Origin of the sequence: Streptomyces sp. NPDC048349 (assembly GCF_040651925.1) — a bacterium.
In the GTDB taxonomy this organism is placed as follows: domain Bacteria; phylum Actinomycetota; class Actinomycetes; order Streptomycetales; family Streptomycetaceae; genus Streptomyces.
This window is the reverse complement of the sequence record NZ_JBEZLA010000027.1, coordinates 1-89,668: the sequence shown is the minus strand read 5'-3', so window position 1 is coordinate 89,668 and position 89,668 is coordinate 1. Positions and strand designations below refer to the sequence as shown.

74 protein-coding genes and 1 pseudogene are annotated in these 89,668 nt (G+C 73.5%); 29 read left to right on the top strand and 46 right to left on the bottom strand.

The window, feature by feature from the left end; translation table 11 throughout:
* Positions 1-96 precede the first annotated feature (96 nt).
* Positions 97-624 carry a hypothetical protein gene (locus AB0D44_RS17125; RefSeq protein ID WP_362590966.1) on the bottom strand — a complete coding sequence of 176 codons (528 nt, stop codon included), beginning with the start codon at positions 622-624 and terminating at the stop codon, positions 97-99.
* A gap of 362 nt (positions 625-986) precedes the next feature.
* On the opposite strand from AB0D44_RS17125, the gene AB0D44_RS17120 reads away from it, so the two are divergent.
* Complete coding sequence (locus AB0D44_RS17120; RefSeq protein WP_362590963.1) at positions 987-1,649, top strand: class F sortase; 663 nt, start codon at positions 987-989, stop codon at positions 1,647-1,649.
* A 93-nt stretch (positions 1,650-1,742) separates the two neighbouring features.
* Here AB0D44_RS17120 and AB0D44_RS17115 read toward each other — a convergent pair whose 3' ends face one another.
* The 3 genes from AB0D44_RS17115 to AB0D44_RS17105 all read right to left on the bottom strand — a co-directional run bounded on the left by AB0D44_RS17115 (position 1,743) and on the right by AB0D44_RS17105 (position 7,428).
* The gene (locus AB0D44_RS17115; protein ID WP_362590960.1) at positions 1,743-2,627 is read right to left on the bottom strand and encodes a polysaccharide deacetylase family protein; all 885 of its coding nucleotides are present in this window, start codon (positions 2,625-2,627) and stop codon (positions 1,743-1,745) included.
* Between the two features lie 70 nt (positions 2,628-2,697).
* Positions 2,698-6,000 carry a bifunctional lysylphosphatidylglycerol synthetase/lysine--tRNA ligase LysX gene (gene lysX, locus AB0D44_RS17110; protein WP_362590957.1) on the bottom strand — a complete coding sequence of 1,101 codons (3,303 nt, stop codon included), beginning with the start codon at positions 5,998-6,000 and terminating at the stop codon, positions 2,698-2,700.
* Between the two features lie 234 nt (positions 6,001-6,234).
* On the bottom strand, positions 6,235-7,428 hold the full coding sequence (locus tag AB0D44_RS17105; RefSeq protein WP_362590954.1) for a CapA family protein: 1,194 nt from the start codon (positions 7,426-7,428) through the stop codon (positions 6,235-6,237).
* 303 nt (positions 7,429-7,731) lie between these two features.
* Here AB0D44_RS17105 and AB0D44_RS17100 point away from each other — a divergent pair, with 303 nt between their 5' ends.
* Complete coding sequence (locus tag AB0D44_RS17100) at positions 7,732-8,271, top strand: sigma-70 family RNA polymerase sigma factor (RefSeq protein WP_362590951.1); 540 nt, start codon at positions 7,732-7,734, stop codon at positions 8,269-8,271.
* Positions 8,272-8,475: 204 nt separating this feature from the next.
* Positions 8,476-8,976: a hypothetical protein gene (locus tag AB0D44_RS17095; protein ID WP_362590949.1), complete on the top strand. Its 501-nt coding sequence runs from the start codon at positions 8,476-8,478 to the stop codon at positions 8,974-8,976.
* A gap of 12 nt (positions 8,977-8,988) precedes the next feature.
* Here AB0D44_RS17095 and AB0D44_RS17090 read toward each other — a convergent pair whose 3' ends face one another.
* The 4 genes from AB0D44_RS17090 to AB0D44_RS17075 form a co-directional block, all read right to left on the bottom strand.
* The gene (locus AB0D44_RS17090; RefSeq protein WP_362590946.1) at positions 8,989-9,390 is read right to left on the bottom strand and encodes a hypothetical protein; all 402 of its coding nucleotides are present in this window, start codon (positions 9,388-9,390) and stop codon (positions 8,989-8,991) included.
* A gap of 21 nt (positions 9,391-9,411) precedes the next feature.
* Positions 9,412-10,272 (bottom strand): DNA-formamidopyrimidine glycosylase family protein, encoded by an 861-nt coding sequence (locus AB0D44_RS17085; RefSeq protein WP_362590944.1) that lies wholly within the window; start codon positions 10,270-10,272, stop codon positions 9,412-9,414.
* A gap of 210 nt (positions 10,273-10,482) precedes the next feature.
* A complete protein-coding gene (locus AB0D44_RS17080) occupies positions 10,483-12,546 on the bottom strand; it encodes a SpoIIE family protein phosphatase (protein WP_362590942.1) in 2,064 nt (687 codons plus the stop codon).
* Between the two features lie 7 nt (positions 12,547-12,553).
* On the bottom strand, positions 12,554-13,822 hold the full coding sequence (locus AB0D44_RS17075) for a DUF6777 domain-containing protein (RefSeq protein WP_362590939.1): 1,269 nt from the start codon (positions 13,820-13,822) through the stop codon (positions 12,554-12,556).
* Between the two features lie 148 nt (positions 13,823-13,970).
* Between AB0D44_RS17075 and AB0D44_RS17070 the strand changes: the two genes are divergently transcribed.
* Genes AB0D44_RS17070 through AB0D44_RS17060 form a run of 3 tightly spaced genes read left to right on the top strand, consistent with a single transcriptional unit; the run spans position 13,971 to position 16,917 of the window.
* Positions 13,971-14,927, top strand: a complete 957-nt coding sequence (locus tag AB0D44_RS17070; protein WP_362590937.1) for a YndJ family protein — start codon at positions 13,971-13,973, stop codon at positions 14,925-14,927.
* Positions 14,924-15,457, top strand: a complete 534-nt coding sequence (locus AB0D44_RS17065; RefSeq protein ID WP_362590934.1) for a DUF1990 domain-containing protein — start codon at positions 14,924-14,926, stop codon at positions 15,455-15,457. The genes AB0D44_RS17070 and AB0D44_RS17065 overlap by 4 nt, the downstream gene beginning before the upstream one ends.
* Positions 15,458-15,477: 20 nt before the next feature.
* Complete coding sequence (locus tag AB0D44_RS17060; protein ID WP_362590932.1) at positions 15,478-16,917, top strand: lipase maturation factor family protein; 1,440 nt, start codon at positions 15,478-15,480, stop codon at positions 16,915-16,917.
* Here the strand turns inward: AB0D44_RS17060 and AB0D44_RS17055 are convergent.
* Together AB0D44_RS17055 and AB0D44_RS17050 are read right to left on the bottom strand one after the other, a co-directional pair.
* Positions 16,903-17,886 (bottom strand): NAD-dependent epimerase/dehydratase family protein, encoded by a 984-nt coding sequence (locus AB0D44_RS17055; protein WP_362590929.1) that lies wholly within the window; start codon positions 17,884-17,886, stop codon positions 16,903-16,905. The genes AB0D44_RS17060 and AB0D44_RS17055 overlap by 15 nt on opposite strands.
* A gap of 153 nt (positions 17,887-18,039) precedes the next feature.
* The gene (locus tag AB0D44_RS17050) at positions 18,040-18,213 is read right to left on the bottom strand and encodes a hypothetical protein (protein ID WP_362590989.1); all 174 of its coding nucleotides are present in this window, start codon (positions 18,211-18,213) and stop codon (positions 18,040-18,042) included.
* Between the two features lie 336 nt (positions 18,214-18,549).
* Between AB0D44_RS17050 and AB0D44_RS17045 the strand changes: the two genes are divergently transcribed.
* Positions 18,550-19,020 (top strand): hypothetical protein, encoded by a 471-nt coding sequence (locus AB0D44_RS17045; protein ID WP_362590926.1) that lies wholly within the window; start codon positions 18,550-18,552, stop codon positions 19,018-19,020.
* 52 nt (positions 19,021-19,072) lie between these two features.
* On the opposite strand, the gene AB0D44_RS17040 is transcribed toward AB0D44_RS17045, so the two are convergent.
* Positions 19,073-20,560 (bottom strand): SDR family NAD(P)-dependent oxidoreductase, encoded by a 1,488-nt coding sequence (locus AB0D44_RS17040; protein ID WP_362590924.1) that lies wholly within the window; start codon positions 20,558-20,560, stop codon positions 19,073-19,075.
* A gap of 259 nt (positions 20,561-20,819) precedes the next feature.
* On the opposite strand from AB0D44_RS17040, the pseudogene AB0D44_RS17035 reads away from it, so the two are divergent.
* Positions 20,820-21,632 (top strand): annotated as a pseudogene (locus AB0D44_RS17035) (DMT family transporter); the annotation flags it as partial.
* A gap of 24 nt (positions 21,633-21,656) precedes the next feature.
* Here AB0D44_RS17035 and AB0D44_RS17030 read toward each other — a convergent pair.
* Positions 21,657-22,967 carry a transglycosylase family protein gene (locus AB0D44_RS17030; protein WP_362590922.1) on the bottom strand — a complete coding sequence of 437 codons (1,311 nt, stop codon included), beginning with the start codon at positions 22,965-22,967 and terminating at the stop codon, positions 21,657-21,659.
* 185 nt (positions 22,968-23,152) lie between these two features.
* Between AB0D44_RS17030 and gndA the strand changes: the two genes are divergently transcribed.
* Positions 23,153-24,598: an NADP-dependent phosphogluconate dehydrogenase gene (gene gndA / locus AB0D44_RS17025; RefSeq protein ID WP_362590920.1), complete on the top strand. Its 1,446-nt coding sequence runs from the start codon at positions 23,153-23,155 to the stop codon at positions 24,596-24,598.
* Positions 24,599-24,928: 330 nt separating this feature from the next.
* On the opposite strand, the gene AB0D44_RS17020 is transcribed toward gndA, so the two are convergent.
* From AB0D44_RS17020 to AB0D44_RS17005, 4 genes are all read right to left on the bottom strand, one after another.
* On the bottom strand, positions 24,929-25,567 hold the full coding sequence (locus AB0D44_RS17020) for an aspartate/glutamate racemase family protein (RefSeq protein ID WP_362590986.1): 639 nt from the start codon (positions 25,565-25,567) through the stop codon (positions 24,929-24,931).
* A complete protein-coding gene (locus AB0D44_RS17015; protein ID WP_362590983.1) occupies positions 25,561-25,905 on the bottom strand; it encodes a GNAT family N-acetyltransferase in 345 nt (114 codons plus the stop codon). Before AB0D44_RS17015 ends, AB0D44_RS17020 begins: the two co-directional genes overlap by 7 nt.
* A 12-nt stretch (positions 25,906-25,917) precedes the next feature.
* Positions 25,918-26,340: an aspartate 1-decarboxylase gene (panD, locus tag AB0D44_RS17010; protein WP_362590917.1), complete on the bottom strand. Its 423-nt coding sequence runs from the start codon at positions 26,338-26,340 to the stop codon at positions 25,918-25,920.
* A gap of 235 nt (positions 26,341-26,575) precedes the next feature.
* Positions 26,576-27,136, bottom strand: a complete 561-nt coding sequence (locus tag AB0D44_RS17005; RefSeq protein ID WP_362590915.1) for a DM13 domain-containing protein — start codon at positions 27,134-27,136, stop codon at positions 26,576-26,578.
* A 355-nt stretch (positions 27,137-27,491) separates the two neighbouring features.
* On the opposite strand from AB0D44_RS17005, the gene AB0D44_RS17000 reads away from it, so the two are divergent.
* On the top strand, positions 27,492-27,935 hold the full coding sequence (locus AB0D44_RS17000) for an SRPBCC family protein (RefSeq protein WP_362590912.1): 444 nt from the start codon (positions 27,492-27,494) through the stop codon (positions 27,933-27,935).
* 106 nt (positions 27,936-28,041) lie between these two features.
* Here AB0D44_RS17000 and AB0D44_RS16995 read toward each other — a convergent pair whose 3' ends face one another.
* Positions 28,042-28,566 (bottom strand): hypothetical protein, encoded by a 525-nt coding sequence (locus tag AB0D44_RS16995; protein ID WP_362590909.1) that lies wholly within the window; start codon positions 28,564-28,566, stop codon positions 28,042-28,044.
* Positions 28,563-29,864 (bottom strand): molybdopterin-dependent oxidoreductase, encoded by a 1,302-nt coding sequence (locus tag AB0D44_RS16990; protein WP_362590980.1) that lies wholly within the window; start codon positions 29,862-29,864, stop codon positions 28,563-28,565. The genes AB0D44_RS16995 and AB0D44_RS16990 overlap by 4 nt, the downstream gene beginning before the upstream one ends.
* Positions 29,865-30,278: 414 nt before the next feature.
* Between AB0D44_RS16990 and AB0D44_RS16985 the strand changes: the two genes are divergently transcribed.
* Positions 30,279-31,343 carry an NAD-dependent epimerase/dehydratase family protein gene (locus AB0D44_RS16985; RefSeq protein WP_362590906.1) on the top strand — a complete coding sequence of 355 codons (1,065 nt, stop codon included), beginning with the start codon at positions 30,279-30,281 and terminating at the stop codon, positions 31,341-31,343.
* Positions 31,344-31,573: 230 nt separating this feature from the next.
* Here the strand turns inward: AB0D44_RS16985 and AB0D44_RS16980 are convergent, their stop codons facing one another.
* Both AB0D44_RS16980 and AB0D44_RS16975 read right to left on the bottom strand, forming a co-directional pair.
* Positions 31,574-32,683 carry a HAMP domain-containing sensor histidine kinase gene (locus AB0D44_RS16980; RefSeq protein WP_362590903.1) on the bottom strand — a complete coding sequence of 370 codons (1,110 nt, stop codon included), beginning with the start codon at positions 32,681-32,683 and terminating at the stop codon, positions 31,574-31,576.
* Entirely contained in the window at positions 32,676-33,476 is an 801-nt protein-coding gene (locus AB0D44_RS16975; RefSeq protein ID WP_362590900.1) for a response regulator transcription factor, read from the bottom strand. Before AB0D44_RS16975 ends, AB0D44_RS16980 begins: the two co-directional genes overlap by 8 nt.
* A gap of 123 nt (positions 33,477-33,599) precedes the next feature.
* Here AB0D44_RS16975 and AB0D44_RS16970 point away from each other — a divergent pair, with 123 nt between their 5' ends.
* The 4 genes from AB0D44_RS16970 (at position 33,600) to AB0D44_RS16955 (ending at position 37,917) form a co-directional block, all read left to right on the top strand.
* The gene (locus AB0D44_RS16970) at positions 33,600-34,316 is read left to right on the top strand and encodes a glycosyltransferase family 2 protein (protein WP_362590897.1); all 717 of its coding nucleotides are present in this window, start codon (positions 33,600-33,602) and stop codon (positions 34,314-34,316) included.
* The gene (locus tag AB0D44_RS16965; protein WP_362590894.1) at positions 34,313-34,933 is read left to right on the top strand and encodes a DUF2064 domain-containing protein; all 621 of its coding nucleotides are present in this window, start codon (positions 34,313-34,315) and stop codon (positions 34,931-34,933) included. The genes AB0D44_RS16970 and AB0D44_RS16965 overlap by 4 nt, the downstream gene beginning before the upstream one ends.
* 130 nt (positions 34,934-35,063) lie before the next feature.
* Positions 35,064-36,536, top strand: coding sequence for a glycosyltransferase 87 family protein (locus AB0D44_RS16960; protein ID WP_362590892.1), 1,473 nt, complete (start codon positions 35,064-35,066; stop codon positions 36,534-36,536).
* Positions 36,537-36,669: 133 nt separating this feature from the next.
* Entirely contained in the window at positions 36,670-37,917 is a 1,248-nt protein-coding gene (locus AB0D44_RS16955; RefSeq protein ID WP_362590978.1) for a PP2C family protein-serine/threonine phosphatase, read from the top strand.
* A 134-nt stretch (positions 37,918-38,051) separates the two neighbouring features.
* On the opposite strand, the gene AB0D44_RS16950 is transcribed toward AB0D44_RS16955, so the two are convergent.
* Positions 38,052-39,071 carry a glycosyltransferase family 9 protein gene (locus tag AB0D44_RS16950; RefSeq protein WP_362590889.1) on the bottom strand — a complete coding sequence of 340 codons (1,020 nt, stop codon included), beginning with the start codon at positions 39,069-39,071 and terminating at the stop codon, positions 38,052-38,054.
* Between the two features lie 466 nt (positions 39,072-39,537).
* Between AB0D44_RS16950 and AB0D44_RS16945 the strand changes: the two genes are divergently transcribed.
* Positions 39,538-40,884: an MFS transporter gene (locus tag AB0D44_RS16945; RefSeq protein ID WP_362590886.1), complete on the top strand. Its 1,347-nt coding sequence runs from the start codon at positions 39,538-39,540 to the stop codon at positions 40,882-40,884.
* A 71-nt stretch (positions 40,885-40,955) separates the two neighbouring features.
* On the opposite strand, the gene rfaE2 is transcribed toward AB0D44_RS16945, so the two are convergent.
* The 15 genes from rfaE2 to AB0D44_RS16870 all read right to left on the bottom strand — a co-directional run bounded on the left by rfaE2 (position 40,956) and on the right by AB0D44_RS16870 (position 59,850).
* The gene (rfaE2, locus tag AB0D44_RS16940; RefSeq protein ID WP_362590883.1) at positions 40,956-42,353 is read right to left on the bottom strand and encodes a D-glycero-beta-D-manno-heptose 1-phosphate adenylyltransferase; all 1,398 of its coding nucleotides are present in this window, start codon (positions 42,351-42,353) and stop codon (positions 40,956-40,958) included.
* Positions 42,350-42,997 carry an SIS domain-containing protein gene (locus AB0D44_RS16935; protein WP_362590975.1) on the bottom strand — a complete coding sequence of 216 codons (648 nt, stop codon included), beginning with the start codon at positions 42,995-42,997 and terminating at the stop codon, positions 42,350-42,352. The genes rfaE2 and AB0D44_RS16935 overlap by 4 nt, the downstream gene beginning before the upstream one ends.
* 189 nt (positions 42,998-43,186) lie before the next feature.
* Complete coding sequence (locus AB0D44_RS16930) at positions 43,187-44,458, bottom strand: glycosyltransferase (protein WP_362590881.1); 1,272 nt, start codon at positions 44,456-44,458, stop codon at positions 43,187-43,189.
* Positions 44,455-45,417 carry a glycosyltransferase gene (locus AB0D44_RS16925; RefSeq protein WP_362590878.1) on the bottom strand — a complete coding sequence of 321 codons (963 nt, stop codon included), beginning with the start codon at positions 45,415-45,417 and terminating at the stop codon, positions 44,455-44,457. Before AB0D44_RS16925 ends, AB0D44_RS16930 begins: the two co-directional genes overlap by 4 nt.
* The gene (locus tag AB0D44_RS16920) at positions 45,414-46,493 is read right to left on the bottom strand and encodes a glycosyltransferase family 9 protein (protein ID WP_362590875.1); all 1,080 of its coding nucleotides are present in this window, start codon (positions 46,491-46,493) and stop codon (positions 45,414-45,416) included. Before AB0D44_RS16920 ends, AB0D44_RS16925 begins: the two co-directional genes overlap by 4 nt.
* Positions 46,490-47,206, bottom strand: a complete 717-nt coding sequence (locus AB0D44_RS16915; protein WP_362590872.1) for an HAD-IIIA family hydrolase — start codon at positions 47,204-47,206, stop codon at positions 46,490-46,492. Before AB0D44_RS16915 ends, AB0D44_RS16920 begins: the two co-directional genes overlap by 4 nt.
* Positions 47,203-48,288, bottom strand: coding sequence for a glycosyltransferase (locus tag AB0D44_RS16910; RefSeq protein WP_362590869.1), 1,086 nt, complete (start codon positions 48,286-48,288; stop codon positions 47,203-47,205). Before AB0D44_RS16910 ends, AB0D44_RS16915 begins: the two co-directional genes overlap by 4 nt.
* Positions 48,285-49,940, bottom strand: coding sequence for a carbamoyltransferase C-terminal domain-containing protein (locus tag AB0D44_RS16905; protein ID WP_362590866.1), 1,656 nt, complete (start codon positions 49,938-49,940; stop codon positions 48,285-48,287). The genes AB0D44_RS16910 and AB0D44_RS16905 overlap by 4 nt, the downstream gene beginning before the upstream one ends.
* An 84-nt stretch (positions 49,941-50,024) precedes the next feature.
* Positions 50,025-50,987, bottom strand: a complete 963-nt coding sequence (locus AB0D44_RS16900; protein ID WP_362590863.1) for an NAD-dependent epimerase/dehydratase family protein — start codon at positions 50,985-50,987, stop codon at positions 50,025-50,027.
* A 164-nt stretch (positions 50,988-51,151) separates the two neighbouring features.
* Positions 51,152-52,219 (bottom strand): lactonase family protein, encoded by a 1,068-nt coding sequence (locus AB0D44_RS16895; protein ID WP_362590860.1) that lies wholly within the window; start codon positions 52,217-52,219, stop codon positions 51,152-51,154.
* A 220-nt stretch (positions 52,220-52,439) separates the two neighbouring features.
* Positions 52,440-53,249, bottom strand: a complete 810-nt coding sequence (locus AB0D44_RS16890; RefSeq protein ID WP_362590857.1) for an SDR family oxidoreductase — start codon at positions 53,247-53,249, stop codon at positions 52,440-52,442.
* A gap of 14 nt (positions 53,250-53,263) precedes the next feature.
* Positions 53,264-54,010 (bottom strand): SDR family oxidoreductase, encoded by a 747-nt coding sequence (locus AB0D44_RS16885; RefSeq protein ID WP_362590854.1) that lies wholly within the window; start codon positions 54,008-54,010, stop codon positions 53,264-53,266.
* Positions 54,011-54,250: 240 nt separating this feature from the next.
* On the bottom strand, positions 54,251-55,717 hold the full coding sequence (locus AB0D44_RS16880; protein ID WP_362590851.1) for an ornithine decarboxylase: 1,467 nt from the start codon (positions 55,715-55,717) through the stop codon (positions 54,251-54,253).
* A 91-nt stretch (positions 55,718-55,808) separates the two neighbouring features.
* Complete coding sequence (locus AB0D44_RS16875) at positions 55,809-57,896, bottom strand: prolyl oligopeptidase family serine peptidase (RefSeq protein WP_362590972.1); 2,088 nt, start codon at positions 57,894-57,896, stop codon at positions 55,809-55,811.
* Positions 57,897-58,068: 172 nt separating this feature from the next.
* Positions 58,069-59,850, bottom strand: a complete 1,782-nt coding sequence (locus AB0D44_RS16870; RefSeq protein WP_362590848.1) for an N-acetylglutaminylglutamine amidotransferase — start codon at positions 59,848-59,850, stop codon at positions 58,069-58,071.
* 428 nt (positions 59,851-60,278) lie between these two features.
* Here AB0D44_RS16870 and AB0D44_RS16865 point away from each other — a divergent pair, with 428 nt between their 5' ends.
* Positions 60,279-61,502 carry a spore photoproduct lyase family protein gene (locus AB0D44_RS16865; protein WP_362590846.1) on the top strand — a complete coding sequence of 408 codons (1,224 nt, stop codon included), beginning with the start codon at positions 60,279-60,281 and terminating at the stop codon, positions 61,500-61,502.
* Between the two features lie 98 nt (positions 61,503-61,600).
* Here the strand turns inward: AB0D44_RS16865 and AB0D44_RS16860 are convergent, their stop codons facing one another.
* From AB0D44_RS16860 to AB0D44_RS16850, 3 genes are all read right to left on the bottom strand, one after another.
* Positions 61,601-61,996 carry an ATP-binding protein gene (locus AB0D44_RS16860; protein WP_362590843.1) on the bottom strand — a complete coding sequence of 132 codons (396 nt, stop codon included), beginning with the start codon at positions 61,994-61,996 and terminating at the stop codon, positions 61,601-61,603.
* Between the two features lie 165 nt (positions 61,997-62,161).
* Complete coding sequence (locus tag AB0D44_RS16855) at positions 62,162-62,734, bottom strand: isochorismatase family cysteine hydrolase (RefSeq protein WP_362590841.1); 573 nt, start codon at positions 62,732-62,734, stop codon at positions 62,162-62,164.
* 103 nt (positions 62,735-62,837) lie between these two features.
* Positions 62,838-63,860, bottom strand: a complete 1,023-nt coding sequence (locus AB0D44_RS16850; protein WP_362590838.1) for a DNA topoisomerase IB — start codon at positions 63,858-63,860, stop codon at positions 62,838-62,840.
* A gap of 189 nt (positions 63,861-64,049) precedes the next feature.
* On the opposite strand from AB0D44_RS16850, the gene AB0D44_RS16845 reads away from it, so the two are divergent.
* Complete coding sequence (locus tag AB0D44_RS16845) at positions 64,050-65,255, top strand: amidohydrolase (RefSeq protein WP_362590969.1); 1,206 nt, start codon at positions 64,050-64,052, stop codon at positions 65,253-65,255.
* A gap of 78 nt (positions 65,256-65,333) precedes the next feature.
* Here AB0D44_RS16845 and AB0D44_RS16840 read toward each other — a convergent pair whose 3' ends face one another.
* The 4 genes from AB0D44_RS16840 to polX all read right to left on the bottom strand — a co-directional run bounded on the left by AB0D44_RS16840 (position 65,334) and on the right by polX (position 71,896).
* Complete coding sequence (locus AB0D44_RS16840) at positions 65,334-66,431, bottom strand: serine hydrolase domain-containing protein (protein WP_362590835.1); 1,098 nt, start codon at positions 66,429-66,431, stop codon at positions 65,334-65,336.
* Positions 66,432-66,480: 49 nt separating this feature from the next.
* A complete protein-coding gene (locus AB0D44_RS16835; protein ID WP_362590832.1) occupies positions 66,481-68,073 on the bottom strand; it encodes an alpha/beta fold hydrolase in 1,593 nt (530 codons plus the stop codon).
* A 228-nt stretch (positions 68,074-68,301) separates the two neighbouring features.
* Positions 68,302-69,687, bottom strand: a complete 1,386-nt coding sequence (locus AB0D44_RS16830) for a chloride channel protein (RefSeq protein ID WP_362590829.1) — start codon at positions 69,685-69,687, stop codon at positions 68,302-68,304.
* A 475-nt stretch (positions 69,688-70,162) separates the two neighbouring features.
* Positions 70,163-71,896: a DNA polymerase/3'-5' exonuclease PolX gene (polX, locus tag AB0D44_RS16825; RefSeq protein WP_362590827.1), complete on the bottom strand. Its 1,734-nt coding sequence runs from the start codon at positions 71,894-71,896 to the stop codon at positions 70,163-70,165.
* Positions 71,897-71,966: 70 nt separating this feature from the next.
* On the opposite strand from polX, the gene AB0D44_RS16820 reads away from it, so the two are divergent.
* A complete protein-coding gene (locus AB0D44_RS16820) occupies positions 71,967-73,118 on the top strand; it encodes a CapA family protein (protein WP_362590824.1) in 1,152 nt (383 codons plus the stop codon).
* On the opposite strand, the gene AB0D44_RS16815 is transcribed toward AB0D44_RS16820, so the two are convergent.
* Positions 73,099-73,395: a hypothetical protein gene (locus AB0D44_RS16815; RefSeq protein WP_362590821.1), complete on the bottom strand. Its 297-nt coding sequence runs from the start codon at positions 73,393-73,395 to the stop codon at positions 73,099-73,101. The genes AB0D44_RS16820 and AB0D44_RS16815 overlap by 20 nt on opposite strands.
* 153 nt (positions 73,396-73,548) lie before the next feature.
* Here AB0D44_RS16815 and AB0D44_RS16810 point away from each other — a divergent pair, with 153 nt between their 5' ends.
* Positions 73,549-75,468, top strand: a complete 1,920-nt coding sequence (locus AB0D44_RS16810) for an NAD-binding lipoprotein (RefSeq protein WP_362590819.1) — start codon at positions 73,549-73,551, stop codon at positions 75,466-75,468.
* Between the two features lie 126 nt (positions 75,469-75,594).
* Here the strand turns inward: AB0D44_RS16810 and AB0D44_RS16805 are convergent, their stop codons facing one another.
* Positions 75,595-77,547: an FAD-dependent oxidoreductase gene (locus AB0D44_RS16805; RefSeq protein ID WP_362590816.1), complete on the bottom strand. Its 1,953-nt coding sequence runs from the start codon at positions 77,545-77,547 to the stop codon at positions 75,595-75,597.
* A gap of 236 nt (positions 77,548-77,783) precedes the next feature.
* Between AB0D44_RS16805 and AB0D44_RS16800 the strand changes: the two genes are divergently transcribed.
* The 4 genes from AB0D44_RS16800 to AB0D44_RS16785 all read left to right on the top strand — a co-directional run bounded on the left by AB0D44_RS16800 (position 77,784) and on the right by AB0D44_RS16785 (position 81,727).
* Complete coding sequence (locus AB0D44_RS16800; protein ID WP_362590813.1) at positions 77,784-78,449, top strand: DUF2278 family protein; 666 nt, start codon at positions 77,784-77,786, stop codon at positions 78,447-78,449.
* Positions 78,450-78,693: 244 nt separating this feature from the next.
* On the top strand, positions 78,694-79,362 hold the full coding sequence (locus tag AB0D44_RS16795) for a DUF4142 domain-containing protein (RefSeq protein WP_362590810.1): 669 nt from the start codon (positions 78,694-78,696) through the stop codon (positions 79,360-79,362).
* A 14-nt stretch (positions 79,363-79,376) separates the two neighbouring features.
* A complete protein-coding gene (locus AB0D44_RS16790) occupies positions 79,377-80,759 on the top strand; it encodes a DUF1996 domain-containing protein (protein WP_362590807.1) in 1,383 nt (460 codons plus the stop codon).
* A gap of 167 nt (positions 80,760-80,926) precedes the next feature.
* Positions 80,927-81,727 carry a sigma-70 family RNA polymerase sigma factor gene (locus AB0D44_RS16785; protein ID WP_362590804.1) on the top strand — a complete coding sequence of 267 codons (801 nt, stop codon included), beginning with the start codon at positions 80,927-80,929 and terminating at the stop codon, positions 81,725-81,727.
* A 60-nt stretch (positions 81,728-81,787) separates the two neighbouring features.
* On the opposite strand, the gene AB0D44_RS16780 is transcribed toward AB0D44_RS16785, so the two are convergent.
* On the bottom strand, positions 81,788-83,125 hold the full coding sequence (locus tag AB0D44_RS16780) for a helix-turn-helix domain-containing protein (protein ID WP_362590801.1): 1,338 nt from the start codon (positions 83,123-83,125) through the stop codon (positions 81,788-81,790).
* A 561-nt stretch (positions 83,126-83,686) separates the two neighbouring features.
* Here AB0D44_RS16780 and AB0D44_RS16775 point away from each other — a divergent pair.
* The 5 genes from AB0D44_RS16775 (at position 83,687) to AB0D44_RS16755 (ending at position 89,490) form a co-directional block, all read left to right on the top strand.
* Positions 83,687-84,598, top strand: a complete 912-nt coding sequence (locus AB0D44_RS16775) for a hypothetical protein (RefSeq protein WP_362590798.1) — start codon at positions 83,687-83,689, stop codon at positions 84,596-84,598.
* Entirely contained in the window at positions 84,595-86,043 is a 1,449-nt protein-coding gene (locus AB0D44_RS16770; RefSeq protein ID WP_362590795.1) for an NADH-ubiquinone oxidoreductase-F iron-sulfur binding region domain-containing protein, read from the top strand. Before AB0D44_RS16775 ends, AB0D44_RS16770 begins: the two co-directional genes overlap by 4 nt.
* Positions 86,044-86,200: 157 nt before the next feature.
* On the top strand, positions 86,201-87,196 hold the full coding sequence (locus tag AB0D44_RS16765) for an SCO0930 family lipoprotein (protein WP_362590792.1): 996 nt from the start codon (positions 86,201-86,203) through the stop codon (positions 87,194-87,196).
* An 88-nt stretch (positions 87,197-87,284) separates the two neighbouring features.
* Positions 87,285-87,731 (top strand): hypothetical protein, encoded by a 447-nt coding sequence (locus AB0D44_RS16760; RefSeq protein ID WP_362590790.1) that lies wholly within the window; start codon positions 87,285-87,287, stop codon positions 87,729-87,731.
* Positions 87,732-87,909: 178 nt separating this feature from the next.
* A complete protein-coding gene (locus AB0D44_RS16755; RefSeq protein ID WP_362590787.1) occupies positions 87,910-89,490 on the top strand; it encodes an alpha/beta hydrolase in 1,581 nt (526 codons plus the stop codon).
* The last annotated feature ends 178 nt before the right edge of the window (positions 89,491-89,668 follow it).

The window sequence follows — 89,668 nt, the reverse complement described above, 5'->3', positions numbered from 1 at the left end:
GCGCCCGCGGCGCGGGCCCTGCGCGGGGCGCCCCGGGGGGCGGGGGTGCGTTCCCGGAAAACACCCCCGAGGGGTCTGACCGGGGAGGTCGGCCGGTCAGACCCGGCCGCGGATCGGGCGGCGACGGCGCAGCACGTGGGCGCCGGCACCGAGGGCCGCCGAGCCGACGAGGCCCGCGCCGATGGCGGTCTCGGCGGTGGACGGGCCGAGGGACCCGCCGAGGCCGCCCTGCGAGGGCCGGCCCTCGAGGATCCGGAAGCGGGCCGTGGCGACCAGGCTGCTGTCGTTGCACTTGACCGACAGCGTGTGGGTGCCCGGAGACGCGTGGTTGAAGATCCGGACGGTGGCGAAACCGATCGACCCCGCGGACAGGTTGGCCGGCGGAAAGTTGCCGTGCGAGGTCACGGTACCGCCGTGCCCGCAGCCCGCCGCGCTCACCTGCATCGTGGAGCCCTGGTGCACGGCGAACGGGTTGACGGAGACGTTGCTCGGGCCGCGGCCGCCGTCCCCGCCACGGCCGACGTCCCCGCCGAATGGGGAGCTGTTCGCAGAGACGAACGGAGTGCTGAGGCCGATCGCGGCGCAGGTTGCCGCCGCCACGGTGAGAGCGCGCAAGACACGCATGGTGGAACCTCCAGCGGAAAGCGCCCCGGAGCGTCGGCCCCGGATGATCGACGAGAACGCCTCCCATCTGAACCCTCGGGGCGGTCTGCAACCTCCGCATGTCCGCCTTTGGGCCGCCCGGTTGAGCGACACGCCGAAGCGCGGGCGCCGGAGCTGACGGATCCGCAGGTCACGACCCGTCAGGCATTTATGTGACGATTACCTGGATGGGCGCACCCCTTCCGGCCGCATTCCGGATGCGCCACCCGTTCGCCCTTCCCCTCTCGCCGTCCCGCCGGGGCGGCCTTAACGTGCGTGAAGTAGGGCGTACGGGGGCGGGACAGGATCGCGGGTCGGGACCCCCGCGTCGGGAAGGGAGAACGATGGGCGAGGACGAGACCGGGCAGTCACGCAAGTTCTCACCGTGGGGCGTCATCGCCCTGGTCATGCTCACCGGCCTCGCAATGGTGCGCAACGGTGTGGACCTCGACGACGGGCCGCCCCAGCCCACCGCGGCCTCGGCCGTCGCGGTGACGGCCGACCAGCTGCCGGCGAACCCTCCGCAGGCGCCGGCGGACCTGGAGGTGCTGGAGCACTCGTCGGTGCAGCGCATCCGGATCCCCACGATCAACGTGGACGCCCCGGTGATGACGGTCGGGCTGGACGCGGAGGGCTGGATCGACGCCCCGCCGCCGCAGGACCGCAATCTGGCCGGCTGGTACCTCAACGGCATCGCGCCGGGCCAGCGGGGATCGGCGGTGATCGTGGGCCACGTGGACAACACGCAGGGCCCGGCGGTCTTCTACGGCCTGGGCTCGGTCAAGCCGGGCAACCACGTCGAGGTGGAGCGGTACGACGGGCGCACCGCGGTGTTCGAGGTGTACGGCGTGGAGGTGTTCTCCAAGGACGCCTTCCCCGGAGCCCGCGTGTACGGGGACACCGGGCACGCGGAACTCCGGGTGATCACCTGCGGCGGCGGCTACTCGAAGTCCCGCGGCTACGAGGGCAACGTGGTCGTCTTCGCCCGCATGGTGGAAACCCGCTGAACCCGCCCGCCGCCTTCCCGGTCACGGGGCCGCCACTGCGACCGGGAAGGCGCACCTCTGCGGCCCACGGCAGCAGGGTGGGTCTTCAACGACCTAGCGCGGCGGGAGCGTCGGGAGGGTCATGCGGTAGCCGCGGGCGAGGAGTTGGGGGAGGTAGGCGCCGATGGCCTGGACGCTCTGGGAGCGGTTGCCGCCCGCGTCGTGTGACAGGACGATCACGCCCGGTCCGGCGCCCTCCAGGACCCGGGAGATGATCGTGGTGGTGCCCGGCTCCTTCCAGTCCAGGGTGTCCACGGTCCAGGCGAGCGGCTCCATGCCGAGTTCGGCGGCGATCTCGAAGGCGGCCCGGTTCCAGGCCCCGAACGGCGCGCGGAACCATACGGGTGCCTCGCCCACCGTCTGCTGTACGACCTCGCTGGTGCGGCCGATCTCGGAGACGAGGGCGGGCCGGCTGAGCCGGGGGATGAGCGGGTGGGTCCAGGTGTGGTTGCCGATCACGTGGCCCTCGGCGGCCATCCGGCGCAGCAGGTCGCGGTTCTCGGTGGCCATTTCCCCGCAGACGAAGAACACGGCGCGCACGCCGTACCGGGCGAGGGTGTCGAGGATCCCGGGGGTGTAGCGGGGGTCGGGCCCGTCGTCGAAGGTGAGCACCATGGAGTTGCCCGTGGCGGCGCCGGGCGGGAGTGCGAGGATGGGGCGGGTCCGGACGGCCGGTTTCGCGAGGGGCGGGCGGAGGGGGGCTTCTGCGGTCATGGGCCGCAGACGGTAGCTCTTCTCGAGTCTCCCGTCGGCGAGCGCCCCCGGGGGGCCGGCCGCGGGATGCGGGCCGGGGCCGGCCGCGGGGGCGGGGCCGGAGCCGGGCGGGGGCGCGGCACCCTCGCCGCCCGCGTCGATCAGCCCGGCGGCGGCCGCGACTCCGAGGAAGACGGCGGTACGCAGGAGCGCGCGTCGCCCTACTGTCGGCTCGTCATTTTTCATTATTACTACGTATCAACGACATCGCCGCAGATGTCGAGAGGCGCGGACGCGCCCCTTCCCCCTCACCCGATCAGCCGCGCCGCACCAGGGGGAACGGCAGCGTCTCGCGGATCGTCAGGCCGGTGAGGAACATGACGAGGCGGTCCACGCCGATGCCCAGTCCGCCGGTCGGCGGCATCGCGTACTCGAGCGCATCCAGGAAGTCGTTGTCGAGTTCCATCGCCTCCGGGTCGCCGCCCGCCGCCAGCAGGGACTGGGCGGTGAGCCGGCGGCGCTGCTCGACCGGATCGGTCAGCTCCGAGTAGGCGGTGCCCAGTTCGGTGCCGAAGGCCACCAGGTCCCAGCGCTCGGCGAGCCTCGGGTCCTGGCGGTGCTGGCGGGTGAGCGGGGAGACGTCGGTCGGGAAGTCCTTGTAGAAGGTCGGCAGCTTGGTGCGCTCCTCCACCAGCCGTTCGTACATCTCCAGGACCACGTCGCCGCGGGTGTCGTCGGGGGCGTGCGGCACGGACGCCCGGTCGCACAGCCTGCGCAGGACGTGCTCCTCGGTGTCGGCGTCGACCACCTCGCCGAGTGCCTCGCTGATCGCCCCGTACATCGTCTTGACCGGCCAGGGTCCGGAGATGTCGTGGACGACGAGCTTTCCGTCCGGTCCCGCCTTGTGGGCGACGGGCGAGCCGAAGGCGGCGGTGGCGGCGCCCTGGATCAGCTCGCGGGTGAGGTCGAGCATCACGTCGTAGTCGGCGAAGGCCTGGTAGGCCTCCAGCATCGTGAACTCGGGGTTGTGCTTGTAGGAGACGCCCTCGTTGCGGAAGGTGCGGCCCATCTCGAAGACCTTCTCCATGCCGCCGACGCACAGCCGCTTGAGGTACAGCTCGGGGGCGATGCGCAGGTACAGGTCCAGGTCGTAGGCGTTGATGTGGGTGCGGAAGGGCCGGGCGTTGGCCCCGCCGTGGATCTGCTGGAGCATCGGGGTCTCGACCTCCAGGTAGCCGCGCTCCAGCAGTCCCTGGCGCAGCGCCTGGACCGCGGTGGAGCGGGCCCGTACGACGTCCCGCGCCTCGGGGCTCGCGACGAGGTCGAGGTAGCGGCGCCGGACGCGGGCCTCCGGGTCGGCGAGGCCCTTGCGCTTGTCCGGGAGGGGGCGCAGGCACTTGCCGGTGAGCTGCCAGGAGCGGACGACGAGGGACGGTTCGCCGGTCTTGCTGGTGCCGACCTCGCCGGTGGCGACCACGTGGTCGCCGAAGTCGACCTGGGAGGTGAACGAGTCCAGCACCTCGGCCCCGGCCTCGTCGCGCGTGAGCATCAGCTGCACGTCCCCGGACCAGTCGCGCAGGACGGCGAAGACCACGCCGCCGAGGTCGCGTACGACCATCACGCGTCCGGCGAGGGTGGCCTGTTCCCCGGAACGGGTGCCGGGCGGGAACTCGGGCAGGGTGCTCTTCAGCTCGGACACGGTGTGGGTGCGCGCGCGGATGCCGACCGGGTAGGGGTCGGTGCCGGCGGCGCGGATGCGCTCGAGCTTGTCGTGGCGCACGCGTACCTGTTCGGGCAGCCGCTCGGTCTGTGCGGCCGCCGCCTCTTCTCCGACGGCGTCCAGGTTCAGGGAGGCGAGCGAGGGCAGTCCTTCGGTGGTGGCGGGGGCGGTCAGGCCCTTGGGGTGTCCGTTGCCCCACAGGGTCCGCAGGCTCGGCACCGAGACGAAGCCCTCGGCGATGCCGGAGGCGAGGCTGACGCGGGCGAGCGAGCCGGCGTCCTGGTAGCAGAGGAACCTCGGGTACCACTCGGGGCCGTACTTGACGTTCGAACGGTAGAGGGCCTCCAGCTGCCACCAGCGGGAGAAGAAGAGCAGCAGTCTGCGCCACAGCTTGAGAACCGGGCCGGCGCCGATCCGGCCGCCTTCCTCGAACGCGGAACGGAAGACGGCGAAGTTGAGGGAGATCCTGCGCACGCCCAGACCGGGGGCGGCGGCGCACAGCTGGGCGACCATGAACTCCATGACCCCGTTGGGCGCGGCCCGGTCGCGGCGCATCAGGTCGAGGGAGATGCCGTCCTTGCCCCACGGGACGAAGGAGAGCAGGGCGATCAGCTCTCCTTCGGCGTCGAAGGCCTCGACGAGCAGGCAGTCCCCGTCCGCGGCGTCGCCGAGCCGGTCCAGGGCCATGGAGAAGCCGCGCTCGGTCTCGGTGTCGCGCCAGCGGTCGGCCCGGTCCACGATCATCTGCATCTCGTCCTCGGAGAGGGCGGAGTGGCGGCGGATGAGGGTGGTGGCGCCGGTGCGCTTGACGCGGTTGACGGCCTGGCGGGTGACGCGCATGTCGCGGCCGTCGAGGTCGAAGTGGGCGACGTGCAGGATGGCCTCGTCGCCGAGCTGGAGCGCGCTGAGTCCGGACCGGCCGTAGGCGGTGGCGCCCTCCTCGGAGGCGCCCATGACGGCGGGTTGCCAGCCGTAGCGGCCGGCCACGGCCAGCCAGGCGTCGATGGCGGGGGTCCAGGCGGCGGGATCGCCCACCGGGTCGCCGCTGGCGAGACAGACGCCGGCTTCGACGCGGTAGGTGACGGCGGCCATGCCGTTGGGGGCGAAGACGACGGCCTTGTCGCGCCGGGTGGCGAAGTAGCCGAGGGAGTCGTTGCGGCCGTAGGCGCCCAGCAGGGCGCGGATGCGGGGCTCCTCGTCGCCGTGCAGGGCCGCGGTCAGGCGCTGGGAGCGGAAGAGGGTCGCGGCGGCGTTCAGCAGGGCGAGGGCGCCGAACAGGCCTAGCAGGAAGTACAGCGGGCGGGGCGGCCGGCCGTCGAACTCACGGGCGGAGAACAGGCCGCCGAAGACCTGTTTGGCGGCCCAGTCCAGCCACTGGCCCCTGGGCAGACTGCCGGGGAAGAGCGCGACGAGCCCCCAGCCGACGAGGACCGCCGCCAGCAGGCCGAGACCGAGCACCATCAGGGCGCGCCACAGGGCCCCGGGCCGTGAGGCCGCGTAGAACTCGTTGCGGGCGGCGATCAGCAGTCCCATGGCGGCGACGGCCAGGGCCAGGGAGGAGAAGCCGATCCAGTAGTCGCCGACGGCGATGTCGACCACGTCGTCGAGGATGAGCAGGGCCAGATAGGTGACGACGATCCACCAGGCGACCTTCTTGCGGGTGCCGAGGGCCGCGGCGAGCAGGAAGAGGAAGACGGCGTAGGCGAGGTTGGCGCTGACCGGTACGACGACGAGGTCGAGGAAGCGCACGACGTGCCGCAGAAGGCGCCGCAGCGTCGGGGAGAGCGCCAACAGGGCGCACAGCAGACCGAGCGTCCCGAAGAACGCTCCGAATCCGTCGGGTACGCGGTTCAGGAAGCGGTTGCGGGTTCCGCGCGTCTGCTCCACGGTGGCACTCATGGTTCGCACTGTAGGGAGGGCGGCGGCGCTCCGCTCGCCGAGCCCGCCGGCCACGGCAGCGGCCCGGGTGGTCCCGGCGGGCGTGGACGGGTCACGGTCCCCGGCCGGCGTACCGGGGAGCGCCTGGGTACGGGCGGGCCGCCGCGTCGCGGGCCCGGGGCGATCGGCCTGTTCGCGGCGGGAGGCGGGCCCGTGACCGTGGTGGCGTGAGGGGGCCGCGCACTGCCCCGCTTGCTACTTCGCCAGGGTGAGGCCGTCCTTGGCCGCGCCCCGGCTGAGGACGGCCTCGGTGATGGCGTCCTGGGCGGTCTCGTACTCGCTCCGGTCGGGGTCCTCGGCCAGGGCGGCCGGGAGGTTGACGACCCGGCCGATGGAGAGGTCCATCATCTGCGGGACGAACTCGGCCTTGGTGACCTGCCAGCGCTGTCCGGGTGCGGCCGGCGGGGCGAAGGTGAAGCGGCCGATCGAGCCGTAGTTGCCGCGCATGTCCCGGGCGCCCGAGTAGTTGAACATCTCGCCCGCGACCTGGTCCCCCATGCCGTAGACGATCCACGTCCCGTTGACCTTCTCGTAGGGCTGCGGGATGTGCGCGTGCGTGCCGAGGATCATGTCGACGTCGGGGCGTCCGCCGGTCTGCGAGGCGGTCAGCGCCCTGCCGAGCGAGAGCTGCTTCTCGTCCGGGGCGGTCTGCCACTCGGTGCCCCAGTGGAGGCTGACGAGGACCACGTCCGCGCCCGCCTTCCGGGCCGCCCGCGCGTCCGCGACGACCTTGTCCTGTTCCATCAGGTTGACGGCCCACGGCTGGCCCTCGGGCATCGGGTACCCGTTGGTGTCGTAGGTGTACGCGAGGTGGGCGACCTTGGCGGTGCCGGCCGTGTACGTGGTCACCGTGGCCGCCTCCGCCGCGGTTCGGGCCGACCCGGCGTGCTTCAGGCCCACCTTGTCGAACCGGTCCAGCGTGCGGCGCAGCCCGTCGGCCCCGTCGTCCAGGGTGTGGTTGGAGGCCGTGGAGCAGCCGTCGTACCCGGTGTCCTTGAGCGCGTCGGCGACGCTCGGCGGGGAGACGAAGGCGGGGTAGCCGGAGAAGGGCCCGCCCTCCTCGCCGTAAATGGTCTCCATGTGGCACAGGGCCAGGTCCGCGCCGGAGACCACGGGCTTGACTCCGGAGAACATCGGCCGGAAGTCGTGCCCGTCCCCGTCCGCGTCCTTCGCCGCCCACTGGATGACCGAGGTGTGCGGCAGTACGTCGCCGCTCGCGACCAGCGTGAACCCCTTGGCCGCGGGAGACCCGGCGGCAGTGGAAGCGGCCGGTCCGCCGGATTCCCCGAGGCGCGCCGGCGCCGGTCCCCCCGCGGCCGAGCAGCCGGCGGCGGCCGACAGCAGGAGGGCCGACAGGAGGGTGGCAGCCCGTCGGGTGCGCTTGGTCATCCGGGACCCCGACTCTCATTCGTATGACTATCTGATCTCTCGTAATCCATATAACAAGACGTCAATAGTCAAGGAGCGGCTCCGTCCGCTTGCGGCGCGCCCACTCCGATGGCGCAGGCCGGACGCCCCTGCCGTTCGCCGCGCCGTTCGACCGTTCACCGCCCGGCCCAGCCGCCCACCGGACGACCCGGGTGCTTGGGCGCACCGGCCGGACCGGATGGTTCCCGTCGGGGCTCCGCGCAGGTCAGGGTGGATGCGTCGACCTCGTCCACGGATCTCCACGCACCCCGGAAGGAGCCCCTCGTGCCGCTCTCCCCGACCCTTCGGCGTACCGACCCCGAGACCCTGGCCGAACTCCAGCGCGATCACGGCCGGGCCCTGTTCGGTTTCCTGGTCGGGCTCACCGCGGGGGACGCCCAGCGCGCCGAGGACCTCGTCCAGGAGACCCTCGTACGGGTCTGGCAGCACCCGGAGGTCGTGTCGAGCGGGCACGCGTCCATGCGGCCATGGCTCTTCACGGTGGCCCGGCGGCTCGCGATCGACGCGCGCCGGGCCCGCCTGTCACGGCCCCAGGAAGTGGACCCCGAGGGTCTGGAGCAGGCGCCCGCTCCCGAGGACGCGGTGGCCGGGTCGGTCACGGCGATCGACGTCCGGCGCGCCGTCGGCTCCCTGGGCCCCGAACACCGCGCGGTGCTCGTGCAGGTCTACTTCCGGGACCGCTCGGTGGCGGAGGCCGCCGCCGAGCTCGGCATACCGGCCGGAACCGTCAAGTCCCGGACGCACTACGCCCTGCGCGCCCTGCGGAAGGACCTCCAGGGGTACGGGTACGGCCTCGGCGCCTGAGCCCGACGGGAGCCGCGAACCCCGACGAAGGGAGCGAAGACCGCCTCGAATGCACGCGGACCGGACAGAAACCGCATGGAATGAGGCATCAGACCGTTCAAGTTGAGTAAACATCCCCCGCCCGGCGAGCCGGTCGGTGAAGGCTCAGGACCGACGGTCGGGACGCTACACGCGGGAGAAGGTGGAACGGTGCAGCCCGAGGGTATGAACGGCACCAGTGACGGCGGGCTCGCGGTGCCCATGGCTTGGCTCTACGCCGAGTACATCGCAGACGAACTGCTGCGCACGGGCCGGCTGATCCCGGTCAGCACCCTGGAGTTCCGGGCGGGGCGGGACACGCTCGCGCTGACGATCTACCTCTCGGACGCGGCCGGGGAACTCTCCGGGATCCGGGTGGTCTCGCAGCTCGACGAGTGGCTCTCCCTGACGGCGTACAACCACCCGTGGCGGGACTGGGTGCACACCCGGTTCCTGGCACTGGGCGAGGAGGCCCGGGAGCGCGGCCGCGCCGAGGAACCGGACCTGGAGCTGGCCCGGGCGGCCTGGCGCTGGCTGGACCGCACGGAACTGTTCGCCACCAACCTCGACCCCGGACGGCACGGCCACGCCGACACCCCGCCCGGACTGGACGAGAACGCCCGCGTGTGGACCCCGGCCTGGCAACTCGGCCTCCCGCTGGGCCACTTGGCGATGCACCTGTTCTGAGGGCACCCCGGGCTATCCGGGGCGGCGCGGGCCCGGGGCTTCGGCGGGGTCCGTCACCAGACCGGTGAAATCGGCCTCGTTGCGCTCGGCGCACAGGACGTACCAGCGGGCGATCAGCCACATCACCGGATACACCAGCAGGCCCAGCGCCACCCACACCAGCGGTCCGGACGCCGCGCGCGGCAGCAGCAGCACCAGCGGCAGCGTCCCGACCGTCAGCGCGAGCGCGGCCAGCGCTCCCAGCCCCGCGCGCAGCTGGCTGCGCATGAGGGCCCGTACGTAGGTGGCGCCCAGGGTGGTCTGCTCGGAGATCTCCGAGCGGGCCGGGGTGTGCGCGGGCGGCCGGCGGCGAGTGCCCCGGGGCACCCCGGTGACGATCTCCCGCCTCGGCGGCGGCTGCTGGTCCTCGGCCATGGTGCCGGAGTCTACGCGCGGCTATTTGAGGAGGCGCGAGAGGCGCCGGTCCGCGAGGGGCTTCCCGCCGGTCTGGCAGGTGGGGCAGTACTCGAGGGAGGAGTCGGCGAAGGAGACCGAGCGGACGGTGTCCCCGCACACCGGGCACGGCTCCCCCGCCCGCCCGTGCACCCGCAGCCCGCTCTTCTTCTCGGCCTTGAGCTGCCCGGCGGCCACTCCGTGCGCCCGGCCGACGGCCTCGCGCAGGGTGTCCTGGACGGCCGCGTACAGCCGGGTGGTCTGCTCCTCGTCGAAGGACGCGGCCAGTTTGAAGGGCGACACCTTGGCGCGGTGCAGGATCTCGTCGCTGTAGGCGTTGCCGATCCCGGCGATGACGCTCTGGTCGCGCAGCACGCCCTTGATCTGGCGCCGCTCCCCCGCCAGCAGGGCGGCGAAGGCGTCCCGGTCGAAGGCCTCGTCGAGCGGATCGGGGCCGAGGCGGGCGATGCCCGGCACCTCCCGGGGATCCCGGACGACGTACACGGCGAGGCGCTTTTGGGTGCCGGCCTCGGTGAGGTCGAAGCCGCCGCCGCCCGCCAGGGCCACGCGCAGGGCGAGCGGGCCCTTGCCCGGTCGGGGCGGCTGCGCGGGCAGGGCCTCCTGCCAGCGCAGCCAGCCGGCCCGGGCCAGGTGGGTGACGAGGTGGAGCTCGCCGATGCGCAGGGCCAGGAACTTGCCGTACCGGGTGGTGGCACCGGCCGTCTGCCCTTCGAGGGCGGTCAGCGGCGGGTCGTACGTCTTGAGCACGCTCACCGCGAGCGGGAGGACGCGCTCCACCACCCGCCCCGTGAGGTGCTCATCGAGGTACTCCCGCAGGGCCTCGACCTCTGGCAGCTCCGGCATGCTCCCAGCCTGCCCCCGCGGGGCGCCGGACGCGAACCGGGCAGGGCGTCAGCCCCGGCCCCGGCCCAGCCGGACACCGCACCACGCAGCCCCGGCGCACCCGGCCCGCGCCCGCGCCCCGCGCCCCGCGCCCCGGGCCCCGCGCCCCGGGCCCCGCGCCCCGGGCCCCGGGCCAGCCCACCACGAAGGCGTCAGCCCACCACGAACGCGTCAGCCCACCACGAACTCGCACCACACGCATTTGCCGCTCCCCCGCGACTCCACGCCCCACACGTCCGCCAGCCGGTCCACCAGCATCAGCCCGCGCCCCGACACCCCCGACTCCCCGGCCTCGCGCCGCCTCGGCAGCGCGCTGGAGCGGTCCTCCACCTCCACCCGCAGCCGCCGCTCGGGGCCGCTCAGGACCCGCAGGGTCACGATCGCCGGGCCGTCCGTGTGCATCAGGGCGTTCACGATCAGCTCGTCCGCGACGAGCTCGATCTCGTCGGCCCGTTCCCGCGCACCCCACGCCCGCACCGCCGCCCCGATCATGTGGCGGGCCGCCACCAGGGCCTCCGGATCCCCCGGCGCCACGTGCTGCTGGAGCCGGCCGCCGCCCTGCGGGGTGTCCTTCACCTCGCGGCGCAGCAGGAGCAGCGCCATGTCGTCGTCCCCGCCGCGCTCGTCGACGACCCCGCACAGCCGGTCGGCGAGGAGCTGCAGGTCCGCGGGGCCGCCGCGGACCAGGGACGTGAGCAGCCGGATCCCGTCGTCGAGGTCGGCGCCGGGCTGCTCCACCAGGCCGTCCGTGCACAGCAGGATCGTTTCTCCCGGGTCCAGCTCCACCGTGGTGACCGGGTACTCCAGGCGGCCGAACTCCGCTGACAGGCCCAGCGGCATCCCGCCCCCCACCGGCAGTCTGCGGCAGTCCCCGCTCCGGGTGCGCAGCAGAGGGTCGATATGGCCCGCGCGGACCAGCTGGAGCACCCCCGTCGACAGGTCGGCCTGCGCGTACGTGCAGGTCGCGAAGCGGTCGGTGTCCAGTTCGTGCAGGAACACGGAGGCCCGCGCCATCACCGTGCCCGGCGAGTGGCCCTCGGCGGCGTACGCCCGCAGCACGATCCGCAGCTGGCCCATGACCGCCGCCGCGTGCGTGTCGTGGCCCTGGACGTCCCCGATGACGGCGCCGACCCGGCCGCCCGGCAGCGGGATCACGTCGTACCAGTCGCCGCCGATGTCCTGGCCCATCCGGGCGGAGCGGTACCGTACGGCGATCTCCGCGCCCGGCACCGACGGGATCCTCCTCGGCAGCATCGCCTGCTGGAGGCCCTCGGCCAGGTCGTGTTCCTGCTCGAGCAGCATGGCCCGCTGCAGGCTCTGCGCGATGCTGCTGCCCAGGGCGACGAGGAGGTTGCGCTCCTCCTGGGTGAAGCCGTCCTTGTCCTGGTAGAGCAGGCCGATCGCGCCGATCGGGCGGGCCTGGGCGATGAGCGGCAGGTAGGCGGCCGCCGAGATCCGCATGCCCTCGATCTTCGACCAGAGCGAAGGATAGTCCGTCTCGAACTCCTGCGCCGAGTCGAGGAACCGCGGCTGGAGCGAGCGGACGACCTCGCTCATCGGGTACTGCTCGTCGATCCGTGTGTACCGCGTCCCCGGGACGAAGCTGCCTTCCGGCCCCTCGGCGACGAGGTGGATCCGGCCGGCCTCGACGAGGCCCATCACCATGCCCATCGAGCCGAGCCGTTCCAGACCGTGGGCGTCGCCGAGCGCGTCGATGACGTCCTGGACGGTCCGCGCGTGCGCGAGGGCGGCGGTGGTGCTCTCGACCACCGAGGTCTGGCGGCGCCGTTCCTCGTCGAGGCCGAGGCGTTCCGCCGAATGGCTGAGCTCCTCGGTGGCGTCCCGGACGATGCCGATGATCCGGTACGGGCGCCCGTCCGGGCCGCGCATGACGCGGCCCTGGGTGTGCGTCCAGCGCAACCGGCCGTCGTGGCAGCGGATGCGGAAGTAGGCGCCGTAACTGTCCTCGCGGCTCTTGAGCGCGCTGGAGACGAGGGCGTCGAGCCGGGCGGCCTCGGCGGGCGGCACGCGCGGGGACAGCGACTCGGGCCGCCCGTCGTACGCGTCGGGGGCCGTGTCGAAGACGTCGAGTGCCGCCGCGTCCAGGTGCATGAGCCCGGTGACCAGGTCCCAGTCGAAACTGCCCATGCGGTTCAGTGCCAGCGACCGGTCCGGGTGCGCGGGCCAGTCGTCCGGCAACGATACGGAGCTCGGCACCGGTCCACCATGACACACGGGCCGGTCAGGCGCTCTCCAGCGAGTAGCCGGGGTCCGAGGGCGGCGGCTGCTGCCCGTCCGGGACGAGACCGGGGTCGGTGGGGTCGGCCGGGTCGGCGGGATCGGAGGGGCCGAACGGGTCGGCGGGATCGCCCGGAGCCTCCGTTCCGTCGAGGGGAACGTCCGGGGGGAGGTCGGAGGGGGCCTCGGACGGCACCTCGGAGAACGGGTCGGAGGGCAGGTCCGGCTGCGGCTGCTGCGGAGTCGCCGGATTCGGCGGCAGGCCCGGGCTCTGCCGCCCGCCGTCGCCCGGCGAGGACGGGTCCGAGGGCGTGCCCGGCGCATCCGGCGGGCATTCCGTGGCCGCGGGGCCGGGCACGCCCCGGCTGCCGTCGGGCGTCGTCGGCGGCGCGGTGCGGGCGAGGCTGTTGCTGGTGGGGCTCGGGCAGGGGTCGGCGGGAGTGACGGGCCCGTCGGGGATGCCCTCGGCCGGGTCGTACGGGGGCACCACGTCGGGGGTGCGGTCCTGGGCCCCGTCGTCGCCCCGTTTGCGCTCGATCCAGGTGTTGTCGGCGATGTTGACGATGACCAGGTTGTTGAGGACGTGAGGGGTGGGTTCGATGACCACGACCTGGTTGGGCTGGTAGCCGTTCCACGGGTCGCCCTTGTGCACCGGGGAGCCCTTGGGAGCGAGGGGCGAGAGCAGCGGGTTGCCGCAGGCGCAGCGGACCCGGGGCATCCCGTGCTCGTCGACGAGGACGGCCGTGCCGGCCTGGAGTACGGCCTGGAAGCTGTCGGCGGCGCCGTCGCGGAAACCGTGGCTGGTGACCCGGGTGTCGGCACGGAGCACGACGGGGGTGAGCCCTCGGAGGAATTCGGGGATCTTCGCCTGTTCGATGTCCGAGGCCTCGGCGAAGGCGCGGGCCTTGGCGGCGTCGGCGGTCAGGGAGCGGACCTGCTGTTCCACGTCGCAGCTGCCGAGCCGCTGGGTGCCTCCGTAGAGGCCGGGCGTGGCCGCGTTCACCGTGCGGATGCCCTGTCCGGTCGGGTTGGGCAGCGGGGGCTGCACGGGGGCGGACTCACCGGTGGCCGAGGAGGCGGTGAAGGGGGCGGGGCCCGCGGAGGCCACGGGCTGGAGGTGGACCTCCTGGTTTTCCGCCCCCGCGGTTCCCCGCTTCTCCTCGGAACCGCCGCAGCCGGCCGCGAACAGGCCGAGGGCGGCCAACAGAGCGGCGCCGGCCGGTGCGTGACGACGCGGCGCCTGACGAGGTGTCGGAGGTGTCGGTGCGTGCACGTGGATCTCCCTTTTCGCCCCGGTTGCTCCCTCTTGTCTGCCGCATGAGCGCGAGGGCCGCAACCGGAGCGCTTCTTGAACATGTTCAAGGAACCCCGTAGAGTCGTGACCAGGAGTTGAACATGTTCAACGAGAGGGGGGATCCGCCGTGACGGTGCTGGTGAACGTGATCGTCACCCTGGGCATGCTCTACGTGGTCCCGGCCGGCCTGCGCCTGATCGACCCGGTCGGGCTCCGCCGGACCGCCCGCCTGTGGCCGCTGCCGGCCGCCCTCGGGGCCGTGTGCCTGTGGCTGCCGCGCGGCTGGCCCGCTACCGCGCTGGCCGTACTCTACGCGGCGGCCTGTCTGGCCCTGGCGGCGCGGTCCCCCGGCGCACTGTTCGGACGGGGCCGGCCGCCCGGGCCCGCCGGGGTCGCCGTGGCCACTGCGCTGGCCTCGCCCTCGGTCGCCGGGAGCGCCCTGGTCGCCGAGCGCGCCGGATACCGGCTCTTCGGCTTCGACCTCGACATCCTGGCGCTCACCGTGCCCCACTTCCACTTCGCCGGATTCACGGCCGCCCTGGTCGCCGGCCTGGTGTGCCGGACGGCGGCGCCCGGACCGGGCGCGCGCTGGGCGGCGTACAGCGTCCCCGCGGGCACCCTGCTCGTGCTCCTCGGCTACTTCGTCGACGACTGGGCCGAGCTGGCGGGCGCGGTGGTCCTGACCGGCGGGATGTGGGCCGTGGCCCTGACGACCTGGCGGGAGGTCCGGCCCGCCGGACGCGACCGGACCACCCGCGCGCTGCTCGCCGCCTCGGCCGTGGTCCTGGTGGCCACCATGCTGCTCGCCCTGTGGTGGGCGGCCGGCGAGGCCACCGGGATCCCCCACCCCACCCTGACCTGGATGGCCGCGACCCACGGCCTGGGCAACGCCCTCGGGTTCGCCCTGTGCTCGGTGCTGGCCTGGCGCCGGCTGACCGCGGGCCACCCGCACACCGCCCCGGACCCTCCGCAGACCGTCCCAGTCCGTCCGCACCCTGTTCCGGACCATCCGCAGCTCGCCTCCGACCAACCGGAGCCCGCCCCCGACCACCCGCAGACCGCCCGACAGGAGACCGCGCCATGACCCGCCTGATCAGCGCCGGCCGGGACGCCCTCAGCTACCCCGACCGGGGTGCGACGGCCCACCGCCCGCTGCCCGCCGGCTACCACCACCTCCACCACCGCACCCGGATCGGCCACGGGCAGGCCGCCTTCGAGACCGCCGGGGTCGCGGTGACCACCTTCCACGCCCACCGGACCTCCGGAATGCGGGTGCGGGCGGACGCGGGGGCCGTGCGCCCCGGCAGCCGGGTGGTGGTCGGGATCGGCCTCGGCCCGCTGCGGATCAGCGCTCCGTGCGAGGTGATCTGGACGGCGTACGAGCCCACGCGCGTGGGATTCGCGTACGGGACGCTGACCGGCCACCCCGAGAGCGGGGAGGAGTCCTTCGTCGTGGACATGGACGGCGACGGCACGGTGTGGTTCACCGTGACCGCCTTCAGCCGGCCGGCCGCCTGGTACACCAGGCTCGGGGGCCCGGTGGTACCCCTCCTCCAGCGGACCTACGCCCGCCGGCTGGGCCGCCACGTGCGCAGGCTGGCCGCAACCGCCTGACCGGTCCGATACTGGAGGCGATGGACTGGTTCACGGCGCCCGGATACTGGCTCGGCCGACTGGTCTTCCAGCGGGCCCTGGCCGGTGTCTACCTCTTCGCCTTCGTCGGGGCCGCCCTGCAGTTCCGGGCCCTGATCGGGGCGCGGGGCATGCTGCCCGTGCCGCGCTACGTGCGGTACGTGCCGTTCCGGCGCGCCCCGAGCCTGTTCCAACTGCGCTATTCGGACGGGCTCTTCGCCGGGTGCGCCTGGGCGGGGGCGCTCCTGGCCGCGGCGCTGGCGGCGGGGGCCGGGGACGAGGTGCCGCTGGCCGTGGCCATGGGGATGTGGGCGCTGCTGTGGCTGCTCTACCTCTCCATCGTGAACGTGGGGCAGACCTGGTACTCCTTCGGCTGGGAGTCGCTGCTGCTGGAGGTGGGGTTCCTCGCGGTCTTCCTGGGCAACGCGCGGGCCGGGCCGCCGGTGCTGGTGCTCTGGCTGCTGCGCTGGGTGCTCTTCCGGGTGGAGTTCGGGGCCGGGCTGATCAAGATCCGCGGGGACTCCTGCTGGCGCAAGCTCACCTGCCTCTACTACCACCACGAAACGCAGCCGATGCCCGGGCCGCTGAGCTGGTTCTTCCACCATCTGCCGAGGCCGGTGCACCGGGTGGAGTGCGCGGCCAACCACGTGACGCAACTGGTGGTCCCGGTCCTGCTGTTCACCCCGCAGCCGGTGGCCTCGTACGCCGCGGGAATCATCGTGGCGACGCAGTTGTGGCTGGTGGTGTCGGGCAACTTCGCCTGGCTGAACTGGCTGACGATCACCCTGGCCCTGTCGGCCGTGGACTTCACCGGGCTCGCGGGAGCGCCCCCGGCCGCCGCCTCGCGGGCCTCGCCGGTGTGGTTCGCGGTCCTGGTGTGCGCCGTGACGGTGCTGGTGCTGGTCCTCAGCCGTCATCCGGTGCTGAACATGGTCTCGCGCCGCCAGGTGATGAACCGCTCCTTCGACGCACTCCACCTGGTCAACACCTACGGGGCGTTCGGCACGGTGGGACGGATCCGCGACGAGGTGGTGATCGAGGGCACCGCCGAGCGGGCACCGCACGCGGACGGGGCCTGGCGGGAGTACGGCTTCAAGGGGAAACCGGGGGAACTGCGCCGGATCCCGCGCCAGTTCGCCCCCTACCATCTGCGCCTGGACTGGCTGATGTGGTTCGCGGCGCTCTCCCCGGGCTACGCGCGCGAGTGGTTCGGGCCGTTCGTGGAGCGGCTGCTGACGGGCGACCGGGACACTCTGCGGCTCCTGCGGCACAACCCCTTCCCGGACACCCCGCCGCGCTACGTCCGCGCCCTGCTGTACCGCTACCGGTTCAGCACCTGGCGGGAGTTGCGCGAGACGGGTGCGTGGTGGCACCGCACGCTGCTGCGCGAGTACCTGCCGCCCACCCGTCTCGCCGATGCGGCCTGGTCAGAGCCCGAGTAGCGCCGCTTCCCGCTCCGCGTCGATGCCGGGTGCCGGCCGGTCGGGGCGCTGCGGGGCCACCCCGCCGAGCGAGCGGAGCCAGGCCCAGGTGTCGGCCACGGTCTCCTCGACCGGGCGGCACTTCAGGCCGGCGGCCAGGGCCTTGGACACGTCGCCGCTGTGCATGTAGTCGTGGAGCTCGCCCGCCGGGATCCAGACGGGAAGCTCGGTCCAGGGCTGGACGCCGGCGCGGCCGAGCAGGTCCGGGTCGGTCCAGCGCAGTTCGGCGCCGCCGCCGGTGGTGGCGGCGCAGGCGTCCAGGAGGCTGCCCATCGTGGCGTGCCCGGCCGGGGAGACCACGTTGTAGGGGCCGTGGTGCCCGGCGGTGGCCGCGTCGAGGGTCCAGCGCGCGAGGTCGCGCACGTCGATGTACTGGAGCGGGAGTTCCCGCGGGCCGGGGGCGAGGACGGGGCCGCCGCGGGCGGTGCGGTTGAGCCACCACGGCAGTCGGCCGACGTTCTCGTAGGGGCCGAGGATCAGCCCGGCCCGGGCCAGCAGGGCGCGGTCGCCGAAGGCTTCGAGGGCGGCGAGTTCACCGCCGCGCTTGTCCTCGGCGTAGGCGACGGACGCGGCGTCGGGCGAGCCCTCCACCACGGGGTTGGACTCGTCACCTCCGGCCGGGCCGGGGAAGGCGTACACGGAGCGGCTGGAGACGTACGCGTAGTGTCCGGCCCTCTCGCGCAGGAGGCGGGCGCTGTCGCGCACGGCGGTGGGGGCGCCGCCCCAGGTGTCGACGACGAGGTCCCATTCCCCTCGGGCCAGGGCGTCCAGGCCGCCGGGGGCGGTGCGGTCCCCGTGCAGGGCGGAGGTGCCCGGCGGGGGCGCGTGGTGGCCCCGGTGGAAGACGGTCACCTCCCAGCCCCGGTCGAGGGCGTCCTCGGTGATCGCGCGTCCTACGAATTCGGTCCCACCCAGCATCAGCAGCTTCATGTCCCTCACCCTGCCCGGCCTTCGGGTACGGCGGAAGTCATGATCGCCCTGAGCGATGACGCTGACGGCGTAGGCGGTCGGGGAACCGTTCGGGGTGCGGCAGCGCCCCCGGTGCGGATGGGCACGGGGGCGCACGTACCGCGCTCTTGCGGGTCAGTCGATGCCGGGCAGGATGTGTGCCTCCGCCAGGTCGTCCTCGTACCCCGCCAGCCTGATCGGGGCGGACCGCGCCCAGACCTCAAGGCTTCCGAGCTCGTCGGTTCGCGGCTTGGTCCGCGATCCCGTCCGCTCCATCAACGTCGGTTCGGGCTTCGTCATTTCAGTCACCGCGCACTCCTTCGTGTCGCGTACCCGGCAGGCGTGGCGCGCCGGGCTGGGAGGAAAGGGTTTCCGGACGCGGTGGCGCCTTGGTGGAGCGGGGCCCGGATGGGGCCGCCTGATGCCCCAGAGTACACATATGAGCGGGCCCCCGCTCGATAGAAAGGCAAAAACCACGTCGCCCTTTTGTTTTCGCCGCGAGTTCGGCAAGTCGTCGGCCCGCGGGTGCGACAAGCATGGTCCGCTCGCCTCCGGATGCGCACGGGGACGACGGAGGGAGCGGCGGTGGCGGGGGCCGGAGTACGGAGCTTCGAAGTGCCCCGCGTCACAAGCGTTCCGGAGCTGATGGATCTTCTGCAGGCCTGTCGTGGCGGCCGTGGACTGCGAACCGCGGCCCTGCTGCGCCGCGCCCATCCGTTCGACAAGGAGCTCCCGATCGCGGGCCTCGTACTGGATCTCGGCGAGCTGCTCCGTCCGGGTGACGCAGCGTCCCCGCGCGGTCACGATGTGGCGGAGGCGGTCCGTCCGTTGCTGGGCGAGCGGGTGGCCCGGTTGCTACGGCTGCAAGGGCGGGACGGGTACGGGGGCGAGCGCCGGGCCGACGCCCCGGCGGCGGCCGGTCCGGACGGCGAGGCGGCGGCGAACCTGCGCCAGGCGCACGACGGCGCCGGTGCGGCGGGCCTGGAGCCGGGCATGCCGGACGACTGGCGGCCGGTGCTGGAACTGGTCGCGGCGGGGGCCTACGGGGCCCTTCACGGCCGGAACGGGAACGACCCCCTCGGTTCGCCGAGGGGGTCGATCGCGGGACTGCCGTAAGGGCCGGAGCCGGGGCGGACCACCAGCTCCGCAGGGCCGGGGCCGGGGCGGACTACCAGTTCGCCGGGGCGTAGTCCTTGAGGAAGACGCCGAACAGGTCCTCGCCGGCCTCGCCGCGCACGATCGGGTCGTAGACGCGCGCCGCACCGTCCACCAGGTCGAGCGGGGCGTGGAAGCCCTCCTCGGCGAGGCGCAGCTTGTCGAAGTGCGGGCGCTCGTCGGTGATCCAGCCGGTGTCGATCGAGGTCATCAGAATGCGGTCGGTCTGGAACATCTCCTGGCCGCTGGTCCGCGTCACCATGTTCATCGCGGCCTTGGCGGCATTGGTGTTCGGGTGGCCCGCGCCCTTGTAACCGCGACTGAACACGCCCTCCATCGCCGAGACGTTCACCACGTACGCACGCCCGCTGGACGCCTTGCGCGCGGCCTCGGCCAGCGCCGGCCGGAGCGCGCTGATCAGGATGAACGGCGAGGTGTAGTTGCACAGCTGGGTCTCGAGCAGCTCCACCGGGGAGATCTGGTCGATGGTCTGCACCCAGGTGTTGGTCTCCACGACGTCCGGCAGCAGGCCGCCCGCGTCGATGGCGGTGCCGTCGAGGTGCCGTTCGAGGCTGGCGTTGCCCGCGACCAGGGCGAGGTCGGCGACCTTCTGCGCCTCGAGCCCGCTCACACCGACGGGCAGCGCCGCCAGGCCGTCGACCGCACCGGAGTTGAACGCGCCGATGACGTGGTGGGCGGGGAGCTCGCCCGCCGGCAGCGGGGCGCTCTCCCCCTCGACGAGCGCGGCGTACGCGGTGGGCAGGCGGCGCACGGTCTGCGTCGCGTTGTTGATCAGGATGTCCAGCGGACCGGCCGCAGCCACCTGGTCGGCGAGCGCCACGGCCTGGGCCGGGTCGCGCAGGTCGATGCCCACGACCTCCAGCCGGTGCATCCAGTCCGCCGAGTCCTCCATGGCCTTGAAGCGGCGGATGGCGTCCTTGGGGAAGCGGGTGGTGATCGTGGTGTGGGCGCCGTCGCGCAGCAGCCGCAGCGCGATGTACATGCCGATCTTGGCCCGGCCGCCGGTGAGCAGCGCGCGCTTGCCGGAGAGGTCGGCGCGGACCTCGCGCTTGGCGCGGTTCTCGCCGGCGCACTTCGGGCAGAGCTGGTGGTAGAAGTAGTCGACCTCGACGTACCGCGTCTTGCAGATGTAGCAGGAGCGCGGGCGCTGGAGTATCCCGGCGATCCGGCCGGCCTCCGTGACCGAGGTGGGCAGGATGCCCTCGGTCTCGTCGTCGATCCGCTCGGCGGAGCCGGTCGCGGTCGCCTCGGTGACGGCCTTGTCGTTGGCGGTCTTGGCCGCGCGGCGCTCCTGGCGGCGGCGCTGCTTGACCGTGCGGTAGAGACCGGCGGTGGCACGGCGTACGGTGATCGCGTCGGGGTGGTCGACGTCGAGCTCGTCCAGCTCGTCGAGCACACTGAGACAGAGGGCCAGCCGCTCGGGGTCGATACCGGGTCCGTACGCCTGCCCCTGGTCCTGGCTGTCTTCGGTCACCGTCATGGCCGCTGCGTTCCTTGATCACTCGTCCGCATCCGCCTGCTGCGGAAGTCCTCAAAAGAGGAACTGTACGGATCGCACGCGCCGGGAACCAAACCCGGCACCCTTCACCTCACGCGGTGCGTTTGTCCCGCCACTTTCCGCTACCGAAGGCTGCCGCCCGGCGCGCAGACTCGAGTACTCCTGTACTACGCCAGGAGTACTACTCGTGACCGCCTGTGGGCGGAGGAATAGCGAAGTTCGGTCGGGCATTGTGGACTTCATGAGTGCACTGGCGCTGTCGGTCCTGCTCTGTCTCGTGTCCGCCCTGGCGTACGCGGCCGGCGCGATCGTCCAGGAACGGGTCGCGGCGAGCACGCCCGACCGGCCGTACGCACCGCTGCGGCGGGCCGGCTGGTGGGTCGCGGTGGCGCTGAACGGCCTCGGCGCCCTGCTGCACGTGGTGGCCCTCGCGTACGGGCCGCTGAGCCTGGTCCAGCCCCTCGGTGCGCTCACCATCGTCTTCGCCCTCCCGATGGCGGCCGTGTTCGTACGCCGCCGGGCGGGCGCGGCGGCGTGGCGCGGGGCGGTACTGGCCACGGTGGGCCTCGCCGGCCTGCTGGCCCTGACCGGCGGCGACGGGCGGGCGGAGCAGCCCCTCGCGGGTGGCGAGCGCGGCCTGCTGCTGACCGTGAGCGGGATCGCGGTGGCGGCGCTGTTCCTGGCCTCTCAGCGGATGCACCGGGCGGTGCTGCGCAGCGTCCTGCTGGCCGCGGCAGCCGGTACGGCCTTCGGCATGGCCTCGGTGTTCACCAAATCGGTGGCGGAAGGCGTCACGCGGGGCGCGCCGGACGCCCCGTGGCCCGGCCTCGCGGCGATAGCGGTGCTGGCCTCGGGCGGGCTGCTGCTGTCGCAGGCGGCCTACCGGGGTGCCGGGCTGACCGCCCCGCTGGCCACGGTGACCGTGGTCAATCCCGTGGTCGCGGCGACGGTCGGCATCTCGCTCTTCGACGAGGGCTTCCGCTACGGAGCGGTGGGCACGGCGGCGGCGCTGGCCAGCGCCGTGGTCGCGGCGGCGGGACTGGTCCTGCTCACCGCCGTGCCCCCGCACGAGCGGGGGTCAGATGTCGACTCCGTGGGCGCGGAGGTACTTCAACGGGTCGATGTCCGTGCCGTAGCCCGGTCCCGTGCGCATCTCGAAGTGCAGGTGCGGTCCGCTGGAGTTGCCGGTCGAGCCGGAACGGCCGATCCGCTGGCCTGCGGACACCTGCTGGCCGGCCTTGACGCCGAGGGCCGACAGGTGGGCGTACTGGGAGAACCGGCCGTCGGTGTGCCGGATGACGACCTGGTAGCCGTACGCACCGGCCCAGCCGGCCGAGACGACCTGGCCGGGGCCGACGGACTTGACGGAGGTTCCGGTCGCCACGGGGAAGTCGACCCCGGTGTGGTAACCACTGGACCAGGACGAGCCCGCGACGCGGTAGGCGGTGCCGAGGGCGGCGTCGACGGGCGCGGAGAAGCCGCCCGAGACCGGCTTCTGCTGCGCTGAGGCGGGCTTTTCGGCCGGCTTTTCGGCGGGTTTGGCTGCGGGCTTCTGCGCCTGCTTCTCGACGGGCTTGGCGGCCGGCTCGGCGGGCTTCTGCACCTGCGTCCCGGCCGGCTTCTGCGCCGCCGGCTCCACGGGCTTCACCGGCTCGGCCGTGCGCGGCGGCTTCTCCGGGTTCTGCGCCGGCGGTGCCGGTGCCGCGGTGATCCGCAGGGTGAGCCGCTGCCCGGGGAAGATCAGGTTCGGATTGCCGCCGACGGTGACCCGGTTGGTCTCGTACAGCGCCTGCCAGCCGCCCTCGACGTGCTGCTCGGTGGCGATGGCCGAGAGCGAGTCGCCCGGCGCGACCACGTAGGGGTTCGGCAGGACGGACGTACCGGTCGGGCGGGGCGCGGCCGCCTGCTGCCCGGTGGCCGCCGCGGCCTGCTGCGGCTGGACCCGCGTCTGCTCCTGCGGCTGGCTCCGGGTCTGGGCGTGCTTCCCCGGCGCGACGGCCGGGGCCGGGCCGCTGCGGCTGAGCCCGGCCTTCTTGCCGCACTGGGGCCAGGCCTGCGGCCCCTGGCCCTTGAGGACCTTCTCGGCGACCGCGATCTGCTGGTCCTTGGTGGCCAGGTCGGCGCGGGGCGCGTAGGCGGCGCCGCCGAAGGCCCGCCAGGTGCTCTGGCTGAACTGCAGGCCGCCGTAGTAGCCATTGCCGGTGTTGATGCGCCAGTTGCTCGTCGACTCGCAGGCGGCGACCTTGTTCCAGGTGTCCACGGAGGCGGCGTGCGCGGTCCCGGCGCCGATGAGCGGGAGCGCGATCCCGGCGCCGCCGGCGGTGACGGCGAGCGAGGCCCGGTTGATGCTGCTCGGCTGATACCGGCGGTGCCGGCCCCGTACGCCCATGGGAGCCCCCCTCGAAGACATCAGGAACCGCACAACCTAACGTCCCAATCAGAGCATGACAAGGGGCGCAACAGGGCGCTCCGCAGGCGAGTTTGACGTCGCATCGGCTCGGGAGCCGCCGCGGGGCGGCCGCCTGGATGTAGCGTCGGTCATTCCCGCACACCGAAGCACGCAGGAGCGCACGCATGAGCACCAGCACAGCCCAGATCGGCGTCACCGGGCTCGCGGTGATGGGCAGCAACCTCGCCCGGAACTTCGCCCGCAACGGTTTCACCGTGGCCGTCCACAACCGCACCGCCGCGAAGACGACGGCGCTCGTGGAGGAGTTCGGCCACGAGGGCGCTTTCGTGGCGGCCGAGTCCGCGAAGGAGTTCGTCGATGCGCTGGAGCGCCCCCGGCGCATCGTCATCATGGTCAAGGCCGGGGATCCGACCGATGCCGTGATCCGCGAATTCGCCCCTCTGCTGGAGGAGGGCGACGTCATCATCGACGGCGGCAACGCGCACTTCCAGGACACCCGGCGCCGCGAGAAGGAGCTGCGCGAGCAGGGCATCCACTTCGTGGGCGTGGGCATCTCGGGCGGCGAGGAGGGGGCGCTGCTCGGCCCGAGCATCATGCCGGGCGGCTCCCCCGAGTCGTACGCCTCGCTCGGCCCGCTGCTGGAGAAGATCGCCGCGAAGGCCGCCGACGGCACGCCCTGCACCTCGCACATGGGCCCCGACGGCGCCGGGCACTTCGTCAAGATGGTGCACAACGGCATCGAGTACGCCGACATGCAGCTCATCGCGGAGGCCTACCACCTGCTGCGCGAGGTCGCGGGCTACTCCCCCGCGAAGATCGCGGAGACCTTCCGGGACTGGAACCGGGGGCGCCTGGACTCGTACCTGATCGAGATCACCGCGGAGGTGCTCGCGCACACGGACGCGGCGACGGGCCGCCCGTTCGTGGACGTCGTGGCCGACGCCGCCGAGCAGAAGGGCACCGGCCGCTGGACCGTGCAGATCGCCCTGGACCTCGGCGTGCCGGTGTCGGGGATCGCCGAGGCGGTCTTCGCCCGCTCGGTCTCGGGCCACACCGACCTGCGCAGGGCCGCCCGCGGGCTCGCCGGCCCGACGGCCGGCGCGCTGCCCGCGCAGGAGGCCGACGCGTTCGCCGCCCGGGTGGAGCAGGCCCTGTACGCCTCGAAGATCGTCTCGTACACCCAGGGCTTCCACCAGATCCGGGCCGGGAGCCAGGAGTACGGCTGGAACGTGGACCTGGGAGCGGTGGCCTCGCTGTGGCGGGGCGGCTGCATCATCCGGGCGGCGTTCCTGGACCGGATCCGGGCCGCGTACGACGCGCAGCCCAAGCTGCCGAGCCTGCTGGCGGACGACGGGTTCGCGGGCGAGATCGGGGCGGCCCAGGAGGACTGGCGGGCCGTCGTGGTGGCGGCGGTGCACCACGGGATTCCGGTGCCGGCCTTCTCCGCCTCGCTGGCGTACTACGACGCCCTGCGCGCGGAGCGGCTCCCCGCCGCCCTCACCCAGGGGCAGCGGGACTTCTTCGGGGCGCACACCTATCGGCGCACCGACCGCGCGGGCTCGTTCCACACCCTCTGGAGCGGCGACCGCTCCGAGGTCCAGACGGGCTGAGACGGGCCGGCCCGCTCGGTCGATCGGCTCGGCCGGCTCGGCCGGCTCGGCCCGCCCGGCCGGCTCGGTCGGCTGCGGCCCGCTCGGTCGGCTCGGTCGGCTCAGCTCCAGGGCCCGGGCTGCGGTACCGGCGCGGGTCCTGGCGGCGGAGGCACCGGGTCCGGCTCCGGGAAGGGGCCGGGCACGGGTGGCACCGGGCGCGGGAGCGGCGTGGGGTCCGGCAGGGGGCTGGGGTCCGGCGTCGGCTCGGGCTCGGGGACCGGCGGCTGCGTCTCTTCGAGTTTTCGCACCATATGGCCCATTTTCCCGCGAGGGCGCGAGGAATGCGCCCTACGACGCAGCCACCTGGCGCAGCCCCGCGGCCAGGCCCGGAGCCGGGCTGGACAGGACCGGGATGCGCGTCCTGACGAGCTCCGCGGCGCCGGCCATGGAGGCCTGGGCCAGCACGATGACGTCCGCGTCGGCGACGGAGTCGGCGACCGCGGCCACCCGGGCCAGGTATCCGGCGGTGTCCCCCGCCTCGAAGCGCTCCCAGGCCCCGTCGACCAGGTGCGCGCGGATCGCCAACGGCTCCGCGCCCGCCTCCTGGGCCAGCAGCTCCACGGTCGGCGCGAGGGTCGACTCCACCGTGGCCAGCACGGCGATCCGCACGCCGGTGCGCACCGCGACGGCCGCCATCGGCCGGTCCACGCGCAGTACGGGGACGCCGAGCTCCGTGGCCAGGGCCTCCGCGGTCGCCCCGATCGTCGAGCAGGTGACCAGGACGGGGCCGGGTCCCGCCTCGACGAGGGCCTCGCGGACGGCCGGAGCCACCGCCTCGGGGCCTTCGGCCCGGGCCCGCTCGAGCAGCTGCGGAACCACCAGGTGGCGCAGGGCGGCCCCCGGGTGGCTGCGGTCCCGCAGCGCGTCGAAGACGGGGACGTGCGCGGGCGAGGTGTGCAGCAGGGTGAGGTCGGGGCCGGTCACCAGAGGTCGGAGTCCGCGGCCAGCTGGGCCTTGGCCGCCGCCACGGTCTCGGCCGGAGCCCCGGGTGCCCGGTCGGGGTGTTTGGCGGCCCAGCTCGCTGCGTACGGGCAGAGCGGAACCACGGGGACCGCTTCGGCGGCGGCGATCCCGTAGAAGGTCTCCACCAGCCCTCCGGCGATGCCCCGGCCCTCGTGGCCCGGCTCGACCACGGTGTGGACCGCCACCAGGGCGTGCGGAGCCCGGGCGAGCACGAAGTAGGCGATGAAGCCGACCACCGCCCCGTCCTCGAGCGCCAGCAGCCGTCCGGCCTTCCGCGCGTCCTCGAACTCGATCGCCACGATCCCCGACTCCCCTCAGACGGCGGCCACCGCGTGGGGGCTGCGCTCCTGATCCGTACCCGGCACCGGGGCGGAGGGATCCGCACCCAGCTCGACGATCCGGTTGTCACCGTCGACGTGCACGACCCGGGGCTTCAGCACCCGCGCCTCGGCGTCCTCGACCTGCGCGTAGCTGATGAGGATGACCAGGTCCCCGGGGTGCACGAGATGGGCGGCGGCTCCGTTGATCCCGATGACCCCGGACCCGCGCTCCCCCTCGATGACGTACGTCTCCAGCCGGGCCCCGTTGGTGATGTCCACGATGTGAACGAGCTCCCCGGGCAGCAGGTCGGCCGCGTCCAGCAGGTCGGCGTCGATGGTCACGGATCCGACGTAGTGCAGGTCGGCCTGGGTGACCGTGGCCCGGTGGATCTTGGACTTGAACATGGTGCGAAACATGAAGAAGCTCCCGATTGGTCTGCTCCCTGCCTGCTTCCCGCAGGTCAAGGGCGGTCTCGGCAGAGTACAACGATTAGCATGTCCGGTCAGCTGTCCCAGGTCTTTCCCGAGTCATCCTGACCCGGCATGCAAGCCGGACGCCGCCGGCCGTCATCCGCGAACCGAATCCCCGCGCAGCCTGCCCGGCCAGGCGTTGGGCGGGGACCCGCGTCCCGCAGACGCCGCCCACACGGTGTCAGGTGCGGACGATCTCCGCAGCGCCGAACGAGACGTCGAACCGGTCACACCAGATGCTGACGCTCGTGTACGCCGACCAGTCGGCATCGGCCGGCAGCGGGTAGTTCTGGTCGCCCTTGTTGCCCTTGAGCTTGGCGAGGTTGAGGTACTTCCCGTCGTCGAAGACGCTCCAGCCGGCCTTCCCCTCCTTCACCGGCGCGTCGCTCAACCACACCCGGAGCTCGGGGCCGTTGCTCGTGTCCAGCCCCTCGAGGCGGAGGGTGTGGGTGCCGTCCGCGAGTCGGATGATCTTCACCGTGCCCGTCGTCTCGTGTTCGTGGCTGATAAACGATCCCTGTGCCACGGTGGTGGGACCGGCGGGCACCTGGGACGGCGTCGCGGTCGCGGGGGCCGGCGTTGCGGGCGCCGCCGTCGGCGTGGCCGCGGAGGGCAGCGCCTCGTTCACGGTGTCGTCCACCCACAGGGCCCAGGGCTTGAACCACACCAGTCCGGCCGCCAAGACCACTGCGGCCACGACGGCGGCCGCGGCCCACCACTGCTTCCTCGTGACGCGCCCCACGGCGCACCTCCTTCGAACGTTCCGTCTCCTGCGGCCATCCAAAGCGAGCGCGCCGACCCGGGGGAAGCCCGGACCCGATGACGAAACCATTACGTCCCGCAGGCGGGGCCCCGCTCCGACGTGTCACTCCCGGGCGGCGTCCGTTCGCCGATCAGCACGGCCGCGCCCCCGGCCCCGGACGGTGTTGCGTCCGACTGCAGCCGACCGCCTGATCAGAGATCGTGATGGTCTGGGACGTGGGCGACCGGTGCCGTGTTCCCTGCCCCGACTTGCCCGGCTGCCCACATGCGCCGAGGTACAAACGACCACGAAAGCGCCTCTGGCGACCGCCCCCCTGACCTCTGAAAGGTGCTCGATGAAGGTCGATGTGATGACCGAAGCCGTGATCGCGGCCCCGTGCGACCGGGTCGCCTCCTACGCGGCCGACCCCATGCACGCACCCGAGTGGTACGCGAACATCACCTCCGCAGCCTGGCAGACCCCGCCCCCGATGGCGGTCGGCTCTCGGGTGTCCTTCGTCGCCCGATTCCTCGGGCGACAGCTTGCCTACACGTACGAGATCACCGCGTACGAACCCGGGCAGCTGCTGGTGATGCGGACGAAGCAGGGTCCCTACCCCATGGAGACCACCTACACCTGGGAGCCGTACGGCGAGGCCTCGGACCACACCCGCATGACGCTCCGCAACCGGGGGGAACCCCGAGGCTTCGCCGCGCTCGGGGCGAGCGCGATGGCGGCGGCCATGCGCCGCGCGCAGAACAAGGACCTGGCACGGCTCAGCACGCTGCTGGAGCAGTGAGCAGGGATGTCATGGGGGCGGCGCCGGAGTGCTCGCTCGGTGGGGACCCACGTGGACGATGAGCTCCTTGCGGCAGCCGCCGAGAGGCGGGCCGGCGCGGAGCCCGTCACTTCGTGGCCCTGCGCGCCCGTGCGGACCGCCTGGCCGCCCTCGTCCCGTGCCACATGCGTACGAGAAGGACGGCAGCCGAGGCGGCGAACAGGCCGGCGGTGATCAGCAGCCACCGCGCCAGGAATCCGTCCGCGGGAAGCCCGGTGGACGCGGTGAAGTGATCCACCTGTCGGAAGACGAGTGGCCACCAGACCACCAGGAGGACACCGGCGACGAAGCACGGCACCCGGACGTGGTTGACGCTCACCCGCCGCAGGGGGCTCCCCGAACCCGCCGCAGGTCCGAAGAGCGCCTGCGCCGCCCGGTCCGTCACCGAGTACAGCGGCAGCAGCACCAGGTCGTGCAGGAGTGCGGCGCCGACGAACCACAGGGCCACGCCGAGGCTGTCCCCCTCGAGGAGTCGCAGGCCCGCATGGACGGCCAGGGCGAAGGAGGAGAGGACGAGGAGCAGGTGGAGCGGGGAGGCGCCGTAGCGGCGGCGGAAGGCGATGGTGCCCGCGTGCGGGAGGCGGAACTTCATGCCGGTTCCCCGAAGGTGAGGCGGGTGACCCACTTGGTGTTGTGGACACCGGGGGCGCCCGGCACGATCACGCGGGCCGGGTATCCGTGATCATGGGAGAGGACGGCCCCGTTGACGCGCAGGGCGAGGAGCGAGCGGGCGTCCCGGGCTTGGTTGTCGCGCAGGACCACGGAGCTGAACGACCCGCCGCGCTGCACCGACTCCACCAGCACCTGCGGGGTGTTCGTGCCGAGCCCGACGAGAGCGGCCAGCTCGGTGAGGCGGACTCCGGTCCAGTGCTGGTCGGGGGTCGACCATCCCTCCACGCAGGCGATGGGCAAAGACGACTCGCTCCGGGGCAGGGCCAGCAGTTGGCCGTAGGTGAGGTCGACCTGCCGGCCGGCACCGCGTACGGTCAGCCGCCAGGCGGGGCCGATGTCGCTGGACCGGATGCCGACCGAGGCTGCGGTCTTGTTGATCTGGAAGCCGTTCGGTCCGGAGCCGGGGTCCTGCCCGTGCGGGGCGAGCAGCGCCGTCTGCCGGAACCAGCCGCCCACACTCTGCCCGGCGGTCACCACGATCAGCGCCAGCGACCCGAGCCCGACCATGCCCACCGCACCCCGGCGGGAGATCGTCGGCGCTGCCGGACGGGGCGGGACCAGTCCGGCAGCGTCCTGCGCACCGGCAGCGTCCTGCGCACCGGCCGCGTCCTGCGCACCGGCCGCCGGCTCCCCCGGCCGGAGCCCTGCCGCGCGCAGGGCCCTCGGCAGGCGGAAGACCACGTGCACCACGAAGGCACCGATGAACACCCAGGCCCCGTAGAAGTGCAGGGTGTAGAAGGAGCCCGGGAAGACGTAGTGCAGCTGCACGTTGAGGATGCCGGTGGCGAATTCGAACCCCGCGCCTCCCACCAGCAGGAGCAGGGACAGGCGCTCGATGCCGTGGGCGACGGACCGTACCGCAGGCCACGCGAACAGCTTCGGGATCACCGACCAGAGTTTCGCCAGGAGCACCGGCACCAGCGCCACCCCGAGCGTGACGTGCACCCCCTGGGTGACCCGGTAGAGCCAGTACGGGGACGTCGGCCAGGAGAAGAGGTAGAACCCGAGCCATCCCTTGTCCGGCGTCTGGTCGTTCACCACAGCCAGATCCGGGTTGTAGGCGGCGTACGACAGCAGGCCCGTCAGGAACAGGACGGTGACGCCGATCAGCAGGACCAGCCCGAGCACCGCTGTCAGCCACGGCCCCCGCAGGGGGCTGCGCCAGAACTCGGGACGCGACGGGCCCGGCGGCGGCCCGGCCTGCCGTGCGGATGCCAGGGCCGCCCGGAGTCGTGCCGACGACCGCACGGACCGGCCCCTGCCCGGTTGTGGACGCGAAGGGCCGGCCGGTGCAGCCGGTGCACCGGCCGGCCGAGGTGCGGGCCGGTCCGGTGGCCCCTGCTCCTTGGGCGAGGGCCGTGGCGCGTCGTCGGAGCCGACCGGCCCGCTGCCATCCGCATCCACGTCATACCTCCACAAACCCCCGTATGCCAGGGTCTACCGCACATCTCCGCCGAGGAGAACATGCCGCACCGGAGCCACGGACCTCCGGTGACACGCCAGCCCGCAGCCTCCTCGCACGAGTCAGCCGTCCCTCGGGGTGCCGCTCGCCTTGCCGCTCCCGTATGGCGGAGGCCTTGCGTGCCGCGTGGGAGACCGCCCTGATGTGCGGCACTGCGTAGCGTCCTGGGCATGCGCGTACTCGTCACCGGAGGAGCCGGGTTCATCGGCTCCCACATCGTCACCGGCCTCAAGGGCCGTGGGCACGAGCCCGTCGTCCTCGACGCCCTGCTGCCCGCCGCCCACCCCGACGCGCCACCCCTGCCCGACGCGGAGTTCGTCCGGGCCGACGTACGGGACGCCGAGGCGGTCCGGGCGGCGCTGCACGGCGTGGACGCGGTGTGCCACCAGGCGGCGATGGTCGGCCTGGGGAAGGACTTCGCGGACGCCCCCCAGTACGTCGGCTGCAACGACCTCGGGACGGCGGTGCTGCTGGCGGAGATGGCGGCCGCCGGGGTCCTGGAACTCGTGCTCGCCGGGTCGATGGCGGTCTACGGAGAGGGCCGCTACACCTGCGGGCGGCACGGAACGGTACGCCCCGGCCCGCGCCGGACCGAGGACCTCGCGGCGGGGCGATTCGAACCGCGCTGCCCCGACTGCGGAGCCGAGCTCGCCCCGGGTCCGGTGGGCGAGGACGCACCGACGGCTCCGCGGAACGTCTACGCGGCGACGAAACTGGCCCAGGAACACCTGGCGGCCTCCTGGGCCCGGTGTACGGAGGGCCGCGCGGTCTCGCTGCGCTACCACAACGTCTACGGGCCGGGGATGCCACGCGACACGCCCTACGCCGGGGTGGCCTCCTTCTTCCGCTCCGCGCTGGCCAGGGGCGAGGCCCCCCGGGTCTTCGAGGACGGTGCGCAGCGGCGGGACTTCGTCCACGTCACGGATGTGGCCTCGGCGAACGTGGTGGCGCTGGAGGCGGTCGGCGGCATGTCCGCCGGGCGGTTGAGCGCGTACAACACCGGGAGCGGGGAACCGCACACGGTCGGCGAGATGGCGTCCGCACTCGCTTCGGCGCACGGCGGACCGGAGCCGGTGGTCACGGGCGAGTTCCGCCTCGGCGACGTTCGGCACATCACCGCCGACTCCGCCCGGCTGCGCCGCGAGCTGGGCTGGCGTCCGGAGGTGGGCTTCGCCGACGGGATGGCCGAGTTCGCCCGCTCCGGTCAGCGTGCGTCGGCGGGTTCCGCCGGCTGAGGCCGCACTGCGGTCCGGGAAACGGGACGCGGAAGCGGAGGGGGCAGCGGAAGCGGAAGCCGCAGCGGCAGCGGCAGCGGAGGTGGCAGCGGCAGCGGCAGCCGCAGCGGCAGCGGCAGCGGCAGCGGCAGCGGCAGCGGCAGCGGCAGCGGCAGCGGCAGCCGAGCCGACGACGACGCCGTGGGCCGGCTCCGCTGCGGGTCGAGTGCGGAGGTCAAGGGTCAGAAGGTCTACGCGCGGGCCGGGAGGGTCAGTTCGAAGCGGCAGCCGCCCGGCACGTTGCGGACGTCGGCGCGGCCGGAGTGGGCCTCGACGATGCCCCGGACGATGGCCAGGCCCAGGCCGGCGCCCGCGGGAGGGGTACGCGCCCGGGACCCTCGCCAGCCGGTGTCGAAGACGCGGGGCAGGTCCTCCTCCGGGATGCCGCCGCAGGCGTCGGTGACCGAAAGCACCACCGCGTCTGCGCGGCGTTCGGCGGCGATCGCGACCGTGCCGTCGGCCGGGGTGTGGCGGATGGCGTTGACCAGCAGGTTGGACAGCACCCGGGTCATCTCCTTGCCGTCGACCTCCACCGGCAACGGGGCCACGCCTCCGCCCGCCAGGCGTACCCCGTGCTCGCGGGCCAGGGCGTCCGCACCCGCGAGCGCATCGCCGACCAGGTCGTAGAGGGACATCCGGGTGGGGCTGAGGCTGAGGGCGCCCGCATGGATGCGGGACAGCTCGAACAGGTCGGTGACCATGGAGTTGAGGCGCTCCACCTCGGCGCGCATCTGCTGGTGGTAGCGGGCCGGATCGGCCACCATGCCGTCCTCCAGCGCCTCCGACATCGCCCGCAGCCCGCCCAGCGGGGTCCGCAGATCGTGGGAGATCCAGGCCACGAGCTCCCGCCTGGAGGTCTCCAGTGCCCGCTCGCGTTCGCGTGAGGCCTCGAGGCGCCGGCTGGTGAGGGCCAGTTCGCGGCTCAGGGCCGCGAGTTCGGCCGGGGCGGGTACGGAAGGAGCCGTGAAGGTGCCTTCCTCCCCGAAGTCGCGTGCCGCGCCGACGAGCTCCCGGCAGCGCAGCACGACCTGCCGCCCCAGCAGCAGCGCCGTGCCCAGCGACACGGCGGCGGCCATCGCGACGACGGTGGTCACCACGGCGAGGTCGTGGGAGGACAGGAACATCGCCCGGGCCACCGCGAGCGTCCCGGCGAGCATCGCGGACACGGTGACGGCCGCGACGACCGCGAGGGAGACGGCGACGCTCCGCCGTCGCAGTATCCGCAGCGCGACGGCGCCGAGCAGCCCGGCGGCGGCCGCGCCGAGGAAGGCGTACAGGGCGATCAGCAGCAGGTCACGCACGGCCGTCCTCCGCCAGGGTGCCGGCCCCGGCCGCCGCGCGGGCGGAGGGGTGGGGGGCCGACTCGAAGCGGTATCCGGCGCCCCACACGGTCCGGATCAGCTGCGGATCGGCCGGGTCCTTCTCGATCTTGCTGCGGAGCCTGCGGACGTGGACCGTGACGGTGGAGAGGTCGCCGAAGTCCCAGCCCCAGACCTCGCGCAGCAGCCGCTCCCGGTCGCAGACCTGGCCGGGATGCCGGAGGAAATAGACGAGGAGATCGAACTCCCGCAGTGTCAGGGGAAGTTCCGCCCCGTCTCGCGTCACCCGGCGGGCTGCGGGGTCCACCTCCAGACCGGCCGCCGCGAGCCGGGGTTGGTCCGCGGGGGCCGCCGAGGACGCACGGCGCAGGACCGACCGCACGCGCAGGACCAGCTCGCGCGGGCTGAAGGGCTTGGTCACGTAGTCGTCCGCGCCCACCTCGAGGCCCAGGATCCGGTCGTCCTCGTCGCCGCGCGCCGTGAGCATGACCACGGGCAGGGAAGGCCTCCCGCCCGCCCGGGCCCGCAGCCGGCGGCAGACCTCCAGGCCGTCCATGCCGGGGAGCATCAGGTCGAGGACGACGAGGTCGGGCCGGTGCCGGGCGGCGGCTTCCAGCGCCGCGGGACCGTCCGCAGCCCGGTACACGGTGAATCCTGCCCGCTCCAGGTAGCCGGCCACGACCTCCGAGACGGTCGGGTCGTCGTCCACCACCAGGACGCGGCCCGTGGCGTCGCGGGAGGCGGGGCCGGGGTCGGTCTCGTTGCTCGATTCCATGCTCCCAGGGTGGCATCGCTCCGCCGCCGTACGGCCCCGGGTCTGCCGCCATGCGGCGCGGTGTCCGCGTTTCGCACGGTCTTCGGGCCCCTTTCCCGCCGTCCGGTTCCTACGGTGTCGAGGGTGACTCCTTCTGCTTGTCGTCCGCCGAGCGCGGACCTCGTACTGCCGTGCCTCGACGAAGCGGAAGCCCTGCCCTGGGTGTTGGCGCGCGTGCCGGCCGGCTGGCGGGCCATCGTCGTCGACAACGGCTCCACCGACGGCTCCGGGGAGATCGCCCGCGACCTCGGCGCCACCGTCGTGCACGAGACCCGTCGCGGCTTCGGGGCCGCCTGCCACGCCGGACTGCTCGCCGCACGCGCCGAGCTGGTCTGCTTCTGCGACTGCGACGCCTCCATGGACCCCGGCCTGCTCGCCCCGATGGCCGAACGGGTCGCGACCGGCGAGACGGACCTGCTGCTCGGCCGGCGCCGCCCGCAGCAGCGCGGGGTCTGGCCGGCGCACGCCCGGGCCGGGAACTTCGCCCTGGCCCGGATGCTGCGCCGCCGTACCGGCTTGAGGCTGCACGACCTCGGGCCGATGCGGGTCGCGCGCCGCGAGGCACTGCTCGGTCTGGAGCTGACCGACCGGCGCAGCGGATACCCGCTCCAGATGGTCGTACGGGCCGCCGACGCGGGCTGGCGGGTGGCCGAGACGGACGTCCCCTACCTGCCCCGGTCGGGGAAGTCCAAGGTCACCGGAACGTGGCTGGGTACCTGGCACGCGGTGCGGGACATGCGCCGGGTGCTGGCCGAGCCGCCGGGGGCCCGGCCCGCACCGGCCGCGGGCGCCTGCGCATGAGCACCCTCCTCGTCATCGCCAAGGCCCCCGTCGCGGGGCGCGTGAAAACCCGGCTGACCCCGGTGTTCACCCCGCAGCAGGCGGCCGGCCTGGCCCTCGCCTCGCTCCAGGACACCCTCGCCGCGGTCCTCGCCGCACCGGCCCGGCGCCGGGTCCTGGTCCTCGACGGACAGCCGGGGCCTTGGCTCCCGGACGGGATCGAGGTCGTCCCGCAGGGCGCGGGCGGCCTGGACGCCCGGCTGGCCGCCGCCTTCGCCCTGGCCGACGGGCCCGCCCTGCTCATCGGCATGGACACCCCCCAGGTCACCCCCGGCCTCCTCGCGCTCGGGCTCGACTTCACCGAGGCGGACGCCTGGTTCGGGCCCGCCGACGACGGGGGTTTCTGGGCGCTCGGGCTGGCCGACCCCGACCCTGCCCTCCTGCTCGGCGTACCCATGTCCGTGGCACGGACCGGCGAGGTCCAGCGGCGGCGCCTCACCGACGCGGGGCTGGCCGTACGGAACCTGCCCGGGCTGTGCGACGTGGACACCCCCGCCGACGCCGAACGGGTCGCCGCGGCCGCACCGCGCACGCGCTTCGCCGCCCTGCACTCCGGCCTGTGCGCGGTGAGGCGATGACCGCCCAGCCCACCGGACCGGCCCCGCCCACCCGGCGGGGCCCGCGCAGGTCGCCGGAAGACCCGACGCAGCGCGGACGGCCATGGCGCGGCCCCGCATCGGACGGCCCGTTCCCGGAACGCTTCCGCAGGTGAAACCCCTTGCCGCCCGCGCGCCCCGTACCGCGCTCGTCGCCACCGCCTCGGCCCTCGCCGTGCTCACCACGGCCCTCGTCCTGACGGTCCGGTACGGGGGCCACTCCGGTGGCCCCGTCGGGCTGTTCTGCTGGTACGCGGCCTGCTGGGTGCTCTTCGCCGCGGCCCTGCAGGCGCTGCGCCGGGCCCCCGCCCGGCACGTCGCACGGCTGATCGTGGCGGGGGCCGTCGCCGTCACCGCGACGGGGCTGGTGGCACCGCCGCAGACCAGCACCGACTCCTACCGCTACGCCTGGGACGGCCGCGTCCAATCCGCCGGCGTCTCCCCGTACGACCACGCCCCGCGGGACCCGGCGCTCTCCCGGCTGCGCGACCCCTGGCTCTTCCCCACCGGCACCGCCTGCGCGGGCCAGGACCTCGCGCCCCTCCCGCTCCACGACGGCATCCGCCGCTGCACCCGCATCAACCGGCCCGCCGTCCACACCGTCTACCCACCCGTCGCCGAGGCGTACTTCCTGGCCGTCGACCGCCTTTCTCCCCCCGGTGCCCGGCACAAGCCCCTCCAGATCGGTGGCGCCCTGATCTCCGTCGGCGTCACGGGCGCGCTCCTGCTGATCCTGCGACGGCGCGGCGACGACCTGCGGAAGGCCGCGTACTGGGCCTGGTGCCCGGCCGTCCCCGTCGAGGCGGTCAACAACGCCCACATCGACGTCCTGGGGGTGCTCCTTGCAGTCGCCGGGCTCGGACTCGTCGCCTCCCGGACCCTGACCCGGCGGACGGCCGGCGGCGGGCTGATCGGCGCCGCCGTCGCCACGAAGCTGATGCCGGCCGTCGTCCTGCCCGGCGCGTTGTCCGGCGTCCGGCGCGTCCGCGACGCGGCCGCCGTACTGCTGCCCGCCACGGCCTTCGTCGTACTCGCCTACCTCCCCTACGTCCTGCTCTCGCACGGCTCCGTCTTCGGCTCCCTCGACGGCTACGTGCAGGAGGAGGGCTACGAGGACCCCTCGGCCGGGGCCCGCTATTCGCTCCTGCGCCTGGTCCTGCCCGACTCCTGGGCGCTCCCCGCACTGGTCGCCATCGTCACCGGCACGTCCCTGTACGTGATGTGGCGCGGCGACCCGCGCCGTCCGTGGAGCGGCGCCCTCGTGGTCACCGGCTGGGCGTTCGTCCTCCTCACGCCCGGCTACTCCTGGTACGCACTGCTCCTCGTCGCACTGGTCGTCCTCGACGGACGCTGGGAATGGCTGGGCATCGCACTCGCGGGCGCCGCCGTCTACGTCCTCGGCCCGTCCTTCGGCCACCCACCGGCGCTCGGCGGCCTCGCGTACGGCGCCGCGACCGCCCTCGTCCTCGTGACGGGCCGGGTCCGACGGCGGGCCGTGGCGCAGGGGGTCGCGGACCCGGCCACGGCATCAGGCCCAGGCTCTCCCCCGCCCCTGGACCGGAGCGCGACGGACGACGCCCGGTGAGGTGCCCATCGGGGCCATGGAGGAGGAGAGTGGAAGGACGGACACGTGTGCATGCCACGGCAGCGTGTCGGCCCGGGGCGAGAGCGGGAGTGCTGTTGTGAACCACCAGGACCGCGACACTCAGAGGCAGCGCATGCTGGCCGGTCTGCTGTCGGCGAGCCACCTGATGCCGCTGGAGCGCGTGCCGGCCGAGACGGCCGCGAACGCGGCGGAGGTCGGCTTCACCCAGGTGCTGATCTACTTGGTGGACTTGCAGGGCGACGTCATGAGCCTGCTGTCCGAAGAGGAGTTCGGGTCCGAGCCCGTGGCGGTCGGTGAGGAGACCGAGCTGAAGGTCGAGGGCACCGTGGCGGGGCGCGCGTTCCAGTACGGGCAAGTCCTCGCCGGCGCCGATCACGATGAGGGCGGTGGCTGCTGGTGGGTGCCGCTGGTCGACGGCACCGAGCGTCTGGGTGTCCTGCGGATCACCACCGCCCTCCGTGATCCGCGAGCCGTGGAGGACATGAAGCTGCTGGCAGCCCTGGTCGCCCTGATCATCGACAGCAAGAGGCGCAGCAGTGACTTCCATGCCCGGCTGACGCGTACCCGGCCGCTGAACGTCGCGGCGGAGATGCAGTGGCATCTGATGCCGCCGCCGACCTACGCGGACGGACGGGTGGTGATCTCCGCGGCGATGGAGCCGGCCTACGAGATCAGCGGCGACGCCTACGACTACGCGACCGCCGGTCATGTGGTGCACCTGTCGCTCTTCGACGCCATGGGACACGACACCGCCGCCGGGCTGACCGCGAACCTGGCCACGGGCACCTGCCGCAACTCGCGCCGCCAGGGAGCGGGGCTGGTGGAGACCAGCGAGAGGATCGAGGAGGTACTCGTCGAGCAGTACGGACAGAGCCGGTACATCACCGGAATCCTCGCCGACCTCGACGCTCGCACCGGGAGCTTGACCTGGGTGAACCGGGGCCATCATCCGCCGGTGATCATCCGGGGCGGCCGCTGGAGCACTCTGCTGAACTGTCCGCCCGCCCATCCCATGGGCACCCGACTGGACCTTCCGGTCTCCCTGTGCCAGGACCAGCTGGAGCCCGGTGACCGGCTCGTGCTCTACACCGACGGCATCACCGAAGCGCGCCGGGCCGGGCCGGAGGAATTCGGCCTGGGCAGGTTCATCGACTTCCTCATCCGCCACCACGCCGACGGCCTGCCCGTCCCCGAAACGCTGCGCCGCCTCATCCACGCCGTCCTCGAACACCATGAAGGCCGGCTCCAGGACGACGCCACCGTCCTGCTCTGCGAATGGATGGGCCCGACCCCGCACCCCACCTTCCGAGCGGCCGCCCTGGCGGGCCTGCCCGTAGGCGACCTGCCGCAGACCGGCTGAGCGCCGCACACCGGCCGGTGGTTCGGGTCACCTTGGTCGTGCCCGGCACGAGCGTGCACGCCGTCCGCTGCCGGGGTGGCCGGGGAGGCGAGTCGTCCCCGGATGGCCCGTCTCCGCGGACACCGGCCTGACCGTCAAGAGCAGTGGCCCAGCACCGCCTCGACCACCTGGCCGACGGTGATGCGCAGGAGCCGGGCATCGGGCAGCGATGCGTGGGCGTCGCCCGGCCACAAGGGGTCCTCACCCGCGCCGGGACACCACAGCACCCGGTGTTTCGGGTGCGGGGGCGGGCCCCACAGGCGGGGGGCCACAGGACCGAAGAGGATGACGGACCGGGTCCCCAGGGCCGTCGCGAGGTGCGCCAGGCCCGTGTCGCCGACCAGGACACAGCGCGCACCGGCCACCAGTGCGCAGAGCTCGGGGAAGGGCACGTCACCGGAGCCGCCGATCACCGCTTCCGGTGGCAGTCCGGCGTCCCTCGCCACCCGCCGCGCGAGCGCCCCCTCGCCCGCGCCCGCGGTGACGACCACGTCCTGGCCCGCTCGGCGCAGAGCACGTACGACGGCTGCGAACCGTTCCGGGGGCCAGCGGCGGGAGCCGGCATCGGCGCCGGGGTGGACGACGACGGCGCCCGGGGCGGGCGAGGCGCACGCAGGGGCGGCGATCGAGAGGTCCGCGGGGTCGGCCTCGATGCCGTACCAGCGCAGCAGGCGGCACCAGCGCTCCCGCTCGTGCTCGTCGTCGCGCCACTCGGGCCCGAGGACGTCCGGGGTCTCCACGTGCCGGTAGGCGAGGAGCCGGCGCGGCCGCAGCCGCTGGAGGAGCAGGTGGCTGGGCGGCCCGTTGCCGTGGAGGTCGACGGCCAGCTCCGGCGGGGGTCCCTGCCAGCTCAGTTCGCCGGGCACGCCGCGTCCTCGCGCGGTCGTGGGCAGGACCCGGTCCACGAGGCCGGTGGCGACGGCGACGGCGGCCAGCCGGCCGGGTGCGGCCAGGACGATGTCGCGGTCCGGCATGCTCCTGCGCAGGGCCCGCAGGCAGGGCACCACCGTCAGCAGGTCGCCGAGGCCCAGCGCCCGGAGGACCAGTACCCGGGGGCGGCCGTCCGCCCGTGCCTCCCCCGTCGGAGCCGGGCCCGCCCGCTCGTGCACGCTCATGAGGTCCTTCCGCAGCTCGCAAGTGGGGGGCGGGGCCGCTCGGCCGACCGGTTTCGCCGGTCAGGACCCGCGCCTGGCGGTGCTCCTCCCGGGGCGCCGCCGGGCCGGTGCGACCGTGGGGAAGCCGCGTCGCGACTGCCGTACTCCACTGTCCCGAGGTCGGCCCTCCGGGGCACGCCGGGTTGGGCCGCACGGTGTCCGGGCCGGTTCCGGGCGGCCGCTGTGAGCAAACACACCGGCTGCCCCGTCGGCCTTGGCGGGCCAGGGCCCGGGGCCCTGCCGGCGCCCCGTCGGGCGCCTCGGGTCCCCGATGGGGGCGAGAGGTTCTGCCACCATGGTCCGCGGGCCGTTCCTCCCCCCTTCTGCTGCCGGGCGTCGCCGTGCGCGTCGGCGGCGTGGAGCGCCCGTTTCCTCCCCGCTCCGCCTGCCGCCTCTTGCGCTTCGCGCTCCGTCCTGGGTCCTTCCTGTGTCTGCCACTCTTTCCGCGTCCCCGTCCGCCCCCGCTCCCGACCGCTCTCCGTGGCGGTCCCTCCGCTACCGCAGCATGCGCTGGTGGACCGTCGCGAACTTCGTGTCCAACGCGGGCACCTGGATGCAGCTGACGGTGCAGAACCTCCTGGTCCTCCAGATCACGGGATCGGCCGCCGCCACCGGCCTGTCCGTGTCGATCCAGATGGCGCCCGGCCTGCTCCTCGGCCTGTTCGGCGGCGCGGCCGTCGACCGCTGGCCCCTCAAGCTGACCGCCGCCGTCGCGCAGGCCCTGCTGGGTGCCGTGGCGCTGGTGACGGCCGTGCTCGTCGCGCTGGGCCGCCTCGACCTCCCGGTCCTGCTGGCGCTGGCCGCGGTGACCGGTCTGATCGCCACCGTCGACGGTCCCGCGTGCGCGTTGCTCGGCAACGATCTCGTCCGGGCCGCGGACGTGCCTTCCGCCATCGGGGTGGGCTCGCTCGTCCACAGCGCCGGGCGACTCGCGGGCGCCGCACTCGCCGGCGTGGCCGTCGGCTTCCTGGGCACGGCGGCGGCCTACGCGGCCAACGGCCTGTCGTTCCTGTTCGTGGCCTGCGTCATCCCGTTCCTCAAGGCAGCACGCCCGTCCGGGGCGACTCACCGGGGCGTACCCGCTCCCGCCGCGCCGCCTGCGCCCGACGAGGCCGCCGCGCGGAGCATGAGCGCCCGGGAGGGGCTCGCGTTCTTCATGCGGCGCCCCCGCCTGGTCGCACTCGCCGCGCTGAACGGGGTCAGCGCGCTGTTCGGCCGCAACTACTCGCTCACCCTGGTGGTCCTGGTCACCGGGCCCCTCGCCGGTGACGCGGGTTCCTTCAGCAAGGTTTCCACGGTGCTGGCCGCCGGCGGGATCGTCGGTGCGGTCCTGGGCGCCCGGCTGCGCAGGCCGAGCGTGCGCATGGTGGCCGTCCTGACCCTGGCCGGGGCCCTCCTGCAGGTCCTCGCCGGCCTGGCCCCCTCCCTCCTGGTGCTCCTGGTCCTCGTCCTGCCCATGGCGGTGGCGGAATCGGTCGGGGACACCGCACAGTCCACGGTGCTCCAGACCGACCCGCCCGCTTCCATGAGGGGCCGTGTGCTCGGCGCCTGGTCGAGCATCCGCACCGTGTGGGGCCTGGCGGCGCCGCCGATGCTGGGCCTGTTCATGGAGCTGGCCGGTGTACGGGTCACGCTGATCGTGGGCGGACTGGCCATCGCGGCGTTCGTGACCACGGGGTACCTGCTGAAGGGCCGCAAGCCCCGCAGCGGGACGCTGATTTCGGTGACGGAGGCGGCGCTGCCCGCCCGGGCCCGGCTGAGCACCGCCGCCTGACCGGTGCGGGGTACGGCGCGCAGGGGTGCCCTGGTCCCGGTCGGGACCCTTCGCGTACCGGCCCGGTCCGCTCAGGGCGCGGGCCGGGCACCCGAAGCCGCCCGGGCGGCGCGGTCGGCGAGGCCGGTCGTGGAGCGGCCGTCGAGGTAGGGCAGGACGACGGCCTGACCGCCCCAGGCGTGCAGTGCCCGCGCCTCCGGCAGGTCGTCGGCCGAGTAGTCGCCGCCCTTGACCCACACGTCCGGCCGCAGCCGGCCCAGCAGGGTCTCCGGCGTGTCCTCCTCGAAGGCCACGACGGCGTCGACGCTGCCGAGCGCCGCCAGCACCCGCACGCGGTCCTCCAACGGGTTCAGCGGGCGGCCCGGCCCCTTCAGCCGCCGCAGCGAGGCGTCCGAGTTCACGCAGACGATCAGGCAGTCACCGATCCGCCGCGCGCTGTCCAGCAGGCCGACGTGTCCGGCGTGGAGCAGGTCGAAGCAGCCTCCCGTGGCGACCACCGTGCCGCCGCGCGCCCGTACGCTCGCGGCCGTCGCGAACGCGTCGCCACCCGCCGGCGGGGCGGAGCCGGTGGCGGGGGGCGTCCGCCACAGGGCGGGGTCGCACGCGCCACCCGCCGCCACGAAGGCCGCGGCCGAGGCCACTCCCAGCTGTACCGCCTCCTCCGGCAGGCTTCCGTCCGCGAGGGCGCAGGCCGCCACGGCGGCGAAGCAGTCGCCCGCTCCGCACGGATCGCCCACGGCCCGGTACGGGGACGGTACGAGCATGGGCGCGGCGGACAGGGGCCGGGTCAGCAGGACTCCGCGTTCGCCCAGGGTCACGGCCACCGCAGCGGCGCTCCACTGCTCCGCCAGCTCCGCGCCGCGCCGGGCGTGCGCCCCCAGGGAGTCGCCCCCGTCGGGGCGCAGCGCGGTCGCCTCCGCCGCGTTCGGTGTCACCAGGCGGGCTCCGGGCACCGGTGGTCCGCCCCGCGGGTGCGGGTCCCACACCAGCGGGACGCGGCGCGCCGTGTCGGTCAGCAGCGGCCGCAGCGCCTGTGCGGTGCCCCGTCCGTAGTCCGCGACGAGGACGGCGTGCGCATCGGCCAGTGCCCGGCCCGCGGCAGCGTCGGCGGAGCCGACCCGGCCGCCGCCCCGGTCGACCCGGACCAGGGGGCGGCCGTCTGCCAGGACCCGTGTCTTGACCGGCAGCGAGCCTTCCAGCGGGAGCTCCACCAACCGGACCCGGCCGTCCAGTGCCTCCCGTACCCGGTTGCTGGCACTGTCCTCGCCCAGTGCCGTGATCAGGACGACTTCCCGGCCGGAGCGGGCGGCCAGCACCGCGGCCAGTCCCGCGCCTCCGGGTCGTGAAAGGTCGTCAGTGACGTCGACCACGGGCGCCGGGGCATCCGGGGCGAGACGGGAGACGACCCCTCGGACGTCGCGGTCCAGCAGGACGTCACCGACCACGACCAGCGGTTCGCGCACGCTCACCGGGTCCTCCTGACGGTGGCGACGGCCCGCCGGGGCGCCGTCCTGACCGCGGCGGTGCCCGGGGAGGCGAGGGCCGCGTCGAAGGACTCGCACAGCAGGTGCACGGCCACCAGGTGTGCCTCCTGCACGGTCGCCGTCGAGGCGGCGTCGATGCACAGGGCCTGGTCGGCTGCCTCCGCCAGCGGGTTGGGGGCGGCTCCGGTCAGCGCCCAGACCTCCACGCCCGCCGCGCGGGCCGTCATCGCGGCCGACAGCAGATTGCCGCTGCGTCCCGACGTCGACAGCAGGACCAGGACGTCACCGTCCCGGCCGTGTGCCGCGACCTGCCGGGCGAAGACCTGCTCGAATCCGTAGTCATTGCCGATCGCGGTGACACTGGACGTCTCTGCGTGCAGGGCGATGGCCGAGTAGGCGGGCCGCTCCTCCCGGTAGCGGCCGACCAGCTCCGCGGTCAGGTGCTGTGCCTGGGCGGCACTTCCGCCGTTGCCGGCCGCGAGCAGGCGGCCTCCGGCGGGCAGCACCGCGGCGAGCCGGTGACCCCAGCGGGCGAGCTGGTCCAGACCGTGGGCGCGCAGGCGTCTGAGCGCGTCCTCCAGTTCCTGGCAGTGCTGGCGGGCTCCAGTGGTTGCGGAAGATCGGCTCATGGCGTCGGTGCGGCCGCTCGGGAGAACAGTCCGCACCCCACCTCCTTCAGGCAATCGGGTACTGCGCGGAGACCGGTCCCGTCGTGATCGGCCGGAGGGGTTCATCGGACGGAAGCCGGACGGACAGGAAGCCGGACGAACCGAAGCCGGACTGACGGAAGCCGGACGGACGGACGACCGGCAGGGGGCTCATGTCGTCGTCCCGGCGGCCACGAGCCGCCCGGCGAGCACCGAACGGTAGGACCGTTCCGTCGCCGCGGCGACCTGGGGCCAGCCGTATCGGCTCAGGACCCGCTGCCGCCCGGCGGCCCCGTAGGCGCGCCGTGCCGTGTCGTCGGCCAGCAGTTCGGCGGTGGCCGCCGCGAGCGCGCGGGCGTCCCCGGGCGGCACGAGGCGCCCGGTCTCGCGGTCGGCGACCGTGTCCTGCTGTCCGCCGACGGCGCTGGCCACGACCGGCCGGCCGCAGGCCATGGCCTCCAGCGGCACGATGCCGAACGGCTCGTAGTCCGCCGGGCACAGCACGACGTCGGCGCTGCGCAGCAGGGCCGGCACGCGGTCGCAGGGCACCGCGCCGACGAAGCGCACGCGGTCGAGGACTCCCGCCCGCCGGGCGACGGCGCGCAACCGCCGCACCTCGGGGTCGGCGTCGAGGAGGTCGGGCGCGGGGCCGCCCGCGATCAGGAGCTCGGCCTCCGGCAGGTGGGCGAGAGCGGCGATGGACACGGCCGCTCCCTTGCGGGGGACGAGCCGGCCCAATTGCAGCAGCCGGTGGCGGTGGGCGGTTCCGCGCTCGGCGACCGGCCCGTCCGGCCGGAACCGCTCGGTGTCCACCCCGCACGGAACGACGTCGGCCTTGTCACCGGGGACGCCCATCCGGGCGAGTTCGGTGACCTCGTCGCGGCAGGTCGCCACGACCCGGTCACAGCCGAATCCGACCTCCCGCTCGCAACCGATGCGTGAGGGCGGACTGGTGTCGGCGGCTCCCTGGTGCCGCCGCTTGACGGTTCCCAGCGCGTGGTAGGTGTGCAGCATCGGCAGACCCAGCTCCCGCGCCGCCGCCAGTGAGGCGAGCCCGGACATCCAGAAGTGGGAGTGGATCAGGTCGGGGGGACCGGTCTGCTGCCAGTGGCGCATCAGGTAGTACGAGAACTCCCGCATGTGCGGGAGCAGTTCGTCCTTGGGCAAGGGTTCGGCCGGTCCGGCCGGCACGTGGTGGACCGTCACGCCGCGGCGCAGCCGGCTGCTGGCCGGCAGGTCACGGGAATCCCTGCGCGTGTACACCGTGACGCGGTGGCCCCGGTCGGCCAACGCCCCGGCGAGGCAGGCGACGTGGACGTTCTGGCCGCCGGCGTCGACACCGCCGAGCGCCGCGAGGGGGCTGGCGTGCTCGGAGACCAGGGCCAACGACAGGGGCGGGAGCCGGTGGGGCGACCGTATCGGACGGGTGGTGAGGGGTGTCATGACCGTACCTCCGTCATCAGGCGCTCCCAGTCGGCCAGGAAGCGTTTGAGGCCGTACCGTTCGAGCGCGGCCTGACGGGCACGCGCGCCGTCCTCGGCTGCCGCCTGGGGTTCGTTGAGGTAGTGGACGACTGCCCCGGCCAGCACGTCCGGCCGGGTGGACAGGACCCCCGTGCCGGGCGGGACGGCCTCCACGGCCTCCGTGGCGGCGAGGGCGACGACGGGCATGCCCAGGTGCATGGCCTCCACCAGCGACAGTCCCAGCGAGGTCCAGCGCACGGGGTGCAGGTACAGGCGGCGCTCCGCCATCGCCGGGTGCAGCTCGCGCTGGGGCAGCTCGTAGGCCCGGCACCGCTCCTGCGGCAGGCCCAGGTGCCCGGCGAGGCCCCGGGTGCCCATGCCGAAGACGTCCAGCGGCGCCGCCCGGGCCAGCTCGGGCAGGAGGTCCGTACCGGTGTGACGGCCCCGCCTGACCGGTTCGTTCGTCACCACCGCCGCGCGGGGGAGCACACCGGTGTAGAGGTGCCCGGGGTCGACGATGCCGTGTTCGATGACCTCGGTGCGGGTGGCGCCGTTGTCCCAGAACAGCCGGTTGAAATGGGTGACGTGGACCAGTGTCAGGTCCCGGCGGTCGGCGCAGGGGTGGCGGGTGCGCGGTACGTCGCCGTCCGGTGCGTTGTGCTCCAGGTACACGGCGGGGACGTCGCGTCCCGGGCGGCGGCCCAGCCAGCGCTCGGCCAGTTCCATTTCGTGGGGCCGCTGGAGCACGACGAGGTCCACCGGTGCGTCGGCCAGTTCGGCCGGGGTGACCTCCCGCACCGTATCGGGCCAGCTGAAAGTACGGGCGCGGCCCAGCCCGTCGGGCCCCCGGTCCGGGGTGACCGGTACCAGGTAGGTGTGCGGTCCCTGGACGAACGCGGTCGTCCAGGAACCGTGAACGTGCCACAGCAGGATGTTCATACGGTCACTCCTCCGTCGGTCTCGCTCGGCTCGGGCGGTCGCGGTCTGCGGCCGCCGGGCGGGCCGTCCGTGAGGAGTCCGGCGACAGCCGCCAGCACCTCGTCGTCATCCACCGAGTCCAGACAGGGGTGCCCTGCAACGGGGCAGACCCGCGCCCTGCTGCCGGCGCACGAAGCCCGCTGGTCGCCGAGCAGCACGTGCGGTACCCGGTAGGGCCGCCACCGGCGGGCCGGCACCACGGGTGCGAACAGGCACACCACGGGGGTGCCCACGGCGGCGGCCAGATGGGTCGGGCCCGTGTTGCCCGCCACCACGACCTGCGCGGCGGCCAGGACCCCGGCCAGCTCGTGCAGGTCGCCCGTGACGCCGCCCAGGTCGAGTCCGTGACGGCCGGCCACCGCGGCGGTCAGCCCCTTCTCCGCAGGGCTGCCCGTGACCACCACCCGGTGCCCCGCCTCGTGCAGCGCGGCCGCGGCGCGCGTGGCCCTGGCCGGGCTCCAGGCCCGGGCGGCCACCGCGGCTCCCGGATGCAGCACCACGTACGGTTCGGGTCCGGTCAACCGCGTCGTGTCGGGCGGGACGCACACCCGCAGGGCGCCGTCGTCGCCGTCGGGCAGCGCGAAGCCGAAGTCGCGCACCAGGTCCAGGGCCGCGTCCGCCTCGTGGCGGTCCGGCAGCCGGTGGTGGCGCAGCGCGAGCAGGGATCCCGGGTACTCCTCGCAGTCGGCCGCGACCTGCTCCACTCCCGCGAGGGCGAGCAGCAGGGCCGCCGGCAACGGGCTCTGGTGATGGGACACCAGGATCACGCCGCGGTCGAAGCGGCCGGCCGCCAGGGCGTCGACCAGCAGGCCGCACTCCTCGCGCGAGGTGCGGCCCGGCTCCAGCCCCACCCAGGGGGCCTCGTACACCAGCACCTGGTCCACGCCGGGCAACAGGCGCGCGGCCGCGACACCCTGTGGCCCGCAGAGCAGCGTGGTGTGGGAGGAGCAGGCCGCCACCGCGCGCACGGCAGGACCGGCCAGCAGCACGTCCCCGGCGCTGTCGAGGCGTACGACGAGGCTGCGCGGGGCGCTCATCCGCCACCACCGACCCCGCGAAGCCGCTCGCGCAGGGGGCCGCGCGCCACGACGTCCGTGCCCCGGCCGGCTCCGGAGCCCGCCGGGGAGGAGACGAGCCGGACGGCGGCGAGCAGATCGCACGCCGTCTCGTCGGCGGCCGCGACCTCTTCGGCGCGGGTGACGGGCGTCGGCACCAGCACCCCGCGGGCCCCCGCGGCGGCGGCGGCCCGCACGTCGGAGCCGATGTCCCCGACGACCACCGTGCGTTCGGGGGCCGCGCCCAGCCGCTCGCACGCGGCGAGGATCAGGCCCGGTGCGGGCTTGCGGCAGCCACAGCCGTCCGCGGGGCCGTGCGGGCACACGGCCCAGACGTCGAACGGACCGAACAGTTCGTCCACGCGTCGGCGCACCGCCGCCACGTGCTCCTGCGTCAGGAGCCCGCGGGCGACGCCCGACTGGTTGCTCACGACCCCGACCGGAATCCCGAGCTCGCGCAGCGCGGTGACCGCGGCCCGTGCCGTGGGCATCGGGCGGACCCGGGCCGGGTCGCCGTTGTACGGGACGTCGACGACGAGCGTGCCGTCACGGTCGAAGAGGACCGCTTCCGCAAGCCGGCCCGCCGTCCCGGACCGGCTCGGGGTCCTGGCCGCCCCGGGGGAGCCCCACAGCCAGGGGACGGCCCCGGTCGGGGCCCCACGGGCGCACGTGCCCGGGACGGGCCGGTTCCTCATGACCGCACCCGTTCGCGGGGGGCATCTTCCGGAGCCGCCGCCCGGGTCCCGGGCGGCGCCGCCGGGTCGGCCCGGCGGACACGGCGGTGCAGGACCGCCCCGCGCAGCCAGTGCCAGACCGCCACGGCGGGGATGACCGTGCTCGTGGCCGTCATGGTGGCGATCTCGGACCGGGTGCGCGGACCGGGTGCGATCCGGGCGGCGGCGAACTCGGCGGTGCCCACCAGCCAGCCGGCCGCGCACCACGCGGCGGCGCGCCTCCTGCCGGCCAGCGCACAGCCCACGGCCGCGGCGGCGGCCGAGGTCACGGCGGCATGGCGCGGCAGCCGCCCGCGGGGAGCGCCCGCCCTGCCCCACCAGTCGTGTCCGTGCAGTCGGCCCATCAGTACGTCGTCGGCGTTGCCGGCCTGGAGCCGAACCGAAATCCAGCGGTCTGCGGGCCGGACCGGGTGGGTGGTACGGCGGCTTCCGGGGGCCAGGACCCAGCCGCCTTCGATCAGGCGCAGGGCCAGCTCGGCATCCTCGCGAAAGGCGCGCCCGAAGCGCTCGTCGAAGCCGCCGGCGGCGTCCAACGCCTCCCGGCGGAAGGCCATGTCGGCGGTGATCCAGCGGGCGGTGGCCAGTCCTGCGGTGTTGCGCTCCCAGTCCGTGGGACGGCGGCCGGGCGGAAGGGGGACGTCGATGCGCGCCGTGACGGCCGCGGTGTCACGGGAGGCGGAAGCCAGGTCACCGGCGAGGTCCTCGCCCCAGCTCCGTCCGGGCACCACGTCGTCGTCGAGGAACACGATCCAGGGCACCCCGACCGCCGCCCGCATTCCCGTGTTGCGGGCGGCCGCGGGACCCCGGCCCCGGCCGGCCACGACGGTGGTGATCGGGCGCAGCGCCGGGGGAACGTCCAGAGCGGGCGGGGTTCCGTCGGGACCGGGACGGTCGTGGACGAGAACGATCCGCACGGGGCCGCGCCCGGAGGCCGTCGCAGCCGCCACGCCGTCCAGGCAGGCCCTGAGGCTGGGCCGGCCGAGGGTGGGCACGACGACTGCGTACGCAGGCGGAGTCGCGGACGCCTGGAGCACGGCGGTCACCCTTCCTCTGCGGGACGGAAGATGGCGTCCCGACGGACGGCGTACGGCCCGATGGCCAACAGGTCCACCGGCGACGAGCCGAAGCACTCCAGAGCGTCCCGGGGGTCGTCGACCATCGGCCGGCCGGCGGTGTTCAGACTGGTGTTGACGACGACCGGCAGTCCGGTGCGCCGTTCGAACTCGGTGAGCATCCGCGCCACCAGGGGCTCGCGCTCCGGATCCACGGTCTGGATGCGGGCCGTGCCGTCGACGTGGACCACCGCGGGGATGCGCTCGCGCCAGTCGGCAGCCACGTCGTGCACGAACAGCATGTACGGGCTGGGCAGCGGTCCGTCGAAGATCTCGGCCGCCCGCTCGGCGATCACCATCGGGGCCACGGGGCGGAACTGTTCACGGCCCTTGACGTCGTTGAGGCGCTCCAGGTTGCCCGCGTGCCCGGGATGCGCCAGCAGCGAGCGGTGTCCCAGGGCCCGCGGCCCGAACTCCGCACGCCCCTGGAACCAGGCCACGATGGCGTTGTCGGCGAGCGCCTCGGCGACGGTGGCCGCGATGTCCGGGGGCCGCTCGAAGGGGACCCCCGCCGTCTTGAGCCAGGCGCCGAGTTCCGCGTCCGACCAGTCCCGGCCCAGATCCGCGCCGGCCATGGGCTCGGGGGTGTCCCCCGCCCCGGCGGCGAGGAGCAGCGCGGAACCCAGCGCCGTTCCCGCGTCCCCGGCGGCCGGCTGGACCCACACGCGGGAGAAGGGACCCTCGCGGGCGATGCGGGAGTTGGCCACGCAGTTCAGTGCGACGCCCCCGGCCAGGGTGAGCACGTCGTCGTGGGTGCGGCCGTGGAGCCAGCGGACCAGGTCGAGCAGCGTCTCTTCCAAGACGGCCTGGGCACTCGCGGCGAGATCGGCGTGGGCCCCGCTCCACGGCTCGTCCGGGCCGCGGGGCGGACAGAGCTCGCTCCAGGGGACGCCGGTGGCACGGAAGCCGCCGTCGCCCGTGGGGTACACGTGGCGGCGGAGCTCGGCCAGCATCCGCGGGCTTCCGTGGGAGGCGAGTGCCATCACCTTGAACTCGTCGGAGGACCTCAGGAAGCCCAGGTGCTCGGTGAGTTCCTCGTAGACGAGTCCGAGTGAGTGCGGCAGGTCCTGCGCGTACAGCGGCTCCAGCGTGTCGCCCCTGCGGCGGGCCGCCAGGTGCGAAGCGCGTTCGCCTCGTCCGTCGAGGACCAGGACGGAACTGCGGTCCGCGCCGTCGGCCGCGAACGCCCCGGACGCGGCGTGGGCCATGTGGTGCGGAACGAAACGCACGAGGCCGGGGTCGAGGCCGGGCAGGGCGGTCGCCAGGAACCCCGGGGCTTCGCGCGCATACGTCTGGCGGAGGTGGTCCCACGGGTCGTGCAGACCCATGGCGTCGGCCGGGCGCGCCAGAGCGGGGTCGTAGGAGTACGCCACGGCGTCGAGGTCCTGCGGACGCAGACCGGCACGCCTCAGGCACCAGGCCGCGGCCTGCTCCGGCAGTTCCCAGGCGGAGAAGGGCACCGGCCGCTTGCCGTGCTTGCGACGGGAGAACCGCTCCTCCTCGGCGGCGGCGACCGTACGGCCGTCGACGACGAGTGCGGCGGAAGGGTCGTGGAAGAGCGCGTTGATTCCGAGGATGCGCATGACGGAGGGGACCTTTCGGCTGGGGGGAGCCGGGCGGGCCGGCGGGGGCGGCCGCCGGTGAGGCACAAGGGCGCCGAAAAGGGGTCAGCCGTCACCCTCGGCGCGGAACCAGGCGATCGTGCGGCGCAGTCCGTCCTCGGCCGCCACGCGCGGCTCCCACTGGAGCTTGTCCCGCGCCAGCGTGATGTCCGGGCAGCGCACGGTCGGGTCGTCGGTCGGCCGCTCGACGAAGGTGATCTCCGAGGAGGAACCGGTCAGTTCGACGATCCAGCGGGCCAGCTCCAGCATGGTGAGCTCGGCGGGGTTGCCGAGGTTCACGGGCCCCCGCATCCCTTGGTCGGCCGCCGCGAGGATGCCTGCGACGGTGTCCTCGACGTAACACAGCGAACGGGTCTGCAGGCCGTCGCCGGTGACGGTCAGCGGGGTACCGGCCAGCGCCTGGCGGATGAACGTGGGAACGGCGCGGCCGTCGTAGCCCCGCATGCGCGGACCATAGGTGTTGAACAGCCGCACGATGCACACGTCGGTGCCCAGGGCCGAGGCGTGAGCGGTGCTCAGCGCCTCGCTGAAACGTTTTGCCTCGTCGTAGACGCTGCGGGGGCCGACGGGGTTGACGTGGCCCCAGTACCGCTCGTTCTGGGGGTGCTCCTGCGGATCACCGTAGACCTCGGACGTGGAGGCGAGCACGAAGCGGGCCTCGCTGCGGTGTGCGAGTTCCAGGGCGTTGCGCGTGCCGAGGCTGCCGGCCTCCAGGGTGTGCAGCGGAAGCCGGAGGTAATCGGCGGGGGAAGCAGGGGAGGCCAGGTGCAGCACGAGGTCCGGGTCCATGGGGACAGTGAAGGGCCGCGAGACGTTCGTCTTCTGCAGGGTGAATCCGGGATGGTCCGCCAGTTCCGAGATGTTCTGCGGCCGCCCCGTGCTGAAGTCGTCGACACAGGTGACGGCGGTCCCCGCGGCCAGCAGGGCGGAGCACAGGTGGGACCCGACGAAGCCTGCGCCGCCGGTGACGACGGCGTGCTTCCAGCGCGGCGCATGCGATGAGCCCATGGTGATCTCCTCGACGGCAGGGACAGCGCGGGACGCGGGAACCGGGAGGGGTCCTACTGGCCCGCTCATCCCGGGAACGGCCCCGCACGTACGCCCCTCAGCCTGCTGGAGCAGCGGTGGAGCGGCACGCGGGACCGGGCAATCGGGTGACGCGCGGCCGTGTTTCAGGCGAGGACGACGCAGGCGGCGGCCGGGACGTCCAGCCTGCCGGCCGGGTGCAGGCGTCCGGTCTCGGGATCGGCGTCGAACCAGGTGACGTCGCCGGACCACTCGTTGGACACGTACAGGTGACGACCCGAGGGGCCGGCCGCCAGATGCCGCGGCCATTGACCGCCGCAGTCCGCGACATCGGTGATCCGTGGCTTTTCGGGGCCGTCGGACAGCGACAGGGTGGTGATGAGGTTGCTGCCGCGGATCGCCGCCCAGACGAAGCGGCCGTCCCCCGAGACGAGGGCGACCGACGGGTACTCCCTCGTGCCCGCCGCGGGGTCGGCCGAGCCCAGCGGGACCTCACCGGTCTGGTACAGGCGGCCGGAGCCGGCGTCCCACCGGCAGACGGTCAGCTGCGGTTCCAGCTCGTGGATCACGTACGCCACGTCTCCGCGGGGGTGGAAGGCCACCTCCCGCGGACCGCTCCCGGCACGCAGCGGCGTCTCGGCACGGACGCGGAGGGGTCCGCCGGCCGGATCGGGCACGCACACGCGTACCGAGTCGGTGCCGAGGTCCACGCTGAGCACCCAGCGGCCGCTCGGATCGGGCGTGACGTGGTGGGCGTGCGGGCCGGACTGCCGCTCGGGGTCGGGCCCACGGCCGCGGTGGCCGAGGACGGCCGCAGGGCCCTGCGGCCTGCCGTCGCCCGCGATCCGCAGACCGCTGACGCTGCCGGACGTGTAATTGGCGATCAGCAGCCGGTCCCCGGCGACGCTCAGGTGGGCGGGACCGAGGCCGTCGACAGGAACGGGCCGTCCGAGCGGAGCGAGACCGTCCGCGGTGATCCGGTATGCGGCCGCCCACCCCTGCTCGGTCCCCCCGGCGGCGTAGAGCACCTGCCGGTCGACGGACAGGGCCAGGCACGAGGCGTCCCCCGGGCCGTCGACGGCGCTCAGTGCGGTGAGCGCCCCCGTCACCGGGTCCACGGCCGCCGTGGTGATCCCGCGGCCTCCGCCGGAGGCGAACGAACCGATGTAGGCACGCCGTCCGGCGCCCTGGTACGTGCTTCCCGCGCCGCCCACCGGGTGGTCCTTCCGCCGTCGGTCCGCTGCTGCGGGCGAAACTAACAGCCGGCCGCCACGCAGCCGCCGCGACCGGCCGTTGGGGGACCGCAGGTTCCGCCGCACGGGGGACGGCGCAAGCCGCTCGACGACCGCACCGAGGGCGCGTGCGTCCTGTCCGGCAGGAGCGTGCACTCCTTCCGGTCACCTGGCCGGGGGCGGCTGCGGGCGGGGTCCGTGCTCAGGGCCGGCGCCACCGGTCATGGTCCATGTGCGACCCGGCCATGGGTCCCATCCGCAGCATGCCGCCGTCCACCGCCCAGGAGGCGCCGGTGACGTAGGAAGCCGAGGGTCCCGCCAGGAATTCGATGACGGCGGCGACCTCGCGGGCGTCGCCCGGCCGTCCGGCGGGAATGCCCGGCCGGGGTTCCGTACGCACGTCCTCGTCCTCCTGGCCGGTCATGGGGGTGGCGATCTCCCCCGGAGCCACCGCGTTCACGGTGATGCCGTGTTCGGCGAGTTCGAGTGCCATGACCTGCGTCAGCAGGCCCAGTCCGCCCTTGGCGGCGCAGTACGGGCCCGAGCCGACGCGGGGCTGGTGTTCGTGGACCGAGGTGACGTTGACGATCCGGCCGCCGGTGCCCTGTCGGATCATGTGCCGGGCCGCCCGTTGACCGCACAGCAGCGGACCCACGAGGTCGACGTCGAGGACCTGGCGCACGGTGGTCAGGTCCAGGTCCAGGAAAGGCGTGGCGGTTCCGGTGCCCGCGTTGTTCACGAGCACGTCGATGCGCCCGAGTCCGTCGGCGAGCCGGTCGATGACGTCGGCGGCGGCGGGAAGGTCGGTGAGGTCGAGCCGGGCGAGCAGGGCGCGCCGGCCGCGGGCCCGGACCTCCTCTGCCGTGCGCTCGGCTCCGTCCTCGTCCTCGTGCCAGGTGATGCCGACGTCCAGTCCGGCCGCGGCCAGGCGCACGGCGACGGCGCGGCCGATTCCCGAGTCGGAACCGGTGACCACGGCCGCGGTGGGGGAAAAGTCCAGAGGACTGATCATGGTCGAGCCTTCCGTCAGGGCCAGGAGGGTTCCCGGCGGGGCACCACCACCAGTTCGCCGACCACGCTCCCGGCGGGCACGGACAACGCGTACATGACCGTGTCGGCCACGATCTCCGGGCTCTGGAGCAGAGCGGTGTCGGCGTCGGGGAACCGGTCCGTGATGAAGGCGGTCTCCATTCCGCCGGCGATGATCCCGGTGACACCGATCCCGGTGCAGTCCCGCTGCGCCTCCTTGAACAGGGTGTGGGTGAACGCCCGGAGTCCGGACTTGCTCGCCGCGTAGGGGCCCGCCTCCGTCCAGGTCCGGTTCGCGGCGGTGGAGAGGATGTTGACGATGTGACCCCCGCCCGCGGCGACCATGCGCCGGTAGGTCTGCAGGCACAGGTACATCGGCCCGAGCAGATTGGTGGTCACCACGTGCCTGACCTCCTCCGCCGTCAGGTGCTCCACGGACTTGGACACGTCGACGGCGGCGTTGTTGACGAGGACGTCCACCCGGCCGCCGTCCGCCTCGACGTCCCCGAGGACGGCCGCGACCGCGTCGGGGTCACACACGTCCATCTCGACGAAGCGGGCACGGCCGCCCGTCACCACGAGGTCCGCGCAGAGCTCCTGAGCCAGGTCCTTGCGTACGTCGGCGACCAGCACGGAGGCGCCGGCCGCGGCGAGCCGCCGCGCGATGGCGGCGCCCAGGCCCCGGGCCCCGCCGGTGACCAATGCCTGCTTGCCCGTCAGGTCGACCTGTGCCGCGCTGTTCATGCTGTGCCTTGCCTTCCCTCGGTTCCGGCGGGCCGGCGCCACCGGCCCCCGGAGGTGGGGGGCCCGGCGCCGGCGCGTCTCGTGGGTCCCACTCTGGGCAGGCACCGGGCGCCCGGCACCCGGGGTTAGGCCACCAGGCGGCGTGCACGCGCCTTTCGGATGCCGGGCGGCCCGGGCCGAGCCGGGCCCGCAGGGGAACCGCGTCCGGCTGCTGATCCCGGCCGGTTCCGACGAGAACGCTCACTCCTCGCGGAGCACCCGGACGCTCGTGACCTCCGTGTCGACCGCGTCCGGCACGACCATGCCCGCCTCCACACCGGTCCGCAGGTAGCGCAGGACCTCACCGGTGAGGCGCTCGCCGGGCAGGACGGCCGGAATGCCCGGGGGGTACGGGGTCAGCATCTCGGCCGCGATCCGGCCGTCGGCCTCCTGCCAGGGCACCTGCTCCGTCCGACCGAAGAAGGCGTCGCGGGGCAGCGCCGCCTGCTCCAACCTCAGCCTCGACGGCGGCGGGACCGTCACGGGCTGTCCCGTCCGGAGCTCCGCCGCATGCGCGGCCAGGTCGGTCAGGGCCGTCAGGAGCCCCTCGGCCGTGTCGCCGTCGTCCGCGTGGGTGAACTGCGCGCTGATGCGGCGGTGGTCGGCGACGTGGAGGTTGATGCGGTGCTTCTCCCTCAGCCAGTCGGCGGCGCGGTAGCCGGTGACCTCCCAGGCGCTGATGTCGATGATGATCTGGAGGGGGTCCATGTCCGCCGCCCGCCCCGGCCCGCAGAAGTCCTCGCGGCCGTGGACGTGCATGCCGTCGATACGGGACATGCGGTCGCGGGTCTTCTGCGCGAGGGCGAGCGCCTGGTCGTAGAGGACCTCGCCGTGCTCGACCATCTGCCGGCGCCAGCCGTCCAGTGCGGCATAGACGAGCGACGAGGGGCTGGTGGTGCCCAGCAGGTCCTCACGGCCCTTGAGCACCTCGGGTGCGACCAGGTCGCCCTGGAGGTGGAAGACGGAGCTCTGCTCCAGGCCGGAGCCCATCTTGTGGACGGAGGTGACGCACACGTCGGCCCCGGCGTCCATGGCCCAGGTGGGCAGGTCGGGGTGGAACGGCAGGTGGGCGCCCCATGCCTCGTCGACGATCAGGGGCCGGTCCCGGCGGTGGCAGACCTCCGCGATGGCGGCCAGGTCCGAGCAGGTCCCGTAGGGAGTGGGCGTGGTCACCAGCGCCCCGCGGGCGTCGGGGTGCTCGGCGAACGCCTCCTCGAAGGCCTCGGCGGACGGCGGGTGGGCGATGTGGCGCTCGGCGTCCCACTGCGGCTCCACCCAGACGGGCTTGATGCCCGAGAGGATCAGGCCCGAGACGACGGATTTGTGCGCGTCCCGGCCGACGAGCAGCTTCTCGTGCGGTCCGGCGACGGACAGCATGGCCGCCTTCACCGACAGGGAGCTGCCGCAGGTGGAGAAGAACGCGTGGTCGGCCCCGACGGCGTCGGCCATCAGCGCTTGAGCTTCCTCCAGGACTCCCCGGGAGGACGTACGGTCGTCCAGGCCGCTGGTGGCGAGCACGTCGGACCGGAACACCGCTTCCCCGAGCACGGCCCGCACCCTGGGGTCGGCGCCCCGCCCCTGTTTGTGCCCCGGGGGCGTGAACGGGGTCTGGCCGCTTTCGTGGTAGGCGGCCAACGCATCGAGTACCGGCGCTTTCGACTGGTCCATGCCGCCCGCCTGCCCCGTGACCGCCGACGAAAACGGACGTGCGCCGAAAGCGCGCCGCAGCACGTGGCGCTCCGGCCCCGGCGGTCCTGGGTCACGGCGCCGGGCTGAGATGCTGCTCCAGCCAGTCCGCGGCAGCGCGCCGGTAGAGCCGCCGGTTGTCCGCCCGCAGGAACTCGTGGCCCTCGTTGCGCAACGTCAGGTGCCGCGCCGGCACGCCGCGTTCGCGTGCCGCGCGGATGAACTGCTCCGACTCCGTCGGCGGCACGTTCGTATCGTGTTCGCCGTGGACGGTCAGCACCGGGGCGCGCAGCTGGTCGATGCGGCTCATCGGGGACAGGGCCCGCAGCAGTTCCCGGTCGTCTTCGGGGTGCCCGTACTTGGCGGCTGCGGACTGTGCGATCCACGGCTCCGTGCCGGCGAAGAAGGTGGCGAAGTCCGACATCCCGCAGACCGCGACCCCGGCCCGGAAGAGGTCCGGATGCCACACGAGGGAGGCCATGGTGAGGTAGCCGCCGTACGAGCGGCCCATCACCCCCAGCCTCAAGGGGTCGGCGTACCCGAGCGAAACCACGTGTGCGGCGCAGTCGGCGACGTCGTCGATCGCCGCGAACCGGCCGGCGCCGAGGTCGGCGTCCACGAAGGACCGGCCCCAGCCGGACGAGCCGCGCACGTCGGGGGCGAACACGTCCAGGCCCCGCCCGAGGAGCTCGTGGTAGAGCGGGCTGAACACGGGCCGTTCCTGTTCCTCCGGTCCGCCGTGCAGGTGGATCACGCACGGGGCCGGCCGGCCCGGGTCCTGCTTCGGCGCACGGTAGTACCAGCCGCCGAGTACGAGCCCGTCCCGCGCCTCGCAGCGCAGGGGTACCGGGCGTACGGGAGGCCGCCCCGGCGGGACCGCGTCCTCGTCCCGCGCCGACCATCCAGTGCGCGCGGGGACGAGTGCCGTGTCCAGTTCCCAGATGCCCGGCCTGCGCCGGGATCCCGACAGGGCGGCGAACAGTCCGCCGCGCTCCACCGGCGCGATGCGGGTCACCACCTCGTGGGGCAGGACGGGTCGGTGGCGCGGTCCGATGCCGCCGTCCGTACGGTCGAGGGCGAGCCCCACGCTTTCCAGCTCGGTCGCGCCGTGCGCGTTCCAGGCGAGGACGGCCCACCGGCCGTGGTCGGGCACGCTCAGCAGGTCGAGGGCGGACTCCTCCCGTTCGGCGGCGACGGACAGGCCCCGGGACCTCCCCCCCTCGTCCAGCCGCACCCGCAGGAGGGCCGCGAACTCCCGCTCCGCGTCGCTGCGCAGCCAGAGCGTGCGCGCGTCGGCGGAGAAGCGGCCGATCCACGGGTCCCCGTCGGCGACGTGCAGCGCGAAGGTGGTGCGGCCGGTGGCGGTGTCGAGTACGAGGGCTTCCCGTCGGCCGCGCGGGCCGCGCCGGACCAGCGCGAGGCGGCCGTCCGCGGTCGTGTCGCACACGCGCAACGAGGCGGCTCCCTCCTCGCTGAACAGCAGGACCGGTGCGGTGGCTCCGTCGGGGTCGACCAGGTAAGCGGCCAGCCCGCCGCTCCGGGCCGGGCCGAGGTCCGCGACCGGCGCACCTCCCGCCGCGGGCCCCTCCGCTCCGTGCGCGATCGGCGCGGGGCGCCGCCGGACCGCCGGTCGGGCGCCCCCGCCTTCGAGGAGGACGGCCGGGCCGCCGCGTTCGGACCACGCCGAGCCCGGTGTCCTTCCGCCGGTCGCCGACGCCCCTTCCGCTTCCGGCGGCAGGTGTCCCGGTCCGGCGTGCTCCGAGCCCGTCGGGGAAGGCTGGGCGACCGTGACGGCCAGGGCGCTGCCGTCACGCGTCCAGCACCCGAGGTGGGCCGAGCTGCCCGGCTCCGCGCCCGCAAGGACCCGGCGGCCGGTTCCGTCCGGGCGCACCACCAGGACCCGGGTGTGCTCGCCGCCCCCCGGCGCCGACGTGTAGGCGATCCAGCGCCCGTCCGGCGACCAGGAGACCTCCGTCACCGGGTCGGGGTCGCCGTCCAGTACGTGCACCTCCGACCCCCGGGCGGGCCCGCTCCACAGCTGGGGGACCCCGGCGCGGTCGCAGATGAACGCCACGTGCTCCCCGGTCGGGTCGGCGGACGGGTACCAGCATCCGTGGGCGACCAGGAGGGTCGGCGGGTCGACGCCCGGGTGGCCGGGCATCGGAGCCGGCGCGGGGGCCGGCGCCGGGGGCGGCGCGGGGCCCGGCCGGGACGCTCCGGCCCCCGGGGGACCGGCCGTCCCGTCGGGCTTTTCGTGCGCGTCCATCAGCGGTTCCGCGTGCTCCAGGGGCATGGGCCGCCTCTCCCAGGCTTGCGCTTCGGGTGTCGAACGCTCACTTGATGCCGTGCGTTTGGAGCCAGATTTCCAACGTCGCGACCTGCCAGAGGGTGTTGGCCCCGCGTCTGGTGCGGTGGCGGTTGGGCGCCTCGAGCAGCTCGTGGACCACGCGCTCGTCGAAGATGCCGCGCCGGCGCGCTTCGGGGGCCGTGAGGGCGTCGCGCACGCGCGCGAGCACCGGCTCGGCCATGTGCCGGACCGCAGGAACCGGGAAGTAGCCCTTCGGCCGGTCCACGACCTCCGGTGGCAGGATCTTGCGTCCGATGTCCTTGAGCACGGCCTTGCCGCCCTGCGCGAGCTTGAGCTGCGGAGGGCACGCAGCGGCCAGTTCGACGAGCTCGTGGTCCAGGAAGGGCACCCTCGCCTCCAGGCCCCAGGCCATCGTCATGTTGTCGACCCGCTTGACCGGGTCGTCGGGCATGAGTGCGTGGACGTCCATGCGCAGGGCCGCGTCGAGAGCGGTCGCGGCCCCCGGCGCCGCCATGTGCGCGCGGACGTACTCCATCGAGGCGTCGTGGCCGGCGGTGAACCCGGGGTGCAGCATGGCGGTGAGGTCGGCGTGCGTCCGGTCCGCGTACGCCTGCGCGTACGCCGCGTCGGCATCGGACCGGGCGGCCGAGGCGATCCGCGGGTACCAGTGGTAGCCGGCGAACACCTCGTCCGCGCCCTGGCCGCACAGCACGACCTTGACCTCCTTGGACACCTGCTCCGACAGCAGGTGGAACGCCACGGCGTCGTGGCTGACCATCGGCTCGCTCATGGCGCGGATCGCGGCTTCCAGCGCGGACGGGAGCCGGTCGGACGGGATCATGAACTGACGGTGGTCGGTCGAGAAACGGCGTGCGATCAGGTCCGAATACCGGAACTCGTCCCCGTCCTCCCCGTTCTCTGCCTCGAACCCCATCGCGAAGGTCGTGAGGTCCTCCTGCCCCGCCTCGGCGAGCAGCGCCACGATCAGGCTGGAGTCCAGCCCGCCCGACAGCAGCACGCCCACGGGGACGTCCGCGACGGTGCGCCGCCGCACCGCGGTGCGCAGCGCCTCGTGCACCGCCTCCCGCCACAGGGCCGGGTCCTCGCCGAGTGCGGAGTGCCGGGTGTAGGACGGCTGCCAGTAGCAGCGGTCCCGCTGCGTACCGTCCGGCTCCACGACGCGGACGGTGGCCGGCGGGAGCTTGCGCACGCCGGCCAGTACGGTGCGGGGCGCCGGGACCGTGCCGTGCCAGCTCAGGTAGTGGTGCAGCGCCACCGGGTCGAGGGACGTGTCGACGCCCCCGCCCGCGAGGAGGGCGGGCAGGGAGGAAGCGAAGCGGAGCCGGGTGGCGTCCTGGGTGATGTACAGGGGCTTGATGCCCAACCGGTCACGGGCGAGTACGACACGGCCGGTGTCCTGCTCGACCACCGCGAAGGCGAACATGCCGATGAGGGACTCGACGCACTCGCGGCCCCACTCGGCGTACGCCTTGACGACCACCTCGGTGTCGGAGCGGGAGAAGAAGCGGTGTCCGAGCGCCTCCAGGCGGTCACGCAGCTCGCGGTAGTTGTAGATGCACCCGTTGAAGACCACGGTGAGACCCAGCTCCGGGTCGGACATGGGCTGGGCGCCGCATTCGGAAAGGTCGATGATCTTCAGGCGCCGGTGCCCCAGCGCCACCGCGCCCTGCGACCAGGCTCCCCGGCCGTCCGGTCCCCGCGACTCCACCATGTCGGTCATGCGTTCGACTGCGGCGAGGTCCGGTCGCCCGCCGTCGAAGCGCACCTCCCCGCTCAGCCCGCACACGGGGCACCCACTGCGTGCACGGCACCCGGGGGGCGCCACCCCCTCGGCACCTCACCCTTCGTGGAGCACCTGGTCACGTACGACATCACTACACTCCTGTGCGCGTTTCGGCCGACGATGGGCGGACGGCCCGAACCGGCGATTGACATATGACGCGCCTGCCCGGCCGATCGCCCCTTAAGCGGCCGCTCCTCCTGCGGCCCGGGGCCGGACGCATCAGCCCTCGACGCCGGTCGAGGGGTGGGCGGCTCTCCCCACCACGGCTCCCTACGTATGCCCGCGCGTGCCGTGCACCGGTCCCGTTCAGCCGCAGACCACTCGACCGGCCCCCCGCCGCTTCCGCAGGGCGGAGCCTAAGGTGGAGAGAGTCCGACAGCCGCCGGCCCGAGCGCGGCCGCGGCCGCCGCCCGAGATCTGGAAGTGCACTCATGGGCCAGTCCCCGTCCGGCGGGGCCCGCCGGTCCCACCCGGAGCCCTCCGCTGACGACGCCGGTGCGCTGTTCGGGCTGGAGGACCTGCGCACGGGGCCCGCCCCCGCGGGCACGGCGCGGCCGGGGCCGCCCATCGGGCCCTCGTTCCGCGACTCCCCCACAGCTCGCCGGCTGCTCTCCGTACGGGAGATCCACGCCGAGCCCGCGGCCGCAGCCTCGCCCCGAGGACGGCAGATCCTGGCGCGCTTCCCCGCCGCCCGGATCATCGAGGTGGACTCGCACTGGCGCATCCCGGCACTCCACGGCAACGAGGGCAACGCCGAACGCTGGGTCCGCATCAAGAGCGAGGTCCTCGTCCTGGGCGAGAAGAAGACGCTCGCCACACGACCCAACGGAAGGTCGGCCGACTGGATCGCCCCCGGACCGGCGAACGGCTGTGCGATGGCGTGCGCCTACTGCTACGTTCCGCGCCGCAAGGGTTACGCCAATCCGATCACCGTCTTCACCAACATCGAGCAGATCATCGCCCACCTCGGCCGGCACGTCGCGCGGCAGGGACCCAAGCGGGAGCCGAACCAGTGCGATCCGGGCGCCTGGGTCTATGACATCGGGGAGAACAACGACTGCTCGGTGGACGCCCTCATCAGCGAGAACACGGCGGACCTGGTGCGGGCGTTCGCGCGCTGGCCCACGGCCAAGGCCTCCTTCGCCACGAAGTTCGTCAACCCCGACCTGCTGCTGCTCGACCCGCGCGGCCGCACCCGGGTGCGCTTCTCGGTGATGCCGCCCGACGACTCCCGGTTGCTGGACATCCGGACCAGTCCGGTGGAGCAGCGCATCGCGGCGGCCGCGGACTTCCTGGAGGCGGGGTACGAGGTGCACTTCAACCTCTCACCGGTGGTCATCCGTCCCGGCTGGCAAGAGGACTGGGCCCAGCTGCTGCAGCTGATGGACGACGTGCTGCCCCGCGCCGTGAAGGATCAGGCAGCGGCGGAGGTCATCATGCTCACGCACAACAGGGCCCTGCACGACCTGAACCTCACGTGGCACCCGCGGGCAGAGGACATGCTGTGGCGTCCCGGCCTCCAGCAGGCCAAGGTCTCCGAGAACGGCAGCCGGAACGTCCGCTACCGCAACCACGCCAAAGCCGAAGCCGTCGCAGCCGTCCGCCGCCTGGTGACCACGTACGCTCCCTGGTTGCGGATCCGCTACGCCTTCTGACGGCGGACCGCCGTACGTCATCCCGGCGGTGCGTGTCGGGCGACACGGACGCGATGGCCTCAACGGCCGCCTGCACCTCCGAACTTCGGCCACCCGCTCTACCACGGGGCACGGGCGCGGATGGTCTTGCCGCCGTCGGGGGTGCGTTCGATGCGCACCTCGGTGGTGAGGCGGTTGATCAGTTGCCATCCCCAGCCGCCGGTGCCGTCGGTGTGGGGCGGGTGCGGCTTGGGCAGGTCGGGGCTGGTGTCGGTGACGCGGATCTCGATGTGATCACCGTTCAGTTCGAGGTGGAGCGATGCGGGCCCCCGGGTGTGGCGAATGGCGTTGGCGACCAGCTCGCCGACGATCAGGAGAACGGCGTCGCCGTTCCCGGGCCCGGAGGGCGGCCGTACGCGGGCGGCGCGGTGGAGAAAGGCACGGGTGGCGTCGCGTGCCGACACCGTGGGCTGCCCGTCGCGGGGCAGGGAGCGGTCAAGGACGGGTACATCCATGCGTCCTCCTTCCGCCAGGGGCTCATGGAGCACCTGCCCGGTCCGGGAGGGAACAACCCGGCAAACGCCTGGCACGGGTACCGCTCCCCCGCACCCGGGCCACGGTCAGGTCTTCGCCCGGCGGCCGCCGGACCGCGGGCCGTCATCGACCGCGCCGTCGCGCAGTCACCGCTCAGGTCGCTCCGCACGCGCACGCGGGGCGTCGAAGACGACGTCATCGACCGCGCAGATGTCCGCGGACATGTTGCAACGCATCATCCGCAAGGCCGCTTCGGCGAAGTCGGCATCGATGTGGGCGACCGCTTCGGCCGGTACGACGACATCGAAGTGCCGGATATGGGCATCCAAGGCCGAGTACATCACGCACTGTTCGGTCACCTGCCCGCACAGGACGAGGCGCTCGATCCCGAGTTGACCCAGCAGGTAGGCCAGAGGGGTTTCGAAGAAGATCGAGTGCCGCGCCTTGACGACGAAGAGCGAGTTCTCGTCCGGCGCGACCGGCTCCACCAGATCGCTGTGGCGTCCGGCCAGGGCGGCCCGCAGGATCTCCCCGTGGTGCGAGCGCCACTCCCCGAAGTTGTCGTTCACGTAGATGACGGGCGAATCGCTGGCCCGGGCGCGCTTCAGCAGCGCCGTCACCCCGTGGAGCGCATCGCGGACGGACGGGACCAGGGCTTCGGCGTCCTCGTGTGCGTACGTGTTGAGCATGTCGATCACGATGAGCGCTGTACGAGGCATGGGAGCGGCCGCCTCTCGTCTCGTTCCGTGATCCTTCTGCTGGTTCCAGTCTCCATCATCCGGGGCCGAGTGGCCGGTGGGGCGGCTCCCACAGCCGTTCCGCTCAGGGGCGGCCCCGGCTGAGGAGGCGGCGTACGGCGTCTTCCACGGCGCCGTGGGTCGCGGGATCCCCGTCCGCGGCGCTCGCGCCGAGCGCGTCGAGCGCGGGCCGGATCGTGACGCCGTTCTCGAAGAGTTCGATCACACGGGGGTTGATGTAGGACGCACGGCACACGGCCGGCGTATTGCCCAGGTACCGGCTCACCTCGCGGACCGCGCGCGCCTCAGCGCTCCGGCGGCGGGTGGGTGAGGCATCGGCCATGGTCTCGGACACGGCCAGCGCGACGGCGGCGAGGACCGTCGCGTGCCACGTGCGGAAGTCCTTCGCGGTGAGATCGGTGCCGGCCCTGTCCCGCAGATAGCCGTTCACGTCTTCTGCGCGAACGTCGTGCCAGGCGCCCGCCTCCCGGTAGGCGAAGAGCTGGGGCCCCTCGTCCCGGCGCAGGAGCGCCCGGATCACGGCGGAGGAAGCCGGGTCTTCGAGCGACCGGGTCTGCTGCTGCGCCGCCTTCCCCGGAAAGTCGAAGCGGACGCGGCCCCGGGCGCACCGCGCGTGTTCGCGCAACAGGGTGGTCAGGCCGTACGCCTCGTGGTCGCGGCGGTAGGCCGTGCCGCCGATCCGGAAGAAGCCGAGGTCCAGGAGCCGAGCCAGGCAGGCGAGCACGCGATCGCGCACCAGCCCGCGCTCCTTCAGGTCTTCCTCCACGGCCGCCCGCAGATCCGGCAGACGCGCCGAGACCTCCAGGACGTGCTCGTGCTTGGACGCCTCGCGCAGCTCGCGGAACCGTTCGTGGTACAGGTACTGGCGCCGGCCTGCCGCGTCCGTCCCGATGGCCTGGATATGCCCGTTGCTCCAGGGGCAGATCCAGACGTCCTCCCAGGCCGGAGGGATGGCCAGGGAGCGCAGCCGGGCACGCTCCGGCTCGTCGGTCACCCGGTGGCCCGCGGAGTCGAGGAAGCGGAATCCTCTTCCGGTGCGACGGCGGGTCCATCCCGGGCGATCGGGACGGCTCGTGCGGAGCCTCACGGACCTCACGGCCGGCCCCGCACACCGGCAGGTCCGGATGGTTGCAAGAGGAACATGCTGCGCATCTACCCGCCGGTTTCGTCCGCACTCACCGGGCGCGAACGCGCGTAAGCGGCCGCCCCCTGGACAGAAGCGGGCACGAGGCTGCGAGGAGGCGACGTGGGAGACGTGGGCGGTGTGGGCGGCGACATGGGCGACACGGTCGATCCATCCGATGACCTGTACGCGCGACTGCGGCGGGAATGCAGCCGCAGGGCGGACGATCTGTGGGCGGTCAGCCGCGCCCTGCACGCGGATCCCGAGCTCGCCTACGAGGAGCACCGTGCGGCCCGGCTGCTCACCGACGAACTCCGGCGGGCGGGGTTCGCCCTCGAGCCGGGGACCGCGGGGCTCGACACGGCATTCGTGGCCCGGGCGGGCAGGGGTCGGGGGCGGTGCGTGGCGCTGCTGATGGAGTACGACGCGCTGCCGGACCTGGGACACGCGTGCGGACACAACCTGATCGCCGCGGCCGGGCTGGGGGCCGCCCTGGCCCTGCGCAGCGTGGTGGAGGAGGAGTTCGACGGCACGGTGCTCGCCGTGGGGACACCCGCGGAGGAGCGGGGCGGGGGCAAGGTCGCCCTGGCGGAAGCCGGCGTGTTCGACCAGGTGGACGCCGCGTTGATGTTCCACCCCGGCGTGCACGACTGGTCATGGGCGCCGCTGACCGCGCAGACCCAGGTCCGCGTGGGCTTTCACGGCCGGGCGGCGCATCCGACGGGCGACCCCACGCGCGGGATCGACGCCCTGGCCGCCCTGATCCAGCTGTTCAACACGGCGGCCGTGATGAGCAGGCGGTTGCCGTCCGGCTCACACGTCCAGGGGATCGTGACCGACGGTGGCAGCGCGACCAACATCGTGCCCGCCTTCGCCGAAGGCCTCTTCGGCCTGCGTGCGGCCACGAGCACCGCGCTCGACGCGCTGGTCGCCGACCTCCGCGGCTGGGCCGAAGGCGTGGCTGCCGCGACCGGCACCACGGTGGAGGCGACCCGGACGGGCAGGGGTTACGCCCATTTCCGGAACAACGACGTCCTCTCGGACCGGTTCGGCCTCCACCTCGCGCGCTCGGGCATCCGACTCACCCAGCCCGTCGCGGGGGTGTTCCTGGGGTCGTCCGACATCGGGGACGTCAGCAGCCGGGTGCCCACCATCCATCCGTTCCTCGCGATCCTGGGCGACGGGGCCTCGGACCACACCCCCGCCTTCGCCCGGGCCGCCGCCTCGGAACGGGGCCGCGACGTGATGCTGGCGGCCGCCGAAGCCCTGGCCTGCACGGCGGCCGATGTCCTCACCGACGCCGGACTCACCGCCCGGGCGTGGGCCCGCCAGCGGGAGAAGGCGGCGGGAGGCCTCTGACTCCCCTGACCGAGCGGGGTCTGCGTTCCGCGCCCGGGCCGGGGTCCCGTGCGCGTACTGCGCCGCACCGATCACCCCTCACTTGGCCCAGATGTCCATCAGCTGGTTGGCCGCACGGAAGTTGTCGGGCGTATCCACATTGCACACGACGGTGACGGCCGTGTTGCGGTCCGGGCTCACCTTGAAGCTGCTGTGGAATCCCTCCCAGTCTCCGCGGTGCACCAGGCTCTGGTCGGGCAGGACGAGGATTCCGGCACCGTACCGCCCCTCCTCGATGCCGCGCTGGCGCAGGACGTCGCCCACGCTCACCGCTCCCTGCGTGACGCCGGCGAGCAGTTGCTTTCCACCGATCCGGCCCGTGCGGTAATTGTCGGCCCAGCGGACGAATTCCCCGGGGGTGGTGTGGACGGACCCGTCTCCGTACTGCTTCCAGGGGGAGGAGTTGGGAAGGAAGGAGCCGTCCTTCTCGTCGTACGACGTGGCCTTGCCGGGAACGTCCACCGCGGGGGACAGCGTCATGCGCAGGCCCAGGGGGGTGAAGAATTCCTGTTGGAGGAACGTCGGGAACGGCCTGCCGGTGACCCTCTCGACGACATGTGCCAGGAGGAGGTAGTTGGAGTTGGAGTAGGAGAAGCGCTTGCCCGGCGGATCCTCCGGCCGTGAGGCGAGGATGGCCGCGATCGCTTCCTTCTGGCCGGCCGGATCCGTCAGCTCGATGCCCTTGGCCTCCAGCAGGTCCTGGTAGTCGGGGATGCCGCTGGTGTGACGCATCAGGTCGCCCAGCGTGACGCCCCGCGTCCAGGCGGGCGGGTCGTCGAGGAAGTCGGACAGGGGGTCCGTCAGGGCGAGTTGGTTGCGCCCCGCCAGCAACAGGACGGCGTCCGCGGTGAACTGCTTGGAGTTGGACGCCATGTCGAAGACCGTCTTCGAGGTGATGGCGCGCCCGGTCGCCAGATCGGCCTTGCCTCTCCCCGCCTCCCAGACCACGCGCCCCTTGCTGCCGACGGCGGCCGCACAGCCAGGGCCGTCGGGAGACGGAACCAGCTCCTGGAGGACCTCCGCGCTGCGTTGCCCGCGGTCGTCGCCGGTCGCGTATGCCTGCGGGTGGGCGACACCCGTCAGGGCAACGGCGACCACCGCGCCGCCGACGGTGCACAACGACACCAACCGTTTCACGGACACCACCTGCTCTCCAACGTCCCGAAGCTGCCCTCTGCCCTGCCGGTCACTTCGGGGTGATCGTGAACGGTTCCCACCTGAGGCCCGCCACGCAGCCGGTGTCGGGCGCGGTCGGACGGGCGAGGAAGGAGGCCAGCACCTTCTGGGCACAGGGCGACTGCGGGACCACCCAGTGCCCGATGCCGGGGATCTGCACGGTCGTCGAGTCGGGCAGCGCACGGGCCGTCTTCTGCGCCCAGCTCGCCCCGGTCTTCATGTCGAACGTCCCGTTGAGGAAGAGCGTCGGCACCGAGCTGACGGGGGCCACCCGCATCGTGGCGGTGCGGTCCGGGACGTTCCAGACACGGCACACCTGTTCCTGGAACGCCAGCTGGGGCGCCTGGGCCAGGACCGGGTCCGGCCAGTCCGGGAAGGCCCGGCGGCCGGCGTCCAGCACGTCGGACGCCGAGTGGTCCGGCACCCACTCGCTGCACACCACCGAATGCGTCAGACCGTGGGCGGTCTGGCCGTCGACCTGGACCGAGCCGGCGGCGCGGGCCCGGGCGAAGCGCTCCGGACGTCCGCGACCGAGTTCGTCGATCGCCGCCGGGACCTCGGCGAACGGAATGGCCTTGGCGACCAGCAGGTTCACCAGCGCGCCTCCGTCGAGGACCACCTTCACGGGGTCACCGCCCTGCGGCGGCCGGACGTTGAGCGTCAGGGGCCGGGCTTCCAGCTTGCGCACCTGCTCGTTCAGGGTCCGTTCGAGGTCGGGGTAGCGGCTCTTGCAGCGGGGCTCCGCCGCGCAGGCCTTGTAGAGGTGGTCGAGACCCTCCCGGGCGCCGGCCCAGGCGAAGGGCAGGGAGACGGACTGCGAAGGGGCGATGGAGTCGAGCGCCACCGCGCGGATCCCCTGGGGGTGCAGGCGCAGGTAGGTCATGGCCAGGTTGCTGCCGTAGGAATGGCCGTAGACGTTCCACTGCTTGATGCCCAGCGCCGTGCGCAGGTCGGCGAAGTCGGCGGCGTTCTCGGTGCTGTTGTAGGCGCTCAGGTCGGTCCCGTCGGCCGTCAGGCGGTCACGGCACTGCTTCGCCGCGTCGAGCATGAGCCGCTCCGTCTGCGGTGCGTAGGAGGGGAGCCCCACGGACGTGGCGTAGAAGCGGTCCAGCTCCGGGCAGGCGAGGTTGGGCTTGTCGTAGAGATTGCCGCGCTGGGCCATGATGATCAGTTCGCGGTCCCGGTTGAGGCCGGAGGAGACCAGGAACGGGATGTCGTCGAACGTCTCGCCCCCGGGGCCGCCGGACATGAACACCACCGGGTCCGGGGCGGGTTTCGCCGAGGTGGCCGGGACGACCGCCACGGCCAGCCGGATGGTCCGTCCGCCGGGACGGGAACGGTTCTCCGGGACTTCCAGGAATCCGCACCGGGCGGTGGCCAGCGCTTCGATCGGCTCCGGCGTCGTGGGGCAGGGCCCCGGCACGAAGCGCGACGCGGGAGCCGGGCCGCGGCCGGCGCTGTGATTGGTGCCGGTGTGGCCGGCGCTGTGGGTGGTGCCGGTGTGGGGTGGTGTGGCGCCCCCCGCACTGGGGGCCGGTGCCGTCAGGAGGCCCAGGGCGAGCCCGGCCGCCGCTGCCCCCGTACGAAAGCTGTGCCGTGCCATGTGATCCCGTTCCTCTGCCGGTCAACGGCTGCCCCGCAGGGCAACGCCGCCGCGGTGTGGGTGGAACGCACGTAATCGACGCTACCAGGCGGTCCGACGGCCCGCACACGGACGGACGGCGGCCGTCCGGTACACCTCACCCGCTCCACGGGGGTGTGCGTGCACATCCCCTGAAAGGACCTCATGACGGCCGGGGGCCACGGCCGGTGAGGGGCTCCTGACCCGAGCTCAGACGGGCTCGGGGCGGTCCGCGTCCGCCTGGGCGTGTTCGGCGCGCGGAGCGGGGGGCGGGGCGGTGCCGGTGGGCAGCAGTTCGGTGGTGATGAAGGCGATCACCGCCGCGAGGATGGCGAGGGGCATCATGGCGGAGCCGCCGAGCAGCAGCACGACGAGGACCACGCTGCTGACCGGTAGCCGCAGGGTGGCGGCCGTGGCCGCTGCCATGCCCGCCGTCATGGCCGGTACGAGGCCCAGGCCGGGCAGCGGGGCCAGCAGCACTCCGGCGGCCGTTCCGAGGAAGAGGGCCGGGAACACGGGGCCGCCGCGCAGGCTGCCGAGGCAGAGGGCGTAGGCGGTCCCTTTGAGCAGCAGGACGGCGACCAGCGCGCCCACGCCCCAGGCGTGCGGGTCGGCGGCCAGTCGGCCGAGGGCGGTCTGCCCCGACAGGGCGACGTCCGCGGGGGTCCGCCCGGTGATCAGGGCGTAGAGGGCGGCGCAGGATGCGGCCGCCACGGCGCACAGCACGGTGCGCCGGAGCACGCCGCCCGCGACGTACGCGGCGACGCGTCGGGCCGCCGTCAGTACCGGGTGCAGGAGGAGGGCGAGGACGAGGGCGATGGGGAGCGTCCACAGCACGTCCGCTGCGTCCAGGCGCGGGAGGGGCGTGGGCAGCTCGAGGCCGAGGCTGCCCGTTTGAAGCCCGGTCCACCGTCCGAAACCGGTGAAGACCAGGGCCCCGACGCCGCTGGAGAGCAGGGCCGGCAGCATGACCGCGAACAGCTGGGGCCCGCCGACCCCGGCCACTTCGATCAGGAGCACCGCGGCGACCAGCGGGTTGCCGAAGATCGCCGCGATGGCGGCGGCCGCGCCCGCGGCGCCCAGCAGCGCATTGCTCTGCGGGGTCGCCGGAGCGCGGGTGAGGTCGTGGAAGAGCAGCGCCAGGCCGCCGCCCAGGGCGATCAGCGGTGCCTCCGGTCCCAGGACGGCGCCGAAGGGCAGGCTCGCGGCCGCGGCGAGCAGGACGCCCGGCAGGGTGACCGGCGAGGTCCCGCCGGTATGGAGGCCGGCCGCGGGGACGTGTCCGCCGGCGCCGGGCAGATGGGCGGCGACCAGCCCGACGACGGTCCCGGCGAGCAGGAGCAGGGGGAAGGGCCACCACCACGGCGGGTCTTCCCAGCCCAGGCCGTGCGGAAGGTCCGCCCAGAGAACGCGCTCCAGCTCGTGCAGTCCCACGAGGAACCAGAACGCCATCAGGGAGACCGGAACGCCGGTGAAGGCGGCGAAGGCGAGCACCTTCAGGTAGCGGGGCGTGCGCAGGATGTCACGCAACCGGTCGGCCTCCTGCGGCTGCTGACCGCTTCCCGGACCCGCGGGTCGAGCACTGGGCTCTGTCATGGCTCGCCTGCTTCCTTGCCCGTGGCCAGGCTTCTCGGGTGCCCGTGGCCGGGCTTCCCGGGTCGGCCGCCGAGGGCATGGCGGCGGTCGTCCGGGCGCGGGGATCAACCGGTCAGGGGACAGGGGCTGATGGGTACGGCCAGTACAGGTGGAGCGGACGGGAGGCGGGGCGCCTGCCGATCGCCCCGGAACGGCGCTGCCCGACCGGGCGCGCGCGTCGTCCCCTCGCTGCGGCGGCCCTTGCGGGTGGGAGCGTCCCCCGCCGCGGTGCTGCGGGGCGGGACGACGTACCGATCTTGTCCGGCTCTCTCATTCTCGACTCCCGCTCCGCGGCACGCCACGCGGGGCGGGAGCACGGCGGGACGGCTCCGGCCGACGGGCCTGCGCCGTCACGGGCAGGCGGACGCCGGGGGCGGGGACCCGAGGCCGGTCCCCCGGTCCGAGGGCCGGCAGGAGGACGGGGTCGCCGGCGCGACTACCCGTCAGATCGTTTCTCCGCCAGGAACTTTCGCAGCTTCGCCAGCGGCCACGTGTTGACGACGTCGTCCTTGGTCAGCCAGCCGCGCTGCGCCGTGGCCACCCCGTAGCGCATGTACGGAAGGTGCGTGGTGGCGTGCGCGTCGGAGTTCACGGCGAACTTCACCCCGTACCGCTTCGCGCGCAGGATGTCCTCGTCGCACAGGTCGAGCCGCTCGGGATGCGCGTTGATCTCCAGCACGGTGCCCGTGCGCGCGCAGGCCTCGAAAACGGCGTCGAAGTCGGCGTCGATGCCGGGGCGCTTGCCGATCCGGCGGGTCGTGGGGTGTCCGATGACGGCGACGTGCGGGTTCTCGCAGGCGCGCACGAGGCGGCGGGTGAGTTCCTGCCTGCTCTGGTTGAAGTGGGAGTGGACGGAGGCCACGCAGATGTCGAAGTCCGCGAGGAACTCGTCGGGCCAGTCCACGGTGCCGTCCGGGCCGATGTTGAGTTCCGTGCCGTGCAGCAGCCGCATCCGGTGGTGCGCGCCGTCCAGGGCGCGCACCCGCTCCCGCTGGGCGAGGATCTTCTCGCTGGTCATCCGCTGCATGTACAGGTTCGGGGCGTGGTCGGTGACCGCGTAGTAGGCGTAGCCGCGCGCGGCAGCGGCGGCGATCATGTCCTCCAGCGGCGCCAGCCCGTCGGTGAGGTCGGTGTGGGTGTGCAGGTCGCCGCGGATGTCCTTCTCCGTCAGCAGGTCGGGGAGCTCGCCGCGCAGCCCGGCCGCGATCTCGCCGCGGTCCTCGCGCAGCGTCGGCGGGATCCAGGGCAGCCCCAGCCGGGCGTACACGGCCTCCTCCGTCTCGGAGGTGAGGCTCTTGCCGCTCTCCACGTCGAAGAGGCCGTACTCGGAGAGCTTGAGGCCCTGGCGCACCGCCAGCTCCCGGGTGCGGATGTTGTGGGCCTTCGAACCGGTGAAGTACTGCAGTCCGGCGCCCCAGGAGGCGGGCGGAAGGACCCGCAGGTCCACCTGGAGGCCGGTGGCAGTGCGCACGGAGGTCTTCTTCTCCCCGTGGGCGATGACCTCGGCCGTGTGCGGGTGGGCGGTGAGGGCGTCCATGAACGGGCTCGAACGCCGGGCGGCCACCAGGATGTCGATGTCGCCGATGGTCTCCCTCATCCGGCGCAGGGACCCCGCGTACGTGCACCGGACGCAGCCGCGGATGTCCGACAGCTCGCCGACGAGCTGTTCGGCCACCTCCATGGCCGCGCTGACGAGGATGCGGCCCTCTCCGGCCTTCTGCAGTACCGCGATGCCGTGCAGGATGTTGCCCTCGGTCCGCTCGCCGAAGCCCTTGAGGTCGCGCAGCCGCTCCTGCCCGATGGCCTCGACCAGCTGGTCGAGCGAGGTGATGCCCAGTTCCTCGTAGAGCAGCATGGCCTTGCGGGGGCCGAGGCCGGGGATCGCGATCAGCTCGCGCACTCCGGCCGGTACGGACGCCCTGGCGTCGTCGACGACGGGCATGCGGCCGGTGCGCAGGTACTCGATGATCTTGTCCGCCACCGACTTGCCGACGTGGGGGATCTCGAGCAGGCTCTTGGCGTCGAGCGTCGCGACGTCCTGCGGGTAGCCCCCGACGGCGCGGGCGGCCTTCTCGTAGGCGCGGGCCTTGAAGGCCTCCCCGCCCCGGATCGAGATGAGATCGGCGTACTCCTGGAGGAGGGCCTCGACCTCGTCGTTGGCTCGGGCCATGTCTCCAGGGTGCCCCCGCACGGCCCGGGAGGGCGCGCCGGGCCGCGCACGCCGTGGTTAGCCTGGAGAGATGGACGGCGAGTTCGTGACGCTGTTCCTCGCGGGTGACGTGATGCTGGGACGCGGCATCGACCAGATCCTTCCGCACCCCGGCGATCCGGCCCTGGTGGAGGCGTACGTCACCGATGCCCGCACGTACGTCGAGCTGGCGGAGGCGGCGAGCGGCCCGGTCCCCCGGCGGGCGGACTTCTCCTGGCCGTGGGGCGAGGCGCTGGGTCTCCTCGACGCGGCCGCGCCCGACCTGCGGATTCTCAATCTGGAGACCTCGGTCACCCGCAGCGACGACGCCTGGCCCGGCAAAGAGGTCCACTACCGCATGCACCCCGCCAACCTGCCCTGCCTGGCGGCCGCCCGGCCGGACCTCTGCGTCCTCGCCAACAACCACGTCCTGGACTACGGCCGCCGCGGGCTGACCGAGACCCTCGGCTCGCTCGCCGGCGCGGGCCTGCGGACGGCCGGGGCCGGGCGCGACCTCCACGAGGCGCGGCGGCCCGCGGTCCTTCCCCTGCCGGGCGGCCGGCGCGTGCTGGTCTTCTCCCTGGGGATGGCGTCCAGCGGTATCCCCCACACCTGGGCCGCCACGGCGGAGCGCAGCGGGGTCGACTTCCTCTTCGAGGCCTCGGACGCCGCCGCGGCCGAGGTGGCCGCGCGCGTCCGGCGGGCCAAGCGGCCCGGTGACCTCACGGTCGTCTCGGTCCACTGGGGTTCGAACTGGGGCCACACCGTCCCGCGCGACCAGATCCGCTTCGCGCACGCGCTCGTCGACGGCGGCGTGGACCTCGTCCACGGGCACTCCTCGCACCATCCGCGCGCGTTCGAGGTGTACCGGGGGCATCCGGTGCTGTACGGCTGCGGCGACCTGATCGACGACTACGAGGGCATCGGCGGCCACGAGCAGTACCGCGACGACCTGCGCCTGCTGTACCTCGTCGCGCTCGAGCCGGGCACCGGCCGCCTCGACCACGCCCGCCTGGTCCCGCTGCAGGCCCACCGGATGCGCCTGCGGCACGCCTCCCGGGAGGACTGCGGCTGGCTGTACGAGGTCCTCGCCCGGACCAGCCGGGAGTTCGGCACCCTCATCGCCCTCGACCGGGAGGGCGACCTCGCGGTCCGTCCGGTGCGTCCGCCGGAACGGCCGCCGGTCACCGTCCGGGAACGGTGAGCTCGCCTCCCCGGTAGAAGCTCTCGCGCTCCTCGAGGACGTACGGGGCCATGACCTCGCGGCGCTCCTTCTCCGCGTCGGAGGACCGCCAGTCGTCGCAGGCCTGCCGGGAGTCCCAGAGCGAGACCCCGGTGATCTCCTGCCCGTCCTCGGACCAGTACGCGAACGCGCGGCTCATGCCGTCCGGGTGGGACCCCGGGCGCCACGCCCTTTCGAACTCCTCCAGCGTGCCCGGCTTGATGCGTCGCGTCGTCACCCAGACGAAGGTCTCCTGCATGGCAGCCTCCTCGTTCTCTGAACCACCGTAGGTCCGCGGACCCGCTTCCGCCTGCCGCCGGGGTGGCCCGCCCGGTTCACCCGTAACCGATCGGTCGCCGGCGGGTTAGCACGAGGGGCCTTCGAGAGGCGTGCCGATCCGAAGGAAGCGTGCATGGCGCAGGAGCACACGACGTCCCTCCGGCAGCGCCTTCGGTACCGGTTCGACCATCTGGTGGCGGGCGGGACCACCACCCTGATCGGCTGGCTCGCGCTGGCCTGCCTGGCCGTGGTGGTCCCGGCGAGCGCGGTGCTCGTCTGGGCCGACCGGTCGGCCCCGGCGACCCTCTCCGGCCGGCTCACGGCCGTATGGGTCAGCGTCGGGCAGACGCTCAAGATCGGGGGTGCGGTCGGCCCGCCGCTCTACGTGCTGGCGTCGGTGGCGCTCGCCCTGGTCGCCCTGCTGTTCGTGTCGACGCTGGTCAGTCTGATCACCACCGGCATCAACCGGCGCATCATGTCGCTCCGTCTCGGCCATTCCACCGTGCTGGAAGCCGGGCACACCGTCGTCCTCGGATGGTCCGACCAGATCTTTCCCGTGGCCGCGGAGCTGGTGGCCGCCAACGCCAATCAGCGCCGCTCTGCGATCGCCGTGCTCGCCCCGAAGGACAAGGTGGAGATGGAGGAGGAGCTCTCGGGCCGCGTCGCCGACCGGGGCAGGACGCGCATCATCTGCCGCAACGGCAGCACCACCGACCCCGCGGAACTGGTCAGGGTGAGCCCGCGCACGGCGAAGGCCGTGCTCGTGCTGCCGCCCGGCGGGACGGCCGGCGACGCCCACGTGGTGAAGACCCTGCTCGCCCTCAACGCGGCCGTTCCGGAGGGCGGGGGAAGCGTGGTGGTGGCCGCCGTCCGCGAGGCCCGCCACCACGTCACCGCCAGGCTGGCCGCCGGGCCGGGCGGACACGTCCTGTGCGTCGACGACATCGTCGCCCGGCTCCTCGTGCAGACCGCCCGCGAGCCCGGCCTCTCGCTGGTGTACCAGGAGCTGCTGGACTACGCGGGCGACGAGTTCTACACCGTGGCCGCCGGGGACCTCGCGGGGCGCACCTTCGGCGAGGCGCTGCTGTCGTTCGCCACGTCCTGCGTGGTCGGCCTGCTGCACGCCGGCGGACGCGTCCGCCTCAATCCGGATCCGGGCCGTACGCTCGGCCCCGGCGACCGGATCATCGTCATCTCCCAGGACGATGACACGGCCGTACCGGTGGACGCGGCCTGCTGCGTCGACGAGGAGGCGATCGTCACGGTCCGGCCCGCGGCCGGGCGGCCCGAGCGCCTGCTGCTGCTCGGCTGGAACCGCCGCGCTCCGTTCGTCGTGGACCAGCTCGACCAGTACGTGAGCCCCGGAAGCGCTCTCGACGTCGTCGCTCTCGACGAGGGGGCGGGCAACAGCTGCGCGGCGACGGCCCGGCGCCGTCTCGAAGTGGCCTTCCACGGCGGCGACATCACCGATCCCCGGGTGCTGGCCAAGCTGGACGTGCCCTCGTACGACAGCGTGATCGTCATCGGTGAGGCCGGTCCCGCGGACACGGGCACGGCCGCCCTCTCCCCCGCCGACCCGGAGGAGTCCCTGGCGGACGACAGGACACTGGTCACGCTGCTGCACCTGCGGGCCATCGCGGAGGCCTCACGGGCGGAGCTGTCGCTCACCACCGAGATGTCCGACGACGGCAACCGGCTCCTCGCGCCCGCACGGGAGGGCGCCGACTTCATCGTGAGCGGCAGGCTGATCAGTCTGCTGATGACCCAGATCTCGGAGAGCCCCTACCTCGCCGAGGTCTTCGAGGAGCTGTTCGACGCGGAGGGCAGCGAGTTCCACCTCAAACCGGCCGCGGACTACGTCCGGGCCGGTCGTGAGGTCCCGTTCGCCACCTTCGTCGAGTCGGCGCGCCGCCGCCGGGAATGCGCCGTCGGCTACCGGCTGCGCGCCCGGGCCGCCACGGGCCCCGCCTACGGGCTGAGGATCAACCCCGACAAGCGGGAACGGGTCCGGCTGTCCGCGGAAGACTGGCTGATCGTGCTCGCCGAGAGCTGACGGGAGGGCGCCGACGCCGGGCGCAGGCGCCCGCAGTCGGCGCCCGCAGTCGGCGCCCGCAGTCGGCGCCCGGAGTCGGCGCCGAGCGCCGGCGGCCAGGCCGGCGCCCCGTGCCGGAGCGGCCGCTCACGGCGCCAGGTGGACCTCCAGCGCGGTGCGCACCGCGGATTCCAGCGCCCCCTCGATCCAGGCGGGCTTGATGGAGGTGTGGCACCCGGCGAAGTGCAGGCTGCCCTCGGGCGTGCGGATGTGGGGGAACAGCTCGGTGTGCTGCCCCGGCAGCAGTACGGAGGCCTCGCCGTAGGCGTACGGGTCGCGCATCCAGGACTGGGTGCGGCCGACTCCGGTGTAGAACACCTCGATCCGCTGTCCGAACACCTCCTGGACTCCGGCCAGGGCGCGCGGGTAGCGCTCCTCGTCGTCCAAGGAGTCCCACTTCAGGGCGTCGTCCGACCAGCTGTAGGAGGCGAGGACCACGCCGCCGGCGCTGCCCTCGACGGGGTAGGAGGGCTGGAACATGAAGCGGTTGGGGTTGTCGGTGGCCGAGCCGCCGCCGATCACCCCGGCCGCCTCGGGCTGGTCGCGGGTGACGGGACGGCAGGCGGCGTAGTGGGCGCGCTGCGCGTCGGAGATGTGGCCCTTGGGCACGGAGGGGTGGGCGCCCAGCAGGCCCCCCGCCTCCGGGGTCTGCGCGATCTGGTACTTGCGGTAGAGGCCGGGCTGCACCGCCTCCAGCTCGCGCTTCCAGGTGGCTTCGTCGAACTCCCACCAGCGGCGGCTGAATTCGAGCAGCACCTTGGTGGCGGCGTCGTAGTGCAGTTCGGTGACCGCGCGCCGCTTGCCGTACGAGAGGGCGGGGGTGACCGGGATGTGCCGCAGTCCGGAGAAGGGGACGGTGATGATCGCGGTGTCGGCGGTGAAGGACTCGCGGCGCACCGGGCTGCCGCCGCGGCCTTCGGAGACGGTGTCGACGGTGACCTTGCCCTCGCCGTGCGTGATCCGGGTGGCGCGGCGGTCCAGCCGTACCAGGTCCTTCACCCGGCCGTAGAGCGCGTCGACCAGGGTGGCGGTGCCGCCGGGCAGTTCGAAGAAGGCGGTGTCGGGGCTGATCAGCGAGGCGCCGATGAAACTGTGCACGAAGGCGAGGTGCAGCCGGGAGGTGAGGTTCTCGACCGTTCCGATCAGGTCGATGGTCCGCTCGTCGAGCTCCGCCACCTCGGTCAGGTAGCGGTACATCGACATGTGGCCGTAGCGCTGGATGACGCGGGCCCAGCCCTCGACGAGTTCCTTGTCCTTCTTCCCTTCGATCTCCTTGCGCACGGGAGCGAAGGCGCTGCGCACGATCTGCGCCGCCGGCACGGACTCGTAGGCCGCCGGGACCCCGAAGGAACGGTTGAGCGCCTGCGGGCTGCGGGCGTAGTCCGCCCGGCGTACGCGCAGGCCGTTGACGAGGATCCACGTGCGGTAGGCGGGGCGGCCGGACCCGTCGACGTCGACCAGGTGGAAGCGCCTGCGCTCGAGGCCGAGGCTGTCGATCAGTCCGGTGACCAGCGGGTGGCTGTCGGGAATCCGCATGGCGCCGGCCTCGGCGTACTGCTTGGGGTCCGCGAAGGGGGCGGCGGCCCTCTCGTGCCCGCCGGTACGGAAGGTCTTGATGCGGCCGCCGACCCGGTTGGCGTTGGCCTCGATGACGGTGACCCGGTGCCCGGCCTCGCGCAGGAGGTGGGCGGCGGTGAGCCCGGCGGGCCCGGCGCCGACGACCAGCACCTTCTTGCCGGGGCGGCGGGAGCGGGGCAGGCCGTTCTTCAGGAGGACGTCCGTGTAGCGCGGTACCAGGGGCTGGTCGTCCTCGTCCCGTACGAGGACGGCCCGGGCGATGGTCAGGCAGGTCTCCCAGTCCGGGCGGGCCGAACCGGACGGCGCTTGCGGGGTGCCCGCCGACGCGGCCGCGACCGAGAGCGCACCGGCGCCGGCGACGGCGGCCGCGCCGGCGATGACGGTACGGCGGGAGGGGCGGCGAGCGGCGGCCGGGGCGGGCTCGGCCGGGGACTCGGGGCTGGGGGGCGGGTCGATGATCATGGGGCCAACTCTCGCGGCCCGCAGGAGCCTTGAGCGCCGAAAAGCGCCCGGGCGGGGAACAACCACCCGGACGTGGGGCGCGGTCGACCGGCGCTGACGAACAGGATTTCGTGGGCGGAACGGACTGCGCACGGCATCGGCCGCCGGGGACGGTGGCCCGGCCGGACCCGTTCGGCCGAACCCCGATGGCCCAGTCCTGATGGCCGTGCGCGCGGCCCGCTGGAACACTCGGGACCATGCCATTCGACCACTACGGCGTTCTGTGCGGGACTCTGCGGCAGCACTTCCGCGACACACCCGACACGGAGGGGGCGTGGTTCCACGTCAACCTCAGGGTCGAGGCGCCCGACGGCCGGTACAAGTGCGCCGTCGACGTGGACAGCCACGACTCCGCGACCGGTGTGCAGTGGAAGGTGTTCACCGTGGACGCCTCCGCGCTCGGCCCGGTGGCATCGCTGGCTCCCGGCTACCACGACCTGGCGCGTGAGGCCCGGTCGGGTGCGCTGGACTACATCCGGCATCCGGCGTTGCGCAGCCGCCCGGTCCTGCCCCCGCTCCCGCTCCCGCTGCCCCACTGGCTCGAGGAGTGCCTCGGCCGGTGGCTGCCGTCGTCCCGGCCCTGGAAGTCGGGTACGAACCTGGACGCCGCCCTCGCCCTCGAGCCGATCCTGGTCGTCGGCCGGCCGATCCTGGTGTTCGGCGAGCCTTTCCGTGCGGGCCTGGGCATGCACAACATCCACCAGAACCAGGGCGATCCGTACGGCAGCCCGTGGTGGGACGAGAACGGCACCTGGCAGGACGGCGCCACCCTGACCCGCCGCCCCGACGGCCGGTACGACGTGTTCATGAACAAGTTCTCGACCCAGAAGGACCGCACGGACGCCGCGGGGCATCCCGTCTAGGCGGACGGCCCAAGGGCGGCGCGGCAAGATACCAGTCTTTCGGGGCGCCGCCCGGATGTTTATCCAATGGTGATGGTCCTCCGGCGTGAGCACCACCCGTGGCACTAGCGTCCCGTGACACCCCGGGAATGCGGGTGTGCAACGTACGGCGCGTGCGGACCCTCCAGCCCCGCTGCCCTCCCGGCCCACGGACCAAGGAGGCACTGTGCTGTCATTCCGCCGGCGTTCCCTCAGCAGGTTTTCGGTGGCCACGAGATACACGATCGGCAGCGGCTTCGTCATCGCCGCGCTCGCCCTCACGCTGATCGCGCTGCTGATACCCGTGGAGAAGTTCGGCGCCCGCGCCTCGGCGTCGGCCGCCCGGCCGGCCGCCGACGACGACGGCGCCGGGATCATGAGTACGGCGTACGGGCCGCTGACCCCCACGGACCGGGACTTCGTACGCAAGGTACGGCTCGCCGGCCTGTGGGAGCTGCCCGCCGGACGGCAGGCCCAGCAGCGCGGAACGCGCGCCGCGGTCCGCACGGCCGGAGAGCACCTCGTGGAGGGCCACACCGAGCTGGACCGGCAGGTCATCCAGGTCGGCCAGGCCCTCGGGGTCGACCTGCCCAACCAGCCGTCCGAGCAGCAGCGCGGATGGCTGGGCCAGCTGACGCGCGCCCAAGGGGACGAGTACGAACGGCTGTTCATCCAGCTGCTGCGCCGGGCGCACGGAAAGGTGTTCGCGCTGCTGGCCCAAGTGCGGGCGCAGACCCGCAACTCCATGGTCCGCACCCTGGCCACGTCCGCCAACGCCACGGTCCTGGACCACATCACGGTCCTCGAGGACAGCGGGCTGGTCGACTTCGACGCGCTCAACGCTCCCGACGGGACCCCCGCGCCTGCTCCGTCCGATGTCCGATCGACGAAGTGAAGTGAAGTGATCGCATGAGTGAAAAGGGCCATAAACGCCCCCGGTTGTCGAACAAGCTGCTGGCCGTGGTCTGCGCACTGGTGCTGGGCGGCGGCGGGGTCGCCGTCGTCGCGGGCAACGCGAACGCGGGTCAGGACGGGCGCCGGGAGGCGGGCGGCGCGGCGCAGGTGACCGCCACCATCGACTGCCCCGACGTCGGTGACCGGCTCACCGCCGTACCCGACCAGGCCCGTGCCGAGGTGGACGAGGGCCTCGCCCAGCTGGACGTCCAGGTGGCCGATGCCTACCGGCGGCTCGCCGCGGGCGAGGCGCGGGGAGAGGAGCTGATCGACGGGCTGCGGGAGCAGCGCGATGCGACCATCGGCCGCATCTCCGACGCGATAGCCCGCTCCGCGGCCCGTCCCGAGGAGCTGAAGGCCATGAGCGGGTGCGAGGTGAAGCAGGCTGCCGCGCAGGAGGACGCGCAGGCCGGCGCGGCCGCCGACGCGGGTGCCGCCCGGAGCATCGGCGGCAAGGGCGGCCCGGCGCGGAGCGACTTCGTCGCCATCGGCACGGTACGGCCGAACGTGCGCACGCCAGGGGCCTCGGCCGGCGCCTCCACGGGCTCCTTCAGCTCGCGGTGCGGGCGCAACGAGAACGGCCACTTCAACCCCGACAACGTGATCGTCGCCCCCGGTGTCTCCAACGGCGCGCACCACATGCACGACTACGTGGGCAACGAGTCCACCGACGCCTTCTCCACCAACGACAGCCTCGCCGCCTCCGGCACCACCTGCGGCAACGGCGACCTGTCCAGCTACTACTGGCCCGTGCTGCGGCTGCGCGACGGCAAGGCGGAGCGGGACGCGCAGGCGCCGGGCGGCGGCCAGGACGCGAACGTCGGCACGATCCTGCGTCCCAAACAGGTCACGATCACCTTCAAGGGGAGTCCCGCCGGCAAGGTCAAGGCCATGCCCCGGTTCCTGCGGATCATCACCGGCGACGCCAAGGCCTTCACCAACGGCACGGCCAACGCCAACGCCTCGTGGAGCTGCACCGGATTCGAGAACCGGCAGCTGAAGGACAAGTACCCGATCTGTCCCAAGGGCAGCGACGTGGTGCGCACCTTCACCTTCCAGAGCTGCTGGGACGGCCGCAACACCGACAGCGCCAACCACCGGACGCACGTGGCCTTCGCGAACCGCGACGGCCGCTGCCCGAAGGGCTTCAGCGCCATCCCGCAGCTGGTGCAGCGGATCACCTACGGGGTCGCGCCGGGCGCGCGCTTCGCCGTGGACAGCTTTCCCGAGCAGCTCCACAAACCGGTCACCGACCACGGGGACTTCATCAACGTGATGCCGGACGGCCTGATGGCCAACGCGGTGGACTGCATCAACAGGGGGCGGACCTGCCGCTGACGCGCGGCCGCGCGGACTCCCGGACGGGGTGCGTCCCTCCCCCTCGCACCGCGCCCCGGCCGGGACAGGTGTTGGCCCGAAGCCGACTTCGGGCCAACGCCGCACACCTGTGTCCGGACGGGTCCCGAACCCGGACCGCACCCGGACCCGAACCGACGAGGAGTGCCATGTCCGGCTCTCGTGACCCCGCGGACGGTCCGCGGCATCCGACCGCGCCCTCCGACGGGGAACTCACCCGGCGGCTCAGGAAGGGGTTCGGCTCGGGCACCGCGGACGAGTCCGTGTGCGACCTCCTCTACCGGCGGCACCGGCGGGCGGCCCTCGCGTACGCGCGCACCTGCTGCCGTACCCCGCAGGACGCCGAGGACCTCGTGTCGGAGGCCTTCGCGCGGACCTTGCAGGCCGTCCGCTCCGGCGCGGGGCCGCAAGGTCCGTGGCGCGCCTACCTGCTGGCCGTCGTCCGCCACACGGCGATGCAGTGGAGCGACGGCGACGGCATGACGCTCCTGACGGCGGACTTCGACACCTGGTGCCAGCAGGCTGCCGCCGGCGGCGATCCGCAGCGCCGGCTGCTGGCCGGCGAGGACCGCCGGCTCCTGGCCCGCTCCTTCCGGGCGCTGCCCGCCCGCTGGCGGGCCGTCCTGTGGCACACCCTCGTCGAGGAGGACTCCCCGCACGAGGTCGCCGCGCTGCTGGGCATCACCCCCAGCGCGGTGACCTCGTTGGCGTTCCGGGCCCGGGAGGGGCTGCGCGAGGCGTACCTCCTGGCCCATCTGGACACCGCGGCCGAGGGCCGGTGCGGCCACTACGGCCACATGCTCGGCTCGGCGGTCCGCCGTGGCGGCCGGGCGCGGCAGCCCCGGGGCCTCGCACGCCATCTGGCGGGGTGCGAGGCCTGCTCCCGGGCGTACGAGGAACTGCTGGACCTCAACTCGACGATGCGCGGAGCGGTTGCGGCGGCCGTATGAGGACCGGCCCGGCCCCGTCGGTACGGGGCCGGACCGGCTGCTGTGCCTCCTGTGCCGTTCTCACAGGCCGTTGACGCGCGCCATCCGGCCCACGACCAGCGGGGTGAAGTCCGCCGTGACCACGCGCGCCGTCCGCCGCCCCACCCGCGAGTGCTGTCGCCGTACCGCGGCCATCAGCCGGCGGCTGCGCAGGGCCATCTCCAGTTCGAACCGGGTGCGCGGGTCCCGCAGGCCGGGCCCGAAGAGCTTCTCCAGCTGGCGCATGCGGTACCGCACGGTCTGCGGGTGCACGCTCAGCGCTTTGGCGGCCTCGGGTGCGCCGCCGCCCTCCAGCCAGGCGAGGAGGGTCACTTCCAGCCGTTCGCTCTGGCGCGGGGTCAGGTCCGCCAGCGGGCGGAGCCAGCGGGCGGCCAGCGCATGGGCCAGGGGCTCGTCCTGGAGCAGCAGCAGCGTCGAGAGGTGGTCGTCGACGAAGACGGGGCGGGCGTCCACACCCGCGCGGGCGGGTGTCAGCGCGAGCAGGCGCAGGGCCCAGCGCAGCGAGGAGGCCGTGTCCCGGAGCGGTACCGCGTGGCCGACGGCGGCGAACCGGCCGCGCAGCGGGAGTTCGAGCGGGACCCGGGTGTCGGGATCGGGGCTCGGGACCAGCAGGCAGGGGCGGCCCGCGAACGTCCCGGCGAGGGCGTCGTCCAGTACGGTCGCCAGCTGCTGGGCTTCCCCGGGCGCGGCAGGCGCGATGGCCCGTACGGCCACCGGGAGGGGCCAGCCGGCCGCTTCGGCGAGTTCGGCGAGGGAGGTCGCGGAGGCGGTCCGGTCATCGGTGAGGGCGTTGAAGAGGTCCTGGCGCGCACGGTCGGCGCCGGGTCCGAGGGGTGGCCGGTCGTCCCGGCGGTGGTCTTGGGGGTCGTCCCGGCGGTGGTCCTGGGGGTCGTCCCGGCGGTCGCGTAGCCGGACGTCCTGCCCGTCGTGCCGGTGGTCGCCCTGCCCGACGTCCGGCCTTTCCTGCTGCCTGCCATGTCCGTCGTGCCGGTCGTGCCGGTCGTGCTGCCTGACGTGGTCCCTTCCCTCCACGACCTCCAGGCTCGCGTGCCGGTGCACCGGATCGGAGTCCCGGGGTATGTCCGCGGCTCGGTGCGGGCGTTGCTGCTGGTCCTGGTCCTGATCCTGCGCGTCTGGCCTTTCTCGGTATCCGAGTGCGGTGAGGAGGGCTTCCTCCACCCGCTGTCTGAGCAGTTCGTCGTCGATGGCATCGTTGTCATCGGTAAGGGCGGAAATTCCCGGAATTCCATGCAGAAGCTCCTCCACTATCTCGGCGGCCAGTGCGGGGAGTTCCCGTCGCAGGACGCGGGTCCACTCGCCGCGCGGGCGGGACCAGATGCGGTTCAGAAGTTCGCACATCGTTTCCTCGTTCGTGCCGGGGTGAGGCCTGTCCGGTAGCGGAGGACAGGCCCGCCGAGGTTGCCTCTCGCGCCAACAGCCCTGCCGCACAAGAGAGTTGTGGCCTCTCGTACTCCCTCCTGGAGGGATCCGGCCCCGTTCGGTCCCGCGGTTTTGCCGTGATTTTGCCGTCGGGGACGCGTAGGCGGCGGTCGGCGCGGCGGCCTGTCGCAACCTCCGCTGGAGGGGAATCTTCCGGTGTCGTTCGACGCGCCGTAGACGCGGTGCGAGAAATTATCACGTTTCGATAAATCCTGTGGAGGCGCCGTGTAGCTCCACGATGCTTCTGCACTCCGGCCCAAGGGAGTGTCGTCAAAGCAACGCCGGCCGCCCGAAGGGCGGGCCGGTGGGCCCCACCGGCCCGGGGGCGCCTCCCGGCGGTAGCTGGGGGGACTTTGACGACACGCCCCAGCTCCTCGGCTGGCGCGGGAATGTCACAGCGCTGCCGGGCACGAGCGACAACGACCCCCGGGTGCCGAGCGTCAAGTGGAGTGCTCGGGCCCAGGCGCACAGGAGATCTGGATGCCCCTGTCTCAGCCGTACCATCGCCGCTCGCACCGGGCCCGCCGCAGGAGTCGTCACCCCGCGACGGCCCCGGTGGTCCTCGCGGCCCTCGCCTCCCTCATCGTGGTGGTCCGCGCGGGCGCCCTGACCCATCTGTGGGACTTCCTCGACTTCGGGGCGGGCGTGCTCTCGCTCGTCTCGCTCACCGCCACCGTCCTGTGGGGGCTGGTGGCCACCGACCGGGTGCTGCTCGGACCGGGCCACCGGCTGCTCGCCCAGGGCGCGCACCGCGGACTGGCCGTGGCCGGGCTGTCCTTCCTGGCCCTGCACATCTGGGTCAAGGTCGCGCAGGCGCAGACGACCGCGGCCGCCGCGGTCCTGCCGTTCGCGGACGGCGACCGGCCCGTCCTGATCGGACTGGGCACCCTGGCCGGCTACCTCTTCGTGGCCGTCGCGGTCTCGGGCGCGGTGCGCAGCGTGTTCGCGACCAAGAGCCGCTCGCTGTGGTGGCGGGCCCTGCACTTCGGCGCCTACCCGGCCTGGGGCGCGTCGCTGGTGCACGGGCTCAAGGCGGGCCGTCCGGGCGGCGCCTGGGTGACGGCGGCGTACGCGCTCTGCCTGATCGGTGTCGCCGCGGTGCTCGTGTTCCGCGTGAAGTCACGGGCGCGCGGGACCCGTTCGCGTCCCGCTCCCGTCCCCGGGCCCCGTCCGGGCACCGGCACCAGCACGGCAACCGGCCCCGGTCCCGGCCCCCGCCGCTCCGTCGGCGCCGGTCCGGGCGCCGGCCCGGGCAGCGGCGGCGCAGCGCGTCCGCTCGCGCCCGCCGGGCGGGCGCCGCTGCCGCGGCCCGGCCCCCGGGCCTATGCGACGGCGGGCCGCAGAACGCGGATGTACGGCGAGCAGCCGGCCGCCGCGGAGCGGTGGCTGTGACCGGCGAGCCGCGCCCCGGCCTCGGCTGCGTGGGCGCCCCCAGGCTGCTGGCCGGGCTCGACCGGCTCCCCCGTCTCGACCGCGACGCCCATCTCACCGCGCACGGCACGCTGCCCCGGTTCCGTCCGGACGACCTCGTCCGCCTCGCCGACGACATCGACCTGCGGGGCCGCGGCGGTGCGGGGTTCCCGTTCGCGCGGAAACTGCGGGCCGTCACCCGCTCCGCCGGGGGGCGGGACGCTCCCACAGCGGTCGTCGTCAACGGCAGTGAGGGCGAGCCGAGTTGCCTCAAGGACACCGCGCTGCTGCTGCACGCCCCGCATCTGGTGCTGGACGGCGCCCTGTTGGCCGCCGCGGCCCTCGGCTCCGACGACGTCGTGGTGGCCGTCACCCGGGCGGACGTGGAACAGTCGGTACGGGACGCCGTGGCCGAACGCGGCCCGGCCGGGCGCCGGGTGCGCGTGGCGCGGCTTCCCGAACGCTTCGTCACCGGGGAGGGTACGGCGCTCGTCAGCGGCCTGAACGGCGGTGCGGTGCTGCCCTCCGGTCAGAAGGTGCGTACCAGTGAGCGGGGACTGGGGGGCGTGCCCACGCTGCTGTCGAACACCGAGACCTTCGCCCAGCTCGGCGTCGCGGCACGGCTGGGCGCGCGGGAGTACCGCTCCACGGGGGTGCCGGCCGAGCCGGGGACGGTCCTGCTGACCGTGGCCGGTTCCACGGTCGTCGAGACGCCGACGGGGTCCTCGCTGCCGTACGTACTGGAGCTGTGCGGCACCGGGCCAGGGGAAGGTGTCCTGGTCGGCGGCTACCACGGCAGATGGCTGGACCCGGTGGCCGCGCGTTCCGCGCTGGTGTCCCGGCAGTCCCTGGCTGCCTTCGGCGCGGTCCTGGGGGCGGGGGCGGTGCTGCCGCTGCCCGAGGACACCTGCCCGGCCGGCGAGGTCGCGCGGGTGACCCGGTGGATGGCGAAGGAGTCGGCGGGTCAGTGCGGGCCCTGCGTACGGGGGTTGCCGGCGCTGGCCGACGTACTGGACGACGTGGTCCGCGGCGGGGGCGCCGCGGCCCTGGAGACGGTCGAGGCGCGCCTGACGGCGGTCCGGGGCCGCGGTGCGTGCAGCCATCCGGACGGCACCTCGCACTTCGTGGCCTCGGCCCTCGCCGCCTTCCCCGACGAGTTCTACGACCACGCCCTGGGCAGCGGGTGCGGCCGGCGGGTGCTGGGAGCGCTTCCGCTGCCACGCGACGAGAGTCCACAACGGCTCGTCGTGGACTGGACGCTGTGCAAGGGGCACGGCCTGTGCGTGGACATCCTCCCCGATGTCGTACGGCTCGATCCGGACGGCTATCCGGCCAAGGCGTCGATGCCGGTGCCCGCGCGGCTGCGGCCGAAGGCGCTGCGCGCGGTCCGGCGCTGCCCGGCGCTCGCGCTACGGATCCAGGACTGAGCCGGTGCACGTCCGCGCACCGTCCCCCGGTTCATTTCTTGGCGCGATCCGACAAATTCCCTGCGAATGGGGTCGGGTCCGCTCCCGGCCCCGTATCACTTACGGCAGGGACGAACGGAAACGCTGGACCGGACCTGAAGGAGAGATCGTGCAGAAAATGCGTCGTGAGATATTCGCCGGGTCGGCGGCGGTCGCGGTACTGCTGCTGACCGCCGGATGCGGACTCGCCGAGAAACCTCCGGGAAAGGCGAATGCGGTACAGCCGGCGGGCGACAGCAAGAAGATCGGGTCCGTGTACGGTGCGGACGGCGGGGACGGCGCGTACGGGTCGGGCTCGGGGGCCGATCCCTCCTACGGGGACAGCGGATCGGGCGCCGCCCCGGCGGGCGGGGCCGGGGAGGCGAAGAGCGGTCCGGCCGGGGAGCTGAAGGTGGCCGAGATCGCGAACGTGGGCGGCGCGGTCACCGACAGCGAGGGCTTCACGCTCTACCGGTTCGACAAGGACACGCCCAAGCCCCCCAAGTCCGCCTGCGAAGGGGACTGCGCGACGGCGTGGCCCCCCGTGGCGGCGGACGACGCCACCGCAGGTGAGGGGATCGACGCGGGCCTGCTCGGGTCGGTCGCCCGGGCCGACGGCACCCGGCAGCTGACCCTTGCGGGCTGGCCCGTGTACCGCTACGCGAAGGACGCCAAACCGGGGGACGCGCTCGGTGAGGGCGTCGGCGGAACCTGGCACGCGCTCGGAGCGGACGGAAAGCCGGCCGCCGCCGCCAAGAAGGCGCCGGCGGCCGGAGCCGAACTGTCCGTCGCGCAGAACGCCATGCTCGGCGCCATCCTCGCGGACGGGGAGGGCCGCACGCTCTACCGGTTCGACAAGGACAGCGCCTGGCCGATGAAGATCGGCTGCCTCGATGCGTGCCTGGACACCTGGAAGCCCGCCAAGCCGGTGGACAAGTCGAAGGTGTCGGGAATTCCTGCCGAACTCATCGGTTCCGTAAAGCGCCCCGACGGTTCGGAACAATTGACGATCGATTGCTGGCCGGTCTATTCGTTCACCGGCGACAAGGAGCCCGGCGATATTTCCGGGCACAACAAGCAGGGCCTCTGGTTCGCCGTGACCGACAAGGGAAAGAAGGCGAAGGCGGCGCACTAGGAAAGGCCCTGGACCCGTGGTGCCCGGGCCCCCTCCCCGCCCGGGCACCACGGCCGCTCCCCCGTCGGCCCGTGAGGAAGAGAGAGCCATGCCGTCGCCGTCGACCGCCCGCCCCCACCGCCGCGTTCCGCGCGCCGCCGCGCTGGCGTTCGCCGCCGTGTGCGCGGTGCTGCCGACCGGCGGCTGCGCCGGAAGTCCGGCCGCGCACGGTGCGCGGGCGCAGGCGGGCCGGGCGCCGTCCGCCTCGATCGAGGAGATCGCCGCGGCCGTCGGCTGCACCGCCCAAGTGGACGTCCAGGCCGAGGAGTTGCGCGAGGGCGGCTGCCAGACCGGGCAGGTCGCCTACCGCATGGTCACCTTTGCCGCCGACGAGGGCCTGCGCTCCTGGCTGGCGGAGGCCCGGGCGTACGGCGGCACCTACCTGGTGGGGAGCCGCTGGGTGGTCACCGCGCCGTCAGCGGACGCCCTGGCGGCGCTGCAGGGCCGCATCGGCGGCGCCCTCGAGACCGGCTCCGCGCACGACGGCCACCACTGAATCGACAGACGAGAGGCGTGCCGGCCGCCGGCAGCGACGGCGTGTCGGCCAGTTGTCTGGATTTCGGCTCATTCGTGAGACGCACAAGCCCTGACCTTCGGGATGATTCGCGCCGCCCTTCCTTACAACAGGGTGGGCGGGTAAGCGACTTCGCCGAAAGGAACCTCACATCGTGCGCATGAAACGCCTCGCACCGCTGCTCGCCGCGGCCGGACTCCTTGCGTCCACCCTGCCCCTGCTGACCGCGACGCAGGTCTCCGCCGCGCCGGCGCCGGCCTACCTGGGCCAGCAGCCCGCCTGGCACCGGTGCAGCCCGGACCAGCCGGCCTCGTACGAGTGCGCCACCCTCAAGGTGCCGCTCGACTACCGGCGCCCCCAGGGGTCCACGATCGACCTCGCGATATCCCGGGTGAAGAGCGAGAACCCCGCCAAGCGGCACGGCGTCATGCTGCTGAACCCGGGCGGTCCGGGCGGTCCCGGGCTCGATCTGCCGCTGATGGCGGGCGAGATGATGCCCAAGGAGGTGCGGGACCAGTACGACCTGATCGGCTTCGATCCGCGCGGTGTCGGCGCGAGCAGCCCGATCTCCTGCGGACTCACCGACACCGAGCAGAACTTCGACCGGCCGTACCGGCCCGAGACCTTCTCCTCCGACGTGACGTGGGCCCGTACGGTCGCCGACAAGTGCCGCGAGAACGCCGGTGCCGTGCTCCCGCACATCACCACGCGCAACACGGCGCGCGACATGGACACCATCCGTGCGGTGCTGGGCGAGCGCAAGGTCTCCTACCTGGGTTACTCGTACGGGACCTACCTCGGCGCGGTGTACGCGCAGATGTTCCCGGAGCGGACCGACCGCTTCGTGCTGGACAGCGGCGTGGACCCGCAGCGGATCTGGCGCGGCATGATCCAGGTGTGGGCGACCGAGGCCGAGCCCGCCTACACGCGGTGGACGGGCTGGGCGGCCGAGCGGTCGGCCGAGTTCGGGCTCGGCGACTCCCCGAAGGCGGTGTCCGACACCTTCTGGGCGCTGGTGGCGCGCGCCGACCGGGAGCCGATCGACTTCGAGGGCCAGAAGGTCAACGGGGACCTGATCCGCTCCGCACGGGGGGTGTTCTTCTACCCGGCGCAGGCCACCCCGCTGATCGCGGCCCTGAAGGCCGCGGCCGAGGGCAAGCCGCAGCCCGCGGGGCCGGACGCGGCCGAGCTGAAGCGGTTGCTGACCGGCGGGCGGGCGGCCGCCCAGCCCGCCTCGGACAACGGCACGGCCGTCTTCTGGGCCGTGGTGTGCGGGGACACGGGCAGCTGGCCCCGCTACACGGAGCAGTATGAGCGGGACGCGGCGCGGGACAAGGTGCGCTACCCGCTGTACGGGGACTTCGCGTCCAACGTCAAGCCGTGCGCGTTCTGGGACCGGCCGCTCGAGGCGGCCACGCCGATGAAGAAGAAGGCGAACGTGCTGACGGTGCAGAACGAGTGGGACTCGCAGACGCCGCTGACCAGCGGCCAGGGCCTGCACCGCGCGCTCAAGGGGTCGCGGATGGTCCTGGTGGCCGGCGGTGAGGGCCACGGCGTGTACCTCGTCGACCCCGCCTCCTGCGCCAACGCCCCGGTCAACTCGTACCTGACCACGGGCCGGCTGCCCGCCGAGGACGTCACCTGCCGGACCGAGCCGGCCCCCGCCGAGCGGCAGGGCTCCGCGGCGCCGTCGAAGCCGTCGAAGCCGCTGCCGTTCCCGGCGGGCCCGGGCCGGTTCTGACCGCGGCAGCAGTCAGCGGCTGTCAGCGCAGCGGCTGTGACCGCAGCGGCAGCGACGCAGCGGCTGTGACGCAGCGGCTGTGACCGCTAGGGGGTGTCTGACGGAGGTCCGTGGTGAAGGAGCGGTGTCCGGTGCGTGCTCTCGGCGTGCCGGCCGGATGCCCCCGTACTGGACGTAC

Excerpts from the sequence above, each read along its gene's own strand:
- AB0D44_RS17125 (WP_362590966.1), bottom strand. The coding sequence starts at position 624 with ATGCGTGTCTTGCGCGCTCTCACCGTGGCGGCGGCAACCTGCGCCGCG.
- AB0D44_RS17120 (WP_362590963.1), top strand. The coding sequence starts at position 987 with ATGGGCGAGGACGAGACCGGGCAGTCACGCAAGTTCTCACCGTGGGGC.
- AB0D44_RS17115 (WP_362590960.1), bottom strand. The coding sequence starts at position 2,627 with ATGAAAAATGACGAGCCGACAGTAGGGCGACGCGCGCTCCTGCGTACC.
- lysX (WP_362590957.1), bottom strand. The coding sequence starts at position 6,000 with ATGAGTGCCACCGTGGAGCAGACGCGCGGAACCCGCAACCGCTTCCTG.
- AB0D44_RS17105 (WP_362590954.1), bottom strand. The coding sequence starts at position 7,428 with ATGACCAAGCGCACCCGACGGGCTGCCACCCTCCTGTCGGCCCTCCTG.
- AB0D44_RS17095 (WP_362590949.1), top strand. The coding sequence starts at position 8,476 with ATGAACGGCACCAGTGACGGCGGGCTCGCGGTGCCCATGGCTTGGCTC.
- AB0D44_RS17090 (WP_362590946.1), bottom strand. The coding sequence starts at position 9,390 with ATGGCCGAGGACCAGCAGCCGCCGCCGAGGCGGGAGATCGTCACCGGG.
- AB0D44_RS17085 (WP_362590944.1), bottom strand. The coding sequence starts at position 10,272 with ATGCCGGAGCTGCCAGAGGTCGAGGCCCTGCGGGAGTACCTCGATGAG.
- AB0D44_RS17065 (WP_362590934.1), top strand. The coding sequence starts at position 14,924 with ATGACCCGCCTGATCAGCGCCGGCCGGGACGCCCTCAGCTACCCCGAC.
- AB0D44_RS17060 (WP_362590932.1), top strand. The coding sequence starts at position 15,478 with ATGGACTGGTTCACGGCGCCCGGATACTGGCTCGGCCGACTGGTCTTC.
- AB0D44_RS17055 (WP_362590929.1), bottom strand. The coding sequence starts at position 17,886 with ATGAAGCTGCTGATGCTGGGTGGGACCGAATTCGTAGGACGCGCGATC.
- AB0D44_RS17045 (WP_362590926.1), top strand. The coding sequence starts at position 18,550 with ATGGATCTTCTGCAGGCCTGTCGTGGCGGCCGTGGACTGCGAACCGCG.
- AB0D44_RS17040 (WP_362590924.1), bottom strand. The coding sequence starts at position 20,560 with ATGACGGTGACCGAAGACAGCCAGGACCAGGGGCAGGCGTACGGACCC.
- AB0D44_RS17030 (WP_362590922.1), bottom strand. The coding sequence starts at position 22,967 with ATGGGCGTACGGGGCCGGCACCGCCGGTATCAGCCGAGCAGCATCAAC.
- gndA (WP_362590920.1), top strand. The coding sequence starts at position 23,153 with ATGAGCACCAGCACAGCCCAGATCGGCGTCACCGGGCTCGCGGTGATG.
- panD (WP_362590917.1), bottom strand. The coding sequence starts at position 26,340 with ATGTTTCGCACCATGTTCAAGTCCAAGATCCACCGGGCCACGGTCACC.
- AB0D44_RS17000 (WP_362590912.1), top strand. The coding sequence starts at position 27,492 with ATGAAGGTCGATGTGATGACCGAAGCCGTGATCGCGGCCCCGTGCGAC.
- AB0D44_RS16995 (WP_362590909.1), bottom strand. The coding sequence starts at position 28,566 with ATGAAGTTCCGCCTCCCGCACGCGGGCACCATCGCCTTCCGCCGCCGC.
- AB0D44_RS16985 (WP_362590906.1), top strand. The coding sequence starts at position 30,279 with ATGCGCGTACTCGTCACCGGAGGAGCCGGGTTCATCGGCTCCCACATC.
- AB0D44_RS16975 (WP_362590900.1), bottom strand. The coding sequence starts at position 33,476 with ATGGAATCGAGCAACGAGACCGACCCCGGCCCCGCCTCCCGCGACGCC.
- AB0D44_RS16965 (WP_362590894.1), top strand. The coding sequence starts at position 34,313 with ATGAGCACCCTCCTCGTCATCGCCAAGGCCCCCGTCGCGGGGCGCGTG.
- AB0D44_RS16955 (WP_362590978.1), top strand. The coding sequence starts at position 36,670 with ATGCTGGCCGGTCTGCTGTCGGCGAGCCACCTGATGCCGCTGGAGCGC.
- AB0D44_RS16950 (WP_362590889.1), bottom strand. The coding sequence starts at position 39,071 with ATGAGCGTGCACGAGCGGGCGGGCCCGGCTCCGACGGGGGAGGCACGG.
- AB0D44_RS16935 (WP_362590975.1), bottom strand. The coding sequence starts at position 42,997 with ATGAGCCGATCTTCCGCAACCACTGGAGCCCGCCAGCACTGCCAGGAA.
- AB0D44_RS16930 (WP_362590881.1), bottom strand. The coding sequence starts at position 44,458 with ATGACACCCCTCACCACCCGTCCGATACGGTCGCCCCACCGGCTCCCG.
- AB0D44_RS16925 (WP_362590878.1), bottom strand. The coding sequence starts at position 45,417 with ATGAACATCCTGCTGTGGCACGTTCACGGTTCCTGGACGACCGCGTTC.
- AB0D44_RS16920 (WP_362590875.1), bottom strand. The coding sequence starts at position 46,493 with ATGAGCGCCCCGCGCAGCCTCGTCGTACGCCTCGACAGCGCCGGGGAC.
- AB0D44_RS16915 (WP_362590872.1), bottom strand. The coding sequence starts at position 47,206 with ATGAGGAACCGGCCCGTCCCGGGCACGTGCGCCCGTGGGGCCCCGACC.
- AB0D44_RS16905 (WP_362590866.1), bottom strand. The coding sequence starts at position 49,940 with ATGCGCATCCTCGGAATCAACGCGCTCTTCCACGACCCTTCCGCCGCA.
- AB0D44_RS16900 (WP_362590863.1), bottom strand. The coding sequence starts at position 50,987 with ATGGGCTCATCGCATGCGCCGCGCTGGAAGCACGCCGTCGTCACCGGC.
- AB0D44_RS16890 (WP_362590857.1), bottom strand. The coding sequence starts at position 53,249 with ATGATCAGTCCTCTGGACTTTTCCCCCACCGCGGCCGTGGTCACCGGT.
- AB0D44_RS16885 (WP_362590854.1), bottom strand. The coding sequence starts at position 54,010 with ATGAACAGCGCGGCACAGGTCGACCTGACGGGCAAGCAGGCATTGGTC.
- AB0D44_RS16880 (WP_362590851.1), bottom strand. The coding sequence starts at position 55,717 with ATGGACCAGTCGAAAGCGCCGGTACTCGATGCGTTGGCCGCCTACCAC.
- AB0D44_RS16875 (WP_362590972.1), bottom strand. The coding sequence starts at position 57,896 with ATGCCCGGCCACCCGGGCGTCGACCCGCCGACCCTCCTGGTCGCCCAC.
- AB0D44_RS16865 (WP_362590846.1), top strand. The coding sequence starts at position 60,279 with ATGGGCCAGTCCCCGTCCGGCGGGGCCCGCCGGTCCCACCCGGAGCCC.
- AB0D44_RS16860 (WP_362590843.1), bottom strand. The coding sequence starts at position 61,996 with ATGGATGTACCCGTCCTTGACCGCTCCCTGCCCCGCGACGGGCAGCCC.
- AB0D44_RS16855 (WP_362590841.1), bottom strand. The coding sequence starts at position 62,734 with ATGCCTCGTACAGCGCTCATCGTGATCGACATGCTCAACACGTACGCA.
- AB0D44_RS16845 (WP_362590969.1), top strand. The coding sequence starts at position 64,050 with ATGGGCGACACGGTCGATCCATCCGATGACCTGTACGCGCGACTGCGG.
- AB0D44_RS16835 (WP_362590832.1), bottom strand. The coding sequence starts at position 68,073 with ATGGCACGGCACAGCTTTCGTACGGGGGCAGCGGCGGCCGGGCTCGCC.
- AB0D44_RS16830 (WP_362590829.1), bottom strand. The coding sequence starts at position 69,687 with ATGACAGAGCCCAGTGCTCGACCCGCGGGTCCGGGAAGCGGTCAGCAG.
- polX (WP_362590827.1), bottom strand. The coding sequence starts at position 71,896 with ATGGCCCGAGCCAACGACGAGGTCGAGGCCCTCCTCCAGGAGTACGCC.
- AB0D44_RS16820 (WP_362590824.1), top strand. The coding sequence starts at position 71,967 with ATGGACGGCGAGTTCGTGACGCTGTTCCTCGCGGGTGACGTGATGCTG.
- AB0D44_RS16815 (WP_362590821.1), bottom strand. The coding sequence starts at position 73,395 with ATGCAGGAGACCTTCGTCTGGGTGACGACGCGACGCATCAAGCCGGGC.
- AB0D44_RS16810 (WP_362590819.1), top strand. The coding sequence starts at position 73,549 with ATGGCGCAGGAGCACACGACGTCCCTCCGGCAGCGCCTTCGGTACCGG.
- AB0D44_RS16805 (WP_362590816.1), bottom strand. The coding sequence starts at position 77,547 with ATGATCATCGACCCGCCCCCCAGCCCCGAGTCCCCGGCCGAGCCCGCC.
- AB0D44_RS16800 (WP_362590813.1), top strand. The coding sequence starts at position 77,784 with ATGCCATTCGACCACTACGGCGTTCTGTGCGGGACTCTGCGGCAGCAC.
- AB0D44_RS16790 (WP_362590807.1), top strand. The coding sequence starts at position 79,377 with ATGAGTGAAAAGGGCCATAAACGCCCCCGGTTGTCGAACAAGCTGCTG.
- AB0D44_RS16785 (WP_362590804.1), top strand. The coding sequence starts at position 80,927 with ATGTCCGGCTCTCGTGACCCCGCGGACGGTCCGCGGCATCCGACCGCG.
- AB0D44_RS16780 (WP_362590801.1), bottom strand. The coding sequence starts at position 83,125 with ATGTGCGAACTTCTGAACCGCATCTGGTCCCGCCCGCGCGGCGAGTGG.
- AB0D44_RS16775 (WP_362590798.1), top strand. The coding sequence starts at position 83,687 with ATGCCCCTGTCTCAGCCGTACCATCGCCGCTCGCACCGGGCCCGCCGC.
- AB0D44_RS16765 (WP_362590792.1), top strand. The coding sequence starts at position 86,201 with ATGCGTCGTGAGATATTCGCCGGGTCGGCGGCGGTCGCGGTACTGCTG.
- AB0D44_RS16760 (WP_362590790.1), top strand. The coding sequence starts at position 87,285 with ATGCCGTCGCCGTCGACCGCCCGCCCCCACCGCCGCGTTCCGCGCGCC.
- AB0D44_RS16755 (WP_362590787.1), top strand. The coding sequence starts at position 87,910 with ATGAAACGCCTCGCACCGCTGCTCGCCGCGGCCGGACTCCTTGCGTCC.